Source organism: Mycobacterium sp. 5-140-3-2, from assembly GCF_035666375.1.
GTDB classification, from domain to species: Bacteria; Actinomycetota; Actinomycetes; order Mycobacteriales; family Mycobacteriaceae; genus Mycobacterium; species Mycobacterium intracellulare.
In genome coordinates this window covers 3,831,244-3,943,769 of the sequence record NZ_CP142025.1, presented here as the reverse complement: position 1 = coordinate 3,943,769, position 112,526 = coordinate 3,831,244, and the positions used below count along the sequence as shown (strand labels likewise).

Sequence of the window (112,526 nt, the reverse complement as noted above, 5' to 3'; positions counted from 1 at the left end):
CAACGTGACCGGCGAACCGGCGATCTCGCTGCCGTTGGCCCAATCCGCCCACGGCATGCCGGTCGGCATGATGCTGTCGACCGGTATGGGGCAGGAGTCGCTGCTGCTCGAACTCGCCTACGAACTCGAAGAGGCCCGGCCGTGGGCGCGGATCCAGGCCGGGTGATCAGGCCCGCTCGTCGGACCCGAGTTTTTCGAGCATCCTTTTGAATTCGCGCTGCTGCGTCTCGGTGAGCTTGCTCAGGATCCGGGCGTCGGCGCCGCGCACCGCCGCTTCGGCGCGCTTGAGCAGGGCGCGGCCCGCGCCGGTCAGGTTGGCCGGCAGCGCCCGCCCCGACGACACCGACGAAGGCCGCTCCACCGCACCGACGTCCTCCAGCTTGCGCAGCACCGTGTTCATCGCCTGCGGGGTGACGCCCGCGTGGCGGGACAGCTCGGCGCTCGACATCCCCGGGTGCATCGAAAGGATGCGCAGGCAAACGAATTCGGGCAGGGCCAGGTCCAACGGACTCAGCACCGCGGCAACCTCCGGCCGCAACACCGTCCCCACCCGGTACAGCAGATAGCCAAGCGGGGCGTCGTCCTGATTCATGTCAACCATGTTGACATATGTCCGCCTGGTCACGGCGCACATTTCCCGGACCGCGATTGCCCGGCCCGCAACGGGGTAACCGACCGGCGGTAACAGGTTTCCCGCACCGCTTTTGGCGCACGAGGAGGTTCGATGCCGAAGACGACGAAAGGCGGAGCGCCCAAGAAGAGCGAACTGCCCAGCACTTTGCGGCGTTCCGACGCCAAAGCGCAACGCACGTTCGCGAAATCCCACGACGCGGCCGCCGACCAGTACGGCAGCGAGGAACGGGCCCACCGGGTGGCTTACGCCGCCGTCAAGCACAGTTTCGAAAAGGTCGGCGACCACTGGGAACCCAAGGAGAAGAAGGGGCCGTCCGACGAGCGCGCCGAGCGTGGCGGGCTGCGACCGTCCGGCGAGTCGGCCGAGGGCGTCGACGCCAACGCCAGCAAAAAGCATCTGCTCGACGTGGCGCGCCGGCTCGAAGTTCCGGGCCGATCGACGATGAACAAAGCGGAGTTGGTCGACGCGATCAAGAAGCACAATCGCCGCGTCCGCGGACGCTGAGCGGGAATCGCCAACTCCCCGCGGTCCTTTGCGTTCGCGTGCGCACCGCGGCGATGCGGCGCCGTTTGCCGCCCGAGTCCGCGGGTACGTGACTGCCCGTGGTCGCGAAGCGTTCGCGCACAGACGACACCAGGGAGCAGTGACATGAGCGAGCCGGATTCCGTCATCCACAATCTGCGCGACACGCTCAACAACGAGCCCGGTCTCGCGGATCGGCTCGAGCGGTCTTTGCAAAAGGCGCGCGGGCGGGCCGAATCCGAGCTGAACCCGGAGCTGTACGAGGCGCTCGAGTGGCCGCGCGACATCGGCGAGTACGAGGCCTACCTGAAGCGCTTCCTCCGATGGGTGCCCCACGAGTCGGACGCGGACGCCTGGAAGAACGAAAAGCGGCAGGCTCAAGAGGTCAGCGATCGCATGGCGCACTTCTACTTCCTGGTCGACCAGGGCGACGAGCCGGCCCAGGGCTCCGGTGTCTTTCGGGAATGGCTGACGGACTTCGCCCGGCAGTGGGGGAATTTCCTGGACACGCCGGAGTCGTTCAGCCCCGAAGCCCTGCAGTCGTTCATCGACAACGCGCCGGAGTACCGCATCCATGAGTCGCTGGTCGACGGCGTCCCGAACGCGCCCAGCGGATGGCTGACCGCCAACCAATTCATCGCGCGGGAAATCAACGGAGGGCTGCGCCCGATCGCCGAGCCGACCACCAACCTGGTGGTGACCTCACCGGCCGACTGCAAATACCAGCACGCCTACGACATCGCTGCCGACTCGAGCATCCCCGCCACCACCGTCAAGAACGAAAAGTACGGCAACATCAAGCAACTCATCGAAGGAAGCCAATACAGCGAGAGCTTCGCCCGCGGCACCTTCGTGCATTACATGCTGCCGGTGCATGCCTACCACCGCTATCACCTGCCCGTCGCGGGACTGGTCGAGGAGTCCTTCCGGATCAACGGGAAAGTCTTCATGCGGGTGGGCCTGGAAGAACACGAGTTCGCCTCCAGCGACAGCGCCAGCAGCGGGTACGAGTTCTCCCAGACCCGCGGCGTGGTCACCGTCGACACCTCGCAATCGGATTGCGGCGACATCGGCATCGTGGCGGTCATCCCGGTGGGCATGGCCCACGTGTCGTCGGTCGTCCTCACCGCGGTGCCCGGCAAACACATGGCCAAGGGGGAGGAGTTCGGGTACTTCCAGTTCGGCGGCTCGGACATCATCATCCTCTTCCAGGAGGGCGTCGATCCCCAGCTGGACACCAGTGAGGAGTTCCGGCTGGTCGGTTCGCCGGTGGCGCGCTGCGCCGCGCCGCGAAACCCGCAGTGAGGGTGATTATTACGCCGCCCAAGGGGTAAAAGCCCTGCCTGCGGGGGGCAAGGCGGCTTCTCCGACGGTGCGGATCGAGCCGTTCGAGGTCGCCTCGGTCGATCGTTTGTGGGGCTATCAGTCGGGGTAGTCAGCCGCAATGGCCGGTCTCCTGGGGCGACTGTGGCTCACGGCGTGGCACAAGGTGCTGTCCTCGCCCCTCCTCACGCTCAACGGCTACGTCGCCTTCGACTTGCCGCGCACCGTAACCGCGTTGGGCACATCGCTGCTCATGGGCCTGGTGGCGGTGCACGCCTACCTGGCGGCCACCCGGCCCGGCCTGCCGCTGTATTTCTGGGTGTATCTGGCCGCGCTGATCGCCGCCTGCCTGGCCGTCGCCGCCGCGATGGCGTTTGCCGCCAAACCCCTTGTGCCGCAAGCGGGCTGGTACGCCGGGAGCCTGGTGTGCGCGGCCTTCCTGGTGATCTATCTGGTCAGCCGGTTTGTCAGCCTGCCGGGTCTGGTGGCGGTGACCGGGCGGTGGGACCTGGCCCCGGGAACGTTTGCCATGGCGTTCGCCGGTGCCTTCATCGCCGTGCACACCACCGTCCTGTCCGGCATCAACGTGGCGTATCCGCAACGGCAGAACTGGCGCGACTGAACGGTGACGACATGACAGTGCTCGACTATCCGGCGTGGCTGCGCATCGACCACTGGCTCAATGTCCTTTTTCTGACGCTGGTGATCCGCAGCGGCATCGAGATCCTGTCCACGCACCCGAAGCTGTACTGGCACGACGACAGCAGGCCCGGCAGCGAGTGGGCGCGCTTCACGGTCAAGGAAATGCCGGTCAACAAGCTCTACGACACCCTCGACGAGGAGGAGGACTACAGCTCGCTGTTCTCGTTGCCCGGCCACAAGAAACTCGGCATGGGCCGCCACTGGCACTTCTTCTCGGTGATCGGCTGGATCCTCGTCGGCCTCTCGTATTACATCCTGCTGTTCGCCACCGGGCAGTGGCACCGGTACTGGCCGGCGTCGTGGTCGATCTTCGGTGAGGCGTGGAACGACGTCGTCACCTACATGAGTTTCAACCTGCCGCCGCTGCTGCCGGGCGAGCCACTGGATGCCATCCAGAAGCTGACCTACGCCGGGGTCATCTTCGTGCTGGCGCCGTTCCAGATCCTGACGGGCGCCGCGCAGTCACCGGCCATCGAGGCCGCGTTCCCCTGGTATGTGCGCATGTGGGGCGGCCGGCAATGGGCGCGCAGCCTGCACTTCCTCGGCCTGATCGCGTTTGTGGTGTTCATCGTCATCCACCTGTCGATGATCTTCTTCTGGAGTTGGGGCCAGCTCACCGCGTCGATGATCTTCGGTTCCGTGCGCAACATCGGTTGGGCCACCGCCCTGTCGCTGGTGATCATCGCGGCCATCGTCGCCGTCCACGTCGCGGCGACGGTGTGGAGCCTGCGCCGGCCCGTTCAGGTGCGCCGCGTGCTCGGCGCCGTGGTCACCCGCGCCCGCAAAATCCTGTTGCGGCCGCTGAATTCGAGGCAGAACTACCCCGAGCGGATGACGTCCAAGGAGCACCGGGTCAACGGCAAGCCGCCGACCAGCGCCGAGTACAAGGTGATGGCCGTGCACAACTTCGTCGATTGGCGCGTGCGGGTGGGGGGGCTGGTGGAAAACCCGGTGACGCTGGACCTCGACGCGCTGCGCGGCCTGGCCGAGCAGCAATCGCAACGCGTGATGCACAACTGCGTGCAGGGGTGGACCAGCATCGGCCAGTGGAGCGGAATTCCGCTGGCCCAACTCGCCGATCATGTGCGTCCGCTCCCGCAGGCGAAGTACATCTGCTTTTTGACCATGCAGGACACCGGCCGCGACGAGCCCAGCGCGGAGGGGGAGGGCCAGTTCTACGAGGTGATCGATCTCGAACTCGCCTACAAGCCACAGACGTTGCTGGCCTACGAGATGAACGGGAAGCCGCTGCCCATCAAGCACGGGGCGCCGCTGCGGCTGCGGGTGGAGACCCAGGTCGGTTTCAAGATGGCGAAGTGGATCAACCAGATCGAGTTCATCGACGACTACTCCGGCATCGGCCACGGCCTTGGGGGCTGGCGCGAGGACAACGTCCACTACGACAAGGACGTGGAGATCTGACATGCCCGACCCTTCGGCAACGCGTCCCGAGCTGATCGACCTGCAAAGCGTTGAGCGCGAACGAGTTTCAGAGCTGGTGGCCGTCAAGGGCGGACACTGTGCCGGCTGCGGCGGCAGGGACTTCGCCGTCGGGCACGCGCTGTATCTCGGGTTCTTGTTCCTCGACGAGGACGACGACGCCTTCATGGTGGCGTTGACGTGCCGCAACGACGACTGTCCGGCCCCGCGTACCGGAATCGTGTTGGCCGCCAACGAGTTTTTGTCCGACTACCGGGAGATCTCCGACGTCGAGGACATCGCGAGCCGCGCCAGGGCGAGACAGGCTAGCGCAACGTGGGGTGGCTCGGGGTATCGGTGAACCGCGGCCGGGCGAGATCGAACCTCTCGATCAACTCCGACACGGAACGCAGGTCGTCACATAGGGATTGGAACCGTCGTTCGGCGGGCTCGTCGAGCACGCCCAGGCAACTGTAGTGCACCAACCGGCGGAACCTCCCGGCGAGCGCTGCCCCCCAACGGATCCCGAAGTCGTAGGCCTGCCCTTCGGGAACGTCGTCGAGCCGCGCGAGCTCTTTGAGCGCCGCGATCTGCTCCTCGAGCAGCTCGAAGTCGTCATCGATGCCGATCGGCTCGGGCCGCCGCGCTGTGGTGCTCATCTGAACTCCCTCACAGGCGTGGCTTCGCCACGCTGATCACGTGGGGCTGGCCGCGCAGGGTCAGATACACCCGCTTGGGCCCGATCGCCATCCCGGACAGCGGCGCCGAAGCGACCGGGCCCGACGGCAATCCCGCCCGGTAGTCGAGGGTGCGGATCACCCGGATGGTCCCGTTCGGAAAGCCGGTGAAGCTCGCGGTTTCCAGCACCGTCACGTCGCGGTCGGTGGCCGCGTAGATGCGCGTGTCGTCGGTGCCCAGATAGCGAATCGGCGACGACAGCTCGGTTCGGGCCAGCACCTCGAGCCCGTCCCCGCCGCGACGCGAGTCGACCGCGTACAGCACCTTGTCGTCGCGCCCGGCCACATAGCTGCGGGTGACCTGGGTTCCGTCGCCCGCCCACACGGCGACGGCCATCGGAAGCGAGCCGCGTTCTTCGGGCGGCGACGTGGGCCCCTTGTAATAGCGGATGCCCGAGGCGCCGTAGAGGTGGTACTCGATTTGCCGCCCGCGGTTGGACCCGTCGATCGTGTCGGCCGGGTCCCCGGCGTAGGTGGCCGTCGGCAGCTTGCGGAACCCGTACTGGTCCACCGGCGTCACCGACGAACCGTCCGCGGCGAGCGCCAGCAACACCCGCATGCCGGCGTCCTCGGCGAGGTAGGAAGGCGCGGGGCCGGCGTCGATTTCGGCGACCGGCCGCAGGGTCGCGATGTCGACGACGGCGACCTTGCCGCGCTCCGGCTGCGGCACGAAGACGTGGCGGTCGTCCTTCTGGCTGATCTGCAGGTTGCGCCCGGACCCCATCGGGGCCGACAGCCGGGTATGGGCGGTGCCCGGCCCGGCGTAGCCGATCGCGGCCAGCCGGTGATCGTCGGTGAGGCCCAGCAACTCGTGGTCGTGATAGGACCAGACCGGGTCATGCAGGGCCGCGTCGATGGTCGCCACGCTGACCGCCGGCGCGCTCTCCAGCGAGGACCCGGGGGCCGAACATCCCGCTACCGCCACGACTCCGGAGGCCGCCGCGACCGACCATCGTCGCAACCTTCGCCGCTGACCGCTCCCGATGGCCACGATCGGTGCCATCCTTTCGCCGTTTCGCCCGTCCGGGCTGTACCCCGGCGGGCGGCCCGTTACACCTGCGAGAGGGCGCGACGGGATCGCCGCCTACAGAATCGGCCGCCCGCCCGTGACGGCCACCCGCGCCCCGGAGATGTAGCTCGCGTCGTCGGAGGCCAGCAGCACGTAGAGCGGGGCGAGTTCGGCGGGCTGGCCGGCACGCCCCAGCGGCACGTTGTCGCCGAAGGACTCCACGCTGTCCGGCGGCATCGTCGACGGGATCAGCGGCGTCCAAATCGGACCCGGCGCCACGCTGTTGACCCGAATCCCCTTCTCGCCCAACAGCTGAGCCAAGCTGGCGGAGAAATTGGCGATCGCCGCCTTGGTCGCGGCGTAGGGCGCCAGGGTCGGATTGGGGCTGTCGGAGTTCACCGACGAGCTGCCGATGATCGACGAGCCGGCGTTCAGGTAGGGCAGGGCCGCCTTGGCGAGGTAGAAATACGCGCCCACGTTGAGCCGGAAGGTGTAATCCCACTCCTCGTCGCTGATCTCGTCCAGGCTCTTGCGCATCATCTGATACGCGGCGTTGTTGACCAGGATGTCCACGCCGCCCAATTCCTGCACCGCCCGGTCCACGACGGCGCGGCAGTGGGCGGCGTCGGAGAGGTCACCGGGCACCAGCACGCACTTGCGTCCGGCGTTGGTGACGTAGCGGGCCACGTCGCGCGCGTCGTCGTCCTCGTTGAGGTACGCGATCAGCACGTCGGCGCCCTCGCGCGCGAAGGCGATCGCGACCGCACGCCCGATGCCGCTGTCGCCGCCGGTGATGATCGCCTTTTTGCCGAGGAGTTTTCCCGAGCCCTGGTAAGTGTTTTCACCACAATCGGGAATTGGATCCATCTGGGCCTGCACGCCCGGGACGGATTGTTGTTGCGCGGTAAAGCCCATCTTGATTTCCTTTGCCTCGCTCGAAAGTTGGCCATGTCATTGGAGAAGCCGGCCCGGGCAAACGCCGGCGCCGCTTCCCGCTTTACGATTCGCGACGGGTTGGGCCGGCGGCCGGAACGTCCGGATCGTCGTCGGCCGGCGGCTCCGGGTCCCGCCACTCCTCGCTACGGCTGGACCGATTGCCGCGGACCGTGCCCTCCAGTTCGTGCTTGAGCTCGTCGTCTTCCCGTGAGCTGTGCTTGGAGTTGCCACGTTGCACGCGATCGCCCCCTTCGCGGATGTCTCGGCCTGTGCTCAGAACGCCTTCGCGCACGGGTTACCCGGCGGCGCACGGCTTAATCGGGGCGCGCGGCGGGTGTTAGCGGTGATGCGGATGTTGTGTTCTGTTACCAAAGATGTCGTCGGCGAAAACACCCGCATTTCACCAGCTAATGGACCCGATTATTGGCGTGCGGCGCGGGTAGATGTTTAAAGCCGGAGCCGCATGGCTATTTCGCTGCGTATATCTGCATGCCCTTGACGGGGGGCGTTTGTGTGCGACGAAAGGAATGAAGAATGAAGGTCACCAAGACGGCCATTAAGACAGTTGCCGCCGCCGGGATTGCGGCCGCGGGCGTTTTCGCCGCGGCGCCGGCTTTGGCTTCGCCGCCGCCCAACATTCAGGGATTCGGCACCAGCGAACAGCTCGTGGACGGCGCCCTGATCACCAATTACACCGTGAGCAACCTGCAGCCGAGCAATGTCACCATCCCGGGCTACACGCCCAAGGGCACGCTCTACCAGGCGGACATCAGCGCCCGGTCGGAGGCCGGCCTCGTGACCCCGATGGTCAACGACTTCATCGCCCGCGGACCCAACGGTCAGAATTACCGGGTGATCGACAAGGTCGGGACCCCGAACGGGCTCAGCCCCGCGCCGATCCCGCAGGGCAGCGAGTCGACCGGCACGCTGTACTTCGACGTGACCGGCGCGCCCCCCAACGGCGTCGTCTACAACGACGGCATGCAAGACGTCCTGATCTGGACGTCGAACATGGAGGGCGGCTCCGCGTCCGGGACGATCAACAGCCCGGCGCCCGGCGCGCCGAACAGCCCGGCACCCGGTGCCCCGCCGGCGCCGGCGCCCAGCGCCTGATCCGGCCGGCAAAACTCCCCGCACCCCCGTGGTGCGGGGAGTTTTTGCGTCCCGACGAATCGGGCGCGGGTGAACCGGGTACCCGGCATTCATGAGTAATCCGGACCACAGGCCGGCGAGCGTGCGCAAACAAGCGCAACGCAACGCCGAGCGAACGCGAGCGGCGATGGACGAGCGGCGCAGCGAACACAGCGGCGGGCTGAGCGGCTGGGTCGCCGAGCGCGCCGGCCGCTGGGATCTGTCCGGCCAGGACGAGGCCGCCCTGCAGCGACAGAAGTATTTGTGGAATGTGCTGGTGGACTATTGGTTTCGGATGGAGATCGACGGCTGGGAGAACATTCCGGAAGCACCGCCGGCGCTGCTGGTCGGGATCCACTCCGGGGCCCCGTTCGTGTGGGACGCCTGGACGGTTGGTCTGCAATGGTGGCGACGGTTCGGCCAGGACCGGCCGCTGCACGGCACCGCCCATGACGCGTTGATGGCAATCCCGTTGTTCGGGCGCTACTTCCGGTCGATGGGGGTGCTCCCGGCCGCCCCGGACGCGATCGCCACCGCCCTGGCCGAAGGGCGTGACGTCGCGCTGTGGCCGGGTGGGGAAGTGGACTCGCTGCGCCCATGGACGGAGCGCGATCGGGCCAACCTCGCCGGGCGGACGGGCTTCGTCAAGATGGCGATCCGGGCCGGGGTGCCGATCGTGCCCATCGCCACCGTCGGCGGGGCCGACGCGATGCCCGTGCTGATCCGCGGCGACCGGCTGTCAAAAGCCTTGCAACTGGACCGGTTACTGCGGCTCAAGGTGTTCCCGCTGGCGATCTCGCTGCCGTGGGGGATCGCCCCGGCGGCGCTGCCCCAACTGCCGCTGCCGGCCAAGATCAGGACGCGCTTCATGCCCGCCGTGGAACTCGACCACGACCCCGCGCGGGCGGACGACGAGGAATACATCGACCGCAAATACCACGAAGTGCAGGATTCCATCCAGGAGGGCATGGACGCGCTGGCGCGCAAGCGCGCCTTCCCGTTCTTCGGGTGACGGCCGCGAAAACCGTTGCGGCCACGTCGATGAGGGCGTCGTGGATCAGGTTGCCCGCGTGGGTGTCAGCGCCGGATCGGCGAGCACCCACTCCGGTTGCGGGGGCGTGGGCGCCCGGTAACCGACCCCGCGGACGGTGCCGATCATGAATTCGTGCCGGGTGCCGAGCTTGGCGCGCAGTCGCCGGATGTGGACGTCGACCGTGCGGGCCCGGCTGTTGCTGTCATAGCCGCACGCCTCCCGCATCAATCGGGTGCGCGTGAAGGCCTGGCCGGCATGCAGCACAAGGAAACTCAGCAATCTGAACTCGGTCAGGGTCAGAGTCAGGTCGTGGCCGTCCAGCGACGCGGTGAAGCTCGCCGGGTGCAGGCGGAGGTCGCCGAACTTCAAGATGCCGTCGGCGGTGCCGCGGCGGCGGCCGACCGCCAGCCGCAACCGCGCCCGCAGCTCGTCCGCGCCGGTGCCGGGCAGCATCACGTCGTCGAAATTGCCATCGGTGTCGACCGCGGCGCAATCCGCCGGCCTCACCAGGGCCACCACCGCGGTAGCGGGGTTCTGCGCCGCCAGTCGGCGGCTAACCGCCTGGGCCGCAGGCATATTGCTGCGCGCGTCGACGATCGCCACGTCGGCGGTGGCGCAATGACCGTCGGTGTGGGCGGTCAGCGCCACGCGCGCCGGGAGCGCGAACGTGGTCAAATCCGGTAAGGCCGATTCGAAATCAGCCTCGTCGGTGAGCACCACAATGTCCATCGACCTGTCCAACGACATCTCCAACCTCGTGAGGTCCCTGCGTTCCCCCCGGTCCGTAGGCGCCTCGCGCGAGATGTCTGGCAGCGCTAGGGCTGTTTACCCACTCGGCCGAAAACTATGCAAAGCTATGCAAACTCAGGCCGGCGCGCTGGAGAAAGTCGATGGGCCCGGCCCATTTTCATGGACCGGACCCATCTTTCCCATCAAGCTACTGGTTGGACTTCTGGCGCTCCTCGGCCGCCTCGGCGCCGCCACGCGCGGCTTCCGCCTCGGCTTCCTTCTTCGCCGCGTCACGCTGCGCTTCGGCCTTGTCCTGCTGCGCCTGGCCCTCACGGGTCAGGTCATCGCGACCGGCCACCGCGCCTACGGCCTCCTTGGCCTTACCCTTGACGTCCTCGACGACGCCCTTCACCGCTTCAGCGGGTCCCGACTTGTTTTCTTCCGCCATGGATCCGTTCCTCCTCGTTGGCGTACTGTGAGCGATCCACGCTCAACGATCGCGAGCGATCGATCCGGTCATACGGCGAACCCGGTCCTCATTGCTCGAGACCGCATATGTCACCGCGTTGTAGCGGGTTCCCCTGCCGTCGGCGGCTCAAACGCAGCGCCGGGCGTCGGAACATTCGGTACCGGCAGGCTCGAAAATCGCTCCCGCACGCCAACTGTGCGCATAATGCACCCCACCGACGCCCCGTTGTGCTGCGATGAGGCAGGATGTGAAATGCCGTTCCGGATGAGATCGCCCGGGATGGCACTCTCATGCGAGGAGTCTGATGACGGAGTCCAGGGAGCCCCACGTCGCCGGCCCGGCGGCTCCGAGGCAGGAGCCCACGAACGGACTGGCTTCCGGCCAGGCGCTGACCCGGGCCAGGTATTCGCGAGTGCTACTCAAGCTCGGCGGCGAAATGTTCGGTGGCGGCCAGGTGGGCCTGGATCCCGACGTCGTGGCGCTGGTGGCGCAGCAGATCGCCGAGGTGGTCCGCGGCGGCGTCCAGGTCGCCGTCGTGATCGGCGGGGGCAACTTCTTCCGGGGGGCGCAGCTGCAGCAGCGCGGCATGGAACGCACCCGTTCGGACTACATGGGCATGCTGGGCACCGTCATGAACAGCCTCGCGCTGCAAGACTTTCTGGAGAAGGAAGGCATCGTCACCCGCGTCCAGACCGCGATCACCATGGGTCAGGTCGCCGAGCCCTACCTGCCCCTGCGCGCCGTACGCCACCTGGAAAAGGGGCGCGTGGTGATCTTCGGTGCCGGCATGGGCCTGCCGTACTTCTCCACCGACACCACCGCCGCGCAGCGGGCGCTCGAGATCGGCGCCGAGGTGGTGTTGATGGCCAAGGCCGTCGATGGCGTCTTCTCCGCGGACCCGCGGCAGTATCCCGAGGCCGAGCTGATCACCGCGATCAGTCATCGCGAGGTCATCGACCGCGGGCTACGAGTGGCCGATGCCACCGCGTTCAGCCTGTGCATGGACAATGGCATGCCGATCCTGGTGTTCAACCTGCTGACCAATGGCAATATCGCCCGGGCGGTCGCTGGTGAGAAAATCGGGACTCTGGTCACCACCTGATGAGGAGCGGCGCAGATGATTGACGAGGCTCTCTTCGACGCTGAAGAGAAAATGGAGAAGGCCGTAGCGGTCGCCCGCGACGACTTGTCGACCATCCGGACCGGGCGCGCCAATCCCGGCATGTTCTCGCGGATCGTGATCGATTACTACGGCGCCGCCACCCCCATCACGCAGCTGGCGAGCATCAACGTCCCCGAGGCGCGCCTGGTGGTGATCAAGCCCTACGAGGCGAGCCAGGTGGGGGCGATCGAGACGGCGATCCGCAACTCCGACCTGGGCGTGAATCCCACCAACGACGGCACCCTGATCCGCGTGGCGGTCCCGCAGCTCACCGAGGAACGTCGCCGCGAGCTGGTCAAACAGGCCAAGAGCAAGGGGGAGGACGCCAAGGTCTCGGTGCGCAACATCCGCCGCAAGGCGATGGAGGAGCTGCACCGCATCCGCAAGGACGGCGAGGCCGGCGAGGACGAGGTCGGCCGGGCCGAAAAGGACCTGGACAAGACCACGCACCAGTACACCACCCAGATCGAAGAGTTGGTCAAGCACAAAGAAGGCGAGCTGCTGGAGGTCTAGCGACCACTCGGCAGCTAAGTTGACTCAGGCCCGTGGCTACCCCAGATCCCGGCGCAGGCACCCCGCCCGACGAGCCCGGCGCCGCAGCCCAGCCGGAGCCTGCGTTCACGGCGATGCCGCCGCCCGCGAAGAAGACCTCGCGGGCCGGCCGCGACCTGCGCGCCGCGATCGCGGTGGGCGCCGGTATCGGCGGCGCTTTGGTCGTCACGCTGGTGTTCGCCCCCCGCTTTTGGGTCCCGATCGTCGCGATGGCCATCCTGGTCGCCACCCACGAGGTGGTGCGGCGGCTGCGTGAAGCCGGATTCGTCATTCCGGTCATCCCGTTGCTGGCCGGCGGGCAGCTCACGGTGTGGCTGACCTGGCCGTTCCACGCCGCCGGCGCGCTGGCGGGCTTCGGCGTCACCGTGGTGGCGTGCCTGTTTTGGCGATTGTTCATGCAGGACAACCGCACACCGCCCGAACCCGCCGGTGGGTCCCCGTCGCCGTCCTACCTGCGCGACGCGTCCGCCACAATTTTCCTGGCCGCGTGGGTGCCGCTGTTCGCGTCCTTTGCCGCGTTGCTGGTGTATCCCGCCGACGGCGCGGGGCGGGTGTTCTGCCTGATGATCACGGTGGTCGCGTCGGACGTGGGCGGCTACGCCGTCGGCGTGTTGTTCGGCAAGCACCCGATGGTCCCGGCGATCAGCCCGAAGAAGTCCTGGGAGGGGCTCGCCGGTTCGCTCGTCCTGGGCATCACCGCGGCGACCCTGACCGCGACCTTCCTCGCCGGCAAACCGCCGTGGGTGGGCGCGCTGCTGGGTCTGGTGCTCGTTTTGACCTGCACGCTCGGCGATCTGGTGGAATCGCAGATCAAGCGCGACCTCGGCATCAAGGACATGGGCCGGCTGCTGCCCGGCCACGGCGGACTGATGGACCGCCTCGACGGCGTCCTGCCGTCGGCGGTCGCGGCGTGGACGGTGCTGACGCTCGTTCCCTAGGTCGGCCCGACGTGACCGATACTGGACAGGTCATGGTCCAACAACTGGTGTTCTCCGAGCCGCGACCCGGCAAGCCGCCGCGGCACCTGGCCGATCTCGACGCGGACGGCCGCGCCGCCGCCGTCGCCGAGCTGGGGCTGCCGGCCTTTCGCGCCAAGCAGCTGGCGCATCAGTACTACGGGCGGCTGATCGCCGACCCGCGGCAGATGACCGACCTGCCGGCCGGGCTGCGCGACGCGATCGCCGACACGATGTTCCCGATCCTGCTCACCGCGGTCTCCGAGGTGGCCTGCGACGCCGGCGAGACGCGAAAGACGTTGTGGCGGGCCCTCGATGGGGTCACCGTGGAGTCGGTGTTGATGCGCTATCCGCAGCGCAACACGGTGTGCATTTCGTCGCAGGCCGGCTGCGGCATGGCGTGTCCGTTCTGCGCGACGGGCCAGGGCGGGTTGAGCCGCAACCTGTCGACGGCCGAGATCCTCGAGCAGGTGCGCGCCGCCGCCGCGGTGCTGCGCGACGACTTCGGCCCCCCCAGTCAGCGGCTGTCCAACGTGGTCTTCATGGGCATGGGGGAGCCGTTGGCCAACTACGCCCGGGTGGTCGCCGCGGTGCGGCGCATCATCGCGGCGCCGCCCCACGGGTTCGGCATTTCGGCCCGTTCGGTGACGGTGTCGACGGTCGGCCTGGCGCCCGCGATCCGCAAACTCGCCGACGAAGGGCTCGCGGTGACCCTGGCGCTGTCGCTGCACGCGCCCGACGACGAACTGCGCGACACGCTGGTGCCGGTCAACAACCGGTGGAAGATCGCCGAGGCGCTCGACGCCGCACGGTATTACGCCGACGTCACCGGCCGGCGGGTATCGGTGGAGTACGCGCTGATCCGTGACGTCAACGACCAGCCGTGGCGGGCGGACCTGTTGGGGCAACGGCTGCATCGCGCGCTGGGGCCGTTGGTGCACGTCAACCTGATCCCGCTGAACCCGACGCCGGGCAGCGAGTGGGATGCGAGCCCGAAGGCGGTCGAGCGCGAGTTCGTGCGGCGGGTCCGCGCCAAGGGCGTGTCCTGCACGGTCCGCGACACCCGCGGCCGCGAGATCAGCGCCGCGTGCGGCCAGCTGGCCTTCGAGAACCGGTAGCTCGCTGGGGGCGGATGAACCGGACTACGGGCTGTCCCGTCGAGTAAGGCATGACTCCAGTAACGAGGTGTGCCATGAGGATTCGCTTGTCAGCCCTGAACAAAGCGTTTGCCGCGGCGCTGGTCGTCGCCGCGATGATGGTCGGCGTGGCCAGCGGACCACGCGCGCAGGCCGCCGACGACCGATTGCAGTTCACCGCGACGACCCTGAGCGGTGCACCCTTCAGTGGCGCCAGTTTGCAGGGCAAGCCGGCGGTGCTGTGGTTCTGGACGCCGTGGTGCCCGTACTGCAACGCAGAGGCTCCCGGCGTCAGCCAGGTCGCGGCCGCCAACCCCGGCGTCGCTTTCGTCGGCATCGCGGCGCACGCGGACGTGGGTGCGATGCAGGGCTTCGTCTCCAAGTACAACCTGAATTTCACCACCCTCAACGACACCGACGGCGCCATCTGGGCCCGCTACAACGTCCCCTGGCAGCCCGCCTACGTGTTCTACCGTGCGGACGGCAGCTCGACCTTCGTCAACAACCCGACCTCGGCGATGTCACAGCAGGAGCTCTCCGACCGGGTCTCCGCGCTGAGGTCCTGACCAAATGGACCAGGGTCTGGTCGGCCTGGCCTTCGCCGCCGGATTGGTGGCCGCGCTGAATCCGTGTGGGTTTGCCATGCTGCCCGCCTACCTGTTGCTGGTGGTGCGCGGCCGGCGACCCGACGAACGCTCCGGCGTGGCCGCCACCGGGCGGGCGCTGGCGGCCACCGTCGGGATGGCGCTGGGCTTCTTGACCGTGTTCGGCGTGTTCGGCGCGCTGACCGTGTCGGCGGCCACGACCGTGCAGCGCTACCTGCCGTACGCCACCGCGCTGGTCGGCGTGGTGTTGATCGTGCTCGGTGCCTGGCTGCTGTCGGGTCGGGAACTGTCGGCCCTGGCCTCGCGGCCGCTGGGGCCGAGGTGGGCCCCCACGGTGCGGCTGGGCTCCATGTACGGCTACGGCATCAGCTACGCGGTCGCCTCGCTGTCGTGCACCATCGGGCCGTTTCTGGCCGTCACCGCAGCCGGCCTGCGCGGGGGATCGATCGTCACCGGCGTGGCGATCTACCTCTCCTACAGCGCGGGGCTGACCCTGGTCGTCGGTGTGCTCGCCGTCGCCGCCGCGACGGCGAGCACCGCGATGGTGGACCGGCTGCGCCGAATCCTGCCGTTCGTCAACCGGATCGGTGGCGCGCTGCTGGTGCTGGTCGGGCTGTACGTCGCCTACTACGGCAGCTACGAGGTGCGCCTGTTCGGCGCAAACGCCAACCCGCGGGACGCGGTGATCACCGCGGTCGGTCGCCTGCAGGGTGCGACTGCCGGCTGGGTGCACCAGCACGGAATATGGCCGTGGCTGGTGGCCATGCTCGCGTTGGCGGTCGTCGTGATCGGCGGCGCCTGGCATCGCCGGGTGAAACGCCAGGGCAAACGGGGAGCGGCTACCTGATCCAGCCGCGCCGGCGGCCCCACAGGTCGCGGATCAGGACGACGAGGACCAGGGCCGCGAAGCCGATCAGGAACCAGTCCTCGATGTGGCCGACGTGGTTGCCGCGCAGCATCGCCAGCAAGAGCCCGAAGATGCACAGGCCGACGATGTGCCAGGTCCGGTGATTGATCCGGCTCCAACCCCACGCCGCCGACGGCACCTCGACGGAGTCGACGCCGGTGAAGTGTTCGACCTCGGTACTGGCCACGGCGAATCCCTTTCGGATCGGATCGGCTTGCTGAACCCAAATTCTGGCATAAGGCCGCGCCGCGGGCGCGGCCGCATCGTGGCCCCCGTCCGGGCCGGGCGGCACAATGAATGGGTGACCAACCCGACGACCGACGGGCAAACCCCGGGCCGCGTGCGCGTGCTGGTGCTGGGCAGCACCGGCTCCATCGGCACCCAGGCGCTGGACGTCATCGCGGCCAATCCGGACCGCTTCGAAGTGGTCGGCCTGGCCGCGGGTGGGGCGAACCTGGACACGCTGCTGCACCAGCGCGCCGCCACCGGTGTGACCAACATCGCGGTCGCCGACGAAGCGGCGGCGCGGCGGGCCGGCGACATCCCCTTTGCCGGGCCCGAGGCCGTCACCCGGCTGGTCCAGGAGACCGAGGCCGACGTCGTCCTCAACGCGCTGGTGGGGGCGCTGGGCCTGCGGCCCACCCTGGCCGCGCTGGAGTCGGGCGCCCGGCTGGCGCTGGCCAACAAGGAATCGCTGATCGCCGGCGGTCCGCTGGTGCTCAAGGCCGCCAAGCCCGGCCAGATCGTGCCGGTCGACTCCGAACATTCCGCGCTGGCCCAGTGCCTGCGCGGCGGGACTCCCGACGAAGTCGCCAAGCTGGTGCTGACCGCGTCCGGCGGCCCGTTCCGCGGCTGGACCGCCGCCCAGCTCGAGGACGTCACCCCCGAGCAGGCCGGCGCCCACCCGACGTGGTCGATGGGCCCGATGAACACGCTGAACTCGGCCTCGCTGGTCAACAAGGGGCTCGAGCTCATCGAGACCCACCTGCTGTTCGGCCTTCCCTATGACCGCATCGAGGTGGTCGTGCACCCCCAGTCGATTGTTCATTCGATGGTCACCTTCGTCGACGGCTCGACCCTCGCCCAGGCCAGCCCGCCGGACATGAGGCTGCCGATCGCGCTGGCCCTCGGCTGGCCGCGCCGGGTGCCCGGCGCGGCCGCCTCCTGCGACTTCAGCACGGCGTCTAGCTGGGAATTCGAGCCCCTGGACAACGACGTCTTCCCCGCCGTCGAGTTGGCCCGGCACGCCGGGCAGACCGGCGGCTGCATGACCGCGGTCTACAACGCCGCCAACGAGGAGGCGGCGCAGGCGTTCCTGGCGGGCCGCATCGGGTTCGGTGCCATCGTCAAAACCATCGCCGACGTGCTGCACGCCGCCGACCAATGGGCCGTCTCACCCGCTAACGTGGATGAGGTACTCGACGCGCAGCGCTGGGCACGGGAGCGGGCCCAGCGTGTCGTCGCACAGGCGCAGCCCGCCAACTTATCGGTCAAAGCCTCCGGAGCGGTGTGAGAAAGGTCCTCGCAGCCTAATGATGTTCGTCATCGGCATTGTGCTGTTCGCACTGGCCATCCTGATCTCGGTGGCCCTGCACGAGTGCGGCCATATGTGGGTTGCGCGCGCCACCGGCATGAAGGTGCGGCGCTACTTCGTCGGCTTCGGCCCCACGCTGTGGTCGACCCGCCGCGGCGAGACCGAGTACGGCCTCAAGGCCGTGCCGCTGGGCGGATTCTGCGACATCGCCGGCATGACCTCGGTGGAGGAGCTGGCGCCCGACGAGACCGACCGCGCCATGTTCAAGCAGGCGGTCTGGAAGCGCGTCGCGGTGCTGTTCGCCGGGCCCGCCGCGAACTTCGTCATCTGCCTGGTGCTGCTCTACGGCATCGCGCTGGTGTGGGGCCTGCCCGACCTGCACCCGCCCACCAAGGCGGTGGTCGGCGAAACCGCTTGTGTGGCACCGGAAGTGGCGCCCGGCAAGATCGCGGACTGCACCGGGCCCGGGCCGGCGGCACTCGCCGGAATCCGCCCCGGCGACGTCATCGTCAAGGTGGGCGACACCCCGGTGTCGACCTTCGAGGAGATGGCCGCGGCCATCCGCAAGGTGCACGGCAACACCCCGATCGTCGCCGAGCGGGACGGCACCGCCATCACCACGTATGTCAACGTCACGCCCACGCAGCGCTACCTGACCACCGGGCCCGACGGGCAGGGCGCTCAACCGCAAGCCTCGACGGTCGGCGCCATCGGCGTCGGCGCCGTCCGGACCGGCCCGACGCACTACGGGGTGCTCTCGGCGATCCCGGGCAGTCTTGCGTTCGCCGGGGACCTGACCGTCGAGGTGGGCAAGGCGCTCGTGACGATTCCCACCAAGGTCGGTGCGCTGGTGCACGCCATCGGCGGCGGCCAGCGCGACCCGCAGACGCCGATGAGCGTGGTCGGAGCCAGCATCATCGGCGGCGACACCGTCGACCACGGACTGTGGGTGGCGTTCTGGTTCTTCCTGGCCCAGCTGAACCTCATCCTGGGCGCGATCAACCTGGTGCCGCTGCTGCCCTTCGACGGCGGGCACATCGGGATCGCGATGTTCGAAAAGGTCCGCAACCTGATCCGCTCGGCCCGGGGCATGGTCGCGGCCGCGCCGGTGAACTACCTCAAGCTCATGCCGGCGACGTACGTCGTGCTGGTGTTCGTGGTCGGCTACATGCTGCTGACCGTGACCGCCGATCTGGTCAACCCGATCAGGCTGTTTCAGTAGGAGAACTCATGTCCGTTGGCCTGGGCATGCCGGACGCCCCGGCGCCCACGCTCGCACCCCGGCGCAAAACGCGCCAATTGATGGTGCGCGACGTCGGGGTCGGCAGCGACCACCCGATCTCGGTGCAGTCGATGTGCACCACCAAGACCCACGACGTCAACACCACGCTGCAGCAGATCGCCGAGCTGACCGCGGCCGGCTGTGACATCGTCCGCGTGGCCTGCCCGCGTCAGGAGGACGCCGACGCGCTGGCCGAGATCGCCCGGCACAGCCAGATCCCGGTGATCGCCGACATCCACTTCCAGCCGAAGTACATCTTCGCCGCGATCGACGCGGGATGCGCCGCGGTGCGGGTGAACCCGGGCAACATCAAGGAATTCGACGGCCGCGTCGGCGAGGTCGCCAAGGCCGCCGGCGCCGCCGGCATCCCGATCCGCATCGGGGTCAACGCGGGCTCGCTGGACAAGCGGTTCCTGCAGAAGTACGGCAAGGCCACCCCCGAGGCGCTGGTCGAGTCCGCGCTCTGGGAGGCCTCGCTGTTCGAGGAACACGGCTTCGGCGACATCAAGATCAGCGTCAAGCACAACGACCCGGTGGTGATGGTCGCCGCGTACGAGCAACTGGCCGAGCGGTGCGACTATCCGCTGCACCTCGGCGTCACCGAGGCCGGCCCCGCGTTCCAGGGCACCATCAAGTCCGCGGTCGCCTTCGGCGCGCTGCTGTCGCGCGGGATCGGCGACACCATCCGGGTGTCGCTGTCGGCGCCGCCGGTCGAAGAGGTCAAGGTCGGCATCCAGATCCTCGAGTCGCTGAACCTGCGCCCGCGCGGGCTCGAGATCGTGTCCTGCCCGTCGTGCGGCCGCGCGCAGGTCGACGTCTACACCCTGGCCAACGCCGTCTCGGCGGGCCTCGACGGCCTCGACGTCCCGCTGCGCGTCGCCGTGATGGGCTGCGTGGTCAACGGTCCGGGCGAGGCCCGCGAGGCCGACCTCGGCGTCGCATCGGGAAATGGCAAGGGGCAGATCTTCGTTCGCGGCGAGGTGATCAAGACCGTGCCCGAGGCGCAGATCGTCGAGACCTTGATCGAGGAAGCGATGCGCATCGCCGCCGAGATGGGCGGCGATCACGGACCGGACACAACATCGAGCGGTTCGCCGGTTGTGACCGTAAGCTGATAAACGCCAGCGCCCTGGCCCTGAGATCGCACCACAGAGAGTTCGCCACATGTCGGCTCCGCCCCTTTTCCGCCTGGTCGGCGAGCGTCGGGTGTCCGTGGTGCGTGATGCGGCCGCGGTCTGGCGGGTTCTCGAGGACGATCCCGTCGCCTCGTGCATGGTCGCGGCCCGGGTGGCCGACCACGGCATCGACCCCAATTCCATCGGCGGGGAACTGTGGACGCTGCGCGGCGCCGAGCAATCGCTGTGCTTCGCCGGCGCCAACCTGATCCCGCTGCGCGGCGCCCCGGCCGACCTGAGCGCGTTCGCCGACGAGGCCATGCGCGGCACGCGGCGCTGCTCGTCGCTGGTCGGCAGGGCCGACCTGGTGATGCCGATGTGGGAGCGGCTCGAGGGGGCGTGGGGGCCGGCCCGCGACGTGCGCGACCGCCAGCCGCTGCTGGCGTTGTCCACCCACCCGAGCTGCGACATCGACACCGCGGTGCGCCAGGTCCGGCCCGAGGAGCTGGACGCCTACCTGGTGGCGGCCGTCGACATGTTCATCGGCGAGGTGGGCGTCGACCCGCGGATCGGGGATGGCGGTCGCGGCTACCGGCGGCGGGTGGCCAGCCTCATCTCGGCCGGTCGCGCCTGGGCGCGGTTCGAGCACGGCCAGGTCGTCTTCAAGGCCGAGGTGGGCTCGCAGTCGCCGGGGGTCGGCCAGATCCAGGGGGTGTGGGTGCACCCGGAGTGGCGCGGCCTGGGCCTGGGCACCGCCGGCACCGCCACGGTCGCCGCGGTGATCGTCGGCAGCGGGCGGACGGCCAGCCTCTACGTCAACGACTTCAACGCGGTGGCGCGCGCGGCCTACGCCCGCGTCGGCTTCGCCGAGATCGGCACCTTCGCGACGGTGCTGCTCGACTAGTTGCGCACCCGGCAGCGACCGCCGCCCGGCTGGGCGGGCGCCGGCCGGCGAACGCCCGACTGCCCGGGCGCTCGGCGTCGGGGCGAGCTGCCACGACCACGCATAACGGTTCGGTCTCGGTGTGGCGGCGCCGCAGTTCACGCCGCAGCTCATAACATCAGCACCGATGGTAACTAGAACAACAGCGGCCTCATCCGTTTCAGGCCTGCTGCTCGTCGCGGTCATCGCGCTGTCCGGGTGCACGCCCCGGCCCGACGGCCCGGGCCCGGCCGCGGAGAAGTTCTTCCGCGCCCTCGCCGTCGGCGACACCGCGACGGCCGCCCAGCTCAGCGACAGCCCCAACGAGGCGCGCGAAGCGCTCAACGCCGCCTGGTCCGGCCTGCAGGCGACCCACCTCGACGCGCAGGTCCTCAACGCCAAGTACGCCGAGGACACCGGCACGGTCGGCTATCGTTTCGCCTGGCACCTGCCCAAGAACCGCGTCTGGAGCTACGACGGCCAGCTGAGGATGGCGCGCGACGAGGGCCGCTGGCGGGTGCGCTGGACCACCACGGCTCTGCACGCCAAACTGGGCGAGCACCAGACGTTCGCGCTGCGCGCGGATCGGCCGCGCCGCGCCTCGGTGAACGAACTCGGCGGCAGCGACGTGCTGGTGCCCGGCTACGTGTACCACTACACGCTGGACGCCACCCAGGCCGGACCCGCGCTGTTCGGTACGGCGCACGCGGTGGTCGACGTACTGCACCCGTTCAACGACACGCTCAACGACCCGCAGCTGCTCGCCGAGCAGGCCAGCTCGACACCCCACCCGGTCGACCTCGGCGTCACGCTGCACCCCGACGACAACGACAAGGTGTTCCCGGCGATCGGCCGGCTGCCCGGCATCGTGGTCACGCCCCAGCCCGAAATGCTGCCCACCGACCCGCATTTCGCGCCCGCGGTCGTCGCCGCGGTGAAGAAGGCGGTGGTGGACCAGCTCGACGGCGAGGCCGGCTGGCGGGTGGTGAGCGTCAACCAGAACGGCGTCGAGGTCGAGGTGCTGCACGAGGTCGAGGGATCACCGGCCCCCTCGGTGTCGCTCACGATGGACCGCGCGGTGCAGAACGCCGCCCAGCATGCGGTGGACACCCGCGGCGGCAAGGCGATGATCGTGGTGATCAAGCCCTCGACCGGGGAGATCCTCGCGATCGCCCAGAACGCGGGCGCCGACGCCGACGGCCTGCCGGCCACCACCGGGCTGTTCCCGCCCGGGTCGACGTTCAAGATGGTCACCGCCGGCGCGGCGGTCGAACGCGACATGGCCACGCCCAACACCATGCTGGGCTGCCCGGGCCGCCTCGACATCGGGCACCGCACCGTCCCCAACTACGGGGGCTTCGACCTCGGGGTGGTGCCGATGTCGCGGGCGTTCGCCAGTTCGTGCAACACCACCTTCGCCGAGCTCAGCAGCAAGATGCCCCCGCGCGGCCTGACCCAGGCGGCGTCCCGCTACGGGCTCGGGCTGGATTACCAGATCGACGGCATCACCACGGTGACCGGCTCGGTGCCGCCGACGGTCGACCTCGCCGAGCGCACCGAGGACGGCTTCGGCCAGGGCAAGGTGCTGGCCAGTCCGTTCGGCATGGCCCTGGTGGCGGCGACGGTCGCGGCCGGCAAGACGCCGGTGCCGCAACTGATCGCGGGCCGCCAGACGGCCGTGCAGGGCGACGCCACGCCGATCAGCCCGAAGATGATCGACGCGCTGCGGCCCATGATGCGGCTGGTGGTGACCAACGGGACCGCCAAGGAGATCGCCGGCTGCGGCGAGGTGTACGGGAAGACCGGTGAGGCCGAGTTCCCGGGCGGGTCGCATTCCTGGTTCGCCGGCTACCGCGGCGATCTGGCGTTCGCGGCGCTGATCGTCGGGGGTGGCAGCTCGGAGTACGCCGTCCGGATGACCAAGGTGATGCTCGAGTCACTGCCGCCGGACTTTCTGGCCTAGCAGTCCTACGGGCCCGGTCCGCTTCGGCCGCGGCGGCGGTAAATTGCGAGCATGACCGATACCGGCGGCGACATGGTGGCGTTGCGCGTCTCCGACGCCGACCGCAACGGCACGATGCGGCGACTGCACAACGCGGTCGCGCTCGGGCTGATCGACATCGACGAGTTCGAGCAGCGCTCCTCGCAGGTGTCCTACGCGCGCACGCGCGGGGAGCTGGACCATCTGGTCGGCGACCTGCCGGGACCGGGCGCCATCGTCACCTCGGCGGCCGACCGGGTGGAACTGCGCGGCTGGGCGGGCTCGCTGAAGCGGCACGGCGAATGGACGGTGCCCACCCGCCTGGCGCTGGTGCGCCGGCTGGGCTCGGTGGAACTCGACCTCACCAAGGCCCGGTTCGCCGGGCCGGTGGTGGTCGTCGAACTGGACATGCGGTTCGGCTCCGTCGAGATTCGATTGCCCGACGGCGCCAGCGCGTCGATCGACGACGTCGAGGTCTACGTGGGCAGTGCCAGCGATCGCCGCAAAGACCCGCCTGGTGAGGGCAGGCCGCACGTCGTGCTGACCGGGCGGGTGGTGTGCGGTTCGGTGATCATCCGGGGCCCGCGCCGCTCGCTGCTGCGCCGCCAGCGAGTCTGATCGCCGGGGGGACCCCGGTTAAGCTGGTCGCATGCCCGCTCGCACCGCGCTTTCCCCCGGAGAGTTGTCCCCGACTCTGCCGGTGCCCGGCAGCGTCCCGCGCCCCGAGTACGCCTGGAAGCCGACGGTCCAGGAGGGCAGCGAGCCGTGGGTGCAGACGCCCGAGGTGATCGAGAAGATGCGGGTCGCCGGCCAGATCGCGGCGCGCGCATTGGTGGAGGCGGGCAAGGCGGTCGCGCCCGGGGTCACCACCGACGAACTCGACCGGATCGCCCACGAATACATGGTCGACCACGGCGCCTATCCCTCGACGCTGGGCTACAAGGGCTTCCCGAAGTCGTGCTGCACGTCGCTCAACGAGGTCATCTGCCACGGCATCCCCGACTCGACGGTGATCGAGGACGGTGACATCGTCAACATCGACGTCACCGCCTACATCGACGGCGTGCACGGCGACACCAATGCCACCTTCCTGGCCGGCGACGTCGCCGAAGAACACCGGCTGCTGGTGGAGCGGACCCGGGAGGCGACGATGCGCGCCATCAACGCCGTCAAGCCAGGGCGTGCCCTGTCGGTCGTCGGCCGCGTCATCGAGTCGTACGCAAACCGGTTCGGCTACAACGTCGTTCGCGACTTCACCGGGCACGGCATCGGCACCACGTTCCACAACGGGCTGGTCGTCCTGCACTACGACCAGCCCTCGGTGTCGACCGTCATGCAGCCGGGCATGACTTTCACCATCGAACCGATGATCAACCTCGGCGGCCTGGACTACGAGATCTGGGACGACGGCTGGACGGTGGTCACCAAGGACCGCAAGTGGACCGCGCAGTTCGAGCACACCCTGCTGGTCACCGACACCGGCGTCGAAATCCTCACGCTGCCATGAGGGCCCCACTGCTCGCCGCGCACGGGTGAGCGGGGCGCTGCTGGTCGCCGGCACCAGCTCCGACGCCGGTAAATCGGTGGTGGTGGCCGCCCTGTGCCGGTTGCTGGCCCGCCGCGGAACCCGGGTCGCCCCGTTCAAGGCGCAGAACATGTCCAACAACTCCGTGGTCACCGTCGAAGGCGGCGAAATCGGTCGCGCCCAGGCGATTCAGGCCCGCGCGGCCAGCCTGGAGCCCAGCGTGCGGTTCAATCCGGTGCTGCTCAAGCCGGGCAGCGACCGCACCTCGCAGCTCGTGATCAAGGGCCGGGTCACCGACTCGGTCAGCGCGAAAAGCTATGTCCAACACCGCGATCGGCTCGCCTCCGTCGTGCTCGACGAATTGGCATGCCTGCGAGACGAATTCGACGCGGTCATCTGCGAGGGCGCCGGATCGCCCGCCGAAATCAACCTGCGTGCCACCGATTTGGCCAACATGGGGCTGGCCCGGGCCGCCGGCCTGCCGGTGGTCCTGGTCGGCGACATCGACCGCGGCGGCCTGCTCGCGCACCTGTTCGGCACCGTCGCGGTGCTCGAGCCCGACGACCAGGCGCTGATCTCCGGTTTCATCGTCAACAAGTTCCGGGGCGATCCCGCGCTGCTCGAGCCGGGATTGCGCCAGCTGCAGGCCATGACGGGGCGGCCCACCTACGGGGTGCTGCCGTACGCCGAGGAGCTGTGGCTCGATGCCGAGGACTCGCTGTCCGTGGTCGCGCACCGCGTCATCGGCACGCCCGCCCCGCCGCGCGGCGACGAGTGGCTGCGGGTGGCCGCGGTCCGGCTGCCCCGGATCTCCAACTCCACCGACGTCGAGGCGCTGGCCTGCGAACCGGGCGTGGTGGTGCGCTGGGTCGCCGACCCCGCCGGCGCGGCCGACGCCGACCTGATCGTCGTCCCGGGCAGCAAGGCCACCGTCGCCGACCTGTCCTGGTTGCGCGAGCGCGGCCTGGCCGAGGCGATCGTGTCGCACGCGCGGGCCGGCAAACCGGTGCTGGGGATCTGCGGGGGATTTCAGATGCTGTGCCGTCGTATCGATGACGCGGTGGAGTCCGGGGCCGGCGAGGTGCCGGGGCTGGGATTGCTCGACGCCGACATCGCCTTCGATCCGGCCAAGGCCCTGCGCCGCTGGCGGTGTGGGATCGACGGTCCCTTGGGCGGATACGAGATCCATCACGGGCGGATCGCGCGCTGCGCCGAGCAAACCTGGTTCGACGCCGGCACCGATCCGCAACCGCAAGGTGTGGTGCGCGGCGCGATCTTTGGGACGCATTGGCACGGCGTGCTCGACAACGACGACTTCCGGCGCGCCTGGCTCACCCGGGTCGCCGACGCGGCGGGCCGGGGCGGCTTCGTGGTCGACGACGACACCAACGTCGCCGCGCGGCGCGACGCCCAGCTCGATCTCGCCGCCGATCTGCTGGCCGCCCATCTCGACGTCGACGCCGTCCTCGGGCTGCTGCACGGCCCGCCGCCGGCGCGTCCGCATCTGGCAAGTCTGTTGCGCCCGTAAGGTATTCGCCGAAGTCGCGATGTGAACGCCGCCGTTGACGACGCGGCCGGCGGGCCGTCATCGAGTGCCGGTGGAAACTGTGTCCCTGTATCACATGCCGCAGAATCATCGCGCGCGCATGCCGTTTGGCTGTAGCGTGCTTGGGTGTCCTCGATGATGACCACCCTGGAGGGGTTCCCGGTCCCGGTCGTTGTGGCCGGACCGGAGACGGGCGTCGTCGTCGTCATATTGGGCGACGAGGAACGCGCCCCCGCCGCGTATGACGCGGTCTGCGAGCGCCTGCACACCGCATCGCTGCGGACGGTCGTGATCGGCTTCGACCCGCGGCTGACCCCCAAGTCGGTGATCGGCATTCTCGACGCGCTGGGAATCGGTTGGGCCGTCGTCATGGGCGACCGCGCCGGTGGCGACCTCGCGTGGGAACTGACGGCGACCCGGCTGGGCCGGTTCGTCGGGCTGGTGGTGATCGACCGCGGGCATCCGCGCGCCGGCGATCGCGACGGCGCCATCCGCGACGGGCACTGCCCACCGGTGGAGATCGGCACCACCGTGTTGGTCAGCTCGCCGGCCGCCCGGTCGGTGGCCCAGGCCAGCCAGCAGTACGTCTACGCCGACTACCGGGTGGTGCATCTGGGACGGCGCACCGTGCAGGAGTCGACGGCGCAACTGGCCGCCGAGATCATTTTGCGCACCAGCACCTGGTAGCGCCTGGTTGACTAACGGTCATGGCCTCCGACGATGACGCCGTGACCGACCCGATGCTCTCGCTGAGTGCCCTGCGGCAGCTGGTCGCCGCCGGCGCGGTGGACACGGTCATCGTGGCGTTCGCCGACATGCAGGGACGCCTGGTCGGCAAGCGGGTGGCCGCGCAACTGTTCGTCGACGAGGTGGCCACCCGGGGCGCCGAGTGCTGCGACTATCTGCTGGCGGTCGATGTCGACATGAACACCGTCGATGGCTACGCGATGTCGAGCTGGGACACCGGATACGGCGACACCGTGCTGACGCCCGATCTGTCCACCCTGCGGCGCATTCCCTGGCTGCCCGGCACGGCCCTGGTAATCGCCGATGTGGGCTGGGCCGACGGCAGCCCGGTCGCCGTGTCACCGCGGGCCATCCTGCGCCGCCAGCTCGATCGGCTGGCCCGGCGCGGGTGGAGCGCCGACGCCGCGACCGAGCTGGAATTCATGGTCTTCGACGAGACCTATCGCCAGGCGTGGGCCGGCGGATACCGCGGCCTGACCCCGGCCAGCGACTACAACATCGACTACGCGATCGCGGCGTCGTCGCGCATGGAGCCGCTGCTGCGCGACATCCGCAACGGAATGACCGGCGCGGGCCTGCAATTCGAGGCCGTCAAAGGCGAATGCAACAGGGGACAGCAGGAGATCGGTTTCCGTTACGCCGAGGCGCTCGTCACCTGCGACAACCACGTCATCTACAAGAACGGGGCCAAGGAGATCGCCGATCAGCACGGCAAGAGCCTGACGTTCATGGCGAAATACGATGAGCGAGAAGGCAACAGCTGTCACATACACCTCTCACTGCGCGACCCGCGGGGCGGCGCGGTGTTCGCCGACCCCGCCCGTCCGCACGGCATGTCGTCGACGTTCTGCAGCTTTGTGGCCGGGCTGCTGGCAACCCTGCGCGAATTCACCGTGTTCTATGCGCCGAACATCAACTCCTACAAGCGATTCGCCGACGGCAGCTTCGCGCCCACCGCGGTGGCCTGGGGGCTGGACAACCGCACCTGCGCGCTGCGGGTGGTCGGCCACGGACCCAACACCCGGGTCGAGTGCCGGGTGCCCGGCGGCGACGTCAACCCGTATCTGGCGGTGGCGGCGATCGTCGCCGGCGGGCTGTACGGTGTCGAACGGGGCCTCGAGCCACCGGAGCCCTACGCGGGGAACGCCTATCACGCCCCCGGGGTCGAGCGGCTGCCCGCCACCCTGGCCGAGGCGGCCTCGGCCTTCGAGCGCTCGGCGCTCGCGCGCGAGGTGTTCGGCGACGACGTGGTCGCCCACTACCTGAACAACGCCCGCGTGGAACTGGCGGCGTTCAACGCCGCGGTCACCGACTGGGAAAGGACGCGTGGTTTTGAACGGCTCTGAGCTGGATAGTGGCGACCCGCTGCGCCCGGCTGCGCCGCGCTTGCGATCGCCACGCAAGTCCGTGCGCCCGGTCGTGGGCCTGACCACGTACCTCGAGCGGGTGCAGACCGGGATCTGGGACATCCCCGCCGGATACCTGCCGACCGACTACTTCGAGGGCGTCATCCAGGCCGGCGGGATCGCCGTCCTGCTGCCCCCGCAACCGGCGGACGCCGAGGTCGTCGGCGCGGTGCTCGACGGCGTGCACGCGCTGGTGATCACCGGCGGTTACGACCTCGACCCCGCCAGCTACGGCCAGCAATCGCATCCCACGACCGACGAACCCCGCACCGACCGCGACGCCTGGGAGTTCGCGCTGTTGCGCGCCGCGCTGGACCGGGGGCTGCCGGTGCTCGGGATCTGCCGCGGCGCACAGGTGCTCAACGTCGCACTCGGCGGCACGCTGCACCAGCACCTGCCCGACGTGCTCGGGCACTGCGGGCACCGCGCCGGCGACGGGGTGTTCACCCGGGTGCCGGTGCGCACCGTCGCCGGCACCCGGGCGGCCGCGCTGGTGGGGGAGACCGTCGACGCGCCGTGCTATCACCACCAGGCCATCGACCGGGTCGGGGACGGGCTGGTGGTCAGCGCGACCGATCCCGACGGCGTCGTCGAGGCGCTGGAGCTCCCCGGGGACCGGTTTGTGCTTGGCGTGCAATGGCATCCGGAGCAGTCCCTGGAGGATCTGCGGTTGTTCGCCGCGATCGTGGACGCTGCCCGGGCGTATGCGGGGCGCTGACGTGGGCGCGACGCAACTGATCAACCCGGCGACCGAGGAGGTGCTGCGCACGGTCGAGCACGCCGACGCGGCGGCCGTCGACGACGCGGTGGGCCGCGCGCGGGCGGCGCAGCGGCGGTGGGCGCGGCTGTCCCCGGCCGAACGAGCCTCCGGCCTACGGGCTTTCGCCGCCGTCGTCGACGCCCATCTCGACGAGCTCGCGGCCCTCGAGGTCGCGAACTCGGGTCATCCCATCGGGTCGGCCGAGTGGGAGGCCGGCCACGTCCGCGACGTGCTGACCTACTACTCCGCCAGCCCGGAACGGTTGTCCGGCAAGCAAATTCCGGTGTCCGGCGGGCTGGACGTCACGTTCAACGAACCGCTGGGCGTGGTCGGTGTGATCGCCCCGTGGAACTTCCCGATGCCCATCGCCTGCTGGGGGTTCGCGCCGGCGCTGGCGGCGGGTAACGCCGTACTGGTCAAGCCCGCCGAGGCGACGCCGCTGACCACGATCCGCCTCGGTGAGCTGGCGGCCGACGCCGGCCTGGACCCAGACCTGCTCCAGGTGCTGCCGGGACCGGGCCCGGTGGTGGGGGAGCGGTTCGTCACGCACCCCGACATCGCCAAGATCGTGTTCACCGGCTCCACCGAGGTCGGCAAAAGGGTGCTGGCCGGGGCGGCGGCCCGCGTCAAGCGGGTGACCCTGGAGCTGGGCGGCAAGAGCGCCAACATCGTGTTCGCCGACTGTGATCTGGAGCGGGCGGCCGCGACCGCGCCGGCCGGGGTGTTCGACAACGCCGGGCAGGACTGCTGCGCCCGCAGCCGGATCCTGGTGCAGCGCAGCGTCTACGACCGCTTCATGGAGCTGCTCGAACCCGCCGTCAAAGGTGTCGTCGTCGGGGACCCCGCGTCCCGGGGCACCGAAATGGGCCCGCTGGTGTCGGCCGCGCACCGCGCCAGGGTGGCGTCCTACGTGCCCGACGGCGCCCCCGTCGCGTTTCGCGGCACCGCGCCGAGCGGGCGCGGATTCTGGTTCCCGCCAACGGTTCTCACCCCGCGGCGCACCGATCGCACCGTCACCGAAGAGATCTTCGGCCCGGTGGTCACGGTGCTGGCCTTCGACGACGAGCAGGACGCCGTCACGCTGGCCAACGACACCGCCTACGGCCTGTCCGGATCGATCTGGACGAACGACCTGTCCCGCGCCCTGCGGGTGTCCCGCGCGGTGGAAGCCGGGAACCTGTCGGTGAATTCGCACTCGTCGGTGCGGTACAACACCCCGTTCGGCGGTTTCAAGCAGTCGGGCCTGGGCCGCGAGCTGGGCCCGGACGCGCCGCTGGGATTCACCGAGACCAAGAACGTTTTCATCGCGATCGGAGAGGATTAGGCGATGGCGGTCGATCTCACCCAACGGTTGGCAGGCCGGGTCGCCGTCGTCACCGGCGCCGGCGGCGGCATCGGGCTGGCCTCGGCGCGGCGGATGCGCGCCGAGGGCGCCACCGTCGTGGTCGCCGACGTCGACCACGACGCGGGCGCCGCCGCGGCCGACGAGCTGTCCGGCCTGTTCGTGCCCACCGACGTCGCCGACGAGGACGCGGTCAACGCGCTGTTCGATACCGCGGCGCAGGCCTACGGCCGCGTCGACATCGCGTTCAACAACGCCGGCATCTCACCCCCCGACGACGATGTCATCGAGAACACCGAGCTGCCCGCCTGGCAACGCGTCCAGGACGTCAACCTGAAGTCGGTGTACCTGTGCTGCCGGGCGGCGTTGCGGCACATGGTTCCCGCGCGGCGCGGCTCGATCATCAATACCGCGTCGTTCGTCGCCGTCCTGGGGTCAGCGACGTCGCAGATCTCCTACACCGCGTCCAAGGGCGGGGTGCTGGCCATGTCGCGGGAGCTGGGGGTGCAGTTCGCCCGGCAGGGCATCCGGGTGAACGCGCTGTGCCCCGGGCCGGTCAACACCCCACTGCTGCAAGAGCTTTTCGCCAAGGACCCCGAACGTGCCGCGCGCCGGCTGGTGCACGTGCCGGTGGGCCGCTTCGCCGACCCCGGCGAAATCGCCGCGGCCGTCGCGTTTTTGGCGAGCGACGACGCGTCGTTCATCACGGCGTCGACGTTCCTGGTCGACGGCGGCATCAGCTCGGCCTACGTGACTCCGCTCTAACGGCGGCACCCACCGGCCCCGACCACGCGGGCGCCTTCGCCCGCCGGTCCCCGCCCAGGCCTTGCGCGGCGGACGCGGCCGTCGTCCAGCTGCGCGGCACCGACAGCGCGCCCAGCGACACCCCGCGGCCCACGCGCGCGTTCACCCCGTCGACGGCGGCCGGCCTGGGGAACAGTGTGCGCAGCGCCGCCGCCTTGTTCATCGAATTCAGGTGGCCGATCGCGAAATCCGACGGCGCGGTCAGCGAATTCAGCTTCGACAGCGACGGTGTCACCGAGGAAAGGGACGCCTCGAACGTGGTCCGCGATGCCGACGACAGGTGCTCGAGCGCGCCGGGAATGGCCGACATCACGCGGCGGCCGGCCGATATGACGTCGGGCGCCGCCTTCAACAGCCAGCTGTCTGCGCGCGCACCGGCGTCGGAAGGCGGAGGGGTGAACGGGGCCAACGTCGCCGCGCCGGCGGCGGCGTCGGCGTAGGCGTACATGGCGCCGGCGTTGCGCGCCCACATGGCGTCGTAGTCGGTGTCGACGTCCGCGATTGCCGCGCTGTGCTGGCCCAGCCAGTTCGCCGACACCAGTGCCGTGCGGCGCGCGCGGTTGCCCGCGATCGCCGGTGGGGGCACCGTCGCCGCGAACGCCGCCTCGTGCGCCCCGGCCGCCGCGCCCAGCTGCACGGCCGCCTCCTGGCTCCGTGCGGCGTTGGCGTCCAGCCAGTCGACGTAGCGGGCGGCCTCGCGCAGCGCCGAGGGCGCCGGGCCCTCCCATTGCGCCGCCAGCTTCGCGGTCACCGCCCGGTAGTCGGCCGCCGCGGTGCAGAGCCGCGCGGCAAGCTTGTCCCACGCCGCGGCGGCCGCGACCATCGATCCCGCACCGGGACCCGAATACATCAGCGCGGAGTTGATCTCCGGGGGCAGCGTCGCGAAATCCATTACAGCCTCCGCCGGGGGCGGGCGGTGTGGTTGATGCTCGAAAACATTGGGGGCGTCCTTCACGAGATAGACACGGGAGATATGAGCCCTGTCGCGCGAATGCGCGGCGTGCGGCGATCAGACGCGGGCGATGCAGAGCCGGGTCAACGTATCTCGGTCGGTGGCAATGATTGCGGGAGAACGGGATTGGGCGTGGTCGGGCGCCGCCCGCACCGGGCCGAACGTCGTCGGCGCCGGTGACAGGGCCACTTGCGCTGACGAACGGTTCCAGGTTTGGGGCCGTTCCTTCGTCATCCACATGCTGTGGAACGGCTTCTTGTTGGTGTTGTCCGCCGGTGCCGGCGACTCCCACGCGGCCGGCGCCGGGCGGCCGACGGCGGAGTGGAGGCCCCGGGGGAGCGCATGCGCGCCGACCCCGGCGGCCGGGCCGGACCAGGCGGCAGGCTCGGGCAGGCTGGACGCGGCGAACTGAGGCCGCAGCGACGAACCGGCTATCAGGGCGATGAACACACCCAGGGCTGCGACGATCGCGGTGGCGGGCCGCCACCGCCGAGTCTGACCGCCAACCCGGAACAACACAGTGCGCCGAATGTACAACGCGAATCGTGGTAAACCGGTCGGAACGAGCTGTGAAGTCGGTCCGAATCCACGGTCGGTGCAGCTAGGGGCGGAAAACGATGAGCGGGATCGCCATCTCGGCCGGGCTGGCTCCGCCGTGGAAACCGATCAGGCGCGAGGCTTCCGGCGGCTCGTGCGCGCTGGCCAGCACCGCCGTGTCGCCCGAGCAGACCACCACCACGTCGCCCAGCCGCTCCAGGTGCGGCGCGGCGACCGGCCCGAACATCCCGGTGCCCACCGCCTGCTCGCGGCTGTACACGGTCGCCCGGCCGCCGAGCACCTCGGCCCACGCGGCCCGCACGTCGGGCGCGGCGCCCGGCTCGGTGTGCAGGTAGCGGACCCGGGGCTCGCCGGCGACCACCCGGACGCCCCGGGCCAGCCGGGCGTCGGCGTCGAGGTCGATGCGGGCCTCCGGCGGGACGTTGAGGCCGCCGTGGTCGGCGGTCACCAGCAGCGCCGCGTTCGGCGGCAGCGCCTCGAGCAGGCGCGAAAGCAGCGTGTCGACGCTCGCCGCGGCCGCGTGCCACTGCTCGGAGCCGACGCCGAAGACATGGGCCGCGGTGTCGAGTTCGGCGGTGTAGCCGTAGACCAGTCCGGGCGCCGAGCGCAGGTCGTCGACCACCAGCTGGGCGTAGTCGTCGGCGGGGCCGGCCGGGCGGAATTCCGCGCCGCGGTACGCGGCCTCGGTCAGCCCACTGCCGAGGAACAGCGCCGGCAGCACCGCGCGGGCGCTGACGCCGGCCTCTTTGAGCCGCTGAAACCAGGTCGGCACCGGCTGCCAGACGGCCGGCGAGGGATCGTCGCGCCACCGGACGTGGTTGAGCACGGTCTCGGTGCCCGGCACCCGCAGGGTGAAGCCCAGAACCCCGTGCTCGCCGGGCGCCGCACCGGTGCCCAGGGACACCAGGCTGGTCGGCGTGGTCGACGGGAAGGTGCACTCCAGCCGGGTCAGCCGGCCGGTGGCGCCCCCCAGCACGGAGGCCAGCAGCGGCGCGCCGCCCGCCAGCTGCGGAAGCAGGTGCCAGCCCAGCCCGTCCACCAGCACGACGAGCACCCGGTCGATCCGATCGGAGCCGGCCCGCTCCGTCACCGCCAGGGTGTCGACCGCGCCCGGAACGCCGAGCAGGGCGGCCGCGGCGGGCAGCACGTCACGCAGGGAACCGGGCACCGGGCCAGTCTGACGTCGAAGCTAGACGCGCGCCAGTCGCCGGTCGGTCACCGCGTGGCCCCCTCCCGCGCCGTCAGCACCGAGACCACGGCCTGTCCCGGCGACGGTCCGCCGCCGTTCGGCGGCACGGTGCGGTGGGTGAGGACCTCGAAACCGTTGCGCTGCAATAAGTCACGGCAAGCGCGCGTCAGCAGAACGTTCTGGAACACCCCGCCGGTGAGCCCCACCAGCCGGGTGTCGCCGGCCACCCGCGCCACCACGTCGGCGACCGCGTCCGCGACCGCGAGGTGGAACGTCGCGGCCAGCACCGCGCGCGGCGTCCCGGCGTACAGCGCCGCGACCATCGTCTGCACCATCGGTACCGGATCGATCACCCCGTTGGGGCGCACCGCCAGCGGCAACGACGGCCGGGGCCGCCCGGGATCGCAGCCCGCCGACTCCGCCAGCGCCTCGAGCTCGACCGCGGCTTGCCCCTCGTAGTCGATGCGATGCCGCACGCCGAGCAGGGAAGCGACCGCGTCGAACAGCCGTCCCATGCTCGAGCACGGCACACAGCCCGTCCCGGTCTCCAGTTGCGAACGGACCAGGCGCAGTGCGTCATCGGTCGCGGCGGCGACGGGCGCCAGATCCGGGGTCCAATCGATGTCGGCCGTCCATAACTGGGACAGCGCCATCCGCCACGGTTCGCGCACCGCCGCATCGCCGCCGGGCATCGGCACCGGCCGCAGGTGGCCGACCCGGACGAACTGCCGGCTCCGGGCGCCCAGCGCCAAAATCTCTCCGCCCCAGATCGTTTCGTCACCGCCGTTACCGGTGCCGTCGAAGCAGACCCCGACGATGGGTTCGCCGATGCGCCCGCGCTCGGCCAGCAGCGACACCACGTCGGCGCGGTGGTGCTGAACGAGATCCAGCGGCCCCCCTGGTGCCGGGCACATGGTTCAGTACCCGTCTTCGGCCGCGGGTAGTGCCGCCCCGTGCAACGCCGCGACGATCTCTTCGACCGCCCGCGCCGCCCGGGGGACGGCCTTGGCGACCGGTTCGGTCAGCCCGATGCCTTCCTGGACGCTGCCGGCCTCGCACCCGACGACGACGGTGTAGGGCGGACGGCCGCCCAGCGCCCGCAGGCTGGCGAAGACGGCGGCGGGGTCCATGCTGTGGCCGTCCAGACCGCTTGTCCGCGAGGGTGTTTCGTGATCGGCCTGGAAGACGTGCAGCGTGCCGGGATGGCCGCGGCTGGGTACGGCGTCGACGAGGACCAGCGTGTCCCACTCCTCGAGCAGGTCATAGGCCAGGTGCATCCCCCTGATTCCGTAGTCGATGACCTGGACCATCGGATCATCTTGCGGCAGTTCGGCATTGCGGACCACTTCGGAGCCGAATCCGTCATCCCCCAGGAAGCTGTTGCCGATCCCGGCTACCAAGATGCGGGCTGTCATGCCGGCACCGCAGTCCGCCGGCTTTGATCGTCCGCCTCGCGCCACTGCGCCGCCCGTGCTGAAGTTCCCGTCGGCTGCACCGGGCGATCCGCCATGGCCGTCACCCCCCGACCGTGTCGACGGTGCGTTCCGTGATACCCCTCGAACTTCGAATCACGGTGCCGTGCACACGCGACGCGGCGCCCGAGACCTTGCCGCGCAGAACACGGGTCAACGGTGGTGCTGTCTGGACTGCCGCTTCCGTTGGCATGCTGCAGCTTTCCGGAGCCGGGCCGGGGCTCCTGCACCGCCGGAGTCGAACGTCGGCCCACTTGCGCGGCGCTGTTTTTTGGGTCTACTCCCGCTGCCGAGCGTTGTCAACGCTTCGCGCGCCTCGCACGCCCGCGCCCGGTGAGCCGCTAGGTCGCGGATTCGGCCCCCAGGTCGGTGGGGCCCCACTTTTCCTCGATGCGGCCGTAGCGCCAGACGAGCAGGGCCACCGCCCAGGTGACGACGAACATGCCGACGACGACGTAGCCGACCGCGTTGAGGTCCAGCCCGCCGATCCAGGTCCAGAAGGCGCCCCGCCAACCGAATTGGTCGGCGAACAGGACGAGCAGTTCGACGCTCCCGATCAGCAGGGCGACGGCCACCGACAGCGCGGTGATGGTGATGTTGTAGTAGATCTTGCGCACCGGATTGGAAAACGCCCAGCCGTAGGCGAAGTTCATGAACGAACCGTCGATGGTGTCCAGCAGGCACATGCCCGCGGCGAACAGCACCGGCAGGCAGATGATGGCGTACCACGGCAGCCCGGCGGCGGCGCTGGTGCCGGCGAGCACCAGAAGTGCGATCTCGGTGGCGGTGTCGAAGCCCAGCCCGAACAACAACCCGATCGGGTAGCAGTGCCACGACTTGGTGATCGACTTGGTGAGCCGGCCGAGCACCCGGTTCATCAGTCCGCGGCTCTGCAATTGCCGCTCCAGCTCGGCCCCGTCGGTCTCGGGGTCGAATTCGCCGCGGCGCAACCGCGCGAACACGCGCAGGATGCCGGCCAGGACGATGAGGTTGAGAAGGGCGATCGCATACAGGAAGACGCCGGAGACGCTGGTGCCGATCAACCCGGTGTAGTGGTGCAGCGTCGAGGAGTCGTCCTCGACCGGCCCGACGACCGTTTTCACCCCGCCCGCCAGCAACAGCGCCAACGCGAACACCACGGTGGAGTGGCCCAGCGAAAAGAAGAAGCCGACGGCCAGCGGGCGCTGCCCGTCGTTCATCAGCTTGCGGGTGGTGTTGTCGATGGCGGCGATGTGGTCGGCGTCAAAGGCGTGCCGCATACCCAGCGTATAGGCCGTCAATCCGATCCCGACACCAAAAGCTTTGCCGCCCAAGCTGTATTGGGCCGGTGCCACCAAGAACACCAGGGTGAGCCAGCCGAGCAGGTGCAGCGCGACGATGGACGCGAGCATCGCGGCCAGCCGCCACCACTCCGCTGTGGTCAGGGCGCCGAGAAGTCTGGTCACCCGTGACGGCCGCCGGTCGATCTCGGTGCTGGCCACTGGGGTCCTTCCGGCGCGTCCTTGCGGTATCGGGCTGAGAACAACCGGCCACGACTGTAAGTTCCCCGCCGCGCCGGATGCAAGTGAAGCGCGGATTCTTGGCCCTCGACACTGAACCGCTCACGCCCGAGCCGCCGCCGAGGTCAGTGCAGACCCAGTAGCGCGTTCTCCACCACCTCGGCCAGGGCCGGATGAATCCAGTATTGCCCGCGGGCCGTCTGCAGGGCGGTCAGCCCGAAGCTCATCGCCTGGATCAACGGCTGGATGATCGACGAGGCCTGATCACCCATGATGTGCGCACCCAGCAGGCGGCCGGTGCCGCGCTCGGCGACGAGCTTGACGATCCCGGTGGTGTCCTCGGCCGCCCAGCCGTAGGCGACGTCGCCGTAATTCTGGATCTTCACCGAAATCTTGAAACCCTGTGCGATGGCCTGGTTTTCGGTCAGCCCGACGGAGGCGATCTGGGGATCGGTGAACACCGCCGCGGGCACGTAGCGGTGGTCGGTGGCGGCCAGGGCTTCGGTGTCGTCCCAGTCGCACAGCAGGTTGTGCTGCACGACGCGCGCCTCGTGGTTGGCGACGTGCTTGAGCTGATACGACGAGGAGACGTCGCCGAGCGCGAAAACGCCACGCGCCGTGGTCCGCTGGTACTCGTCGACGACCACCAGGCCGTCGGTGACGGTGACGCCGGCCTGCTCGGCGTCGAGCAGATCGCCGTTGGGCACGCGGCCGGTCGCCACCAGCAGCGCGTCGGCGTTCACGGTGCGACCGTCGTCGAGTTGCACCGCGACGCCCGAACCCTGGTTTTCGGCGCCCACGACGTTGCGGTGGGTGTGCAGCTCCCACTTGCTGGCCGCGATGCGGGTGAAGCGTTCGCCGACGACGTCGTCGAGGTGCCGCAGCAATGTGGAGCCCCGGACCACCAGGGTGACCCGCGAGCCCAGGGAGGAGAAAGTGTGGGCGAATTCGGCTGCGACGAAACCGCCGCCGACGATCACCAAATGCTCGGGCAGTTCAGGGATTCGCATGATCGTGTCGCTGGTGTGGTACGTCGCGCCGCACTCGAGGATCGCGGGCGGGACCACGGCGCGCGCCCCAGCCGCGATCACCACCTGATCGGCCGTGAACTCGTCGCCGGCGTCGGTGCGCAACAGGTAGCGCCCATCGGGTTGGACCGCGCCGAACCGGGTGTGCTGTTTGTACACATCGATATTGGGCGCGGCGTTGCGATAGTCCTCGCCGCTGACCCCGATCGGGTCGATGCGCCCGAACACGCGCGAGACGATGTCGTCCCAGCGCACCCGCTCGATGCGGGCGTCGATGCCGTAGCGCGCCGCCTCCCGGATGCTCTGGGCGACCTCGGCGGCGTAGACGAACATCTTGGTCGGGATGCACCCGACGTTCAGGCACGTGCCCCCGAACGTGCCCTGTTCGCAGATGGCCACCCGTTTGTCGGCGAAGCGTTCATCGAGAATGCTGTTGCCCGAACCGGTTCCGATGATCGCGACGTCGTAGGTCTCCACACCGTCACCCCCTTCCGAACGACGCCGGGGCGTCGCTGTTGTTGGTGGGCAGGTACTCGTCCAGCCAGAGATCCAGTTCCCGATAGGCGACGTCGCGCGGGCCCTCCAACGACAAGAACACATCGTGCTTGGCATCGACCACCGGGACGATGGTGCTGCGGTTTCCGACACAGCCTGCCCACCTGGCGATCTGGGTGACGTCGAGAACGGCGTCGCCGCACCGCATGGGCTCCGGGTCCGCGGTTTCGCGCACGCTGTGGTCCGAGCGCAGGATCAGATTCGGCACGCCGACGTCGAGGCCGCGGTGCAGCCGGGCCTGGCCGCGGCGGACGGCGTGCAGCCAACCGAAGGTGATCGGGAAGCCACCCACGGGTTTCCACTGCAGGTTGTAGTCGAATTGCCCGCCATAGTCGCGGTGCAACGTGGTGCCGTAGCCGCCCTCACCCGGCGACCTGGCCACGCCCTTGGACCGCACCCGCGACAGACCCCCGAGCAGCGCCACGGTCGCCGAATGCCGCAGGATGGCCGGGCCGGGCAGATCCAAAAACGGGCTGTTGAGCACCAACCCGCCGATGTCGGCGTGCGCGTCCGGGTTGCGGCGGCGCAACCGATCCAGCCACAACGACACGATGAGCCCGCCCGCGGAATGCCCGTACACCAGCACGTCGCGGGCCTGCGCGCGCACGACGTCCAGGGCGTGCTCGAGTTCGGTGTCGTAGTTGGCGAGGTCGGTGACGAAGTGCGGCGTCTGGCCGTCGCGCCGCGACCGACCGCACTTGTGAAGGTCCAGCGCGTAGAAGGCGAAGCCGCGCGCGGCGAAATGGTCGGCCAGCTCGGTGTGGAAGAAGTAATCGGTGTAGCCGTGCACCGCCAGCACCGCGCGCCCGGCCGGGCCCGCCTGTGCCGGCCCGCGCCGGATCAGGGTCGCGACGATGTCGCCCTCACCGGCGGGATCGCGGCCGAGCGCGATGGTGCGCTGCCAATATCCGGGGAGGACATCGGGCACCCAGCCAGTCACGAGGCAAGCTTAGCTTTTGCTGGGCACGGGGAGCCGCACGTCGTTCGCGCCCACTTTGCCTCGGGATAACCTGGGGATCGGCCCAGTCGAGGGAAGGACCAGCAAGCCGGTGTCATCGCTAGCCACAACCGCGCGGACGGACGTCGTGCTGGTGGGCGCGGGCATCATGAGCGCGACGCTGGGCGCGTTGCTGCGCCGGCTGCAGCCGGAGTGGTCGCTGACCTTCGTCGAACGCCTCGACGCCGTCGCCGCGGAAAGCAGCAGCCCCTGGAACAACGCCGGCACGGGGCATTCGGCGCTGTGCGAGCTGAACTACACCCCGCAGCGCGCCGACGGCTCGATCGACATCAGCAAAGCGGTGCGCATCAACGAGCAGTTTCAGGTGACCCGCCAGTTCTGGGCTCACGCCGTGGAGAACGGCATCCTGACCGATCGGAGCTTTTTGACCCGGATCCCGCACGCGAGCTTCGTGCGCGGGGCGCGGCGCGTGGACTATCTGCGGCGGCGCCGTGACGCGCTGGCGGCCAACCCGCTGTTCGCCGGCATCGAATTGATCGAGGACCCGGGCGAGTTCGCCCGCCGGCTGCCGTTGATGGCCGCCCATCGCGACTTCTCCACGCCGACCGCACTCAACTGGGCCGCCCACGGCACCGACGTCGACTTCGGTGCGCTGTCGCGCCAATTGGTCGGATTCTGTGTGCGGGGCGGCGCGACGGCCCTGTTCGGGCACGAGGTCCGCAACCTGACCCGCGGGTCCGACGGCGGCTGGACGGTGTCGATCCGCAATCGCCGCACCGGCCAAAAGCGCCGCTGTCACGCCAAATTCGTCTTCGTCGGGGCCGGCGGCGACGCGCTGCCCCTGCTGCAGAAGTCCGGCATCAGCGAGGTCAGGGGTTTCGCCGGATTCCCGATCGGCGGCCGGTTCCTGCGCGCCGACAAGCCGGCGCTCACCGCCGCGCATCGGGCCAAGGTGTACGGGGCGCCCGCGCCCGGCGCCCCGCCCCTGGGGGCGCTGCATCTGGACCTGCGCTACGTCAACGACAAGCCGTGGCTGGTGTTCGGCCCGTACGCCGGCTGGTCACCGAAGTTCTTGAAACGCGGGCACTTCACCGACCTGCCCCGCTCGGTGAAGCCGCATAACCTGGCCTCCCTGCTCGGGGTCGGCGCCACCCAGCTGACGCTGCTTGGGTACCTGCTCGGCCAATTGCGGCTCTCCGAGCCGGACCGGCTGCGCATGCTGCGCGAATTCGCGCCCACCGCAGCGGGTTCCGACTGGGAGTTGACCGTGGCCGGTCAGCGCGTGCAGGTGATCCGGCGCGACAGGCGAAAGGGCGGGGTGCTCGACTTCGACACCACGGTGGTGGGGGCCGCCGACGGAAGCATCGCGGGTCTGCTCGGCGGCTCGCCCGGGGCGTCGACCGCGGTGCCGATCATGCTCGACGTGTTGCAGCGGTGCTTTGCCAACCGTTTTCAGTCGTGGTTGCCCGCGCTCAAGGAGATGGTTCCCTCTTTGGGGGCGTCGCTGTCGGACGAGCCGGCGCTCTACGACGAGGTCTTTTCGTGGGGAACGAAGGTACTGGGGTTGGATGTCAATGACTGAAGCACTGCGGCGTATCTGGGCCAAAGACCTTGATGCCCAGACACTTTACGAGCTGCTCAAGTTGAGGGTGGAGGTGTTCGTCGTCGAACAGGCGATCCCGTATCCCGAACTGGACGGCCGTGACCTCCTCGCCGAAACCCGGCACTTCTGGCTGGAGACGGCCGACGGCGAGGTGATCTGTACGCTGCGGCTGATGGAGGAGCACGCCGGAGGCGAGAAGGCGTTCCGCATCGGGCGCCTGTGCACCAAGCGCAGCGCCCGTGGCCAGGGCCACACCACCCGGCTGCTGCGCGCGGCCCTGGCCGAGGTGGGTGACTACCCGTGCCGGATCAACGCGCAGACCTATCTGGCCGACATGTACGCGCAGCACGGATTCGTGCGCGACGGCGACGATTTCGTCGACGACGGCGTCCCGCACGTGCCCATGCTGCGGCCGGGCTCCGGTCTGGCGGCCAAGCCGTGAGGCCCTACCCGTTCAGCGCCATCGTCGGGCACGACCAGCTGCGTCTCGCCCTGCTGTTGTGCGCCGTGCGCCCTGAGATCGGGGGCGCCCTCATCCGCGGCGAGAAGGGCACCGCCAAGTCGACGGCCGTGCGCGGCCTGGCGGCGCTGCTGTGCGCGGCGACCGGCAGCGATTCCGGCCTGGTCGAAATGCCGCTCGGGGCAACCGAAGACAGGGTCATCGGCTCGCTGGATCTGCAGCGGGTGCTGCGCGACGGCGAGCACGCTTTTTCCCCGGGCCTGTTGGCCCGCGCGCACGGCGGGGTGCTCTACGTCGACGAGGTCAACCTGCTGCACGATCATCTCGTCGACGTGCTGCTCGACGCCGCGGCGATGGGGCGGGTGCACATCGAACGCGACGGCATCTCGCATTCGCATGAGGCGCGGTTCGTGTTGATCGGCACCATGAATCCCGAAGAGGGCGAACTGCGTCCGCAGCTGTTGGACCGCTTCGGGCTCACCGTCGACGTGCACGCCTCACGCGACGTCGACGTGCGGGTGCAGGTCATCCGGCAGCGAATGGCGTATGAGGCCGACCCGGACGGCTTCGCGGAGCGATACGCCGCCGCCGACGCCGAGCTGGCCCGGCGCATCGCCGCGGCCCGCGCGCTCGTCGACGATGTGGTGTTGCCCGACAACGAGTTACGGCGCATCGCGGCGCTGTGCGCGGCGTTCGATGTCGACGGCATGCGCGCGGACCTGGTGGTGGCCCGCACCGCCGTCGCCCACGCTGCCTGGCGCGGGGCGCCCGCCGTCGAGGAACAGGACATCCGGGTCGCCGCCGAGCTGGCGCTGCCGCACCGGCGCCGCCGCGACCCCTTCGACGATCCGGGGATCGACCGCGACCAGCTGGACGAAGCCCTGGCGCGGGCCGGCTCCGAGCCGGACCCCGAGCCCGACCCGCCCGGCGGCGGTCAAACGCCGGACACCGAACAGGCTGGGCCACAACGGGACTCGGGGGACAGCACCACGGGGAAGCCGCCGAAGTCCAAGCCCAGCGCGCCTCCGTCGAAAACCTTCCGCACCCGCGCGCTGCGCGTCCCCGGGGTGGGGGAGGGCGCGCCCGGGCGGCGGTCGCGGGCGCGCAACGCCGGCGGCAGCGTCATCGCCGCCACCGACGGGGACGACACCAGTTGCGGCGGGCACGGACTGCACGTGTTCGCCACGCTGCTCTCGGCCGCCGAGCGCGCCGGGGCCGGGCCGCTGCGGCCCGGGCCCGACGACGTGCGCCGCGCCGTGCGCGAGGGACGCGAGGGCAACCTGGTGATCTTCGTGGTGGACGCCTCGGGTTCGATGGCCGCCCGCGACCGGATGGCGGCGGTCAGCGGCGCCACGCTGTCGCTGCTGCGCGACGCCTACCAGCGCCGCGACAAGGTCGCCGTGATCACCTTCCGGCACCAGCAGGCGCAATTGTTGCTACCGCCGACCTCCTCGGCCCACATCGCCGGGCGGCGACTGGCCCGCTTCGACACCGGCGGCAAGACGCCGCTCGCCGAAGGCCTGCTGGCCGCGCGCGAGCTGATCGTCCGGGAGAAGGCGCGCGACCGGGCCCGCCGCGCCCTGGTGGTGGTGCTCACCGACGGCCGGGCCACCGCCGGACCGGATCCGTTGGGCCGCACCCGATCCGCGGCGGCCCGGCTGGTGGCCGAAGGCGCGGCCGCGGTGGTCGTGGATTGCGAGACGTCGTTCGTGCGGCTGGGCCTGGCCGAGCAGCTGGCCCGCCAACTCGGCGCACCCGCCGTTCGGCTGGAGCAGCTGCACGCCGATTCGTTGACGCGTGCGGTACGCGACGTCGCGTGAGAAAGGTAACCCGTTATGCCGCAAGGAGTTCCAGTCCAGGTTCCCGATGATGGCCTGACCACCCGGGCGCGACGTCACACGCCGGTGCTGGCGGTGCACACCGGCGCCGGCAAGGGGAAGTCGACGGCGGCGTTCGGAATGGCGTTGCGGGCCTGGAACGCCGGGCTTTCCGTCGCGGTGTTCCAATTCGTCAAGAGCGCGAAGTGGAAGGTCGGCGAGGAGGCGGCGTTCGCCGCGCTCGGCGACGTGCACGAACAACACGGCGCCGGCGCGCCGGTCGAATGGCACAAGATGGGTGCGGGCTGGTCCTGGACGCGCAAGGCGGGCAGCGACACCGATCACGCGGCGGCCGCGGCCGACGGCTGGGCCGAAATCGCGCGCCGGCTGGCCGACCAGCGCCACGACTTCTACGTGCTCGACGAGTTCACCTATCCGCTGAAGTGGGGCTGGGTCGACGTCCACGAGGTGGTCGAGGTGCTCGCGGCGCGGCCCGGCCACCAGCACGTCGTCATCACCGGACGCGACGCCCCGCGGCCGCTGATCGATGCGGCCGACCTGGTCACCGAGATGACCAAGCTCAAGCATCCGATGGACGCCGGGCGCAAGGGGCAGAAGGGCATCGAGTGGTGAGTGTTCCCGCCATGGTCATCGCCGCACCCTCGTCCGGCAGCGGAAAGACCACCGTGGCAACGGGTTTGATCGGCGCTTTGCGCCGGGCGGGTCACACCGTCGCGCCGTTCAAGGTGGGCCCGGACTTCATCGATCCCGGGTATCACGGCCTGGCCGCAGGCCGGCCGGGCCGCAACCTCGACCCGGTGCTGGTCGGGGAGGGCCTCATCGGCCCTCTGTACGCGCACGGCGCCGCCGGCGCGGACATCGCGGTGATCGAGGGCGTGATGGGGCTGTTCGACGGGCGGATCGGGCCGTCCGCCGCCACCCCCGCCGCCGGATCGACCGCCCACGTCGCCCGCCTGCTGGGCGCACCCGTCGTGCTGGTCATCGACGCGCGCGGTCAAAGCCAGAGCATCGCCGCGCTGCTGCACGGCTTTTCGACGTTCGACACCGCCACCCGGGTCACCGGCGTGATCCTGAACCGGGTCGGCTCGACCCGCCACGAGCAGGTGTTGCGGCAGGCCTGCGAGCAGGCCGGTGTCCCGGTGCTGGGGGCCATCCCGCGGGCGGCCGAATTGGAGCTTCCCACAAGGTATCTGGGGCTCGTCACCGCCGTGGAGTACGGCCGCCGGGCCCGGCAGGCGGTCGACGCGATGACCGCGTTGGTCGCCGCCCACGTCGACCTGGCGTCGGTGATCGCGGTCGCGCGGGCCCCGGCGGCCGGGCAGCCGTGGGATCCGGCGGCGGCGGTGGGGGAGTCGGCGCGGCGGCGCGCCACCGTGGCCGTGGCGGCCGGGAAGGCCTTCAGCTTCGGCTACGCCGAGCACCCGGAGCTGCTGGCGGCCGCCGGCGCGGACGTCGTCGCATTCGATCCGCTCAGCGACGCGTTGCCCGACGGCAGCGATGCGGTGTTGCTGCCCGGCGGCTTTCCCGAACAGTTCACCGCCGAGCTGTCCGCCAACGAGGTCGTGCGCCGGCAGATCAAGGAGCTGGCCGCCGCCGGGGCGCCCGTGCACGCCGAGTGCGCCGGGCTGATCTACCTGGCCACCGAACTCGACGGCCACCCGATGTGCGGCGTGCTGGCCGGACGGGCCCGGTTCACCCCGCAGCTGACGCTGGCCTACCGCGACGCCGTCGCCGTGGCCGATTCCCCGCTGTACACTGCGGGCCAGCGGGCCGTCGGGCACGAATTCCACCGCACCGCAGTCACATTCAGCGACAGCTACCAGCCGGCATGGATGTACCGGGCCCCCGACGCCGACGACGCCGACGATGCCGGCGGGGCCGTGCGCGATGGCGTCGTGCACGGCGGCGTGCACGCGTCGTATCTGCACACCCACCCGGCCGCCGCGCCGGAGGCGGTGGCGCGCTTCGTCGCCCACGCGGCCCGGCGAGCGGGTTCGCGGACGTAACGTCACGGCGAAAAATCCGGCCGAACTTCGCCGCGGCGTTACGCGCGCGATGCCAAGGCCACGAACCACTAAGCTTGCCGGGTGACTGAGAGCGCCTACCTCGTAGGGCTGCGGCTGACCGGTAAGAAGGTCGTCGTCGTGGGCGGCGGCACCGTCGCCCAGCGCCGGTTGCCGTTGCTCATCGCCAGCGGCGCCGACGTCCACGTCATCTCCCGCAGCGCCACCCGGTCGGTCGAGGCCATGACCGGAATCACTCTGGCACTGCGCGAATACCGCGACGGCGACCTCGACGGCGCCTGGTACGCGATCGCGGCCACCGACGACCCGCGCGTCAACGAGGCCGTGGTCGCCGAGGCCGCAAGCCGCCAGATCTTCTGCGTCCGGGCGGACATCGCCGTCGAGGGAACCGCGGTGACGCCAGCGTCTTTCAGCTATGCGGGGCTGTCCGTCGGCGTCCTGGCCGGCGGCGAGCACCGGCGTTCGGCGGCGATCCGCTCGGCCATCCGGGAGGCGCTGCAGACCGGGGTCATCACCCCCGAGGGCCCGGTGGGCTCCGACGCCGTCAAGGGCGGCGTGGCGCTGATCGGGGGCGGTCCCGGCGACCCCGAACTGATCACCGTGCGCGGGCGCCGGCTGCTCGCCCAGGCCGACGTCGTGGTCGCCGACCGCCTCGCGCCGCCGGAACTGCTCGCCGAACTGCCCCCACACGTGGAAGTCATCGACGCCGCCAAGATCCCGTACGGGCGGGCGATGGCCCAGGACGCCATCAACGACGTGATGATCGAACGCGCCCGGGCTGGAAGCTTCGTGGTGCGCCTCAAAGGGGGGGACCCCTTCGTCTTCGCCCGCGGCTACGAGGAGGTGCTCGCGTGCGCCGAGGCCGGGATCCCGGTCACCGTGGTGCCGGGTGTGACAAGCGCCATAGGGGTGCCCGCATTGGCGGGTGTCCCCGTCACCCATCGGGCGATCAACCACGAGTTCGTGGTGGTCAGCGGCCATCTCCCACCCGGGCATCCCGAATCGTTAGTGAATTGGGATGCGCTGGCCGCGATGTCCGGCACGATTGTTTTGCTGATGGCCGTCGAACGCATCGAACTTTTCGCCGAAGCCCTTTTGGCAGGAGGTCGACCAGCGGATACGCCCGTGCTTGTCGTTCAGCACGGAACGACGGCCGCTCAACACACTTTGCGGGCCACCCTCGCCGACACGCCCGAAAAGATTCGCGCCGAGGGGATCCGACCTCCCGCGATCATCGTGATCGGCGCCGTGGCGGCTTTCGGGGTTTAAACGCTTCTTAAGATTACTGTAAGGTAACCCTTTATGACGGCTCTCAACGACTCAGAGCGCGCTGTCCAAAACTGGACGTCTGCACGCCCCGATCGTCCGGCCCCGGTGCGCACGGCGGAGACCGCCGCAAAGCCCCCGGCGGAGACCGCCTCCAATCGCATCAGCAAGTACTACCCGGCGTGGCTGCCCTCGCGACGCTTCATCGCGGCCGTCATCGCCATCGGCGGTATGCAGCTGCTTGCGACGATGGACAGCACCGTCGCGATCGTCGCGCTCCCCAAGATCCAAAACGAGCTCAGCCTGTCCGACGCCGGCCGCAGCTGGGTGATCACCGCCTACGTGCTGACATTCGGCGGGCTGATGCTGCTCGGCGGGCGGCTCGGTGACACCATCGGGCGCAAGCGCACCTTCATCGTCGGTGTCGCCCTGTTCACCATCTCCTCCGTGCTGTGCGCCGTCGCCTGGGACGAGGCGACCATGGTCATCGCCCGGCTGTCGCAGGGCGTCGGGTCGGCCATCGCCTCGCCGACGGGCCTGGCGCTGGTGGCGACCACCTTCCCCAAGGGACCGGCGCGCAACTTCGCGACCGCGGTCTTCGCCGCGATGACGGCCGTCGGCTCGGTGATGGGCCTCGTGGTCGGGGGAGCGCTCACCGAGGTGTCGTGGCGGCTGGCGTTCCTGGTGAACGTGCCGATCGGCCTGGTGATGATGTATTTGGCCCGCACCGCGCTGCGCGAGACCAACCGCGAGCGGATGAAGCTGGACGCCACCGGCGCCATGCTGGCCACCCTGACGTGCACCGCCGCGGTGTTCGCCTTCTCGATGGGGCCGGAAAAGGGGTGGGTTTCGATCACCACCATCGGTTCGGGTGTGGTGGCGATGCTCGCCGGGCTGGGCTTCATCATCGTGGAGCGCACCGCCGAGAACCCCGTCGTGCCGTTCGATCTGTTCCGCGACCGCAACCGCCTGGTCACGTTCACCGCGATCTTCCTGGCCGGCGGGCTGATGTTCAGCCTGACCGTGTGCATCGGCCTGTACGTGCAGGACATCCTCGGCTACAGCGCGCTGCACGCCGGCGTCGGCTTCATCCCGTTCGTCATCGCGATGGGGATCGGCCTCGGCATCTCCTCGCAGCTGGTGTCGCGGTTCTCGCCGCGGGTCTTGACCATCGGCGGCGGCATCCTGCTCTTCTGGGCGATGCTCTACGGCTGGGCGTTCATGCACCGCGGCGTCGCCTACTTCCCCAACCTGGTGTTGCCGATCGTGGTCGGCGGGATCGGCATCGGCATGGCCGTCGTGCCCCTGACGCTGTCGGCCATCGCCGGTGTGGGTTTCGATCAGATCGGTCCCGTCTCCGCGGTCACGCTGATGCTGCAAAGCCTGGGTGGCCCGCTCGTGTTGGCCGTCATCCAGGCCGTGATCACTTCGCGGACACTGTATTTGGGCGGCACCACCGGCCCGGTGAAGAACATGACCGACGCGCAGCTGCAGGCGCTCGACCACGGCTATACCTACGGCCTGCTGTGGGTGGCAGGGGTGGCGGTCATCGTCGGCGGTGCGGCGCTGCTCATCGGCTACACACCCGACCAGGTCGCGCACGCGCAAGAGGTCAAGGAAGCGATGGACGCCGGGGAGCTGTAGCTCACTGACCCTCCGCGAGAGTGCAGCTACCTACGTCCTACTCGGGAAACGCGTCGCTGGTTGCAGTCTCGGGCTGCCGGATACCGGGCCCCGCGTCACCGCTAGGCTAGCCCGCTGTGATCACCCGGATGTCCCAGCTGTTTTTGCGCACGTTGCGCGACGATCCCGCCGACGCCGAAGTCGCCAGCCACAAGCTGCTGATCCGGGCCGGCTACATCCGGCCCGTCGCGCCCGGGCTGTACAGCTGGCTGCCGCTGGGCCTGCGGGTGCTGCGCCGCATCGAGGGCATCGTCCGCGAGGAGATGAATGCCATTGGCGGGCAAGAGATCCTGTTTCCCGCCCTGCTGCCCCGCGCGCCCTACGAGGCAACGAACCGGTGGACCGAATACGGCGACTCGGTGTTCCGGCTCAAAGACCGCCGCGGTAACGACTACCTGCTGGGCCCGACGCACGAGGAGTTGTTCACCCTGACGGTCAAGGGCGAATACAGCTCCTACAAAGACTTTCCGGTCCTGCTCTACCAAATCCAGAACAAGTATCGCGACGAGGCGCGGCCGCGCGCCGGCATCCTGCGCGTGCGGGAGTTCCTGATGAAGGACTCCTACTCGTTCGACGTCGACGACGCCGGGCTCAAGGCCGCCTACCACGCGCACCGCGAGGCCTATCAGCGCATCTTCGCGCGCCTGCAGGTGCGCTACGTCATCGTCTCGGCGGTCTCCGGCGCCATGGGCGGCAGCGCCTCCGAGGAGTTTCTGGCCGAAAGCCCGGTCGGCGAGGACACCTTCGTGCGCTGCCTGGAGTCCGGCTACGCGGCCAACGTCGAGGCCGTCGTCACCGCGCGCCCGGAGGCGCAGCCGATCGACGGGCTGCCCGAGGCGGTGGTCCACGACACCGGCGACACCCCGACCATCGCCACCCTGGTGGACTGGGCCAACACCGCCGACCTGGGCCGCACCGTCACCGCGGCCGACACACTGAAGAACGTCCTGCTCAAGGTGCGCGAGCCCGGTGGGGACTGGGAGCTGCTGGCCATCGGGCTACCCGGCGACCGTGAGGTCGAAGACAAGCGGCTGGGCGCGGCGCTCGAACCGGCCGAATACGCGATGCTCGACGACGCCGACTTCGCCAAGTACCCCTTTCTGGTGAAGGGCTACATCGGTCCGAAAGCGTTGCGCGACAACGGTGTTCGCTACCTGGTCGATCCACGCGTGGTGGACGGCACCAGCTGGATCACCGGGGCCGACGAGCCTGGCCGGCACGTCGTCGGGCTGGTCGCCGGCCGCGATTTCACCGCCGACGGCACCATCGAGGCCGCCGAGGTGCGCGACGGGGACCCGTCGCCGGACGGCGCGGGCCCGCTGGTGTCGGCGCGCGGCATCGAGGTCGCGCACATCTTCCAGCTCGGCCGCAAATACACCGACGCCTTCACCGCCGACGTGCTCGGCGAGGACGGCAAGCCGGTGCGCCTGACGATGGGCTCCTACGGCCTGGGCGTCTCGCGGATGGTGGCCGTGATCGCCGAGCAGCACCACGACGAGCTGGGGCTGCGGTGGCCGTCGTCGGTCGCGCCCTTCGACGTCCACCTGGTGATCGCCAACAAGGACGACCGGGCCCGCACCGGGGCCACCGAGCTCGCCGGCGAGCTCGACCGGCTGGGCGTCGACGTGCTGCTCGATGACCGCCAGGCGTCACCCGGCGTGAAGTTCAAGGATGCCGAGCTGTTGGGCGTGCCCTGGATCGTGGTGGTGGGGCGCGGCTGGGCGGACGGCGTGGTGGAACTGCGCGACCGCTTCGGCGGGCAAACCCGCGAACTGGCGACGGGGGCGTCGCTGGCCTCCGACATCGCGGCGGCGCTTGAGACGGGCTAGTCGTTGCCGCCCGGGAAGCTCGTCGTGATCGGCCAGGCGCCCAACACCCGGTTCCACCGGGCGGCCATGACCGCGCTTTGCACCAGCGCCGTCGAAGCGAACGCCCGGTCCTCGGCGGTCTCGGCGTGTTCGGCGACAACGCGCCACGCGCCGGCGCCGTCGTTCTCCATCCGCGCGGCCAGCCGCGCCGCGTCCGCCGGGCTGCCGACCACCAGGGGCAGCTGGTAGCCGGCGGCGGCAACCGGGGCGGTGACCTTGCGGGCGGTCAGCATCGCGATGACGTCGTCGCGGCGCTGCCGGTGCTGCTCGAGCGCCTCCACCACCATGCCGTTGACGCTGGGCGGCGACATGGCCGAGACGATGCCGTAGCCGTAGATCGTCGAATGTTCGATGGCTAGCGCGTCGGACAGCGCGGCGTTGTCGGCGTCCTTCCCCGAGCTCATATCGACGGCCCCCCGGGCACCAGCGCCACGGTGTAGGACGCCGTGCAGGACGCGGCGATCGAGGCGAGCAGCCCGGCCCGGTAGCCGGATTCGGTGCCGACCAGGCGAGCGGCGCTGTCGGCCGAGGCGTGCAGCGCGTTGATCACGTCGGCCACCGGCGGCGGGGGAGGCGGGGGACCGGCCGGCTCGGCCTGACTCGGGCTGGGCGTTTCGCTCGACGACGGCGCGGCGAGCTTGCCGGCGGCCCGCGCGATCTCGGTGGACAGCGCGCGGGCGTGCGCGGCGCGCTGGCTCGCCACCACCGTCAGCGCGGCGGCGACCTGCGGGGGGTTCCCGACGGCCGAGGCGGCGGCACTCGCCAGCGCGCTGTCGTGGCGCGCCTGGTCCAACGGGCCCAGCAGTTGTTCGACGGGCGGGGGCTTGGGCGCGGACTTTCCGCACGCGGACACCACACCGAGCGCGGCCAAAGCGACGCCGCCGGAGAGGACGTCTCGCCGGTTGACGAACGGAACTGCGCTAGGCACAAGCACATCCTGCCACCGGTGCGTCGGCGGGCACGAAGCCAGCACGCGATCGCGCCGCCATCCGCGATTCCTGGCGTATCGTGGATAGCTGGTTCTCGCAGAGGACAGCCAGCACGTTCTCCGCCGGGACACCGGAAGCCGGACGCGAAGCCATCGCGGCGGCGACATCCGCCAGATGACCGGACAACTCAAGATGAGGAGCTCGCCGTGACCACCGGGCTACCGTCGCAGACGCAGGTGATCGAGCTACTCGATGCAGAGTTTGCGCGCGCGGGATACGAGATCGAAGACGTGGTCATCGACGCACGCACCCGGCCCCCACGCATCACGGTGATCGCCGACGGCGACGACGGCCTCGACCTGGACACGGCCGCCACGCTGTCACGCTCGGCGTCGGCGCTGCTCGACGATCTGGACACCATCGGCGACCACTACGTGCTCGAGGTCTCCTCGCCCGGCGTTGACCGCCCCCTGACCAGCGCGAAGCACTTCCGCCGCGCCCGCGGCCGCAAGGTCGACGTCACCCTCTCCGACGGATCGACGCTGACCGGCCGCATCGGCGAGACGAACGAGGACGCCGTCGCGCTGGTGGTTCGCACCGGCCGGGACTGGGCGATCCGCGAAATCTCGCTCGGTGATGTCGTCAAAGCTGTTGTCCAGGTGGAGTTTTCGCCCCCTGCCGACGCCGAACTGGCACTGGCGAAGCGTGGGGCTGGGGAGGAGCGGTGCTGATGAACCGCGCCGGCGACGATGCAGAGCGTAGCGATGAGAAGGAGCGGTGCTGATGAACCGCGCCGGCGACGATGCAGAGCGTAGCGATGAGAAGGAGCGGCGCAGATGAACATCGACATGGCCGCACTGCATGCGATCGAGGTGGATCGGGGCATCTCGGTCAATGAGCTGCTCGAGACCATCAAGTCCGCGCTGCTCACCGCCTACCGGCACACCGAGGGCCATCAGAACGACGCGCGGATCGAGATCGACCGCAAGACCGGCGTCGTCCGGGTGATCGCCCGGGAGACCGACGAAGACGACAACGTCATCAGCGAATGGGACGACACCCCCGAGGGCTTCGGCCGCATCGCCGCCACCACCGCACGCCAGGTGATGCTGCAGCGATTTCGCGATGCCGAGAACGAGCGCACCTACGGTGAGTTCTCCACGCGTGAGGGCGAGATCGTCGCGGGCGTGATCCAGCGTGACAGCCGGGCCAACGCGCGCGGCCTGGTGGTGGTGCGGATGGGCACCGAGACGAAGGCGTCCGAGGGCGTGATCCCGGCGGCCGAGCAGGTCCCCGGCGAAAGCTACGAACACGGCAACCGCGTGCGGTGTTACGTGATCGGGGTGACCCGCGGGGCCCGCGAGCCGCTGATCACGCTGTCGCGCACCCACCCCAACCTGGTTCGCAAGCTGTTCTCCCTGGAGGTGCCCGAGATCGCCGACGAGTCGGTCGAAATCGTGGCCGTGGCGCGCGAGGCCGGCCATCGCTCCAAGATCGCGGTGAAGTCGAACCTGCCCGGCCTGAACGCCAAGGGCGCCTGCATCGGCCCGATGGGTCAGCGGGTCCGCAACGTGATGAGCGAGCTATCCGGCGAGAAGATCGACATCATCGACTACGACGAGGACCCGGCCCGCTTCGTCGCCAACGCGCTGTCACCCGCCAAGGTGGTCTCGGTGTCGATCATCGACCCGTCCGCCCGCGCCGCCCGGGTGGTCGTCCCCGACTTCCAGTTGTCACTGGCCATCGGCAAGGAGGGCCAGAACGCGCGGCTGGCCGCCCGGCTCACCGGCTGGCGCATCGACATCCGCGGGGACTCGCCCGGCGGGCATCCGGAGAACGAGCCCGAACACGGCGCCACCCACGGAATGGCCCACGACCGCTAGGGCGCGCCCGCACATCCTCGGGCGGTGCTGACCATCGATCCGGTGACGCTAGACTATTTCTGATCCAGCGTGAGCCTTCGGCCTCCGAAACCCAGAAGGGCGCACCGACACATGGGTGGACCCGTGCGGACGTGTATCGGGTGCCGAAAGCAAGAGTTGGCCGTCGAACTGCTTCGCGTGGTGGCTGTGCCGACCGGGAACGGCGAATTCGCCGTGATCGTTGACACAGGCAGTCGCCTGCCGGGGCGGGGTGCGTGGCTGCATCCCGTGCCGCACTGCGCACAACAGGCGATCCGGCGGCGGGCTTTCACCAAGGCGCTGCGCATCACCGGTTCACCGGACACCTCCGCGGTGGTCGAGCACATAGAGTCGCTGAGTGCGCCCGATCGCCCGGCAACAGAACAGGTAGCAAAGAACATGAGCACACCGTGAAGTCCCGATGACAATGTGTCATAGCTAAACCCGAGGCGCGGCCCCACGACTGTCGCCTCATAGACAGGAGATGTAGTGGCAGGTAAGGCCCGCGTACACGAGTTGGCTAAGGAACTCGGTGTCACCAGCAAGGAAGTCCTCGCCCGACTGAATGATCAGGGCGAATTCGTCAAATCCGCATCGTCGACGGTAGAAGCACCGGTCGCTCGCCGGCTGCGCGAGTCCTTCGGGGGCGGCAAGCCCGCGGCCGAGAAGGCCCCCGCGAAGGCCGCGAAAGGCGACGCCAAGGCGTCCGCCAAGGCCCCCGACAAGTCGCTCGACGCGGCCCTCGACAACGCGATCAACAAGCCCGCCGGCAACGGCGAAGCGACCGCGACGCCGGCCCAGCCCGGTGGCGCGGCGCCCGCCGCCGCCGCCCAGGCCTCCGGCGCCGCGCCGAGCGACGCCCCGGCGCGACCGGGGCCGGCCCCCGCGCGCCCGTCGGCGCCGTCGCCAGGGCAGCCGAAGCCGCCCGCTCCCGGCCAGGCGCCGCACCCCGGCATGACGCCGGGCCCGCGCCCCGGCCCCATCCCCAAGCCCCGCGCCCCGCGCGTCGGCAACAACCCGTTCTCGTCGGCGCAACCCGTCGACCGGCCCATCCCGCGCCCGGCGGCGCCGCGTCCCGGAGCGCCCCGCCCGGGCGCGCCGCGGCCCGGCGCCTCCCCGGGCAACATGCCACCCCGGCCCGCCGGCGCGGCCGGACAGGGCCGCCCGCCGCGCCCCGGCGCCCCGCGGCCCGGCGGCGGCCGGCCCGGTGGTCCCGGCGGTCGTGACGGGGGAGGCGGCAACTACCGCGGCGGTGGCGGCGGAGTCGGCGCCCCGCCCGGAGGCGGCGGCGGTTTCCGCGGCCGGCCCGGTGGCGGCGGTGGCCGTCCCGGCCAGCGCGGCGGTGCGGCCGGCGCGTTCGGCCGTCCCGGCGGCGCGCCCCGGCGTGGCCGCAAGTCGAAGCGGGCGAAGCGCGCCGAGTACGAGAACATGCAGGCCCCGGTCGTCGGCGGTGTGCGGTTGCCGCACGGCAACGGCGAGACGATCCGGCTGGCCCGCGGCGCGTCGCTCTCCGACTTCGCCGACAAGATCAACGCCAACCCGGCCTCGCTGGTGCAGGCGCTGTTCAACCTCGGTGAGATGGTGACGGCCACCCAATCGGTGGGCGACGAGACGCTCGAGCTGCTGGGCAGCGAGATGAACTACGTCGTCCAGGTCGTCAGCCCGGAGGACGAGGACCGCGAGCTGCTCGAGTCCTTCGATCTGACCTACGGCGAGGACGAAGGCACCGAGGAAGACCTGCAGACCCGCCCGCCGGTGGTGACCGTGATGGGTCACGTCGACCACGGTAAGACCCGGCTGCTGGACACCATCCGTAAGGCCAACGTGCGCGAGGCCGAGGCGGGCGGCATCACCCAGCACATCGGCGCCTACCAGGTGTCCGTCGAGCACGACGGCGACGAGCGGCCGATCACCTTCATCGACACCCCGGGTCACGAGGCGTTCACCGCCATGCGTGCCCGCGGCGCGAAGGCCACCGACATCGCGATCCTGGTGGTGGCCGCCGACGACGGTGTCATGCCCCAGACGGTGGAGGCCATCAACCACGCGCAGGCCGCCGACGTGCCCATCGTGGTCGCGGTCAACAAGATCGACGTGGAGGGCGCCGACCCGGCCAAGATCCGTGGCCAGCTCACCGAATACGGTTTGGTGGCAGAGGATTTCGGTGGCGAGACGATGTTCGTCGACATCTCCGCCAAGCAGGGCACCAACATCGACGCGCTGCTCGAGGCGGTCCTGCTGACCGCCGACGCCGCCCTGGACCTGCGGGCCAACCCCGACATGGAGGCCCAGGGTGTCGCGATCGAGGCGCACCTGGACCGCGGCCGCGGGCCGGTCGCGACCGTGCTGGTGCAGCGCGGCACGCTGCGCGTCGGCGACTCGGTGGTCGCCGGCGACGCCTACGGGCGCGTGCGCCGCATGGTCGACGAGCACGGCGACGACGTCGAAGAGGCGTTGCCGTCGCGGCCCGTGCAGGTCATCGGGTTCACGTCGGTGCCCGGCGCCGGTGACAACCTGCTGGTCGTCGACGAGGACCGCATCGCCCGCCAGATCGCCGACAAGCGCAGCGCCCGCAAGCGCAACGCGCTGGCGGCCCGCTCGCGCAAGCGGATCAGCCTGGAGGACCTGGACTCGGCGCTGAAGGAAACCAGCCAGCTGAACCTGATCCTCAAGGGCGACAACGCCGGTACGGTCGAGGCGCTCGAAGAGGCCCTGATGGGCATCCAGATCGACGACGAGGTGGCGCTGCGCGTCATCGACCGCGGCGTCGGTGGCATCACCGAAACCAACGTCAACCTGGCGTCGGCGTCGGACGCGGTGATCATCGGCTTCAACGTGCGGGCCGAGGGCAAGGCCACCGAGCTGGCCAACCGCGAGGGCGTGGAGATCCGCTACTACTCGGTGATCTACCAGGCGATCGACGAGATCGAGAAGGCCCTGCGCGGCATGCTCAAGCCGATCTACGAGGAGAACCAGCTGGGTCGCGCCGAGATCCGGGCGATCTTCCGGTCCTCCAAGGTCGGCATCATCGCCGGCTGCATGATCAGCTCCGGCGTGGTGCGGCGCAACGCCAAGGCCCGGTTGCTGCGCGACAACGTCGTGGTCACCGAGAACCTCACGATCAACTCGCTGCGACGCGAAAAGGATGATGTGACCGAGGTCCGCGAGGGCTTCGAATGCGGTATGACGCTGGGCTATTCCGACATCAAGGAAGGCGACATCATCGAGTCCTACGAGCTGGTCCAAAAGGAACGGTCGTGACCCGGCATGGCTGACCCCGCCCGGGCCCGCCGCCTCGCCAAGCGGATCAACACGATCGTCGCCTCGGCGATCGAGTTCGAGATCAAGGACCCCGGGCTTGACGGGGTCACCATCGTGGACGCGAAGGTGACCGCCGACCTGCACGACGCGACCGTGTTCTACACGGTCATGGGGCGCACGCTGGACGACGAGCCGGACTACGGCGCGGCCGCGGCCGCGCTGGAGCGGGCCAAGGGCGCGCTGCGCACCATGGTCGGGGCGGGCACCGGCGTGCGCTTCACGCCCACCCTCACGTTCACCCGCGACACCACGTCGGACAACGTGCAGCGGATGGACGAGTTGCTGGCGCGGGCCCGCGCCGCGGACGCTGATCTGGCGCGGGTTCGTTCGGGCGCCAAGCCGGCTGGGGAGGCCGATCCATACCGGGATAGCGGATCGGGCGCCGAGCCCGGCCTCGACGGGAGCATCGGTGACGACGACCAACGCGAATACTGAACTGGCCGGTGTGGGTGCACGCGTCGACGCGCCGGCCGCCGTCGACCTACTGTCGGACGCCGCCACCGTCGCGGTGATCGCCCACGTGCATCCCGACGCCGACACCATCGGCGCCGGTCTGGCGCTTGGTTTGGTGCTCGACAAGTGCGGCAAGCGGGTCGAGGTCAGTTTCGCCGAGCCCGCCGGCCTGCCGGAATCGCTGGCGTCGCTGCCGGGCCGTCACCTGCTGGTCAGCCCGGACGCGATGCGCCGCGACGTCGATCTGGTTGTCACCGTTGACGTTCCGAGCGTCAAGCGCCTGGGCGCGTTGAGCGAGCTGGCCGTGTCGGGCGCCGAGGTGCTGGTGATCGACCACCACGCCTCCAACGACATGTTCGGCACCGCCAATTTCGTTGACGTGTCGGCGGATTCGACCACGATGATGATCGCCGACATCCTCGACGCGTGGGGCAAGCCCATCGATTCCGACGTCGCGCACTGCATCTACGCCGGCCTGACGACCGATACCGGATCGTTCCGCTGGGCCAGCGCGCGCGCCCTTCGTCTGGCCGCCCGGCTGGTCGACGCCGGCGTGGACAACGCCGCAATCAGCCGGACCCTGATGGACACCCATCCGTTCGGATGGCTGCCGCTGCTGTCGCGCGTGCTGGCGTCGGCCCAGTTGGTGCCGGGCGCGGCCGGCGGCCGGGGGCTGGTGTATGCCGTTGTCGGCCACCAGGATTGGAGCGGCTCCCGCCCGGAGGAAGTCGAAAGCATCGTCGACATCGTGCGGACCACGCAGCAGGCCGAGGTGGCCGCGGTCTTCAAGGAGGTCGCGCCGGGGCAGTGGTCGGTATCGATGCGGGCCAAGGCCGAAGTGGACCTGGCGACGGTCGCGTCCGCATTCGGCGGCGGCGGGCACCGGCTGGCGGCCGGCTACTCGACCACCGGCCCGATCGAGGACGCCGTCGCGGCGCTGCGCACCGCGCTCGGGTGACCGAGCCGGATCGACCCGACGCCGGGGGCCGTCGGATCGCCGGCCTGGCGCTACCCGCGCTGGGCGTGCTGGCGGCCGAACCGCTCTACCTGCTCTTCGATACCGCGGTCGTCGGCCGGCTCGGCGCCCTGAGCCTGGCCGGGCTGGCCATCGGCGGGCTACTGCTCAGCCTGGTGGGTTCCGACCTCACCTTCCTTTCCTACGGCACGACGGCACGCTCGGCCCGCCACTTCGGCGCCGGCAACCGCTCGTCGGCGGTGACCGAGGGCGTGCAGGCGACGTGGTTGGCGCTGGGGCTGGGCGCACTCGTCGTGATCGCGGTGCAGACTGCGGCGGTGCCGCTGGTGTCGGTGATCGCCGGCGGCAAAGTGGGCGGGGAGGCGATCGCCGCGGCGGCGCTGCCGTGGCTGCGCATCGCGATCTTCGGCGCCCCGGCCATATTGGTGTCTCTGGCGGGGAACGGGTGGATGCGCGGCGTGCAGGACACCGTCCGCCCGCTGCGTTATGTGGTTGCCGGCTTTGGGCTTTCGGCGCTGCTGTGCCCGCTGTTGGTCTACGGCTGGCTGGGGTTGCCGCGGTTGGGGCTGGCCGGATCGGCGGTGGCCAACCTGGCGGGCCAGTGGCTGGCCGCGGTGCTGTTCGGGCGCGCGCTGCTGGCCGAGCGGGCACCGCTGCGGCTGGACCGCGCCGTGCTGCGGGCCCAACTCGTGATGGGCCGGGACCTGGTGGTGCGGACGCTGGCTTTTCAGGCCTGCTTCGTCTCGGCGGGCGCGGTCGCCGCCCGATTCGGCGCCTCGGCGTTGGCCGCGCATCAGGTCGTGCTGCAGCTGTGGGAATTCCTTGCGCTGGTGCTGGATTCGTTGGCGATAGCGGCGCAGGCCCTCGTGGGCGCCGCGCTGGGCGCCGGTGACGCCGCACACGCGAAATCGGTGGCGCGACGGGTGACGCTGTTCTCGGCGGCGGCCGCCGCCCTGCTGGCGGCCCTCTGCGCGGTCGGGTTTTCCGCGCTGCCCCGCCTGTTCACCGACGACCGTTCGGTGCTGGCCGCGATCGGGGTGCCGTGGTGGTTCCTGGTGGCCCAATTACCCTTTGCCGGAATTGTTTTCGCCCTGGATGGCGTGCTGCTGGGTGCGGGGGACGCCGCGTTCATGCGCACCGCCACCGTGATCAGCGCGCTGGTCGGCTTCTTGCCGTTGATCTGGCTGTCGCTGGTGTTCGGCTGGGGTCTGGCGGGCATCTGGACGGGGCTGACCACGTTCGTGCTGCTGCGGCTGGTCTTCGTTGGCGCCCGGGCGATCTCGGGCCGTTGGGCGGCCACCACGGGCCGCTAGAACGCCCAGCTGCCCGAGCGCTGCACGACGAATCCGTGGTCGCCGCTGGTGGTGTCCAGGCAGGCGACCAGGTTGTCGGCTCCCACCGCGCAGGTGACGTTGAGGTAGGTCAACTTCTGGCCCGCGGCCAACAGCTTGGCGCCCGTGGGCAGCGCGGGCGGGTTGCCGTCGCATCCGCTGTAGGACATGCGGCTCAATTGGTAGCCGGGGCCCTTGAAGTCGACGGAACCCACGACGCAATCGCCCGGCCGCGGGTGGCCCCCGGGGATGGGGACGTCGTCCATGCCCGACATGTCGCCCTTGCACTTGATGTCCTGCGAGGGTTGCGGCGCGGGCGCCGGCCCGCCGTAAAAGTCACAGACCAGCGCGTACGGGGCGGAAAAGGCGATCCGCGGCGAGGCGCCGGTGCTGAGGTAGCCCTCGGCCGGGACGGCGGTGTAGCCGTCGAGGTTGGGGAACTTGGGCGGCGGCTGCGCGGCCGCGAGGGGGCCACCGGCCGCGATCGCCGATGCCGCCAGCGCCAGGCAGGCGAGCGCCCTGCTGATTCCCACAACCGCGCGCATCACCTGATCGTATTGGGTGGCCGGAAATCGGCCCGACCGGACCGCCCGATCAGCGAACCTGGGCCCGCCCGCGTTGCAGCACGGCCTCGCGGTTGGCGGCGATGTCGTCGCCGCTGGTCCGGAATTGCCGGGCCGCCATCGCCTCCTGCCAGAGCCCCGCGCCGGTCTGCGCGTCGTCGATGCGGTGATAGGACGCCAGCAGCGCCCGCACCGCGTCCTGGTTGTTCCCCACGATCGACGCGGCGACCTGGCGCGCGGCACCCAGCAGCCGCTCGTGGGGCACCGCCTCGGTCACCAGGCCGGCGCGCAGCGCGTCGGCGGCGGACAGGTAGTCGCCGGTCATGCTCATCCGCCGGGCCAGGCCGATGCCCACCTTCTGCGGTAACCGCACGCTCAGCCCCCAGGTGGGCAGCAGGCCCACCCGGGCATGCGTGTCGGCGAAGCGGGCGTTCTCCGAGGCGATCAGGATGTCGCAGTACAGCGCCAGCTCCAGCCCGCCGGTCACGGCGGCGCCGTTGATGGCGCCGATCACCGGCTTGGTCATCGCCGGCCACCGCGGCGAGATGTCCGGCAGCGCCGACGAGCCGCCGAGCTCCTTGAGATCGAGTCCCGCGCAGAACACCGGGTCGGCGCCGGTGACGATGACGACGTCGACGTCGTCGTCGGTTTCGGCGTCGGCCAGCGCGCCGAAGAAGCGGTCCCGCAACGCCGAGGACAGCGCGTTGCGCGATTGGGGTCGGTTCAGGGTCAGGGTGCGGACCCGTTCCTCGGTGTCGATCAGCAGGATCTCGTCGGTCATGAATGCAACCGTAGTCAGCCGTCCGTTGCGACCGGAGGCGGTACGGCGGGGCAGCGCTTATCGTGGGGACCATGTGCCGGAACATCACCGAACTGCGGGGTCTTCAGCCGGCGGCCACCGCGGAGGAAATCGCCGCGGCGGCCCGCCAGTACGTGCGCAAGGTCAGCGGCATCACCCACCCGTCGGCCGTCAACGCCGAGGCGTTCGAGCAGGCGGTCGCCGAGGTCACCGAGACGACGACCCGGCTGCTCGGGCGGCTGGCCCCGCGGCGTCAGCCGCCCAAGACGGTGCCGCCGTTGCGCCGGCCCGAGGTGGTGGCCCGGTTGGCGGGTGCGACATGACGGTGACCGCCACGATGCCCGCGCTCAAAGAGTGGAGCGCCGCGGTCCACGCCCTGCTCGACGGCCGCCAACGGGTGCTGCTGCGCAAGGGGGGCACCGGGGAGAAGCGGTTCGACCTTGCCGCCCGCGAATTCCTGTTGTTCCCGACGGTCGCGCACAGCCACGCCGAGCGGGTGCGCACCGAACATCGAGACCTGCTCGAGCCCGCCGCCGCCGACAGCACCGACGACGAGCTGGTGATCCGCGCGGCCGCGAAAGTCGTTGCGGCGGTGGCTGTTGAGCGGCCCGACGGCCTGGCGGCCATCGAGGACCTGCACATCTGGACGCCCGAGTCGGTGCGCGCCGACCGGCTCGATTTTCGCCCCAAGCACAAGCTGGCCGTGCTGGTGGTGTCGGTGATCCCGTTGGCCGAACCGGCACGCATCGCCCGGACGCCCGAATACGCCGGCTGCAAGAGCTGGGTGGAGCTGCCGGTGCACGCACCGTTGGCGGCGCCGGTGCACGACGATCCCGCGCTAGACGCCGTCGCCGCCCGCGTCCGCGATGCCGTCGGCTGACAACTCCGCCGGGCCGACGGGCAACACCAGCCGGGAGCGTCCGTAGCGCACGCTGTGGGTGACCGGCGTGGCGCGCCGGGCGGTCAGCACCGGTTCGTCGCCGCCGAGGTTGTGCGCGTAGCGCGGGGACCAACTACCGGCGATCAGCACCCGGATGCGTGACCCGGCGCGGAACCGGTGGGCGATGCCGTCGAGCTCGAGGCGAACGACCTTCTCCGACTTCGTCTTCGCCGCGGTGGCCAACCGGCGGTAGGCCTCGCTCACGTTGCGCGACCGGCCCTTCGGATCGACCTCACTCACCCGCACGAACAGGTCGACGTGCGGATTGTCGGCGCCGTGTGCGAGCTCGACGACCGGGGTTCCGTAGGCGTACAGGTCCTGGGTGAGGGTGGCGCTGGTGAACGCCAGCACGTCGGCGCGCGACGCGAGCCGGCCGTCGTCGCGGTAACCGCCGTTGGCGGACAGCATCGGGCCGCCGATGGTCGGTGTCGGATCGGCCGGGTCGTAGCGAAACGTGGCCGGGGACAGCCCTTTCAGCGTCGGGGCGGTCTCACCCAGGTAGCCACCGGGCCGCAGGTACAGCGCGCGCTCGGTGGTGACGGGCGGCCACGCGGGCAGGCTGCGCCACCCTTGGCCTCGACCCACGCCGGTGACGTAGACCCGGACCGGGCTGGGCCGGCGGGCGGGGGCCTCACCCAGGTGAGTGCCCAGCCAATCCAGCGTCTCCCGGGCGCAGGTGGCGAGCCCGGTGGTGAGCAGCTGGGTGTGCGTCCACGGGCCGACGGTGAGCGCGACATCGACTCCCCGGCCGTGCAGATGCGCGTACTGCCGCAGCGTCTGCCTGATGAAGAGGTCCTGCCAGCCGCCGATGAGCAGCACGGGCACCTGAACCCGGTCCAGCGCCTCGTTGCAGCGCAACGCATTCCAGAAGGGATCGCCGGGATCGCTGTGTTCGGCCCACGATTCGAACCAGGGTGCGCCCGTGCCGAGCAGGGCCCGGGCGGCTTCGCCCAGTGGCGTCGCGGCCGCGGCCCGCGGCACCTTGCGGCGGGTCTGCAACTGGCGCAGCGCGGCGCGGGCGCGCACCGGGTCCTCCTGGTGCGCCACCATGTCGCTCCAGCCCAGGAAGTCGTTGACCGCGAACGACCCTGTGCCCCAAGTCGATTCGTTGAAGTCGTGCGGTCCCACCGCGATCACCGCGGTGGACAGTTCCGGCGGGGGATCCTGCAACAGGGCCCACTGCGTGAATCCCAGGTACGACATGCCGATGGTGGCGAAGCTGCCGGTGAACCACGGCTGCTCACGCAGCCATGCGACGGTGTCCGCGCCGTCGGCGATCTCGTCGGCCATCGGCTCGAAAACCCCGCCGGACCCGAACGTTCCGCGCACACTCTGCAGCACCACGTGGTAGCCGCGCGCCGCGTACAGCGCGCCGAATATCAGGGTGAACGGGAATCCGCGTCCGTAGGGGCTGCGGACCAGCAGGGTGCCGACGGGGGTGGCGGGCGTGTAATGGTCGGCCACCAAGGCGACCCCGTCGCGCATCGGCACGCGCACGCGCTCCACGGTGTAGTCGGTGGTCGCCGGCGGCAGACCCAGCAACCGGCCAAGGGCCTTGCCGCCCAAGTGATTCAGGGTGTGCAGGGTCGGCTGCGCGGGGCGGATCGAGGTGATGCTCACCCTAGAACTTGTAATACGGAGCGAGGTCGTTGGCGCGCTGCAGGTTGGTCTGCATGCAATCGACCTCGGGGTCGGAGTAGACGGTCGAGTAGTACAGCGCCTGCTGCAGCACCCCGTAACTGGTCTTGAACACGACCATGCAGGAGTAGAACCAGTAGCTGTTGTGATAGGTCGGCTTGAGCACCCAGTACTGCGCGGCGCGGTGGCCCGCGATCGTCGTCTCGACGGCGTCGGCGGGCAGCGAGGCCTCGTAGGTGCGCCAGATGATTGGCTCGACGGCCACCTGATAGTTGCCGGCGTCGAAGTGGCAGCGCAGCCCGTCCTCGTGCTCGGGCGGTGTGAATCCCAGCCCGAGGCGCTGGACGACGTCGAACGGGATGTCCTCGCACGCGTCGAACGGGCGCGGATCGGTGGTCGCCACGATCGGGCTCTTCATCGTGGTTTCCATCGGCTGGGCGGTCGACCGCAGCTCGACGGGTCGATCGCCGCCACCCGGTAGGGAAGGGGAACCGGACAACACGCCCACCGTGCCCCCGATGGCCGCTGTGAGCAGCGCACCGAGCGCCCCCATCAGACGAACATTGGCGAACACGACACCCCCTGACGCCGCAGCGGTCCTTTCGGGGGAGTGTACAAGTCGCGCGCTCGGGGTCACAGGCAAAGGTGAACTTGTTCTAGTTCACCCGCCGACCGGGCGCGAAAACAGATCGCCCGGCCCGGGTCGTTAGGGTGGTTATTCGTGGCTGGGCATAGATCGGGGCAGGACTCGACCAACGGTGGGCAACCGACGCTGTGGGCGGTGTCCGACCTGCACACCGGTCACCTCGGCAACAAGCCGGTCACCGAATCGCTGCATCCGTCGTCGCCGGACGACTGGCTGATCGTCGCCGGCGACGTCGCCGAGCGCACCGACGAGATTCGCTGGGCCCTTGACCTGCTACGACGGCGGTTCGCCGAGGTGATCTGGGTGCCCGGCAACCACGAGCTGTGGACCACCACCCGCGACCCCGTGCAGGTCTTCGGCAAGGCGCGCTACGACTACCTGGTCAACATGTGCGACGAGATGGGTGTGATCACGCCGGAGCATCCGTTCCCGGTCTGGACCGAGCGCGGCGGTCCGGCCACGATCGTGCCGATGTTCCTGCTCTACGACTACAGCTTCTTGCCCGAGGGGGCCACGAGCAAAGCCGAGGGGCTGACCATCGCGCGGGACCGCAACGTGGTGGCCACCGACGAGTTCCTGCTCTCCCCGGAGCCGTACCCCACCCGCGAGGCGTGGTGCCGCGAGCGCCTGGAGATCACCCGTGCCCGCCTCGAAGAGCTGGACTGGATGACGCCGACCGTTCTGGTGAACCACTTCCCGTTGGTCCGCGATCCCTGCGACGCGCTGTTCTACCCGGAGTTCTCGCTGTGGTGCGGAACCACCAAGACCGCCGACTGGCACACCCGCTACAACGCCGTCTGCTCGGTCTACGGTCACCTGCACATCCCGCGCACCACCTGGTATGACGACGTGCGCTTCGAGGAGGTGTCGGTGGGCTATCCGCGGGAGTGGCGGCGCCGCAAGCCGCCCAGCTGGCTGCGCCAGGTACTGCCGGATCCCCAGTACGCGCCCGGTGACCTCAACGACTTCGGCGGCCACTTCGAGATCACCCCCGAGATGCGACAGCAGGCCACGCAGTTCCGGGAACGGTTGCGGCAGCGGCAATCACGATGACGGGGGAGCACACGCTGGTGTCCTCCGTGTTGCCGGCCACCGACGGCCTGGCCTACTCGGAGGTGTATTCCGATCCGCCCGATCTCGCCCCGCTGCCCGAAGAGGAGCCGTTGATCGCGAGATCGGTGGCCAAGCGGCGCAACGAGTTCATCACCGTCCGGCACTGCGCCCGCATCGCGCTGGGCGAGCTCGGCCTGCCGCCGGTGCCGATCCTCAAGGGCGAGAAGGGAGAACCCTGCTGGCCCGACGGCGTGGTCGGCAGCCTCACCCACTGCACGGGGTACCGCGGCGCGGTGGTGGGCCGCACCGACGCGCTGCGCTCGGTGGGGATCGACGCCGAACCGCACGACGTGTTGCCCGACGGCGTGCTCAACGCGATCAGCCTGCCGGCCGAACGCACCGAGATCCCCGCCCACCTGTCGGGGGATCTGCATTGGGACCGAATCCTGTTCTGCGCCAAGGAGGCGACGTACAAGGCGTGGTTCCCGCTGACCAAGCGGTGGCTGGGCTTCGAGGACGCCCACATCGCGTTCGAGTCCGACGGCCCCGGCGCGGCGACGGGCCGGTTCGTCTCGCGGATCCTGATCGATCCGGCGGCGCTGTCCGGTCCGCCGCTGACGGAGCTGGCGGGCCGCTGGTCGGTCGAGCGCGGGCTGGTGCTGACCGCCATCGTCCTATGAGCGGTCCGGGCATCGTCGTCGTCGACAAGCCGCCGGCGATGACCAGCCACGACGTCGTGGGCCGCTGCCGCCGGATCTTCTCCACCCGGCGGGTGGGGCACGCGGGGACCCTGGACCCGATGGCCACCGGAGTGCTGGTGATCGGCGTCGAGCGCGCCACCAAGATCCTCGGCCTGCTGTCGGCTTCTTCGAAGTCGTACGCGGCCACCATCCGCCTGGGCCAGAGCACGTCGACCGACGACGCCGAGGGCGAGCCGGTGCGCAGCGTCCCGGCGGGGCACCTGACCGCCGAGGCGATCGGGACCGCCGTCGAGGGGCTGCGGGGTGACATCGCGCAGGTGCCCTCGACGGTCAGCGCCATCAAGGTGGGCGGCAAGCGCGCCTACCGCCTGGCCCGCGAGGGCCACGCCGTCGAGCTCGAGGCCCGCCCGGTGCGCATCGACCGGTTCGACGTGCGCGACATTCGCCCCGGACCGCACGGCGTGGACGTGCTCGACGTCGACGTCGAGGTCGATTGCTCGTCGGGGACCTACATCCGTGCGCTGGCCCGCGATCTGGGTGCCGCGCTGGGGGTGGGCGGGCACCTGACGGCGTTGCGCCGCACCCGGGCCGGCCGCTTCGGGCTAGACCAGGCGTATTCGCTCGACGAGCTCGCCGAGCGGCCGCGGCTGAGCTACAGCCTCGACGAGGCCTGCCTGCTGATCTTTCCGCGCCGGCAGTTGTCCGCCGGGGAGGCCGACGCCGCCGCCAACGGCCGGTCCCTGCCGGCGGCCGGGATCGACGGCGTCTACGCCGCCTGTGACCCCGACGGCCGGGTGGTTGCGCTGTTGCGCGACGAGGGGGCGCGGACCAAGTCGGTGGTGGTGGTCCGCCCGGCGACGATGCAGTCCGGAACGGACTGAGGAGGAGGCGGGCCATCGATCCCGCCCGGCGACGCTCTAACGGGTCCCGGCCGAGCGGTTGGTTGGGCTACGTTGCAGACTGAGGTATCCAGGCGGCCCACGGGAAGGGACAACGATGTCCAACAAGATGTCCAACAAGGTTTACGTCATCGGCGTCGGCATGACGAAATTCGAGAAGCCGGGTCGCCGCGAGGGCTGGGACTACCCCGACATGGCGCGTGAGTCGGGGACCAACGCGCTGGCCGACGCCGGCATCGCCTACCACGAGGTGCAGCAGGGCTACGTCGGCTACGTCGCCGGGGATTCGACGTCCGGGCAGCGCGCGCTCTACGAGCTCGGCATGACGGGTATCCCGGTGGTCAACGTCAACAACAACTGCTCCACCGGCTCCACCGCGCTCTTCCTCGCCGCGCAGGCGATCCGCGGCGGCATCGTCGACTGCGCGATCGCGCTGGGTTTCGAGAAGATGCAGCCCGGTTCGCTGGGCGGCGGAGCTCAGGACCGCGAATCGCCGATGGGCAAGCACGTCAAGGCGATGGCCGCGATCGACGAGTTCGCGATGCCCGTCGCGCCGTGGATGTTCGGCGCCGCCGGCCGCGAGCACATGAAGCAATACGGTTCCACCGCAGAGCATTTCGCCAAGATCGGCTATAAGAATCACAAGCACTCGGTGAACAACCCGTTCGCGCAGTTCCAGGAGTCCTACACGCTCGAGGACATCCTGGCGGCGCGGATGATCTCCGACCCGCTGACCAAGCTGCAGTGCTCGCCGACCTCCGACGGTTCGGGCGCGGCCATCCTGGCCTCGGAGAGCTTCGTCGACAGCCACGGGCTGGCGGGCCAGGCCGTCGAGATCGTCGGTCAGGCCATGACCACCGACTTCGCCTCGACGTTCGACGGGAGCGCCAAGAACCTCATCGGCTACGACATGAATGTGCAAGCCGCACAACAGGTCTACGACCAGTCCGGGCTGGGTCCGCAGGACTTCCAGGTGATCGAACTGCACGACTGCTTCTCGGCCAACGAGCTGCTGCTCTACGAGGCGCTGGGCCTGTGTGGGCCGGGTGAGGCGCCCAAGCTGATCGACAACAACGACACCACCTACGGCGGCCGCTGGGTGGTCAACCCCTCCGGTGGCCTGATCTCCAAGGGGCATCCCCTGGGCGCGACCGGGCTGGCGCAGTGCGCGGAACTGACGTGGCAGCTGCGCGGGACGGCCGAGGCGCGTCAGGTCGACAACGTCAGCGCCGCACTGCAACACAACATCGGGCTGGGCGGCGCCGCCGTCGTCACCGCCTACCAGCGCGCCGAACGCTAGGGCGCCATGATCGAGTGGTCCGACACCGACCTGATGGTCCGCGACGCCGTTCGGCAGTTCGTCGACAAGGAGATCCGCCCGCATCTCGACGAATTGGAAACCGGCGCGATGTCGCCCTATCCGATCGCGCGCAAGCTGTTCAGCCAGTTCGGCCTCGATGCCATGGCCGCCGAATCGGTCAAGAAGATGCTGGACCGGGAGCGCTCGGGAGAGCGTCAAAGCGACGGCGAGGCAAGCGGTTTCGGCGGCGGAGCCCAGGGATCGATGATCGCGGTGCTGGTCTCCGAGATCGCCCGGGTCAGCATCGGGTTGCTGAGCACCGCGTCGGTGAGCCTCGGCCTGGGTGCGGCGACCATCATGAGCCGCGGCACGCTGGCGCAGAAGGAACGCTGGCTGCCCGAGCTGATGACGCTGGAAAAGATTGCGGCATGGGCCATCACCGAGCCGGACTCGGGCTCGGATGCGTTCGGCGGCATGAAGACCTACGTCAAACGCGACGGTGCCGATTACATCCTCAACGGGCAGAAGACGTTCATCACCAACGGGCCCTGCGCCGACGTCCTGGTCGTGTACGCCAAACTCGACGAGGGCGACGCCGACCCGACGAAGGTGGACAAGCGCAACCGCCCGGTGCTGGTGTTCGTGCTCGACGCCGGCATGCCGGGCCTGACGCAGGGCAAGCCGTTCAAGAAGATGGGCATGATGTCCTCGCCGACCGGCGAGCTGTTCTTCGACAACGTGCGGCTGAGCCCGGACCGGCTGCTCGGCGAGAGCGAACAGCACACCGACGGCGACGGCCGCGACAGCGCCCGCGCCAACTTCGCCGCCGAGCGGATCGGGATCGCCATGATGGCCCTGGGCATCATCGACGAATGCCACCGGCTGTGCGTCGACTACGCGAAGAGCCGCACGCTGTGGGGCAAGAACATCGGGCAGTTCCAGCTGATCCAGCTCAAGCTGGCCAAGATGGAGATCGCGCGAATGAACGTGCAGAACATGGTCTTTCACACCATCGAGCGCCAACAGGCCGGTAAGCCGCTGACGCTGGCCGAGGCGTCGGCGATCAAGCTGTACTCGTCGGAGGCGGCGACCGAGGTGGCCATGGAGGCCGTGCAACTGTTCGGCGGCAACGGATATATGGCCGAGTACCGCGTGGAGCAGCTGGCCCGCGACGCCAAGTCGCTGATGATCTACGCCGGCAGCAACGAGGTGCAGGTCACCCACATCGCCAAGGGATTGCTGGCCGACTGAGCTACGCGGTCACCCAGATCGCCCGCGCGGCCGGGCTGCCCAGGTCGACGGTCGTCTCGTCGCCGTCGCCGGATTCGATCGCCACCGAGATCATGCCCGCGAACTCGCGGCGGGTCAGCACCCGCAGCCGGGAGTCGAGGTTGATGCCCACGTCGGTGAAGTAGCGCAGCATCTCGGGGTCGGCGTCGGAGATGCGGGCCACCGTCCCGGCGTCGCCGTCGCCGCACGCCCACAGCTGGCGCGCCGGCGGGGTGGGCACCTGCCCGTCGGTGGCGGGGATGGGGTCGCCGTGCGGATCGCGCTGCGGGAATCCCAGCTTGGCGTCGATGCGGGAAACCAGACGATCCGACACCGCGTGCTCGAGCACCTCGGCCTCGTCGTGCACCTCGTCCCACGCGTAGCCCAGCTCGTTGACCAGGAAGGTCTCCAGCAGCCGGTGCCGGCGCACCATCTCGAGCGCCGCGCGCCGTCCGGCCTCGGTCAGCGTCACCGCGCCGTACTTCTCGTGGTCGACGAGGCCCTGCTCGGCGAGTTTGCGGATCGACTCCGAGGCCGTGCTGGCCGACACCCCGATCTTCTCGGCCAGCATCTTCGTGCTGACCTTGTCGGGGGACCACTCCTGGGCATTCCAGATCGCCTTGAGGTAGTCCTGGCCGACCGCGGTGAGACCGCCACGCTCTTCGTCAGCACTCACAACGACAAAGTTTAGGCAACCCCATCCAAATCCGGCGTGTTCCCCGCCACCCTGGCGGGTGTCGGGCCCTCTGGATCTCCCGGCCGGGCACTCGGCGCCGTAGGCTTGCGGTCGTGCAGCGGTGGCGCGGCCAAGACGAGATTCCCACGGACTGGGGCAGGTGTGTGCTCACCATCGGTGTGTTCGATGGTGTGCATCGCGGGCACGCGGAGCTGATCGCGCATGCGGTGAAAGCGGGGCGGGCGCGCAGCGTGCCGACGGTGTTGATGACGTTCGACCCGCACCCGATGGAAGTGGTCTATCCCGGCAGCCATCCGGCCCAGTTGACGACGCTGACGCGGCGCGCCGAGCTGGTCGAGGAGCTGGGCATCGACGTCTTCTTGGTGATGCCGTTCACCACCGACTTCATGAAACTCACGCCGGACCGCTACGTGCACGAGCTGCTGGTGGAGAACCTGCACGTGGTCGAGGTCGTCGTGGGGGAGAACTTCACCTTCGGCAAGAAGGCGACCGGCAACGTCGAGACCCTGCGGCGCGCCGGCGATCGATTCGGGTTCGCCGTGGAGTCGATGTCGCTGCTCTCCGAGCACCACAGCAACGAGACCGTCACGTTCTCGTCCACCTACATCCGGTCCTGCGTGGACGCCGGCGACGTGGTGGCGGCCACCGAGGCCCTGGGTCGCCCGCACCGGGTCGAGGGCGTGGTGGTGCGGGGTCACGGGCGCGGTGCCGAACTGGGCTTCCCGACCGCGAACGTGGCGCCGCCGATGTATTCGGCCATCCCGGCCGACGGCGTGTACGCCGCGTGGTTCACCGTCCTCGGCCACGGCCCGGTGACCGGCACCGTCATCCCGGGTGAGCGTTACCAGGCCGCGGTGTCCGTCGGCACCAACCCGACCTTCTCCGGGCGCACCCGCACCGTCGAGGCGTTCGTCCTGGACACCGACGCCGACCTGTACGGGCAGCACGTGGCGCTGGATTTCGTCGGCCGCATCCGTGGGCAGCACAAGTTCGGCTCCGTGGAGGAACTCATCGTCGCGATGGGCGAGGACACCGAACGGGCCCGCACCATCCTGTCGACGCAGGACTGATCCACCGCGGTTTTCAGGAAGCGACCAGGTCGTCGATCTGGTTGATGGCCGACGACGAGCCCTCGACCACCCCCATGTCCAGCACCTGTTGCAGCGCCTCGGCGGACTCGAAGGCGCTCACGTAGGTCGCGCGAGTGCCGCCGTCGTGCTCGGTGAAGGTGTAGACGTTCCTCGAGACCGGCAGTCCGGGGTTCGGGTTGAAGTCCAGGTCGGCGAAGCCGTCGAGGAACGAGAAGCTCGTCGGCTCGTCGACGGCCGTGATCTCCCAATATCCGGCGTATTTCTCGCCGTCCGGACCGGTCATGAAATACGTCGTGCGACCTCCGGGCGTCAGGCTGTGGTCGACGACGGTCGCCGGATGGGACGGCGGCCCCCACACCTTCTCCAGTTGACGCGGGTCGGCGTAGACCTGCCAGATCCGGTGCACCGGCGCGGCGAAGTCCGCGGTGATGGTCAGCGTCAGGTTGTCGGGATCGTGCTCGACGCCGGTTACGGGCATGGTTCAGTCCTCCTTGGTTGAGTCGGATGAGATGAGTTCGTCGATGCGTGCGATCCGGTCGCGCCAGAGGAGTTCCAACTCGGCGAGCATCGAGGCCACCGACCGCACGGCCGTCACGTCACCGCTGGCCAGCTGCTCGCGACCGCTGCGTCGTTTGGTGACCAGGCCGGCCTTCTCGAGCACGACGACGTGCTTCTGCACCGCGGCGAAGCTCATGTCGTACTTGCGGGCGAGCGTGGAAACCGAGTGTTCCCCGGCCAGCGTCCGTCGCATGATGTCGCGCCGGGTTCGGTCGGCGAGCGCGTGGAACAGGGCGTCCACCCGGTCCTCTTCGTCCACATCCACCCGGCAAACATACAACCAAATGGTTGTATGTTGTCAAGTGTGCGGCGCTGGCCTGCGATTTCGGCGAACATCGCGGCCGCTGATAGACTCGCCCCCCGATACGGAGTGTGCTGCAGTCCGCGGCGGCCACGACCGAAATTTTCGCGGCACCGATTGATGGAGATAGTTCGTGGCGCTGACAGCCGAGCAGAAAAAAGAAATCCTGGGCACCTACGGCCTGCATGACACCGACACCGGTTCCCCGGAGGCGCAGGTCGCGCTGCTGACCAAGCGGATCGCCGACCTGACCGAGCACCTCAAGGTGCACAAGCACGACCACCACTCGCGGCGCGGCCTGTTGCTGCTGGTCGGGCGCCGTCGCCGGCTGCTCAAATACGTCGCCCAGATCGACGTGGAGCGCTACCGCTCGCTGGTCGAGCGCCTCGGCCTGCGCCGCTGACGCCGCCGTCACCGGGGCTATGACGCCCGCCCGATCCCGCGCGATGCTGGCGGGGCGGGCCCGCCCGTGTAGAGTAAGGACGTTCTGGGCCGGTTCGGCCCGAGCAAAACGGTGCGGCCACGCAGATCCGCGTGCGCCGTTCCAGCGTGTCACTACGCACCTTCGAGGGAGCAGCCCAGTCTGCATCGGGCGGTCTTCGGTAGTGGCTGCCGGGCTCTCCGGATCTGGGGCTTCTCGGCCGCTTCGATCGATGGCCGTAGCCGCATTCAGACTGGCTCTTCGGGATAGCTCCCAGGGTGACTCGCAGGCCCCAACGGGCGCTGCGGACCCTCTCCAGGTTGCGCGTGACGACGCGAAACAGCCGAATAAGAGAGGCCGTACGGACGTCCATGTCTGTCGCTGAAATTGAAGAGGGCGTGTTCGAGGCGACCGCCACCATCGACAACGGGAGCTTCGGCACCCGCACCATCCGTTTCGAGACCGGCCGGCTGGCCCAGCAGGCCGCCGGCGCCGTGGTCGCGTACCTGGATGACGAAAACATGCTGTTGTCGGCGACCACCGCCAGCAAGAGCCCCAAGGAGCACTTCGACTTCTTCCCGCTGACCGTCGACGTCGAGGAGCGGATGTACGCCGCCGGTCGCATACCCGGCTCGTTCTTCCGTCGCGAGGGCCGTCCCTCCACCGACGCGATCCTGACCTGCCGGCTCATCGACCGCCCGCTGCGCCCGTCGTTCGTCAGCGGACTGCGCAACGAGATCCAGGTCGTGGTCACGGTCATGAGCCTGGACCCCAACGACCTGTACGACGTGCTGGCGATCAACGCCGCGTCGGCCTCCACCCAGCTGAGCGGGCTGCCGTTCTCGGGTCCGATCGGGGGCGTGCGGGTCGCGCTCATCGACGGCCAGTGGGTGGCGTTCCCGACCGTCGAGCAGCTCGAGCGGGCGGTGTTCGACATGGTGGTGGCCGGCCGCATAGTCGGCGGCGGCGCCGCCGAAAAAGACATAGCGATCATGATGGTCGAGGCCGAGGCCACCGAGAACGTCATCGAGCTCGTCGAGGGCGGCGCCCAGGCGCCGACGGAAACCGTTGTGGCCGAAGGGCTCGAGGCCGCCAAGCCGTTCATCGCCACCCTGTGCACCGCGCAGGAGGAGCTGGCCGGGGCGGCCGCCAAGCCGGTCGGCGAGTTCCCGACGTTCCCGGACTACCAGGAAGACGTCTACTACTCGGTCGCCTCGGTGGCCACCGACGAGCTGGCCAAGGCGCTGACCATCGGCGGCAAGGCCGAGCGCGACGCGCGCACCGACGAGCTGAAAGCCGAGGTGCTCGCGCGCCTCGCCGAAACCTACGAGGGCCGCGAGAAAGAGGTCAGCGCCGCGTTCCGCTCGCTGACCAAGAAGCTGGTGCGCCAGCGCATCCTCACCGATCACTTCCGCATCGACGGCCGCGGCATCACCGACATCCGCGCGCTCTCGGCCGAGGTCGCCGTGGTGCCCCGCGCGCACGGCAGCGCGCTGTTCCAGCGCGGTGAGACCCAGATCCTGGGGGTGACCACGCTCGACATGGTCAAGATGGCCCAGCAGATCGACTCGCTGGGGCCGGAAACCTCCAAGCGCTACATGCACCATTACAATTTCCCGCCGTTCTCCACCGGCGAGACCGGCCGGGTGGGTTCGCCCAAGCGGCGCGAGATCGGGCACGGTGCGCTCGCCGAGCGGGCCCTGATCCCGGTGCTGCCCGGCGTCGAGGATTTCCCGTACGCCATCCGCCAGGTCTCCGAGGCGCTGGGCTCCAACGGCTCGACGTCGATGGGGTCGGTCTGTGCGTCCACCCTGTCGCTGCTGAACGCCGGTGTGCCGCTGAAGGCGCCGGTGGCCGGCATCGCGATGGGCCTGGTCTCCGACGACGTGGAGATCGACGGCCGGACCGAGCGGCGGTTCGTCACGCTGACCGACATCCTGGGCGCCGAGGACGCGTTCGGCGACATGGACTTCAAGTGCGCCGGCACCAAGGACTTCGTCACCGCGCTGCAGCTGGACACCAAGCTCGACGGCATCCCGTCGCAGGTCCTGGCGGGCGCCCTGGGCCAGGCCAAAGACGCGCGCCTGACGATCCTCGAGGTCATGGCCGAGGCCATCGACGCGCCCGACGAGATGAGCCCGTATGCCCCGCGGGTCACCACCATCAAGGTTCCGGTGGACAAGATCGGTGAAGTCATCGGCCCCAAGGGCAAGGTGATCAACGGCATCACCGAGGAGACCGGCGCGCAGATCTCCATCGAGGACGACGGCACCGTGTTCGTCGGCGCCACCGACGGGCCCTCGGCGCAGGCCGCGATCGACCGGATCAACGCCATCGCCAACCCGCAACTGCCGACGGTCGGCGAACGCTTCCTCGGAACCGTGGTCAAGACAACGGATTTCGGCGCCTTCGTCTCGCTGCTGCCCGGTCGCGACGGCCTGGTGCACATCTCCAAGCTCGGCAAGGGCAAGCGCATCGCAAAGGTCGAGGACGTGGTGAACGTCGGCGACAAGCTGCGCGTCGAAATCGCCGACATCGACAAGCGCGGCAAGATCTCGCTGGTGCTGGTGGAGGACGACAACTCGGCGCCAGCCGATGCCCCGGCGGCCGCCCCTGCCGATGCCGCGAGCTGATTCGGGAAAGCGAGCAGCTGACCCCGCGCTGCGGCGGGGTAACCACACGGCCGCGGCGGACCCGCACGCCGCACTGCGGCGCACGACGCTGCCGGGCGGCTTGCGGGTGGTCACCGAATACCTGCCGGCGGTGCGTTCCGCCTCGGTCGGGGTGTGGGTCGGGGTCGGCTCGCGCGACGAGGGCGCCACGGTCGCCGGCGCGGCCCACTTCCTCGAGCACCTGCTGTTCAAGTCGACCCCCAGCCGCACCGCGGTGGACATCGCCCAGGCGATGGACGCCGTCGGGGGAGAGCTGAACGCGTTCACCGCCAAGGAGCACACCTGCTACTACGCGCACGTGCTCGACAGCGACTTGGCGCTGGCCGTCGACCTGGTCGCCGACGTGGTGCTCAACGGCCGCTGCGCCGCCGAGGACGTCGAACTGGAACGCGACGTGGTCCTCGAGGAGATCGCGATGCGCGACGACGACCCCGAGGACGCGCTCGGGGACATGTTCTTGGGCGCGCTGTTCGGCGACCACCCGGTGGGCCGGCCCGTCATCGGCACCGCGCGGTCGGTGACGTCGATGACGCGTAGCCAGCTGCACTCGTTTCACGTCCGCCGCTACACGCCCGAACGCATGGTGGTGGCGGTGGCAGGCAACGTCGACCACGACGAGGTGGTCGCGCTGGTGCGCGAGCACTTCGGCCCGCATCTAGTCCGTGGGCGCGCACCCATCGCGCCGCGCAAGGGCGCCGGGCGGGTCAACGGCCGGCCCGGGCTGGCGCTGGGCCACCGGGACGCCGAGCAGACGCACGTGTCGCTGGGGGTGCGCACGCCCGGCCGCGGCTGGCAGCACCGCTGGGCGCTGTCGGTGCTCAACACCGCGCTGGGCGGCGGCCTGAGTTCTCGGCTGTTCCAAGAGGTTCGGGAGCTGCGCGGGCTGGCCTATTCGGTGTACTCGACGGTGGACATCTTCGCCGACAGCGGCGCGCTGTCCGTGTACGCGGCGTGCCAGCCCGAACGTTTCGCCGAGGTCATGGAGGTGACCGGTGCGGTCCTCGACGCCGTCGCGCGCGACGGCATCACCGAGGCGGAGTGCCGGATCGCCAAGGGCTCGCTGCGCGGCGGCCTGGTCCTCGGCCTGGAGGACTCGGGCTCGCGGATGAGCCGCCTCGGCCGCAGCGAGCTCAACTACGGCAAGCACCGCAGCATCGAGCACACCCTGCGGCAGATCGACCAGGTGACCGTCGATGAGGTCAACGCCGTCGCCCGCCGGCTGCTCGGGCAGCGCTACGGCGCCGCGGTTCTCGGCCCCTATGCCACCAAACGGTCACTGCCCCAACAACTTCGGGCGATGGTAGGCTAGCTCGAATGTCCGCCTCCTCACTCGCGCCCCCTCGGCGCTCGCCGTCGGCGGACTAGCCGAATGGTACTGGGCTTTTGGGACATCGCGGTGCCCATCGTGGGTGCCCCGATGGCCGGCGGCCCCGGGACTCCCGCGCTGGCCGCGGCGGTGTCCAACGCCGGTGGGCTCGGTTTCGTCCCCGGCGGGTATCTCACCGCCGAGCGGTTCGCCGACGACATCGCCGCCGCGCGCAAGGCCACCACCGGCCCGCTGGGCGTGAATCTGTTTGTGCCCCAGCCCAGTGTGGCCGACTGGGTGGCCCTGGACTACTACGCGGCCGAACTCGAAGAGATCGCCGATCACTACCAGGTGGAGGTCGGTCACCCGCGTTACGGCGACGACGACGGGTGGGAACAGAAGCTCGAGGTGGTCGCCGACGTCCGGCCCGAGCTGGTGTCGTTCACGTTCGGCGTCCCGCCGCCCGACGTGATCCGGCGCCTCGGCGCGCTGGGCCTGCTGGTGATGGTCACGGTGACGTCGGCGTACGAGGCCGGGGTGGCCGTCGCCGCCGGCGCCGACAGCCTGGTGGTCCAGGGCCCCGCCGCGGGCGGGCACCGCGGCACGTTCGCGCCCGACATGGAACCCGCCAACGAGTCGCTGCACCAGCTCATCGACCGCATCCGCAACACCCATGACATCCCGATCATCGCCGCCGGCGGGCTGGGCACCGCCGACGAGATCGGCGCCGCCCTGCGCCGGGGAGCGGTGGCCGCGCAGGTCGGCACCGCGCTGCTGCTCGCCGACGAGGCCGGCACCAACCCCGCCCACCGCACCGCCCTGAAGAACCCGCTGTTCGCGACCACCGTTGTGACACGGGCCTTCTCGGGCCGCTACGCGCGCGGGCTGGAAAACGACTTCACCCGCATGCTCGACCACGTGGCGCCGCTGGGCTACCCCGAGGTCAACCAGATGACATCGCCCATCCGGGAAGCCGCCGCCGCCCTCGAGGACCCGAACGGGATACCGCTGTGGGCCGGGGCGGCCTTCAAGCACGCCAGCGCCGGCCCCGCGGCCGACATCATCGCCGGCCTCGTGGCCACCGATTAGCCGATTAGCCGATTAGCCCAGCACGCAGGCGGGGTCGGTGCACGGCAGCCCGAGATCGGCGGCCACCTGCCCGGACAGCAGCGCGCCGTCGTGCGTCGAAAGGCCTTTGGCCAGAGCATGATCCGATCGGCACGCCGCACGCCAGCCGCGCTCGGCGAGCGCGAGCACATACGGCATGGTCGCGTTCGTCAGCGCCACCGTCGACGTCTTGGGCACCGCGCTGGGCATGTTGGCCACGCAGTAGAACAGCGTGTCGTGCACGGCGAAGGTCGGGTCGTCGTGCGTGGTCGGCCGCGAGTCCTCGAAGCAGCCGCCCTGGTCGATCGAGATGTCGACCAGCACCCCGCCCGGTTTCATCTGCGCGACAAGGGAATTCGAGACCAGGCTGGGGGCCTTGGCGCCGGGGCGCAGCACCGCGCCGATCACCAGGTCGGCGCGCTTGACGGTGCCCTCCAAGTCGTAGGCCGACGAGTACCGGGTGCGGACCTGCCCGCCGAACTCGGCGTCGAGCAACCGCAGCTTGTTGATGTTGACGTCGAGCACCGACACCATCGCCCCCATGCCGTTCGCGACGCGGGCCGCGTTGTAGCCCGCGGTACCCGCCCCGATCACGACGACGTCGGCCGGCTTGACGCCCGGCACGCCGCCCATCAGCACGCCGCGCCCACCGTGGGTGCGCATCAGGTGATACGCCCCCACCTGAGCGGACAGCCGGCCCGCCACCTCGCTCATCGGCGCCAGCAACGGCAGTGTGCCGTCGGCGGTTTGGACCGTCTCATACGCGATCGACGTCGTTCCGGACGCCAGCAAGGCCTCGGTGCACGCGCGCGAGGCGGCCAGATGCAGGTAGGTGAACAGAATCTGGTTGCGCCGCAACAGCTCATACTCGGCGGGCACGGGTTCTTTGACTTTGAGCAGCAGGTCGGCGTCGCCCCAAACCTGTTCGGCCGTATCGGCGAGTTGCGCGCCCGCCGCCTTGAACTCGGAGTCGGCGATCGCCGATCCCTCGCCGGCGCCGGTCTGGACGAGCACGTCGTGTCCGCGGCGGACCAACTCGGCGACACCGGCGGGGGTGATGGCCACGCGAAACTCGTTCGTCTTGGTCTCGGTCGGTACGCCGACTCGCATGATGGCCCCTCGTTCGCGCAGTCACCTTCGATTGTGAAGAAACTTCATAGGGCCCGCAATCGATGTGCATCGCATCGCCCGCTGGCTATGATCGGCGGATGACCGCCCCGTGCGTTTCGGCCACCGTGCAGATCGACGCCCGCCCCGACGTGGTGTACCGGCTCATCACCCACCTGCCCACCCTGGCTTCGCTGGCCGAGGAGGCGGTGGCGATGCAGTGGCGCAAGGGTGAGGCGGTCGCCCCGGGCGCGGTTTTCGCGGGCCACAACGAGAACCGCGGCCGGCGCTGGAGCACCAGATGCACCGTCACCGACGCCGAACCGGGCCGCCGCTTCGCCTTCGACGTGCGCTACAGCATCCTTCCCGTCGCCCGCTGGCAGTACGACATCGTCGCGGCGGACGGCGGCTGCGAGGTCACCGAGAGCACCTGGGACCGCCGGCCCGGGTGGTTCCGCAAGGTCGCCGGCAAGGCCACCGGCGTCAGCGATCGGGTGGCCGCCAACACCGAGCACATCCGGCTCACCCTGCAGCGCCTCAAGCAGCGCGCCGAAACCGAGTAGCCGAAGAGCCGCGGGAGTTCCGATGACGCGACGCGATCCCGCCGTAGCGGTCGTCGGAGCGGGCATGTCCGGGCTGTGCGTCGCAATTGCGTTGCTGCGCAGCGGCATTACCGATGTGACGATCTTCGAAAAGGCTGACGAGGTGGGCGGCACCTGGCGCGACAACACCTATCCGGGCCTAACCTGCGACATACCGTCCCGGGTCTACCAGTACACGTTCGCCACCAACCCGCACTGGTCGCACATGTTCTCGCCGGGCGGTGAAATCCAGGACTACTTCCGGAAAATCGCGGACCGGTTCGGCCTGCGGGACCGCATCCGGTTCGGCACCGAAATCACCGACGCCCGTTTCGAGAACGGGCGCTGGTCCCTGCGCACCGCCGCCGGAGAACAGTGCGCGGCGGACTTTTTGATCACGGCCACCGGCGTGTTGCACCATCCCCGGATGCCGTCGATCGCCGGCCTGGACGACTTCGGCGGCCACGTCTTTCACTCGGCGCGCTGGGACCATTCCGTCGAGCTGGCCGGCCGGCGGATCGCGATCGTCGGCAACGGGTCCACGGGCGTGCAACTCGTCTGCGGCCTGGCCGGCGTGGCGGGCAGGGTCGTGCTGTTCCAGCGCACGGCGCAGTGGGTGCTCAAGCTGCCCAACCCCCGCTACACCCGGTTGGCCGGCATCACCCGCAACCGGTTTCCGTGGCTGGACCGGGTGGCGTACCGCGGCTACAGCATGGTGTTCGACCTCTTCGCGGTGGGGCTGACCAAGCCCGGCGTGCGCCGAAAGATCATGGGCGCGCTGTGCCGCGCCAGCCTCCGCGAGGTCCGCGACCCCGAACTGCGCCGGGCGCTGACCCCCGACTACACGCCGATGTGCAAACGGCTGGTGATGTCGGGCGGCTTCTACCGCGCGATGCAGCGCGACGACGTCGACCTGGTCACCGCCGGCATCGACCACGTGGAGCGGCGCGGCATCGTGACCGACGACGGCGTCCTGCACGACGTCGACGTCATCGTGCTCGCCACCGGCTTCGACACCCACGCGTTCTTTCGGCCGATGCGGCTGATCGGCCGCGACGGCATCGCCGCCGACGACGTGTGGCGCGACGGGCCGCGGGCCTACCAGACCGTCGCGATGCCGGGCTTCCCCAACTTCTTCATGATGCTGGGGCCGCACAGCCCGGTCGGCAACCTGGCACTCACGACCGTCGCCGAATCGCAGGCCGATCACATCCTGGGGTGGATCCAGCGTTGGCGCCGAGGGGAATTCGACACCGTCGAACCGACACGCTCGGCGACCGACAGCTTCAACGCCCGGCTGCGGGCCGCGATGCCGAACACCGTGTGGACCACCGGCTGTGACAGCTGGTATCTCAACAAGGACGGGGTGCCCGAGGTGTGGCCGTTCACCCCGGCCGCGCACCGCGCCATGCTGGCCAACACCGATCCGGGATCCTACGACCTGCGCCCGGTCGCGCCCTAGACACCGGCCGGGACAAAACCCGGTACCGCTGGTTCCGCATACTTGGTTGCGCAACTATACTGGCAGCGCGCAGCGTCGGAAACGCCGAGGTAGGGGGCAATAATGCTGACCGTTGACGACCAGGCGGCGGGTCCGCACGACGCGTCGCTCGACCACGAACGGCTGGTCCTCGAGGCGCGCGACGTGCACTTCGATTGGGCGGCTCTGCCGTTCCATTACGTGCCCGGCGAGCCGTTCTCCACCCACGTCCTCAACGTGCTGCACCTGCTGCTGCCCGCGGGCGAGGAGTTCTTTGTCGACGTGTTCAAGAAGACCCTGCCGCTGATCAAAGACGATCAGCTGCGGCTCGACGTCCAGGGATTCATCGGGCAGGAGGCGGTGCACTCCCAGGCGCACGCCGGCGTGCTCGCCCACTTCGCCGCGCGGGGCATCGACCTGACCCCCTATACCGGACAGATCAAGTGGCTGTTCGACAAGCTGCTCGGGCCGCGGCCCCGCTGGAGCGAGCGCCGCCAGCACAGCTGGCTGCTCGAGCAGGTGTCCATGGTCTCCGCCATCGAGCACTACACCGCCATCCTGGGCGAGTGGATCCTGAATTCGCCGGCCCACGACGCGATCGGCACCGATCCGGTGATGCTGGACATGCTGCGCTGGCACGGCGCCGAGGAAGTCGAACACAAGGCGGTGGCCTTCGACACCATGAAGCATCTGCGGGCCGGCTACTGGCGGCAGGTCCGCGCCCAGCTGGTCGTGTCGCCCGCCATGCTGCTGTTGTGGATTCGCGGCGTGCGGTTCCTGTACTCGCTGGATCCCTACCTGCCGCCGGGCGCCAAGCCGCGCTGGCGGGACTACTTCGCCGCCGCGCGCCGCGGATTGGTGCCCGGGCCACTGCGATTCGTGCGCGCGATCGGGAACTACTACCGCCCGGGCTTCCACCCCTCGCAGCTCGGCGGGCTGGGACTGGCCGTGGACTACCTGGCCGTCTCACCGGCCGCGCGGGCCTCGCACTGACCGATGGGCACCACGTCTCGCATCACCGCCAGCGACGGCGTCACGCTGGCCGTGCACCGCTACACCGACATCGACCCGGCGCGCCCGACCATCCTGGCGATCCACGGCTTTCCGGACAACCACCACGTGTGGGACGGCGTCGCCGGCGAGCTGGCGGGCCGACCCTACAACTTCGTCGCCTACGACGTGCGCGGGGCCGGTGAATCATCTTCTCCCGCAGAGCCTTCCGGGTACCGGTTCGCGCAGCTCGTCTCCGACATCGAGGCGGTCATCGACAGCCTGGGCGTCGAGCGGGTCCACCTGCTGGGCCACGACTGGGGCTCGATCCAGGCCTGGGCGGCGGTCACCGACGACTCGGTGATGCCCAGGGTGGCCTCGTTCACGTCGATCTCGGGCCCGCACCTGCAGTACGCGGGGGCGTTTCTGCGGTCCGCGCGCACCCCACGGGCCGTGGCCCAGGTCGCCAGGCAGCTCATCTCCTCGGGCTACATCGGCTTCTTCTTGTGCCCGGGGGTGCCCGAGCTGTCGTTTCGCTCGCGCGTCGGCGTGAAAGTCATTGAGGCCCTTGAGCGCATCGGCCGCTCGAGCACCCGCAGCCAGCGCCACGACACCAGGCGGTCGGTCACCGACTATGTCAACGGGCTCAACCTGTACCGGCAGAATATGCCCGCGCCCATGCTGGCGCCGGGCCCGCAACTCCCCGAGACCTCCGTCGCGGTCCAGACGGTGGTTCCGCGGCGGGACGTCTTCGTCACCCCCGCGCTGCAGCGCTTCACCGGCGCAATTCCTCAGGGCGCCAGGGTGATCGCGATCGAGGGCGGGCACTGGGTGGTGACCTCGCGCCCCGACGTCGTCGCCCGGCTGACCGCCGAGTGGGTCGACCGGACCGTCGCCGGTGCGCCCCCCGCGGTCGAGTCGCGCGGCGAACGGGGGGAGGTGCGCGGCAAGCTCGCCCTGGTCACCGGCGCCGGTGCCGGGATCGGCAGGGCCACCGCGGTGGAGCTGGCCCGGCGCGGCGCCCGCAAGATCGTGCTGGCCGACCGCGATCGGACGGCCGCCGACGAGACCGCCGACGCGGTCCGCGCCGCGTGCGCCGAGGCCGCGGTCTATCAGGTCGACGTCAGCGACGAGGCCGCGATGAACGACCTTGCCACACAGGTGCGTAACGAGCACGGTGTGGTCGACATCCTGGTGAACAACGCCGGCATCGGGATGGCGGGCCGCTTCCTGGAGACCAGCTCGGCGAATTGGGAAAACATCATGGGGGTCAACGTCGGCGGCGTCATCTCCGGCAGCCGGGCGTTCGGTGCGCAGATGGTCGAGCGCGGCGAGGGCGGAACGATCATCAACGTGGCCTCGGCCGCGGCCTTCCTGCCGTCGAAGTCGATGGTCGCCTACAGCACCACCAAGGCGGCGGTGCTGGCGCTCAGCGAATCGTTGCGCGCCGACTTCGCCGACGAGGGCATCAGCGTCACCGCGGTGTGCCCGGGCTTCGTCAACACCAACATCGCCAAGAGCACCATCTACGCCGGGATGAGCGCCGAGCAGCAGGAGCGGGCGCGGGGCAAGGCCGACGCCGCCTACCGGCGCCGCAACTTCACGCCCGAGGCGACCGCCAAGGCGATCGTGAAGGCCGTCAAGACCGGACCGGCGGTGCTGCCGATCGCCGCCGAATCCAGGATCGGCTACGCGATGCGACGCATCAGCCCGGGGGCGGTCCGGCTGTTCGCGCGGTTGGACATTCGGCAGACCTAGGGGGACCGGTGCCGGAAAGCATTTGGGCCAGCAGGCCCGCCGACCTGTACGGCCGGCGCGCCCACGACCGCTTTGGGTCGTTGCTGTGGGGTGTGCGGGCGGTGTTCGAGGGATTCGCCTCGGTGTCGCGGTGGGAACCCTCGCGGGTGAAGTCGGTGCAGCGCACGCTGACCGCGGTCGTGACCCAACGCGAGCTCGTCGCGCCCGATGTCGTCGCGCTGACGTTGGCCGACCCCGACGGGGGGCTGCTTCCCTCCTGGACGCCCGGCGGGCACATCGACGTCCTGTTGCCCTCCGGCCGGCGCCGGCAGTACTCGCTGTGCGGTCCGCCCGGGCGGCGCACCGACTACCGCATCGCGGTGCGCCGCATCGCCGGCGGCGGCGGCGGATCCATCGAGATGCACGAGAATTTCGGCGTGGGCGACACGTGCGAATTCGAAGGCCCGCGCAACGCGTTCTATCTCGGCACCGCCGAGCGCGACGTCTTGTTCGTCATCGGCGGCATCGGCGTGACCCCCATCCTGCCGATGATCCGCGCGGCCGCGCAGCGCGGGATCGATTGGCGCGCAATCTATACCGGGCGCAGCCGCGAGTACATGCCGCTGCTCGACGAGGTGGTGTCGGTGGACCCGGACCGGGTGACGGTGTGGGCCGACGACGAGCACGGCCGCTTCCCGAGCGTGGCGGAACTGCTGGCCGGCGCCGGCCCGGCGACCGCCGTCTACGTGTGCGGCCCGAGCGCCATGCTCGAGGCCGTGCGGATCGCCCGCGACCAATATGCGGGGGCGCCACTGCATTACGAGCGGTTCAGCCCGGCGCCCGTTGTCGACGGGGTTCCGTTCGAACTCGAGCTCGCGCGCTCCCGGCGGGTGCTCGCGGTGCCGGCCAACCGCACGGCGCTGGACGTCATGCTGGACCGCGACCCGACGACGCCCTACTCGTGCCGGCAGGGGTTCTGCGGCACGTGCCGGGTCAAAGTGCTTGCCGGGCAGGTGGATCACCGCGGGCGTGCCTCGCCCGGGGACGACGGCATGCTGGTGTGCGTGTCGCGGGCCGGCGGCGATCGGGTGGTCATCGACGCCTGAGCCGGTTACGGTCGGGACGGCTCCAGGTAGGCGGCCAGCGCGTTGGTCAGGCCCCGGCGCGCCATGTCGAGGTCGGCGTAGGAGCCCAGCTGGCGCTCGGACACCAGGCCGCGCATCGCGCCGGGGATCAGGGCGGCCACCTCGCGGACCCGGTCGGGGTCGACGGCCAGACCGGCGAAGGCCTGCTGGCAGGTCTCCAGCCAGCTCTTGCCCCAGGAAAACAGCTCGGCGGCCGTGCGCGGATAGAGGCGTTCGAGCTCGTCGGGATCGCGGGGCAACGCCGCGCGCAGGTTCTCGATCGCGCGCGAATCGGCCGATGCCAGGCCGGTGTAGAGGGTGTCGATGATGGCGCCGACGCGTTCGCGCAGCGGGGCGTCCGGCGAGATCGGGGCCGACAGCGTCGAGAACGTCGCGGCGCGGCGCTCCGCGGTGCGGTGCAGCACCGCGGCCCAGAACCCGTCGGTGTCGCCGAACTGGTACTGCACCGCGCCCCAGGTGGCGCCGATGTCCTTGGCGATGCGGTTGGCCGATACCGAGCCCGGCTCGCCGGAGGCCAGCGAGCGCAGCGCGGCCTCGAGCATGCTTTCGCGAGTCGCATGGCCCCGCCGGTTCGGGCGCCGGCCCGCGATGCCGGCTCCGCTGGTCTGAGGGGTCATTGGGCGATCTTATCCACTCGGGCGGGCAGGCCGCCGACGTTTTCATAGAGGGTACTTTGATTTTCTCGGGGCGCGGCTTATATTCGTACCCGAGGGAGGGCAGCTCACATGGCAGGGTTCGATGGCTAAGCCGCCGTTGTCGATGAAGCCGACCGGTTGGTTCCAGGTCGCCTGGTCCGACGAGATCGGCGTCGGCGACGTGCACAAGATGAAGTACTTCGACTCCGAGATGGTCGCCTGGCGCGCGGAATCGGGTCAGCTCACCGTGATGAACGCCTACTGCGAGCACCTCGGGGCGCACCTGGGGTACGGCGGCACCGTCGTCGGCGAGGTGCTGCAGTGCCCGTTCCACGGCTGGCAGTGGAGCGCCGAGGGGCGCAACGTCTGCATCCCGTACCAGGACCGCCCCAACCGCGGCCGGCGCATGCGCACCTACCCGGTGGTCGAACGCAACGCGTCGGTCTACATCTGGCACGACGTCGAGCGCCGCGAACCGTACTTCGAGCCGCCGGATGTGTTCGCCGCCTTCGAGGACGGCAGCACCGCCGACGATTACTACCCGCAGCAGCGGCTGTACCGCGAGACCCTGGAGATGCACCCGCAGTACGTGCTGGAAAACGGGGTGGACTTCGCGCACTTCAAGTTCGTGCACAAGACCCCGATCGTGCCGGTGTTCACCCGCCACGACTTCGCCGAGCCGGTGTCGTACGTCGATTTCACCATCACCTTCGAGGGCGACGACGCCCAGTTGATCGAGGACGTCAACAGCGGCGTGCAGGCCATCAACGGCGGCCTGGGCATCGCGGTGACCAAGAGCTGGGGGATGATCGACAACCGCACCATCTCCGCGATCACCCCGGTGGACGAGCGCACCTCCGACGTCCGGTTCATGGTCTACATCGGCCGCGCGCCGGGCGGCGATTCGGAACGCGCCGAACGCAAGGCGGCCGAATTCGGCCAGGAAGTGATCCGCCAGTTCACCCAGGACATCGAAATCTGGCAGCACCAACGGTATTCGGATCCACCCGCGCTGGCCCCCGACGAGTACGAGGGATTCACGGCAATTCGCCAGTGGGCCAAGCAGTTCTATCCCGAGGCATTCGTATCGCAGGAAGGCTTAGCGCAATGAGTACAGCACCGATCCGCGTCTTTCAGGTCGGAAGCGGCAACGTCGGCTCGGAGATGATCAGGCGGATCGCGACCCAGCCCGATCTCGAACTCATTGGCGTGCATGCCTATTCGCCGGAGAAGGTCGGCACGGACACCGGGGAGTTCGCCGGCGTGGGGACCAACGGGGTCAAGTTCACCGGCACCATCGAGGAGATCATCGCCGCCAAGCCGGACGTGCTGACCTTCCACGGCGTGTTCCCCGACGAGGACCTCTACTTACACGTGCTCGAGGCGGGCATCGATATCGTCACCACCGCGGACTGGATCACCGGCTGGCACCGCGACACCAATCACCCGCACCCGTCGGGCAAACCGGTGAGCAAGCTGCTGGCCGACGCCTGTGAGAAGGGCGGTGCCACGTTCTACGGCACCGGGATGAACCCGGGGCTCAATCAGATTCTGGGCGTGGTGTGTTCGGCCGACGTCGCCGACATCGAGAACATCACCACCATCGAGTCCGTCGACGTGTCGTGCCACCACTCCAAGGACACCTGGATCGAAGTGGGCTACGGCCAGCCGGTCGACGACCCCGACATCCCGTCGAAGCTCGAGAAATACACCCGCGTCTTCGCCGACAGCGTGTACATGATGGCCGACTGCTTCGACCTGACACTCGACGAGGTCACGTTCAGCTACGAGCTGGGCGCCTGCACCAAGGACGTCGACCTGGGCTGGTACACGCTGCCCAAGGGCTCGCTGGGCGGCAACTACATCAAGTACCAGGGCATGGTCGACGGCGTGCCGCGGGTCGAGACGCACCTGGAATGGCAGATGACCCCGCACACCGAACCCAGCTGGAACATCAAGGGCTGCTACATCACCCAGATCAAGGGTGATCCGTGCATTTACAACAAGCACATGATCTTTCCCAAGCCCGGCGTGGACCTGTCCAACCCGGACAGCTTCGCCTCGATCGGCATGACCGTGACCGGCATGCCCGCCCTCGCCGCGATCAAGTCGGTGATCGCGGCGCCGCCGGGGCTGATCACCAGCGCCGACCTGCCGCTGCGCGGCTTCGCCGGGCGGTTCAAAAAGTAGGCGAGGCGTCGCACCGCCGCCAGCCACGCGTTTCTCGTGGCAGCGCCGCGGGTAACCACCCGTGGTGCGCGCGGGATTTGTAGGTGCGGCAGCCGCGGCCGCGGCGGTCATTGCCACATGCTCGTGTCCCTCCGGTTCGGCCGACCCCGCGTCCGAGAGCCCACCGTTCCCGACCGGTCAGATGGGCGTGCCCGTGCATGCGCGGGCGGCCGGCGGCGCGACCGCCGACATCACTATCGACAGTGCAACGTGGTTACCGCCGGGGTGCGCCTCGCACTTTGCGAGTCCGACGCCTGGCTCCGCATGCAACGTGGTGGAAATGACGATCACCGCGACGTCCCACTACTTCTTCCAGTTCGACCAGCGTTATATGTTCGCCGGATACGGCGGCGGCAACGACGCCCCCCAGCCGGCAACGATGGCGGTCGACTACCAGAGACTGAACAAGATGCCCCCGCTGGAATCGGGTGGCCTTCACGACGGGCAGACCGCACATGGATTCGTCGGTTTCGCTATGCCGACGGGAGGCGAGCTGTACATCACGATCAACGATCCCTCGCAACCCGCTCCCTACACCGAAGCGGCCTGGATCGTCCACACCTGATCGGCGCGAGAATCCCACGTTCGAGCTGTCATTGAGATAACCCCTCGACGCACGCCGCGGCGCGGAAGGGACTCGGTCTAGGGTGAAGGCCATGCGAGTGGGAGTGCTGGGAGCCAAGGGAAAAGTCGGATCGACGATGGTGGCCGCCGTGCAGGCCGCCGAGGATCTGACGCTGTCCGCCGAGGTGGATGCCGGTGACCCGCTGAGCCTGCTGACCGACGGCGGCACCGAGGCGGTCATCGACTTCACCCATCCCGACGTGGTGATGGGCAACCTGGAGTTCCTCATCGGCAACGGGATTCACGCCGTCGTCGGCACCACCGGCTTCACCGCCGAGCGTCTGCAGCAGGTGCGGGCCTGGCTCGCCGAGAACCCGAAAACCTCGGTGCTGATCGCGCCGAACTTCGCCATCGGGGCGGTGCTGTCGATGCACTTCGCCAGGCAGGCGGCGCCCTTCTTCGACTCGGCCGAGGTGATCGAGCTGCATCACCCGCACAAGGCCGACGCACCGTCGGGCACCGCCACGCGCACCGCCAAACTGATCGCCGAGTCACGAAAAGGCTTGCCGCCCAACCCCGACGCCACCAGCACCAGCCTGCCGGGCGCGCGGGGCGCCGACGTGGACGGCATCCCGGTGCACTCGGTGCGCCTGGCCGGGCTGGTCGCGCACCAGGAGATCCTGTTCGGCACCGAGGGGGAGACGCTGAGCATCCGCCACGACAGCCTCGACCGGACATCGTTCGTGCCGGGCGTGCTGCTGGCGGTGCGGCGCATCACCGAACACCCCGGACTGACGGTGGGCCTGGAGCCCCTGCTCAACCTGCAATGACCAAAGCGCTGCGCACCCAACTGCTCGTCGCCTTCATGTGCGTCGCGCTGTTGGTGTACTTCGCGCTGCTGGGACGGGTGGCCGTCGCCATGATCGCCTCCGGGCGGGCCGCCGCCGTCGGCCTCGGGTTGGCGGTGTTGGTGATGCCCGTCATCGGCCTGTGGGCGATGGTCGCGACCCTGCGCGCGGGATTGGCGCATCAGCGGCTCGCGCGCCTGATCGCCGCCGACGGAATGGAACTGGACACCAGCGACCTGCCGCGCCGGCCGTCGGGCCGCATCCAGCGCGACGCGGCCGACGCGCTGTTCGCCACGGTGCGCACCGAAGTGGAAGACCACCCCGACGACTGGCGGCGCTGGTACCGGCTGGCCCGCGCCTACGACTACGCCGGGGATCGACGCCGCGCCCGCGAAGCCATGAAGACGGCCGTGAACCTGCAGGGCGACCATGAGTAAGACGCTGCTGATCGTGCACCACACGCCGTCGCCGCACACGCACGAGATGTTCGAGGCGGTCGTCTCCGGCGCGACCGACCCCGAGATCGAGGGTGTGGAGGTGCTGCGCCGCCCGGCGTTGACGGTGTCGCCGGCCGAGATGCTGGCCGCCGACGGCTACCTGCTGGGCACCCCGGCCAATCTCGGCTACATCTCGGGCGCCCTCAAGCACGCGTTCGACTGCTCCTACTACCAGCTGCTCGACTCCACCCGCGGGCGACCGTTCGGGCTGTACCTGCACGGCAACGAGGGCACCGAGGGCGCCGAGCGCGCGGTCGACACGATCACGACCGGGCTGGGTTGGTCCAAAGCCGCTGAGACGGTGGTGGTTTCGGGCAAGCCCGGCAAGGAGCAGCTGCAGGCGTGCTGGGAACTCGGGGCGACGGTCGCCGCCCAGTTGATGGATTACGCGTAGGTCGGCTTGAACGCGTCGGCCGGTTGGGCCAGGGCCAGCGCCGAGCTGGTGCCGAGCGGGCCGTGCCGGTCGAACAGGGTGGCCGCCCCGGTGGCAACCCCGGCCGTGCCGTAGTGACTCTGGGCGGCCAACCCCAGGAATTCGCCGTCGGGCAACCGGCTAGCGGTGACGGTGTAGTCGGCGTTGATGTAGCGCAATCCGCCGGTGCCCCAATGGGTGAGCGAACTCGTGATGTCACCGACGAACGCCAGCCGGGTGAACGGGGTCAGCGGGTGGCCCTGCACCATCGGCCGAAAGATCCTGGCCCACGCGAACTTCTGCGAGTCGGACTGCTCCCACTCGCCGGCGGCGATGCCCGGGCTGCCGTCGCGGGTGGCCCCATACCCCCAGATGAGGAACGGCATGGCCTCCGGGAAGCCGTCGGAGGATGTCGGCAGCGGCGGCATCTCGACCGGGAAGGACCACACCCGGCCGTCCGGATGATCGCCGCGACGGAGGAACAGCGCGCTGGCCCGCGCGACGACCGTGCCGTTTTGTACCAGCTCGCCGTCGACCAGCTTGATGCGCCGACCCTCCCGCAGGACCGATGTCCGGATCTGCACCGGCGACATCAGCGCCGGGCGCAACAGGTCGACCGTGAACCGGGCGGGCTGCAGGTCCGGATCGACGCCGGATTGCTCTATGCCCCAACCCAACAGGCCGCCGACGATCTGGCCGCCCATGGCCGCGCCCCACGGCCCTTGCGTCATCGCGCCAGGAACGTAGGAGTCGCCGTCTACAGTGAAAAACGCCTCGGGCATGATGGCGGAATCGTTCGTCACCGCTATCACGATAGGACACCGGATAGTAAGGACCGGGTATGCCTCCAGTGATCGAAATCGCGCGCGACCACAACCCGTTCCCGACGGTCGGCGTGTCCCGCGGCCGCGACGGCGTCCCGCGCTACGACGAGCTGCCCGCCACCCTGCTGGACATGCTCGCCGAACACGTCGACAACCGTCCGGGCAGCGAGGCGCTGGTCGAGCTGGGCGGCGGCCGGCTGACGTACCGACAACTCTGGGACCGCGCCGCGCGGGTGGCTGGTGGGCTGCGCGCGGAAGGCATCAAGCGGGGCGACCGGGTCGCGGTGCGTTACCCCGCGGGGATCGACTGGGTGCTCGCGTTCTGGGGCGTCGTGATGGCCGGCGGCATTGCGGTGGCGGTCAATATGCGCTCCGCTCAACCGGAGGTCGACTTCGTCCTGTCCGACTCGGGTGCGGGGCTCGATCTGGCGCCGGATTCCCCGCTGCCCGAAGGGCCGCCGTACGTCAGCGAGCAACTCGGCCGCACCGACGTGGCCGCCCTGTTCTACACGTCGGGCACCACCGGCCACCCCAAAGGGGTGCCCACCACCCACGAGGCGTTCCTGACCAACACCGAGAACGCGATCCGGTGTCTGCAACAACCGCGAGACCTGGGCGAGGGAATGCGGACGCTGATCTCGGTTCCCCTGTTCCACGTGACGGGTTGCAATTCACAACTTTTGGCCGCCGCACGGCTCGGGGGAGCGTCGGTGATCATGCCCACCCTGAACCTCGACGCGTTGATCGCCGCGCTGGGCGCCGAGCGCGTGTCGGTGCTGGTGACGGTGCCGGCGATCTACTCACTGTTGTTGCGGCACAAGGGGTTTGCCGGGACAGACGTCTCGGGGATCCGGTGGGTGGGATACGGCGGGGCCCCCATCGCCCCGTCGCTGGTGCGGACGGTGAAGAACGCGTTCGGCCACGCCACCGTGTTCAACGGCTACGGCATGACCGAGACGGCATCGCTGATGACGGTGCTGCCCGACGGCGAGGCCGTCGAACACGCCGACTCGGTCGGGTACGCGGTCCCGTCGGTGGACCTCGGGCTGATCCCGTTGGGGGACGAGCCCGGCGTGGGTGAGCTGGTGACCCGCGGCGCCAACGTCACCGCCGGCTACTGGAACCGGCCCGAAGCCACGGCGACGACCTTTGCCGACGGCTGGCTGCACACCGGCGACGTGGTGCGCGTCGACGACGCGGGCAGGGTGCACCTCATCGACCGGCTCAAGGACATCATCAACCGCGGGGGCGAGAACGTCTCCAGCGTCGAGGTCGAGGCCGTGCTGCTGGGGGCGCCCCACGTCGCGGACGCCTGCGTGCTCGGGGTCGCCGACGACGTCATGGGGGAGAAGGTGGGGGCCGTGCTGTTCGGCGGTGACGACGACATCGACGTGCCGGCCGTGCTGGAGCACTGCCGCGGCCGGCTCGCCGATTTCAAAGTGCCGCAATACGTCACGGTGGTCGATACCGCGCTGCCGCGCAACGCCGGCGGCAAGCTGCTCAAGGCCAGGCTCCGCGAACAGGTGCGGTGGGGGGAGCCGCTGCGATGAGCGCGAGCCTGTTGGTCGCCAACCGCGGCGAGATCGCACTGCGAATCATCCGCACCGCAACCGAACTGGGCATGCGGACGATCGCCGTCTACGCCGGCGACGACGCGCAGAGCCCGCACGTGCACGCGGCCGACGAGGCGATCGGGTTGCCCGGCAGCGGCCCGCGGGCCTACCTGGACCAGTCCGCCGTGTTGGCGGTGGCGAAGAGCTCCGGCGCGGACCTCATCCACCCCGGATACGGATTCCTCAGCGAGAACGCCGAATTCGCCGACGCGTGCGCGGCCGGCGGCCTCACGTTCGTCGGCCCCGACCCCGGGGTGCTCGGGTTGCTCGGCCACAAGACCGCGGCCCGCGGCGCCGCGCTGGCCGCCGGGGTGCCGGTGCTGCCCGCGACCGACGGGGCGAGCAGCGTCGGGGACGTCAAGGCGTTCTTCGCGGCGCAGCAGGGCGGCATCATGCTCAAGGCCCTCGCCGGCGGCGGCGGACGGGGAATGCGCAAGGTGCACCGCGCCAATCAGATCGACGACGCCTACCAGCGCTGTGCGGCCGAGGCGCAGCTGGGTTTCGGCGAACCGGCGCTGTACGCCGAGGCGCTGCTCGACGACGCCCGCCACATCGAGGTGCAGGTCGTCGCCGCGCCGGCCGGCCACCAGACGCACGCGCTGGCGGTCGGGGATCGCGACTGCAGCATCCAGCGCCGCTACCAGAAGCTGGTCGAAATAGCCCCCGCCCAAGGGCTTTCGGATGAGCTGCGCCGGGCGCTGCATCAGGCGGCGGTGCGGCTGTGCGCGCGCGTGGGCCTGCGGGGGCTGGCCACGGTCGAATTCCTGGTCACCGGCGAGGATTTCGTCTTCCTCGAAGTCAACCCGCGAATCCAGGTGGAGCACACCGTCACCGAGGAAACCACCGGACTCGACCTGGTGGCCGTCCAGCTGGCGATCGCCGGCGGCGCGTCCTTCTACGGGCTGGGGTTGCCGGCCGGCATCGCGTCCGACGGGCTCGAAGTCATCGGCGAGCCGGCCGCCCAGCGCGGCATCGCGATTCAGCTCAGGGTCAACGCGGAGACGTTCGGGCCCGACTTCTCCGTGCTGGCGTCGGCGGGCACGCTCACGGCGTTCACCCCGCCCAGCGGGCCGGGCGTGCGGGTCGACACCTATGGCCGGCCCGGGCTGGTCGTGAGCCCCCAGTACGACTCGCTGCTGGCCAAGGTCATCGTCCATGTGCGGGGGACGTCGTGGCCGGCGGCGCTACGCAAAGCCGGCACCGCCCTGTCCGAGTTCGGCATCGAGGGCATCCACACAAACATCGGATTCCTCCGCGAGCTGCTGCGCGCGGACCGCGTCGAATCCGGTTGGGTGAGCACCGATTTCGTCGACCAGAAACTTCGCGAGCTGGCCCGCGCCGCGCAATCACACGAGCAAGAACCGCCGCCGGCGGAGGTCGAGCTCTATCCCGACGAGGACGCGCTGCGCGCGCAGCTGGCCGGCACCGTGGTCGAGGTGGCGCCCGAGGGGGCGCAGTACGCCGCCGGAAGCCAACTGGTCGTCCTGGAGGCGATGAAGATGCAGCACGTGCTCGTCGCGCCGGACGCGCTGCGGACCGTCCGGACTCTGGTGACGCCCGGGCAGGTCGTCGGCACCGGCGACCCGCTGCTGATCTTCACCCGCACGGACGCGGGGGACCGCGGAGAATCCGCAAGGGCCGCAACCGATCTCGACCGGCCGCGCGCCGACCTCGACGAGGTGACGCGGCGCCACGCGCTCACCCTGGACGAGGGCCGTGCGGCGGCCGTCGCCAAGCGGCACCAGCAGGGCCGCCGCACCGCGCGGGAGAACATCGCCGATCTGGTCGATCCCGGCAGCTTCGTCGAATACGGCGCGTTGGCCATCGCGGCGCAGCGCAGCCGCCGTTCCGAAGAGGACCTGATCGCCAACACCCCGGCCGACGGCCTGGTGGCCGGCCTGGCGACCATCGGCGCGGAGCGGTTCGGGCGGGCCGCCGCCGAGGCCGTCGTGGTGTCCTACGACTACACCGTGCTGGCCGGCACGCAGGGCATGCGTAACCACGCCAAAACCGATCGCGCCTTCGACCTGGCCGCGCGCAAGCGGCTGCCCGTGGTGCTGTTCGCCGAGGGCGGCGGGGGGCGACCGGGCGACACCGACGTCGGCGGCGCTGCCGGGCTGGACGTGCCGACCTTCCGGATGCTGGCCGGGCTGCGCGGCGAGGTGCCGCTGGTGTCGATCGTGTCCGGCCGATGCTTTGCCGGCAACGCCGCCCTGGCCGGGGTCTGCGACGTGATCATCGCCACTCCGGACGCCAACATCGGGATGGGCGGGCCGGCGATGATCGAGGGCGGCGGGCTGGGCGTGTACCCGCCGGAGGCGATCGGGCCGATCGGTGTGCAGCGCCGCAACGGCGTGGTCGGCCTGGTCGCCCGGGACGAGGCGCACGCCGTGGCGCTGGCCAAGCAGTACCTGTCCTACTTTCAGGGCAGCCTGGGTGAGTGGGAAGCGCCCGACCCCCGGCTGGCCCGGCATGTGGTGCCGCAGAACCGGTTACGCGCCTACGACGTGCACCGGGCGATCGAGTCGATCGTCGACGTCGGATCGGTCCTTCAGCTGCGGGCAGACTACGGCGTGGGCATCGTCACCGCGCTGGTGCGCGTCGAAGGGGTGCCGTACGGGCTGATCGCCAACAGCACCCACCACCTAGGCGGCGCGATCGATGCCGAGGCGGCCGACAAGGCGGGCGACTTCCTGGCCCTGTGCGAATCGTTTGGGCTGCCGGTGATTTCGCTGTGCGATACCCCCGGCTTCATGGTGGGTCCTGACGCGGAGACCCAGGCGGCGGTGCGCCGCTTCGGCCGCATGTTCGTACTCGGCGCGCGGCTGACGGTGCCGCTGGGCATGATCATCTTGCGCAAGGCATACGGGCTCGGCGCGATGGCGATGGCCGGCGGCTCCTTCCGCGCGCCCCAGTTCACCATCGCCTGGCCGACCGGCGAGATCGGCGGCATGGGATTGGAAGGCGCTGTGCGCCTTGGCTACAGCAAGGAGCTGGCCGCGGTCGACGATCCCGCCGAACGGCAGAGTCTCTTCGATCGCCTCGTGGCCGCCGCCTACGAGCACGGCAAAGCGTTGCGGGCGGCCACCACGTTCGAGCTGGACGACGTGATAGACCCGTCAGCCTCCCGGGCCTGGATCACCAGGCTCTCGGGAGGCTGACCGGGTTTGAGCGATTATCCGTGGCCGGAGCCGCAGCCGACGCCGGGCAGGCAGCCGGTGCCGCCGGGCACTCCGCCGGGGCCGGCGAACTGGCCGCCGGAGCCGCAGCCCACACCCGGGACGCAGCCCTGACCACCGGGTCCGCCGCCGGGACCCTCGAACTGGCCTCCCGAGCCGCAGTTCCCGTTGGCGTCGCAGCCGCCACCGCCCGGATCCTGCTTGAAGGTGATGTGGGTCGGCGCTGGTCCGGCTACGGAAACGTCAGCAACGGCCGCGGGCGCGGCAGCGATAGCCGCAGCCACAGCCCCGGCGACAACCAGCGGTTTCATGAGTGTCAATTTCGATAGCATGCGCGTGGCATACCACCTCAACACATGTCCAAAACATCGCGAATAAGATTCGGTGGCAAACGACGGAAGGCCAACGACATGACCTCACAAGATCTGACCGGCCGTACCGCAATCATCACCGGCGCGTCACGTGGAATTGGCCTGTCGATCGCTCAACAGCTCGCGGCAGCGGGCGCCAACGTGGTGCTGACCGCGCGCAAGCAGGAGGCGGCCGACGAGGCCGCCGCGCAGGTCGGCGAGCGGGCCGTCGGCGTCGGGGCGCACGCGGTCGACGAGGAGGCCGCCCGGCGCTGCGTGGACATGACCCTCGAGCGCTTCGGCACCCTCGACATCCTGGTCAACAACGCCGGGACCAACCCCGCGTACGGCGCGCTGATCGACCAGGATCATGCCCGTTTCACCAAGATCTTCGACGTCAACCTGTGGGCTCCGCTGCTGTGGACCTCGCTCGCCGTCAAGTCGTGGATGGGTGAGCACGGCGGATCGATCGTCAACACGGCCTCCATCGGCGGCATGCACCAGTCGCCGGCGATGGGCATGTACAACGCCACCAAGGCGGCGCTGATCCACGTCACCAAGCAACTGGCGCTGGAACTTTCGCCGCGCGTGCGGGTCAACGCGATCTGCCCCGGGGTGGTGCGCACCCGGCTGGCCGAGGCGCTGTGGAAGGACCACGAGGATCCGCTGGCGTCGTCGATCGCGCTCGGGCGCATCGGCGAACCGATCGACGTGGCCGCGGCGGTCGCCTTCCTGGTCTCCGACGCGGCGAGCTGGATCACCGGCGAAACCATGGTCATCGACGGCGGTCTGCTGCTGGGCGCCGCGCAGGGATTCCGGTCCGCCCCCGGCGGCGGTCAATGAACGCCTTCGACGCGGCCGAGCTGGACGCGCGGGTGCAGGCACTGCTCGACGAGCACGATCCGAAGGACGGCGACGCGCGGGAATTCCTTGGCGCGCAATACGATGCGGGACTGGCCTGGGTGCACCTGCCGCGGGGCTTCGGCGGGCTGGATCTGCCGCGCACCGCTCAGGAGCGCGTCGACGCCCGGCTGGCCGCCGCCGGGGCGCCGGTGGGCGGCACCCCCAAGAACTACATCGGCATGGGCATGGCCGCGCCGACCATCGCGGCGTTCGGCACCGACGAACAGAAGCGAAAGTTCTTGCGCCCGTTGTTCACCGGTGAGCAGATCTACTGCCAGCTGTTCAGCGAGCCGGGTGCCGGATCCGACCTCGCCGGGGTGTCGACCCGCGCGGTCCGCGACGGCGACGAGTGGATTGTCAACGGGCAGAAGGTGTGGACGTCGCAGGCGCAGCACGCGCACATGGCCATCCTGGTCGCCCGCACCGATCCGGCCGTGCCCAAACACGCCGGCCTGACCTACTTTCTCTGCGACATGACGCAGCCCGGCGTCGAGATCCGGCCGCTGCGCCAGATCACCGGCGAGGCCGAGTTCAATGAGGTCTTCCTCACCGACGTCCGGGTGCCCGACGCGAACCGGCTGGGCCCGGAGGGTGGGGGCTGGCGGGTCGCGACCACCACGCTGAACAACGAACGGGTCGCCATCGGTTCCCGCGCCGGCGCGCCGCGCGAGGGCGGCCACATCGGCAAGGTCGCCGACGCCTGGCGCGCCGAGCCGGCCCTGCGCGACCCCGCCATGCACGATCAGCTGATGCGGTTGTGGGTGGAGGCGGAGGTCTTCCGGCTCGCCGGTGAACGGCTGCGGCAGCAGGCCGCCACCGGTCAGCCGGGGCCCGAGGGGGCCGGCATGAAGGTGGCGTTCGCCAAGCTGGCGCAAGCGATTTCGGGCTTCGAGATCGAGCTGCACGGCGAATCCGGCCTGTATTACGACGACTGGACCATGCGCCGGCCCGAGACGGTCGACCTGGTCGGCCGCGGGCCCGGCTACCGCTACCTGCGGGCGCGCGGCAACTCAATCGAGGGCGGCACGTCGGAAATCCTGCGCAACACCATCTCCGAGCGGATCCTCGGCCTGCCGGGTGAACACCGCGTCGACAAGGACGCCGCGTGGAAGGACCTGCCCCGATGAGCCCCCTTGCCGTGCTGACCGGGGACCTGCTCTATTCGGACACCGAAGAGGCGCTGCGGGCCGGCGTCCGTCAGCTCTTCGCCGAGCGTTGCCCGCCCGAATCGGTGGCCGGCGTGTATGACGCCCAACCCCAAGACTTCTCGGGCGTGTGGCGGACGCTGGCCACCGAATTGGGCGTGGCCGGCCTGCTCGTTCCCGAGTCGCTCGGCGGGGCCGGCGCAAGCGCCCGCGAGGCTGCGGTGGTCATGGAGGAGATCGGCCGGGCCGTTGCGCCGGTGCCGTTCTTGTCCAGCGCGGTCCTCGCCACGGTGGCACTGCTGCGCGCCGGGGACACCCGGACCGTCTCGGCGCTGGCCCAGGGCGAGCTGACGGCGGCGTTGGTGGTGCCGCTGACCACCGCGCCGGGCGACCCGGTCACCGGGGTCAGCGGCGGACCCGGCGGACTCAGCGGATCGGTCACCGCCGTGGCCGGCGCCGGCGAGGCCGACGTGCTGGTGGTGCCCGTCACCGGTCCGGACGGGCTCGAGCTGCACACCGTCGACCGCGCCGCGGCGGGCGTGCAGGTGTCGCCGCTGCTCGCGCTGGACATGACCAGACCCCTTGCCGCCGTGACGTTTTCGGGCGCGCCCTCCTCGAAGGTCGGCGCGGGCGACGGGCCGGTGGCCGATGCCGTCCTCACCGGTGCGGCCCTGCTCGCGTCCGAGCAACTCGGAGTCGCCCAATGGTGTTTCGACACCACGCTGGACTACGCCCGGCAGCGCCGGCAGTTCGGCCGCACGATCGGCTCCTACCAGGCGATCAAGCACCGGCTGGCCGACCTGTGGTTCGACGTCGGCGCCGCCGCGGCCGCGGCCCGCTACGCGGCCGACACCTGCGCCCGGGCCGACGACGACGCGGCCGCGGCGGCCGCCATCGCCCAGGCCTACTGCAGCGATATCGCCGTGCACGCCGCCGAGGAATGCATCCAACTGCACGGCGGCATCGGGATGACCTGGGAGTATCCCGCGCACCTCTACCTCAAGCGGGCCAAGAGCGACCAGCTGGCGTTCGGCACCGGCTACCGGCACCGCGCCCGGCTGGCCGAGTTGGTGAACCTGCCGCCGACCTGACGGCCCCGCGCAACCGTCAGCGCGGGAACGCCGCGGCGAACACCTCCGTCATCGCGTCCCAGTGCCGCTCGGCGGCCGCGGGGTCATACGGCGCGTTGTCCGGGACGGCGAACCCGTGGCCCGCCGAATACCACTCGATGGTGTGCTCGACGCCGGCCGCCGTCAGCGCCTTGTCGAGCTGTTCGGCGTGATCGGCGGTGAACGACGCGTCGTTCTGGGCGCCGCCCACGTACACCGTCGCGCTCATCCGGTCGGCCAGCAGGTGCGGGCTGTCGTCGGTGTCGGTCACCAGGCCGCCCCCGTGGAACGACGCCGCCGCGGCCACCCGGTCGGGCACCCGGCCGGCGACGATCAGCGACGTCCGCCCGCCCATGCAATAGCCGCACACGCCGAAGCGCTCGCCGGACACCTCGGGGCGCGCCGCCAGGTAGTCGAAGAACGCGGTGGCGTCGGCGGCCATCCGGTCCGGGGTGACGCTGCCGATCATCGAAAACAGGCGCCCCCGTTCTGACTGGTCGTTGAAGACGGTCGCCATGTCGAACGGCGCCCAGTCGGCGGTGCGGTAGTAGACGTCCGGGAGCAGCACGGCATAGCCGAATCCGGCCAGCTTGGCGGCCATCTCCTCGAACGTGCCCCGCACGCCGCCGGCGTCGGGATACATGACCACACCGGGCCACGGGACTTGGGATTCCGGACCGTCGGGCGTGAACAGGTGCACCGGGCAGGTGCCATCGGGGGTGGTGACGACGTCGGTGATATTCGGCATGGCACCCGTTCTACTCCGCTTGCCTAGACGTATCCTGACCGCGTGCCAATCCCGACGCCCTACGAGGACCTGCTCCGACTGGTGCTCGACGAGGGAACGGCCAAATCCGACCGCACCGGCACCGGGACCCGAAGCCTGTTCGGCCGGCAGCTGCGCTATGACCTGTCGGCCGGTTTCCCGCTGCTCACCACCAAAAAGGTGCACCTCAAGTCGGTGGTGTATGAGTTGCTGTGGTTCCTGCGCGGCGATTCCAACGTCGCCTGGCTGCACGAGCACGGGGTCACCATCTGGGACGAATGGGCAAGTGACACAGGCGATCTCGGGCCGATCTACGGCGTACAGTGGCGGTCCTGGCCGACGCCGACGGGTGAGCACGTCGACCAGATCAGCGCCGCCCTGGATTTGCTGCGCACCGACCCCAACTCGCGGCGCATCATCGTGTCCGCCTGGAACGTCGGCGAGATCCCCCAGATGGCGCTGCCGCCGTGTCACGCCTTCTTCCAGTTCTACGTGGCCGACGGCCGGCTGAGCTGCCAGCTTTACCAGCGCAGCGCCGACCTGTTCCTCGGCGTGCCGTTCAATATCGCCAGCTACGCGCTGCTGACGCACATGATGGCCGCCCAGTCCGGCCTGTCGGTCGGCGAGTTCGTGTGGACGGGCGGGGACTGCCACATCTACGACAACCACGTCGAGCAGGTGCGGCTGCAACTGAGCCGCGAGCCGCGGCCCTACCCGGAACTCGTTCTGGGCGAACGTGATTCGATTTTCGACTACACCTACGACGACGTCGTCGTGCGCAACTACGATCCGCACCCGGCCATCAAAGCCCCCGTCGCGGTATGACGCGTACTATCACTGTGGGCCTGGTGTGGGCCCAGTCGACCTCCGGCGTCATCGGGCGCGGTGGCGGCATCCCCTGGAACGTGCCGGAAGACCTCGCCCGGTTCAAAGAGGTGACGATCGGGCACACCGTGGTGATGGGCCGGCGGACCTGGGACTCGTTGCCGGCCAAGGTGCGGCCGCTGCCCGGCCGGCGCAACGTCGTGCTGTCCCGCGAGGACGGCTTCGCCGCCGACGGGGCGCAGGTGGTCGGCTCGCTGGACGCGGCCTTCGCCCGGGCCGAGGGGGAGCCCGCGGTCTGGGTGATCGGCGGCGGGCAGGTGTATCTGGCCGCGTTGCCGTACGCCACCCGGTGCGAGGTCACCGAGATCGAGCTCGACCTGCGCCGCGACGACGACGACGCGCTGGCGCCCGCCCTGGACGACACCTGGGTGGGCGAGACGGGGGAGTGGCAGGCCAGCCGGTCCGGGCTGCGGTACCGCTTCCACAGCTACCGTCGCTGAGTCTGCGCAGCCGCTCGCGCCCGGCCCCGACCTGACATACTCGGACTCGGGGTCGGTCGCAGGGTCTACCAGGAGTTTGGTGAGAAGGGGGAATTGGCAGTGATAACCGAACCCGTGAAGACGTTCTCGCGAAAGTTCATGGGCTACGACGCGTCCGCCGTCGATGCCCACATCGAAATGTTGACCACCAAGCAGCAGCTGCTGCTTGACGATGTCGAAAGCCTGCGGGCCCGGCTGCAGGAATCCGGCGAGCAAACCGCCGCGCTGCGCAAGGAGGTCGCCGCCCTCACCGACACGTCACCCTCGCCGCACGCGATGCAGAAGCGGATGGCGAAAATGCTGCAGCGCGCGGTCGACGAGGTCGCTGAGATGCAGGCCGAGGCGCGCGCCGAGGCGGACGCGCTGATCGCGGCGGCCGAGGCCGAGGCCGAAGCCGCCGAACGCAAGCGCGACGAGGTGCTCGCCGACATGGCCGCCCAGCAAAAGGCGCTGGAAGCCGAGTACGAACAGACCAAGGAGAAGCTCGACGCCGAACTGGCCGAGATGCGCGCCGAAACCCAGGCGGCGATCGACGAGGCGCGGCGAAACGCCGAGCGGGAGTGCGAGCGGCTCCTCGGTGACGCCAAGCAGGGGGCCGATCACTACCGTGACAAGGCACGGCGCGCGGTCGATGAGGCGACCGCGCAGCGGATCGAGATCCTCGAGCAGCTGATGGGCGTCTACCGCGACCTCGACCGCGTTCCGGCCGCACTCGAGGCGGCCTACCAAGAACAGAAGAACCCGTCCGAGGACGGCGCCCTGGCTCCGGTGGACGGCAAGGTCCGCGCGAGCTGAGCTCCCGCCAGCCCGCGCCGACGGGCCCCGACGGCGGGGTATTCTCGGCGCCGTGTCGACCCGCAGGCTATCCGCCGCTCAAGCCCGGCGGATAGCCGTTGCGGCCCAAGGATTTACCGAGCCCCGGCCCGGCGGCGAGATCACCCGGGCGCACCTGAAACGGCTGATCTCCAGAATCCAAGTGCTGCAACTGGATTCGGTCTCGGTGGCGGTGCGCGCCCATTACGCCCCGGTGTTCAGCCGGCTCGGCCCCTACGACCGTGACGTGCTCGACCGCGCGGCCTGGGGCCCGCGTTCGTCGCGGCTGCTGGCCGAGTACTGGGCGCACGAGGCCGCGCTGATGGCCGTCGAGGACTGGCCGCTGCTGCGCTGGCGGATGCGCCAGTACCGCCACGGCCGGTGGGGGACCCACATCGTCAAGGCCAATCCGCGGCTGGCTGAGAAGGTGGTCGCCGCCGTCGCCGAGCTCGGGCCCAGCACGGCCGGCCAGATCGAGGCGCATCTGGCCGTCGGGCCGCGCGGGCCACGCGGGAGCTGGTGGGGCAGCCGCAGCGACACCAAATGGGTGGCCGAGGCGCTGTTTTCGGCCGGGGTGCTCACCACGGCCACCCGGGTGGGCTTCGCCCGCCATTACGACCTGGTGGAACGGGTGCTGCCGGCCGCGGTGCTGGCCCGCGAGGTCGACGACGACGAGGCGCTCCGCGAACTGACGCTGCGGGCGGCCACCGCGCTGGGGATGGGCACCGAGGCCGACATCCGCGACTATTTCCGGCTGTCCGCCGCGCAGGTCAAGCCCGCGATCGCCCAGTTACTGGCCGCCGGTGACATCGAGCGGGTCGACGTCGACGGCTGGTCCGCCCCCGCCTACCTGCTTGCGGGCCGGACGGTGCCGCGCGCCGACCGCGGCACCGCGCTGCTCTGCCCGTTCGACCCGCTGATCTTCTTTCGGCCCCGGGTCGAGCGGCTCTTCGAATTCCATTACCGCATAGAGATTTACACGCCGGCAGCCAAACGGCAGTACGGCTATTACGTGTGGCCGCTGCTGATGGACGGGCGGTTGGTGGCGCGGGTCGACCTCAAGGCCGACCGGCCCGCCGACTCGCTGCGTGTCGTCGGCGCATTCGCCGAGCCCGACACCCCCAAAGCCCGCGTGGCCGCCGCGCTGGCCGGCGAGCTTCGGTCCATGGCGTCCTGGCTGGGCCTGGGCGGGTTCAGCGTCTCCGGGCGGGGAGACCTGGCCGCCGACCTGCGGGCGATCAGCTGATGTCCGGCCTGCGACACCGATCCGCCCGGCACGCCTTAAGGTGGGCGCCGTGGCCGAGATCGCACCGCTGCGCGTGCAACTGATCGCCAAGACCGAGTTCTTGGCGCCCCCGGACGTCCCGTGGAGCACCGACGCCGACGGCGGCCCCGCGCTGGTCGAGTTCGCCGGCCGGGCCTGCTACCAGAGCTGGTCGAAACCCAACCCCAAGACCGCGACCAACGCCGGCTACATCAAGCACATCATCGACGTCGGACACTTTTCGGTGCTCGAGCACGCGAGCGTGTCGTTCTACATCACCGGCCTGTCGCGCTCGTGCACCCACGAGCTGATCCGGCACCGGCACTTCTCCTACTCGCAGCTGTCGCAGCGCTACGTCCCCGAGACGGACTCGCACGTCGTCGTGCCGCCCGGCATGGAAGACGACCCCGAACTGCGGCAGATCCTGGCCGCGGCCGCCGACGCCAGCCGCGCCACCTACACCGAGTTGCTGGCCAAGCTGGAGGAGAAGTTCGCCGACCAGCCCAACGCCGTCTTGCGGCGCAAGCAGGCGCGCCAGGCCGCCCGCGCGGTGCTGCCCAACGCCACCGAAACCCGCATCGTCGTCACCGGCAACTACCGGGCGTGGCGCCACTTCATCGCCATGCGCGCCAGCGAGCACGCCGACGTGGAGATCCGGCGGCTTGCCATCGAATGCCTGCGTCAACTGGCGGGCGCGGCGCCGGCGGTGTTCGCCGACTTCGAGATCTCCGCCCTGGCCGACGGGACCGAGGTCGCGACCAGCCCGTTGGCGACCGAAGCCTGACCGACCATCGGGGACGCTTCAAAGACGCCGTCGTCGCTGCTAGGCGGGCGCTTATCGGCCACCCGCCCGGGTGTGACTCCTGCGGCGGCTGAGCCGGCGTGCGTCGCGGCAACGCGCGCTCGTGCGGGTGCGAAATTGCTTGCCGGCGCCAGGTAACCTGAACACCGTGAGCACGGCCGGATTCGACGCCCCAGCGCGGTTGGGAACCGTGCTGACCGCGATGGTCACACCGTTTCGCCCGGACGGCTCCCTTGACACCGCCACCGCCGCCCACCTGGCCAACCACCTGATCGACGCGGGGTGTGACGGGCTGGTGGTCTCCGGCACCACCGGCGAATCGCCGACCACCACCGACGACGAGAAGCGGGAGCTGCTGCGCGTCGTGCTGGAGGCGGTGGGCGACCGCGCCCGCGTCATCGCCGGCGCGGGCACCTACGACACCGCGCACAGCGTCCGGCTGGCCAAGGCCTGCGCGGCCGAAGGCGCGCACGGGCTGCTGGTGGTCACGCCGTACTACTCGAAACCGCCCCAGAGCGGGCTGATCGCGCATTTCACCACCGTCGCCGACGCGACCGAATTGCCGGTGGTGCTCTACGACATCCCGCCCCGGTCGGTGATCCCGATCCAGCCCGAGACCATCCGCGCACTCTCGGCGCACCCGAACATCGTCGGGATCAAGGACGCCAAGGCCGACCTGCACAGCGGCGGCCAGATCATCACCGAGACCGGCCTGGCCTACTACTCCGGCGACGACGCGCTGAACCTGCCGTGGCTGGCCATGGGCGCCACCGGCTTCATCAGCGTGATCTCCCACGTGGCGGCCAATCAACTTCGGGAAATGTTGTCCGCCTTCAACTCCGGGGATATCGCCACCGCCCGCAAGATCAACTCCACCGTCGCCCCGCTGTGCGACGCGATGGCGCGCCTGGGCGGCGTGACCTTGTCCAAGGCCGGCCTGCGCCTGCAGGGCATCGACGTCGGCGATCCCCGGCTGCCCCAAATGCCCGCTACGCCAGAGCAAATCGACGCCTTGGCCGCCGATATGCGCGCGGCGTCGGTGCTCAGGTGACCCAAGGAGCGTCCGAGAAGTGGATGTAGACCTCGCCCCGCCAGGCCCATTGGCCACTGGAGGGTTGCGGGTCACCGCGCTGGGCGGCATCAGCGAAATCGGCCGCAACATGACGGTTTTCGAACACCTGGGCCGGCTGTTGATCATCGACTGCGGGGTGATGTTCCCCACCCACGACGAGCCCGGGGTCGACCTGATCCTCCCGGATCTGCGCCATATCGAGGACCGGCTCGACGACATCGAGGCGCTGGTGCTCACCCACGCCCACGAGGACCACATCGGCGGCATTCCGTTCCTGCTCAAGCTGCGCCCCGACATCCCGGTCGTCGGTTCGAGATTCACCCTCGCGCTGGTCGCCGCGAAGTGCCGTGAGCACCGCCTCAAGCCGGTGTTCGTCGAGGTGGCCGAGGGCCAGAAGAGCACCCACGGCGTGTTCGAATGCCAATACTTCGCCGTCAACCACTCCATCCCCGACGCGCTGGCGATCGCCGTGCACACCGGCGCGGGAACGGTTCTGCACACCGGCGACATCAAGCTCGACCAGCTTCCGCTGGACGGCCGGCCGACCGACCTGCCCGGCATGTCCCGCCTCGGTGACGCCGGGGTGGACCTGTTCCTGTGCGATTCGACCAACGCCGAGCACCCCGGCGTCGGGCCGTCGGAAAGCGAGGTCGGTCCGACGCTGCACCGCCTGATCCGCGGCGCCGAGGGCCGCGTCATCGTCGCGTGCTTCGCCTCCAACGTGGACCGGGTCCAGCAAATCATCGACGCCGCAGTGGCATTGGGCCGCCGGGTGTCGTTCGTCGGCCGCTCCATGGTGCGCAACATGGGCATCGCCCGAGAGCTCGGCTTCCTGCGGGTGGCCGATTCCGACGTGATCGACATCGGCGCCGCCGAGATGATGCCGCCCGAGCGGGTCGTGCTGATCACCACCGGCACCCAGGGCGAGCCGATGTCGGCGCTGTCGCGCATGTCGCGCGGCGAGCACCGCAGCATCACGCTGACCGCGGGTGACCTCGTGGTGCTGGCGTCGTCGCTGATCCCGGGCAACGAGGAGGCCGTCTACGGCGTCATCGACGAACTCGCCAAGATCGGGGCCCGCGTCGTCACCAACGCCCAAGCGCGCGTTCACGTTTCGGGCCACGCCTACGCCGGCGAACTGTTGTTCCTGTACAACGGGATCCGGCCACGCCACGTCATGCCCGTGCACGGGACGTGGCGGATGCTGCGCGCCAACTCCAAGCTGGCGGCCCGCACCGGCGTGCCGGAGGAGTCGATCCTGCTCGCCGAGAACGGGGTCAGCGTCGACCTGGTCGCCGGCAAGGCCGCGATCGCCGGGGCGGTGCCCGTCGGCAAGATGTTCGTCGACGGCCTGATCAACGGCGACGTCGGCGACATCACGCTGGGCGAAAGGCTCATCCTCTCATCGGGTTTCGTGGCGGTGACCGTCGTGGTCGCCCGCGGCACCGGACGTCCGGTGGTCCCACCGCAGCTGCATTCGCGCGGCTTCTCCGAGGACCCCAAGGCGCTTGAGCCCGCCGTGCGCAGGGTCGAGGCGGAGCTGGAAGCGCTGGCGGCCGAGAACATCACCGACCCGAGCCGCATCGCCCAGGGCGTCCGGCGCACCGTCGGCAAGTGGGTGGGCGAAACCTACCGCCGCCAGCCGATGATCGTGCCGACCGTCATCGAGGTCTGACCAGTTAGATCTTCTCCGCGTAGGCCGACCACTCCAGTTGCGACGCCTTGAGTTTGCGACCCGTCGGAGCGACGTAGCGCTCGGCGAGCTCGTCGGGGCCGGCCTGCTCCACCAGCCGCCACCCGTACTCGCCGACGAACGCGGCGGCGTCGTCGGGTTGCAGGCCGAAATGCCACAGCTGCCGGCGCTGGCGGACGTTGCGGTACAGCGTGCGGGTGCCATACCGATTCGTGCCGTCGATGAAATCCCTACGGACGTAGGTGAACACCAAACGGCTGCCGGGTGCGGCCGCACGCAGCCCCTCCAGCGTGCGGCGAACCGTGGCCTCGGTCAGATATTGGGTGACGCCCTCGCAGATGAAGAAGACCCGGTAATCGGTGCGATAACCGTGCTCGGCCAGCGCGGTGAGCAGGTCGTCGTGCTCGAGGTTCAGCGCCACCAGCCGAACCGACAGCGGCGGCTCACCCAGCACCCGGCGGACCGTCTTGAATTTGCGGGCGATGTTGACCGGCAGGTCGACCTCGAACACCGGGATGCGAACCCGACGCGTCAGCAGATAGGCGCGGGTGTCCAGCCCCGCCCCCAGAATGACGACGGCGTCGATGTCGTCGAGCGACTCGGTGAGCTTGTCGGCGATAAAACGCTTGCGGCAGGCCAGATTCGCCCACAATCCGGGGCCGGTGAACTCCGAGCCGCGGATCATCAGGCGACGAACCGGCGCGAACCGCGTCGCGCCGACCAGCCACCGCAGCGGGGTGGGCAAGAACAGCTCGGCGAAATCGTCGTCCACCAGGCGGCGCCCGGGCGGCTCGTTCTGCTCGACGGCGGCCAACACCATGGGGCCGAACGCCGTCTGCGCTACCGGATTTCGAGCCATGGCCGCTACTTGTTCAGGAAGCCCGCGTCGACCGGCAACGTGACCCCCGTGATGTAGCGGGCCTGATCCGACACCAGCCAGGCCACCGCGTTGGCGACGTCCTCGACGTCCAGCACCTCCACCGGCATGGCGTTGCCCATGGCGCCGGGTGTGTCGGTCGCGGCGGCCATCTTGGCCAGCCACTCGCGGGTGAACTCGTTGTTGATCATCGGTGTCTCGACACCGGACGGATGAATGGAGTTGACCCGGATCATCTGCCCGGCAAGCAGATTCGCGTAAACCCGCATCAACCCGACGACCCCGTGCTTGGCGGCGGCGTAGCCCACCGAACCGGCGTCCGGGCTGCCGACGCCGGCCAGCCCGGCGCTCGAGCTGATCAGCACGATCGATCCGCCGGTGCCCTGCTTGACCATCGTGGGTATCGCGGCCTTGATCGTGTGGTACACGCCGGTGAGGTTGACGTCGATGACGTCGTGCCAGCCGTCGTCACCGGACTGCATGGGAGCGATCCCCGCGTTGGCCACCACGATGTCGAGGCGGCCGAACACGTCGAGCCCCGCTTGCAGTGCCGCCGACAGGGATTCGCGGTCGCGGACGTCGCCACGGGAGGCCACGATGCGCGCGCCGGTGTCCTCCACGAGCTTCACGGTGGCCGCCAGGTCCTCCGGCGTGGCCAGCGAGTAGGGGACGCTGGCGATCTGGTCGCACAGATCGACGGCGATGATGTCGGCGCCGTCGGCAGCCAGTCGCACGGCGTGTGCGCGCCCCTGGCCGCGCGCCGCGCCGGTGATGAACGCGACCTTGCCTTTGAGCGGGCCTTCCGACGACGGGGCCATCAGGGGCGCAACTGTCCTTTGGCCGGGTCGCCCGCCGAGATCGTCTGCAACATCTTGATGTCGGGGGCGCCGTCGAGGTGTTCGCCGGCCGCGCTGAACATCTTGCCGATCGCCGGGGCGGTGCTGTGCGCCTTGAGCGCCTCCTCGTCGGCCCACTGCTCGATGAAGACGAAGGTCTCGCCCGAGTGATGCAGCGAGTACAGCTGACAGCCCGGCTCGTCGTGCACCTCTTCGACCGCGCGGGTGAGGATGTCGCGAACGGTGTCGACCGATTCCGGTTTGACGGTCATGGTGGCGACGACGACAACGGGCATTGATGGCCTCCTGGGCGCTCCGGGACGGGTGACGAGCACGACTTCGCTCACCGAAATGTCACCCTACTCACGCGGCCGGGGAGCCGACCCGCCACATGCCGCACAAGCCGGGCGGTTACCAGTGTGGCGGGTGGTGTAGATGATGCCGTTGCGACTACCCTTGCCGTCATGCCCAGTAAGACCGCCGCCCGCTCCGCAAGCCGAACGAGCAGGTCAAAGGCCCCTTCGCGCGCGGGCGGATCCCGCGGCGCGCGACCAGCGGCGCCCCGCAGGAAGCCCAGCAAGCCCGCCCGCCGCCGGAATCGCTCACCGCTGGTCGGAATCGGGCTGACCTGTGGTCGCGCCCTGCGCGCCACCTGGTTGATGGCCGCGCGGGGGACCGGCGGCGCGGCCCGGTCGATCGGGCGGGCCCGCGACATCGACCCCGGCCACCGCCGCGACGGCATCGCGCTGCTGTTGCTGGGCTTTTCCGTGGTGGTCGCCGCGAGCTCGTGGTTCCACGCCGCCGGGCCGGTCGGGGCGTGGATCGACACCCTGGTGCGGACCTTCATCGGCGCCGGCGTGCTGGCACTGCCCGTCGTCACCGCCGCGGTGGGGGTGACCCTGATGCGGACGGAGCCCGACCCCGAGGTGCGGCCCCGGCTGATCCTGGGCGCCAGCCTGATCACCCTGTCGGTGCTCGGCCTGCGTCACCTGTGGTCGGGCTCGCCGGGCGACCCGGAGGCGCGCCGGCGCGCGGCGGGATTCATCGGCTTCGCCATCGGCGGGCCGCTCGCGGACGGGCTCACCCCGTGGATCGCGGCGCCGCTGCTGTTCATCGGCTTCATGTTCGGGCTGTTGCTGTTGACGGGCACCACGATCCGCGAGGTGCCCGTGGTGATGCGCAACCTGTTCCACACGCGGTTCGTCGACGAGGACTACGACGACGAGCCCTACGACTACGCCGACGAGTTCGACGACGCCGAACCCGACGATTACCCCGACGACGCCTCGAGCGAGCCGGCGCCGTGGTCGCCGGACGATGACGCCCAGGCCGCGCTGCAGGACGACATCCCCACGGTTCCCGAACCGGCGTTGCAACCCGGCTCAGAGCCCGGCGCGGCGCGGGGCCGCAAGCGCGGACGGTCGGCGGACAAGCAGGACACCATTGAGCTGGACCGGGTCGTCGAGGGCCCCTACGTGCTGCCGTCGCTGAGCCTGCTGGTGGCCGGGGACCCGCCCAAGAAGCGCAGCGCCGCCAACACCGTCATGGCCGACGCCATCACCGAGGTGCTGACCCAGTTCAAGGTCGACGCGGCGGTCACCGGCTGCACCCGCGGACCGACCGTCACCCGCTACGAGGTCGAGCTGGGCCCGGGCGTGAAGGTCGAGAAGATCACCGCCCTGCAGAAGAACATCGCGTATGCGGTGGCCACCGAAAGCGTGCGCATGCTGGCGCCCATCCCCGGCAAGTCCGCCGTCGGTATCGAGGTGCCCAACACCGACCGCGAAATGGTGCGGCTGGCCGACGTGCTCACCGCGCCGTCGACGCGGCGCGACCATCACCCGCTGGTGATCGGGCTGGGCAAGGACATCGAGGGCGACTTCATCTCGGCGAACCTGGCCAAGATGCCGCACCTGCTGGTCGCCGGCTCCACCGGATCCGGTAAGTCCAGCTTCGTCAACTCGATGCTGATCTCGCTGCTGGCCCGGGCCACCCCGGAAGAGGTCAGGATGATCCTGATCGACCCGAAGATGGTGGAACTCACGCCGTACGAGGGCATTCCGCACCTGATCACCCCGATCATCACCCAGCCCAAGAAGGCGGCGGCGGCGCTGGCATGGCTGGTCGAGGAGATGGAGCAGCGCTACCAGGACATGCAGGCGTCGCGGGTGCGCCACATCGACGACTTCAACGAGAAGGTCCGCTCCGGCGCCATCACCGCGCCGCTGGGCAGCCAGCGCGAATACCGGCCCTACCCGTACGTGGTCGCGATCGTCGACGAGCTGGCCGACCTGATGATGACCGCGCCCCGCGACGTCGAGGACGCCATCGTGCGGATCACCCAAAAGGCCCGGGCCGCAGGCATTCACCTGGTGCTGGCCACCCAGCGCCCGTCGGTGGACGTGGTCACCGGGCTGATCAAGACCAACGTGCCGTCACGGCTGGCGTTCGCCACGTCGTCGCTCACCGATTCCCGGGTGATCCTGGACCAGGCCGGAGCGGAGAAGCTGATCGGCATGGGCGACGGCCTGTTCCTGCCGATGGGCGCGGGCAAGCCGATCCGGCTGCAGGGCGCCTTCATCACCGACGAGGAGATCCAGGCCGTCGTCACCGCCTGCAAGGACCAGGCCGAACCCGAGTACACCGAGGGCGTCACCGCCGCCAAGCCCACCGGGGAACGCACCGACGTCGACCCGGACATCGGCGACGACATGGACGTGTTCCTGCAGGCCGTCGAGCTGGTGGTGTCCAGCCAGTTCGGCTCCACCTCGATGCTGCAGCGCAAGCTGCGCGTCGGCTTCGCCAAGGCCGGCCGGCTGATGGACCTGATGGAGACCCGCGGCATCGTCGGGCCGTCGGAGGGGTCCAAGGCGCGCGAGGTGCTGATCAAGCCCGACGAGCTGGCCGGGACGCTGGCGTTGATCCGGGGCGGCGCCGACGCCGACGGCGGCGACCCCGACCCCGACTAGCGCGAGCGTGGAATTCCGGGCCGGTTAGAGCACCAACAGCATCCGGGAGTTGCCGAGGATGTTCGGCTTGACGTAGCTCAGGTCCAGGAACTCGGCCACACCGATGTCGTAGGAGCGGCACATCTCCTCGAACACCTCGGCCGTGACGGGCGTGCCCTCGATCTCGGTGAACCCGTGCCGCGCGAAGAACTCGGTCTCGAACGTCAGCACGAACAGCCGCTTGAGCGCCAACTCGCGGGCGACCTCGAGCAGCCGGTCGACGATCGCGTGGCCGATGCCGTGGCCGGTCATCGCCGGGTTCACCGCGACGGTCCGCACCTCGCCGAGGTCGGCCCACAGCACGTGCAGCGCGCCGCAACCGACGACGCGGCCCTCGTGCTCGGCCACCCAGAACTCCTGAACGGCCTCGTAGAGCGTCACGAGGTTCTTTTCGAGAAGGATCTTGCCCGCGTAGGTGTCGACCAGTTGCTTGATGGCGGGAACGTCGGACGTTCGCGCTCGCCGCACCAGCGGCCGGTAGCCCTGTGGACTTGTGCTCACGGCTAACAGTATCGGCATCGGGAACGGCGACGCTGGTCAACGGTTATTCTGTTGCCGTGTCGGGGCAGCCGCAGACCGGTCCGGTGGTAGGCCGCGCGAACATCGCCAACCTCGCCAACACGCTGACGCTGCTGCGGCTGGTGCTGGTCCCGGTCTTTCTGCTCGCCTTGTTCGCCGGTGACGGCCAGGAGCCCGGCTTCCGGGTGGTGGCGTTCCTGATCTTCGCGGTGGCGTGCATCACCGATCGCCTGGACGGCCTGCTGGCCCGCAACTACGGCATGGCAACCGAATTCGGCGCGTTCGTCGACCCGATCGCGGACAAGACCCTGGTGGGATCGGCGCTGATCGGCCTGTCGATGCTCGGGGAGCTGCCGTGGTGGGTCACCGTGGTGATCCTGGTTCGCGAATTCGGGGTCACCGTGCTGCGGCTGGCCGTGATCCGCCGCGGCGTCATCCCGGCCAGCTGGGGCGGCAAGGTCAAGACCGTCGTTCAGGTGTTGGCCATCGGATTGTTCGTCCTGCCGCTGGGGGGACCGTTCCGGGTGGCCGCCGCGGTGGTGATGGGCGCGGCGATCGTGCTGACGGTGATCACCGGGATCGACTACGTGGTCTCGACCGTTCGGGAATTGCGCCGCACGAACGGCTGATTCTTTGGCCGCCGAGCGGGAACCAGACCGCCGCTGACGGCGTTCACCTAATGAGCACCTGCCGGAGGCAAGCTGACGACGTGCCGCGCAGGGCCGACTGGACGAAGGAGGGCGGGATGCCGCCATTGGTGCGCGAGGTGATCGGCGACGTGCTGCGCGAGGCCCGCACGACACAGGGCCGCACGCTGCGTGAGGTGTCCGATTCGGCGCGAGTGAGCCTCGGGTATCTGTCCGAGGTCGAGCGCGGCCGCAAGGAGCCGTCCAGCGAGCTGCTCAATGCGATCTGCGACGCGCTGGACGTCCCGTTGTCGTCGGTTCTCACCGACGCCGGTGAGCGGATGGCCGGCCAGGAAAGGGCCCACGAGCGGGCGCCCGCCGGCGTGCCCGCCGACGCGGCCGCGGGCACCAGCATCGACGTCAGCACCAAGGTCGTCATTCCGCCGGTGGCGTCGCTCGCGCTGGCCTGAGTGCCGGTCGGCCGATGCCGCGCAAAGGGTGGGGCGATCGGCGCCGACCCACTAAATTGAGCGTCAGGCGCGCGGCCCGTCAGGGTCGATCCGGAACCATCCGGCCCCTCAGGAAGCGAAGGTGGAGCTAACTCATGGCCAATCCGTTCGTCAAGGCGTGGAAGTACCTCACGGCGCTGTTCAACGCGAAGATCGACGAGCACGCAGACCCCAAGGTGCAGATCCAGCAGGCCATCGAGGAGGCGCAACGCACGCACCAGGCGCTGACCCAGCAGGCCGCGCAGGTCATCGGCAACCAGCGGCAACTCGAGATGCGG

At 69.8% G+C, this 112,526-nt stretch carries 114 protein-coding genes and 1 pseudogene (2 of these 115 only partly in view); 81 read left to right on the top strand and 34 right to left on the bottom strand.

Annotated elements, in window-relative coordinates; all coding sequences use genetic code 11:
* Positions 1–166, top strand: partial view of an amidase gene (locus tag P6281_RS18230; RefSeq protein ID WP_014382957.1) — the final stretch only. It extends 1,238 nt beyond the left edge of the window; 166 of the gene's 1,404 nt are visible here — the last part of the coding sequence; the start codon falls outside the window, past its left edge; its stop codon occupies positions 164–166.
* Here P6281_RS18230 and P6281_RS18225 read toward each other — a convergent pair whose 3' ends face one another.
* Positions 167–592, bottom strand: coding sequence for a MarR family winged helix-turn-helix transcriptional regulator (locus P6281_RS18225; protein WP_026071277.1), 426 nt, complete (start codon positions 590–592; stop codon positions 167–169).
* 132 nt (positions 593–724) lie between these two features.
* Between P6281_RS18225 and P6281_RS18220 the strand changes: the two genes are divergently transcribed.
* From P6281_RS18220 to P6281_RS18200, 5 genes are all read left to right on the top strand, one after another.
* Positions 725–1,138 (top strand): ChaB family protein, encoded by a 414-nt coding sequence (locus tag P6281_RS18220; RefSeq protein ID WP_014385455.1) that lies wholly within the window; start codon positions 725–727, stop codon positions 1,136–1,138.
* A gap of 144 nt (positions 1,139–1,282) precedes the next feature.
* Positions 1,283–2,461 carry a phosphatidylserine decarboxylase gene (locus P6281_RS18215; protein ID WP_014385454.1) on the top strand — a complete coding sequence of 393 codons (1,179 nt, stop codon included), beginning with the start codon at positions 1,283–1,285 and terminating at the stop codon, positions 2,459–2,461.
* A gap of 139 nt (positions 2,462–2,600) precedes the next feature.
* Positions 2,601–3,101, top strand: coding sequence for a hypothetical protein (locus tag P6281_RS18210; RefSeq protein WP_014385453.1), 501 nt, complete (start codon positions 2,601–2,603; stop codon positions 3,099–3,101).
* Positions 3,102–3,112: 11 nt separating this feature from the next.
* Complete coding sequence (locus P6281_RS18205) at positions 3,113–4,603, top strand: molybdopterin-dependent oxidoreductase (RefSeq protein WP_041785124.1); 1,491 nt, start codon at positions 3,113–3,115, stop codon at positions 4,601–4,603.
* Between the two features lies 1 nt (position 4,604).
* Entirely contained in the window at positions 4,605–4,961 is a 357-nt protein-coding gene (locus tag P6281_RS18200) for a hypothetical protein (protein WP_009952693.1), read from the top strand.
* Here the strand turns inward: P6281_RS18200 and P6281_RS18195 are convergent.
* The 4 genes from P6281_RS18195 to P6281_RS18180 all read right to left on the bottom strand — a co-directional run bounded on the left by P6281_RS18195 (position 4,927) and on the right by P6281_RS18180 (position 7,520).
* Positions 4,927–5,259, bottom strand: coding sequence for a hypothetical protein (locus P6281_RS18195; protein ID WP_014385451.1), 333 nt, complete (start codon positions 5,257–5,259; stop codon positions 4,927–4,929). The genes P6281_RS18200 and P6281_RS18195 overlap by 35 nt on opposite strands.
* 10 nt (positions 5,260–5,269) lie before the next feature.
* On the bottom strand, positions 5,270–6,340 hold the full coding sequence (locus tag P6281_RS18190) for a hypothetical protein (RefSeq protein ID WP_014942632.1): 1,071 nt from the start codon (positions 6,338–6,340) through the stop codon (positions 5,270–5,272).
* Positions 6,341–6,421: 81 nt separating this feature from the next.
* Positions 6,422–7,261, bottom strand: a complete 840-nt coding sequence (locus P6281_RS18185; RefSeq protein ID WP_008258798.1) for an SDR family oxidoreductase — start codon at positions 7,259–7,261, stop codon at positions 6,422–6,424.
* 82 nt (positions 7,262–7,343) lie between these two features.
* Positions 7,344–7,520, bottom strand: coding sequence for a hypothetical protein (locus P6281_RS18180; RefSeq protein ID WP_167324040.1), 177 nt, complete (start codon positions 7,518–7,520; stop codon positions 7,344–7,346).
* Between the two features lie 296 nt (positions 7,521–7,816).
* Here P6281_RS18180 and P6281_RS18175 point away from each other — a divergent pair, with 296 nt between their 5' ends.
* Together P6281_RS18175 and P6281_RS18170 are read left to right on the top strand one after the other, a co-directional pair.
* The gene (locus P6281_RS18175) at positions 7,817–8,395 is read left to right on the top strand and encodes an MPT63 family protein (RefSeq protein ID WP_008258797.1); all 579 of its coding nucleotides are present in this window, start codon (positions 7,817–7,819) and stop codon (positions 8,393–8,395) included.
* Between the two features lie 91 nt (positions 8,396–8,486).
* The gene (locus P6281_RS18170) at positions 8,487–9,425 is read left to right on the top strand and encodes a lysophospholipid acyltransferase family protein (RefSeq protein WP_020188526.1); all 939 of its coding nucleotides are present in this window, start codon (positions 8,487–8,489) and stop codon (positions 9,423–9,425) included.
* Between the two features lie 45 nt (positions 9,426–9,470).
* Here the strand turns inward: P6281_RS18170 and P6281_RS18165 are convergent, their stop codons facing one another.
* A complete protein-coding gene (locus P6281_RS18165; protein ID WP_008258794.1) occupies positions 9,471–10,193 on the bottom strand; it encodes a winged helix-turn-helix transcriptional regulator in 723 nt (240 codons plus the stop codon).
* A 190-nt stretch (positions 10,194–10,383) separates the two neighbouring features.
* Complete coding sequence (gene mbp1 / locus P6281_RS18160) at positions 10,384–10,623, bottom strand: microaggregate-binding protein 1 (RefSeq protein WP_008258793.1); 240 nt, start codon at positions 10,621–10,623, stop codon at positions 10,384–10,386.
* 325 nt (positions 10,624–10,948) lie between these two features.
* Between mbp1 and pyrH the strand changes: the two genes are divergently transcribed.
* The 6 genes from pyrH to P6281_RS18130 all read left to right on the top strand — a co-directional run bounded on the left by pyrH (position 10,949) and on the right by P6281_RS18130 (position 15,902).
* Positions 10,949–11,746: a UMP kinase gene (pyrH, locus tag P6281_RS18155; RefSeq protein WP_014712070.1), complete on the top strand. Its 798-nt coding sequence runs from the start codon at positions 10,949–10,951 to the stop codon at positions 11,744–11,746.
* A gap of 15 nt (positions 11,747–11,761) precedes the next feature.
* On the top strand, positions 11,762–12,319 hold the full coding sequence (frr, locus tag P6281_RS18150) for a ribosome recycling factor (protein ID WP_008258791.1): 558 nt from the start codon (positions 11,762–11,764) through the stop codon (positions 12,317–12,319).
* Positions 12,320–12,351: 32 nt separating this feature from the next.
* Positions 12,352–13,296, top strand: coding sequence for a phosphatidate cytidylyltransferase (locus P6281_RS18145; RefSeq protein WP_036429090.1), 945 nt, complete (start codon positions 12,352–12,354; stop codon positions 13,294–13,296).
* A 32-nt stretch (positions 13,297–13,328) separates the two neighbouring features.
* Positions 13,329–14,432, top strand: a complete 1,104-nt coding sequence (gene rlmN / locus P6281_RS18140; RefSeq protein WP_008258789.1) for a 23S rRNA (adenine(2503)-C(2))-methyltransferase RlmN — start codon at positions 13,329–13,331, stop codon at positions 14,430–14,432.
* Between the two features lie 74 nt (positions 14,433–14,506).
* Positions 14,507–15,016, top strand: a complete 510-nt coding sequence (locus P6281_RS18135) for a protein disulfide oxidoreductase (RefSeq protein WP_043955195.1) — start codon at positions 14,507–14,509, stop codon at positions 15,014–15,016.
* Positions 15,017–15,020: 4 nt separating this feature from the next.
* Positions 15,021–15,902: a cytochrome c biogenesis CcdA family protein gene (locus tag P6281_RS18130; protein ID WP_014942629.1), complete on the top strand. Its 882-nt coding sequence runs from the start codon at positions 15,021–15,023 to the stop codon at positions 15,900–15,902.
* Here P6281_RS18130 and P6281_RS18125 read toward each other — a convergent pair.
* Positions 15,895–16,149 (bottom strand): DUF2631 domain-containing protein, encoded by a 255-nt coding sequence (locus P6281_RS18125; protein WP_036390065.1) that lies wholly within the window; start codon positions 16,147–16,149, stop codon positions 15,895–15,897. The genes P6281_RS18130 and P6281_RS18125 overlap by 8 nt on opposite strands.
* Before the next feature lie 114 nt (positions 16,150–16,263).
* On the opposite strand from P6281_RS18125, the gene dxr reads away from it, so the two are divergent.
* The 13 genes from dxr to P6281_RS18060 all read left to right on the top strand — a co-directional run bounded on the left by dxr (position 16,264) and on the right by P6281_RS18060 (position 30,887).
* Positions 16,264–17,475, top strand: a complete 1,212-nt coding sequence (gene dxr, locus P6281_RS18120) for a 1-deoxy-D-xylulose-5-phosphate reductoisomerase (RefSeq protein ID WP_020823213.1) — start codon at positions 16,264–16,266, stop codon at positions 17,473–17,475.
* A 19-nt stretch (positions 17,476–17,494) separates the two neighbouring features.
* Positions 17,495–18,718 (top strand): M50 family metallopeptidase, encoded by a 1,224-nt coding sequence (locus P6281_RS18115; protein WP_008258786.1) that lies wholly within the window; start codon positions 17,495–17,497, stop codon positions 18,716–18,718.
* An 8-nt stretch (positions 18,719–18,726) separates the two neighbouring features.
* A complete protein-coding gene (gene ispG, locus P6281_RS18110; RefSeq protein WP_202288289.1) occupies positions 18,727–19,893 on the top strand; it encodes a flavodoxin-dependent (E)-4-hydroxy-3-methylbut-2-enyl-diphosphate synthase in 1,167 nt (388 codons plus the stop codon).
* Between the two features lie 49 nt (positions 19,894–19,942).
* Entirely contained in the window at positions 19,943–20,797 is an 855-nt protein-coding gene (locus tag P6281_RS18105; RefSeq protein WP_009952679.1) for a GNAT family N-acetyltransferase, read from the top strand.
* Between the two features lie 166 nt (positions 20,798–20,963).
* Positions 20,964–22,778, top strand: a complete 1,815-nt coding sequence (locus P6281_RS18100; protein WP_008258774.1) for a penicillin-binding transpeptidase domain-containing protein — start codon at positions 20,964–20,966, stop codon at positions 22,776–22,778.
* Positions 22,779–22,829: 51 nt separating this feature from the next.
* Positions 22,830–23,414: a DUF1707 SHOCT-like domain-containing protein gene (locus P6281_RS18095; RefSeq protein ID WP_008258773.1), complete on the top strand. Its 585-nt coding sequence runs from the start codon at positions 22,830–22,832 to the stop codon at positions 23,412–23,414.
* A gap of 31 nt (positions 23,415–23,445) precedes the next feature.
* Complete coding sequence (map, locus tag P6281_RS18090) at positions 23,446–24,303, top strand: type I methionyl aminopeptidase (protein ID WP_014712069.1); 858 nt, start codon at positions 23,446–23,448, stop codon at positions 24,301–24,303.
* A 25-nt stretch (positions 24,304–24,328) separates the two neighbouring features.
* On the top strand, positions 24,329–25,849 hold the full coding sequence (locus P6281_RS18085; protein ID WP_324738465.1) for a cobyric acid synthase: 1,521 nt from the start codon (positions 24,329–24,331) through the stop codon (positions 25,847–25,849).
* A gap of 153 nt (positions 25,850–26,002) precedes the next feature.
* Positions 26,003–26,554 carry an alpha/beta hydrolase gene (locus P6281_RS18080; protein WP_008258770.1) on the top strand — a complete coding sequence of 184 codons (552 nt, stop codon included), beginning with the start codon at positions 26,003–26,005 and terminating at the stop codon, positions 26,552–26,554.
* A gap of 20 nt (positions 26,555–26,574) precedes the next feature.
* On the top strand, positions 26,575–27,960 hold the full coding sequence (locus tag P6281_RS18075; protein WP_324738464.1) for a glutamine synthetase family protein: 1,386 nt from the start codon (positions 26,575–26,577) through the stop codon (positions 27,958–27,960).
* Positions 27,941–28,738, top strand: coding sequence for a gamma-glutamyl-gamma-aminobutyrate hydrolase family protein (locus tag P6281_RS18070; RefSeq protein WP_324738463.1), 798 nt, complete (start codon positions 27,941–27,943; stop codon positions 28,736–28,738). The genes P6281_RS18075 and P6281_RS18070 overlap by 20 nt, the downstream gene beginning before the upstream one ends.
* A gap of 1 nt (position 28,739) precedes the next feature.
* Positions 28,740–30,104: an aldehyde dehydrogenase family protein gene (locus tag P6281_RS18065; RefSeq protein ID WP_233042105.1), complete on the top strand. Its 1,365-nt coding sequence runs from the start codon at positions 28,740–28,742 to the stop codon at positions 30,102–30,104.
* Between the two features lie 3 nt (positions 30,105–30,107).
* The gene (locus P6281_RS18060; protein WP_014385437.1) at positions 30,108–30,887 is read left to right on the top strand and encodes a 3-oxoacyl-ACP reductase; all 780 of its coding nucleotides are present in this window, start codon (positions 30,108–30,110) and stop codon (positions 30,885–30,887) included.
* Here P6281_RS18060 and P6281_RS18055 read toward each other — a convergent pair.
* The 8 genes and pseudogenes from P6281_RS18055 to P6281_RS18020 all read right to left on the bottom strand — a co-directional run bounded on the left by P6281_RS18055 (position 30,859) and on the right by P6281_RS18020 (position 39,119).
* A complete protein-coding gene (locus P6281_RS18055) occupies positions 30,859–31,818 on the bottom strand; it encodes a PPE family protein (protein ID WP_038536960.1) in 960 nt (319 codons plus the stop codon). The two genes, P6281_RS18060 and P6281_RS18055, sit on opposite strands and share 29 nt — an antisense overlap.
* 117 nt (positions 31,819–31,935) lie before the next feature.
* A complete protein-coding gene (locus P6281_RS18050; protein WP_014380670.1) occupies positions 31,936–32,397 on the bottom strand; it encodes a hypothetical protein in 462 nt (153 codons plus the stop codon).
* Positions 32,398–32,479: 82 nt separating this feature from the next.
* Positions 32,480–33,604: an alkaline phosphatase family protein gene (locus P6281_RS18045; RefSeq protein WP_014380669.1), complete on the bottom strand. Its 1,125-nt coding sequence runs from the start codon at positions 33,602–33,604 to the stop codon at positions 32,480–32,482.
* Positions 33,605–33,651: 47 nt separating this feature from the next.
* Positions 33,652–34,518, bottom strand: a pseudogene (locus P6281_RS18040) (Kae1-like domain-containing protein); the annotation flags it as partial.
* A 24-nt stretch (positions 34,519–34,542) separates the two neighbouring features.
* Positions 34,543–35,040 (bottom strand): hydrogenase maturation protease, encoded by a 498-nt coding sequence (locus tag P6281_RS18035; protein WP_009955396.1) that lies wholly within the window; start codon positions 35,038–35,040, stop codon positions 34,543–34,545.
* A 398-nt stretch (positions 35,041–35,438) separates the two neighbouring features.
* Entirely contained in the window at positions 35,439–36,578 is a 1,140-nt protein-coding gene (locus P6281_RS18030; protein ID WP_014380667.1) for a HoxN/HupN/NixA family nickel/cobalt transporter, read from the bottom strand.
* 143 nt (positions 36,579–36,721) lie between these two features.
* The gene (gene mtr / locus P6281_RS18025) at positions 36,722–38,101 is read right to left on the bottom strand and encodes a mycothione reductase (protein ID WP_008258759.1); all 1,380 of its coding nucleotides are present in this window, start codon (positions 38,099–38,101) and stop codon (positions 36,722–36,724) included.
* Positions 38,102–38,105: 4 nt separating this feature from the next.
* Positions 38,106–39,119, bottom strand: a complete 1,014-nt coding sequence (locus P6281_RS18020) for an alpha/beta hydrolase (RefSeq protein ID WP_008258758.1) — start codon at positions 39,117–39,119, stop codon at positions 38,106–38,108.
* A gap of 166 nt (positions 39,120–39,285) precedes the next feature.
* On the opposite strand from P6281_RS18020, the gene mqo reads away from it, so the two are divergent.
* The 8 genes from mqo to P6281_RS17980 all read left to right on the top strand — a co-directional run bounded on the left by mqo (position 39,286) and on the right by P6281_RS17980 (position 49,840).
* On the top strand, positions 39,286–40,719 hold the full coding sequence (gene mqo / locus P6281_RS18015; RefSeq protein ID WP_050989421.1) for a malate dehydrogenase (quinone): 1,434 nt from the start codon (positions 39,286–39,288) through the stop codon (positions 40,717–40,719).
* The gene (locus tag P6281_RS18010) at positions 40,712–41,182 is read left to right on the top strand and encodes a GNAT family N-acetyltransferase (RefSeq protein ID WP_008258755.1); all 471 of its coding nucleotides are present in this window, start codon (positions 40,712–40,714) and stop codon (positions 41,180–41,182) included. The genes mqo and P6281_RS18010 overlap by 8 nt, the downstream gene beginning before the upstream one ends.
* The gene (locus tag P6281_RS18005) at positions 41,179–43,020 is read left to right on the top strand and encodes a magnesium chelatase subunit D family protein (protein ID WP_014385433.1); all 1,842 of its coding nucleotides are present in this window, start codon (positions 41,179–41,181) and stop codon (positions 43,018–43,020) included. Before P6281_RS18010 ends, P6281_RS18005 begins: the two co-directional genes overlap by 4 nt.
* A gap of 15 nt (positions 43,021–43,035) precedes the next feature.
* Complete coding sequence (gene cobO / locus P6281_RS18000; RefSeq protein ID WP_009956278.1) at positions 43,036–43,650, top strand: cob(I)yrinic acid a,c-diamide adenosyltransferase; 615 nt, start codon at positions 43,036–43,038, stop codon at positions 43,648–43,650.
* 11 nt (positions 43,651–43,661) lie between these two features.
* Positions 43,662–45,044, top strand: a complete 1,383-nt coding sequence (locus P6281_RS17995) for a cobyrinate a,c-diamide synthase (RefSeq protein ID WP_014385432.1) — start codon at positions 43,662–43,664, stop codon at positions 45,042–45,044.
* 81 nt (positions 45,045–45,125) lie between these two features.
* Positions 45,126–46,331: a uroporphyrinogen-III C-methyltransferase gene (gene cobA / locus P6281_RS17990; RefSeq protein WP_014385431.1), complete on the top strand. Its 1,206-nt coding sequence runs from the start codon at positions 45,126–45,128 to the stop codon at positions 46,329–46,331.
* A 33-nt stretch (positions 46,332–46,364) separates the two neighbouring features.
* On the top strand, positions 46,365–47,972 hold the full coding sequence (locus P6281_RS17985) for an MFS transporter (protein WP_026071284.1): 1,608 nt from the start codon (positions 46,365–46,367) through the stop codon (positions 47,970–47,972).
* A gap of 116 nt (positions 47,973–48,088) precedes the next feature.
* Entirely contained in the window at positions 48,089–49,840 is a 1,752-nt protein-coding gene (locus tag P6281_RS17980; RefSeq protein ID WP_324738462.1) for a proline--tRNA ligase, read from the top strand.
* On the opposite strand, the gene P6281_RS17975 is transcribed toward P6281_RS17980, so the two are convergent.
* Both P6281_RS17975 and P6281_RS17970 read right to left on the bottom strand, forming a co-directional pair.
* Positions 49,837–50,283, bottom strand: a complete 447-nt coding sequence (locus tag P6281_RS17975; RefSeq protein ID WP_008258734.1) for a ferritin-like domain-containing protein — start codon at positions 50,281–50,283, stop codon at positions 49,837–49,839. The two genes, P6281_RS17980 and P6281_RS17975, sit on opposite strands and share 4 nt — an antisense overlap.
* On the bottom strand, positions 50,280–50,807 hold the full coding sequence (locus P6281_RS17970; protein WP_014380661.1) for a hypothetical protein: 528 nt from the start codon (positions 50,805–50,807) through the stop codon (positions 50,280–50,282). Before P6281_RS17970 ends, P6281_RS17975 begins: the two co-directional genes overlap by 4 nt.
* 207 nt (positions 50,808–51,014) lie before the next feature.
* Here P6281_RS17970 and rimP point away from each other — a divergent pair, with 207 nt between their 5' ends.
* The 7 genes from rimP to P6281_RS17935 all read left to right on the top strand — a co-directional run bounded on the left by rimP (position 51,015) and on the right by P6281_RS17935 (position 58,772).
* Positions 51,015–51,539 (top strand): ribosome maturation factor RimP, encoded by a 525-nt coding sequence (gene rimP, locus P6281_RS17965; RefSeq protein WP_014385427.1) that lies wholly within the window; start codon positions 51,015–51,017, stop codon positions 51,537–51,539.
* Between the two features lie 105 nt (positions 51,540–51,644).
* Positions 51,645–52,691, top strand: coding sequence for a transcription termination factor NusA (nusA, locus tag P6281_RS17960; protein WP_009955964.1), 1,047 nt, complete (start codon positions 51,645–51,647; stop codon positions 52,689–52,691).
* A gap of 156 nt (positions 52,692–52,847) precedes the next feature.
* Positions 52,848–53,123 carry a YlxR family protein gene (locus tag P6281_RS17955; RefSeq protein ID WP_009955965.1) on the top strand — a complete coding sequence of 92 codons (276 nt, stop codon included), beginning with the start codon at positions 52,848–52,850 and terminating at the stop codon, positions 53,121–53,123.
* 75 nt (positions 53,124–53,198) lie between these two features.
* Positions 53,199–55,970, top strand: a complete 2,772-nt coding sequence (infB, locus tag P6281_RS17950) for a translation initiation factor IF-2 (protein ID WP_095580347.1) — start codon at positions 53,199–53,201, stop codon at positions 55,968–55,970.
* A gap of 6 nt (positions 55,971–55,976) precedes the next feature.
* Positions 55,977–56,465 carry a 30S ribosome-binding factor RbfA gene (rbfA, locus tag P6281_RS17945; protein ID WP_008258717.1) on the top strand — a complete coding sequence of 163 codons (489 nt, stop codon included), beginning with the start codon at positions 55,977–55,979 and terminating at the stop codon, positions 56,463–56,465.
* Complete coding sequence (locus P6281_RS17940; RefSeq protein WP_179960084.1) at positions 56,440–57,441, top strand: DHH family phosphoesterase; 1,002 nt, start codon at positions 56,440–56,442, stop codon at positions 57,439–57,441. Before rbfA ends, P6281_RS17940 begins: the two co-directional genes overlap by 26 nt.
* On the top strand, positions 57,438–58,772 hold the full coding sequence (locus P6281_RS17935) for an MATE family efflux transporter (RefSeq protein ID WP_014380657.1): 1,335 nt from the start codon (positions 57,438–57,440) through the stop codon (positions 58,770–58,772). The genes P6281_RS17940 and P6281_RS17935 overlap by 4 nt, the downstream gene beginning before the upstream one ends.
* Here P6281_RS17935 and P6281_RS17930 read toward each other — a convergent pair.
* Together P6281_RS17930 and P6281_RS17925 are read right to left on the bottom strand one after the other, a co-directional pair.
* Positions 58,769–59,335 (bottom strand): hypothetical protein, encoded by a 567-nt coding sequence (locus P6281_RS17930; RefSeq protein WP_036390080.1) that lies wholly within the window; start codon positions 59,333–59,335, stop codon positions 58,769–58,771. The two genes, P6281_RS17935 and P6281_RS17930, sit on opposite strands and share 4 nt — an antisense overlap.
* 49 nt (positions 59,336–59,384) lie before the next feature.
* Positions 59,385–60,134 (bottom strand): enoyl-CoA hydratase, encoded by a 750-nt coding sequence (locus P6281_RS17925; protein ID WP_014385425.1) that lies wholly within the window; start codon positions 60,132–60,134, stop codon positions 59,385–59,387.
* Positions 60,135–60,205: 71 nt separating this feature from the next.
* On the opposite strand from P6281_RS17925, the gene P6281_RS17920 reads away from it, so the two are divergent.
* Both P6281_RS17920 and P6281_RS17915 read left to right on the top strand, forming a co-directional pair.
* Complete coding sequence (locus P6281_RS17920) at positions 60,206–60,475, top strand: DUF2277 domain-containing protein (RefSeq protein WP_008258698.1); 270 nt, start codon at positions 60,206–60,208, stop codon at positions 60,473–60,475.
* Complete coding sequence (locus P6281_RS17915; RefSeq protein ID WP_008258696.1) at positions 60,472–61,032, top strand: DUF1802 family protein; 561 nt, start codon at positions 60,472–60,474, stop codon at positions 61,030–61,032. The genes P6281_RS17920 and P6281_RS17915 overlap by 4 nt, the downstream gene beginning before the upstream one ends.
* On the opposite strand, the gene P6281_RS17910 is transcribed toward P6281_RS17915, so the two are convergent.
* Both P6281_RS17910 and P6281_RS17905 read right to left on the bottom strand, forming a co-directional pair.
* Positions 60,991–62,712: a CocE/NonD family hydrolase gene (locus tag P6281_RS17910; RefSeq protein ID WP_014385424.1), complete on the bottom strand. Its 1,722-nt coding sequence runs from the start codon at positions 62,710–62,712 to the stop codon at positions 60,991–60,993. The genes P6281_RS17915 and P6281_RS17910 overlap by 42 nt on opposite strands.
* A gap of 1 nt (position 62,713) precedes the next feature.
* Positions 62,714–63,304, bottom strand: coding sequence for a hypothetical protein (locus P6281_RS17905; protein WP_014380652.1), 591 nt, complete (start codon positions 63,302–63,304; stop codon positions 62,714–62,716).
* A 147-nt stretch (positions 63,305–63,451) separates the two neighbouring features.
* Between P6281_RS17905 and P6281_RS17900 the strand changes: the two genes are divergently transcribed.
* The 5 genes from P6281_RS17900 (at position 63,452) to P6281_RS17880 (ending at position 68,580) form a co-directional block, all read left to right on the top strand.
* On the top strand, positions 63,452–64,429 hold the full coding sequence (locus tag P6281_RS17900; RefSeq protein WP_014385423.1) for a metallophosphoesterase family protein: 978 nt from the start codon (positions 63,452–63,454) through the stop codon (positions 64,427–64,429).
* Positions 64,426–65,109 carry a 4'-phosphopantetheinyl transferase PptT gene (pptT, locus tag P6281_RS17895; protein ID WP_014385422.1) on the top strand — a complete coding sequence of 228 codons (684 nt, stop codon included), beginning with the start codon at positions 64,426–64,428 and terminating at the stop codon, positions 65,107–65,109. The genes P6281_RS17900 and pptT overlap by 4 nt, the downstream gene beginning before the upstream one ends.
* Positions 65,106–66,011, top strand: coding sequence for a tRNA pseudouridine(55) synthase TruB (truB, locus tag P6281_RS17890; RefSeq protein ID WP_014385421.1), 906 nt, complete (start codon positions 65,106–65,108; stop codon positions 66,009–66,011). The genes pptT and truB overlap by 4 nt, the downstream gene beginning before the upstream one ends.
* Before the next feature lie 127 nt (positions 66,012–66,138).
* Positions 66,139–67,329 carry a lipid-transfer protein gene (locus P6281_RS17885; protein ID WP_009955346.1) on the top strand — a complete coding sequence of 397 codons (1,191 nt, stop codon included), beginning with the start codon at positions 66,139–66,141 and terminating at the stop codon, positions 67,327–67,329.
* Between the two features lie 6 nt (positions 67,330–67,335).
* Entirely contained in the window at positions 67,336–68,580 is a 1,245-nt protein-coding gene (locus P6281_RS17880; protein ID WP_202349279.1) for an acyl-CoA dehydrogenase family protein, read from the top strand.
* Position 68,581: 1 nt separating this feature from the next.
* Here the strand turns inward: P6281_RS17880 and mntR are convergent, their stop codons facing one another.
* Positions 68,582–69,274, bottom strand: a complete 693-nt coding sequence (mntR, locus tag P6281_RS17875) for a manganese-binding transcriptional regulator MntR (RefSeq protein ID WP_009955351.1) — start codon at positions 69,272–69,274, stop codon at positions 68,582–68,584.
* A gap of 113 nt (positions 69,275–69,387) precedes the next feature.
* Between mntR and P6281_RS17870 the strand changes: the two genes are divergently transcribed.
* Positions 69,388–70,365, top strand: coding sequence for a bifunctional riboflavin kinase/FAD synthetase (locus P6281_RS17870; RefSeq protein WP_036453365.1), 978 nt, complete (start codon positions 69,388–69,390; stop codon positions 70,363–70,365).
* Between the two features lie 13 nt (positions 70,366–70,378).
* Here P6281_RS17870 and P6281_RS17865 read toward each other — a convergent pair whose 3' ends face one another.
* Together P6281_RS17865 and P6281_RS17860 are read right to left on the bottom strand one after the other, a co-directional pair.
* Complete coding sequence (locus tag P6281_RS17865; protein WP_014385417.1) at positions 70,379–70,864, bottom strand: SRPBCC family protein; 486 nt, start codon at positions 70,862–70,864, stop codon at positions 70,379–70,381.
* 3 nt (positions 70,865–70,867) lie between these two features.
* A complete protein-coding gene (locus tag P6281_RS17860) occupies positions 70,868–71,209 on the bottom strand; it encodes an ArsR/SmtB family transcription factor (protein WP_036453363.1) in 342 nt (113 codons plus the stop codon).
* A gap of 169 nt (positions 71,210–71,378) precedes the next feature.
* Between P6281_RS17860 and rpsO the strand changes: the two genes are divergently transcribed.
* The 4 genes from rpsO (at position 71,379) to P6281_RS17840 (ending at position 76,733) form a co-directional block, all read left to right on the top strand.
* Entirely contained in the window at positions 71,379–71,648 is a 270-nt protein-coding gene (gene rpsO / locus P6281_RS17855; protein WP_003878661.1) for a 30S ribosomal protein S15, read from the top strand.
* Positions 71,649–72,037: 389 nt separating this feature from the next.
* Positions 72,038–74,299, top strand: coding sequence for a polyribonucleotide nucleotidyltransferase (locus P6281_RS17850; protein WP_014380645.1), 2,262 nt, complete (start codon positions 72,038–72,040; stop codon positions 74,297–74,299).
* The gene (locus tag P6281_RS17845) at positions 74,286–75,647 is read left to right on the top strand and encodes a M16 family metallopeptidase (RefSeq protein ID WP_014385415.1); all 1,362 of its coding nucleotides are present in this window, start codon (positions 74,286–74,288) and stop codon (positions 75,645–75,647) included. Before P6281_RS17850 ends, P6281_RS17845 begins: the two co-directional genes overlap by 14 nt.
* Positions 75,648–75,707: 60 nt before the next feature.
* A complete protein-coding gene (locus tag P6281_RS17840) occupies positions 75,708–76,733 on the top strand; it encodes a nitronate monooxygenase (RefSeq protein WP_009952939.1) in 1,026 nt (341 codons plus the stop codon).
* Positions 76,734–76,745: 12 nt separating this feature from the next.
* On the opposite strand, the gene ald is transcribed toward P6281_RS17840, so the two are convergent.
* On the bottom strand, positions 76,746–77,861 hold the full coding sequence (ald, locus tag P6281_RS17835; RefSeq protein ID WP_014385414.1) for an alanine dehydrogenase: 1,116 nt from the start codon (positions 77,859–77,861) through the stop codon (positions 76,746–76,748).
* A 98-nt stretch (positions 77,862–77,959) separates the two neighbouring features.
* Here ald and P6281_RS17830 point away from each other — a divergent pair, with 98 nt between their 5' ends.
* The 5 genes from P6281_RS17830 (at position 77,960) to P6281_RS17810 (ending at position 83,752) form a co-directional block, all read left to right on the top strand.
* A complete protein-coding gene (locus P6281_RS17830; RefSeq protein WP_009952942.1) occupies positions 77,960–78,421 on the top strand; it encodes an SRPBCC family protein in 462 nt (153 codons plus the stop codon).
* Positions 78,422–78,443: 22 nt separating this feature from the next.
* Positions 78,444–79,901 carry a flavin-containing monooxygenase gene (locus P6281_RS17825; protein ID WP_324738461.1) on the top strand — a complete coding sequence of 486 codons (1,458 nt, stop codon included), beginning with the start codon at positions 78,444–78,446 and terminating at the stop codon, positions 79,899–79,901.
* 102 nt (positions 79,902–80,003) lie between these two features.
* Complete coding sequence (locus P6281_RS17820) at positions 80,004–80,912, top strand: metal-dependent hydrolase (protein ID WP_201408071.1); 909 nt, start codon at positions 80,004–80,006, stop codon at positions 80,910–80,912.
* Between the two features lie 3 nt (positions 80,913–80,915).
* Positions 80,916–82,667 (top strand): SDR family oxidoreductase, encoded by a 1,752-nt coding sequence (locus tag P6281_RS17815; RefSeq protein ID WP_201408070.1) that lies wholly within the window; start codon positions 80,916–80,918, stop codon positions 82,665–82,667.
* Between the two features lie 8 nt (positions 82,668–82,675).
* Positions 82,676–83,752, top strand: coding sequence for a PDR/VanB family oxidoreductase (locus tag P6281_RS17810; protein ID WP_324738460.1), 1,077 nt, complete (start codon positions 82,676–82,678; stop codon positions 83,750–83,752).
* Between the two features lie 5 nt (positions 83,753–83,757).
* Here P6281_RS17810 and P6281_RS17805 read toward each other — a convergent pair whose 3' ends face one another.
* Entirely contained in the window at positions 83,758–84,333 is a 576-nt protein-coding gene (locus P6281_RS17805) for a hypothetical protein (protein ID WP_009952948.1), read from the bottom strand.
* A gap of 196 nt (positions 84,334–84,529) precedes the next feature.
* On the opposite strand from P6281_RS17805, the gene P6281_RS17800 reads away from it, so the two are divergent.
* From P6281_RS17800 to P6281_RS17775, 6 genes are all read left to right on the top strand, one after another.
* Complete coding sequence (locus P6281_RS17800) at positions 84,530–85,537, top strand: Rieske 2Fe-2S domain-containing protein (RefSeq protein WP_014385409.1); 1,008 nt, start codon at positions 84,530–84,532, stop codon at positions 85,535–85,537.
* Positions 85,534–86,616 carry an NAD(P)H-dependent amine dehydrogenase family protein gene (locus P6281_RS17795; protein ID WP_014385408.1) on the top strand — a complete coding sequence of 361 codons (1,083 nt, stop codon included), beginning with the start codon at positions 85,534–85,536 and terminating at the stop codon, positions 86,614–86,616. Before P6281_RS17800 ends, P6281_RS17795 begins: the two co-directional genes overlap by 4 nt.
* A 64-nt stretch (positions 86,617–86,680) precedes the next feature.
* Positions 86,681–87,220: a hypothetical protein gene (locus P6281_RS17790; RefSeq protein WP_026071287.1), complete on the top strand. Its 540-nt coding sequence runs from the start codon at positions 86,681–86,683 to the stop codon at positions 87,218–87,220.
* Positions 87,221–87,311: 91 nt separating this feature from the next.
* A complete protein-coding gene (gene dapB / locus P6281_RS17785) occupies positions 87,312–88,049 on the top strand; it encodes a 4-hydroxy-tetrahydrodipicolinate reductase (RefSeq protein WP_008258635.1) in 738 nt (245 codons plus the stop codon).
* Positions 88,046–88,504 (top strand): membrane protein, encoded by a 459-nt coding sequence (locus P6281_RS17780; RefSeq protein ID WP_014385405.1) that lies wholly within the window; start codon positions 88,046–88,048, stop codon positions 88,502–88,504. The genes dapB and P6281_RS17780 overlap by 4 nt, the downstream gene beginning before the upstream one ends.
* Positions 88,497–88,958 carry a flavodoxin family protein gene (locus P6281_RS17775; protein ID WP_008258632.1) on the top strand — a complete coding sequence of 154 codons (462 nt, stop codon included), beginning with the start codon at positions 88,497–88,499 and terminating at the stop codon, positions 88,956–88,958. The genes P6281_RS17780 and P6281_RS17775 overlap by 8 nt, the downstream gene beginning before the upstream one ends.
* Here P6281_RS17775 and P6281_RS17770 read toward each other — a convergent pair.
* Positions 88,949–89,758: a thioesterase family protein gene (locus tag P6281_RS17770; RefSeq protein WP_036455232.1), complete on the bottom strand. Its 810-nt coding sequence runs from the start codon at positions 89,756–89,758 to the stop codon at positions 88,949–88,951. The two genes, P6281_RS17775 and P6281_RS17770, sit on opposite strands and share 10 nt — an antisense overlap.
* Before the next feature lie 59 nt (positions 89,759–89,817).
* Between P6281_RS17770 and P6281_RS17765 the strand changes: the two genes are divergently transcribed.
* Positions 89,818–91,350 (top strand): class I adenylate-forming enzyme family protein, encoded by a 1,533-nt coding sequence (locus P6281_RS17765; protein WP_179945037.1) that lies wholly within the window; start codon positions 89,818–89,820, stop codon positions 91,348–91,350.
* Entirely contained in the window at positions 91,347–94,574 is a 3,228-nt protein-coding gene (locus P6281_RS17760) for an acetyl-CoA carboxylase family protein (protein WP_014385402.1), read from the top strand. The genes P6281_RS17765 and P6281_RS17760 overlap by 4 nt, the downstream gene beginning before the upstream one ends.
* A 14-nt stretch (positions 94,575–94,588) precedes the next feature.
* Here P6281_RS17760 and P6281_RS17755 read toward each other — a convergent pair whose 3' ends face one another.
* Positions 94,589–94,903 carry a hypothetical protein gene (locus tag P6281_RS17755; RefSeq protein WP_008258627.1) on the bottom strand — a complete coding sequence of 105 codons (315 nt, stop codon included), beginning with the start codon at positions 94,901–94,903 and terminating at the stop codon, positions 94,589–94,591.
* Between the two features lie 99 nt (positions 94,904–95,002).
* Here P6281_RS17755 and P6281_RS17750 point away from each other — a divergent pair, with 99 nt between their 5' ends.
* Genes P6281_RS17750 through P6281_RS17740 form a run of 3 tightly spaced genes read left to right on the top strand, consistent with a single transcriptional unit; the run spans position 95,003 to position 98,081 of the window.
* Complete coding sequence (locus P6281_RS17750; protein ID WP_008258626.1) at positions 95,003–95,785, top strand: SDR family oxidoreductase; 783 nt, start codon at positions 95,003–95,005, stop codon at positions 95,783–95,785.
* Positions 95,782–96,972: an acyl-CoA dehydrogenase family protein gene (locus P6281_RS17745; RefSeq protein ID WP_008258625.1), complete on the top strand. Its 1,191-nt coding sequence runs from the start codon at positions 95,782–95,784 to the stop codon at positions 96,970–96,972. Before P6281_RS17750 ends, P6281_RS17745 begins: the two co-directional genes overlap by 4 nt.
* A gap of 11 nt (positions 96,973–96,983) precedes the next feature.
* On the top strand, positions 96,984–98,081 hold the full coding sequence (locus tag P6281_RS17740) for an acyl-CoA dehydrogenase family protein (RefSeq protein ID WP_014385401.1): 1,098 nt from the start codon (positions 96,984–96,986) through the stop codon (positions 98,079–98,081).
* Positions 98,082–98,097: 16 nt separating this feature from the next.
* Here P6281_RS17740 and P6281_RS17735 read toward each other — a convergent pair whose 3' ends face one another.
* The gene (locus P6281_RS17735; RefSeq protein ID WP_009955233.1) at positions 98,098–98,847 is read right to left on the bottom strand and encodes a dienelactone hydrolase family protein; all 750 of its coding nucleotides are present in this window, start codon (positions 98,845–98,847) and stop codon (positions 98,098–98,100) included.
* Positions 98,848–98,889: 42 nt separating this feature from the next.
* On the opposite strand from P6281_RS17735, the gene P6281_RS17730 reads away from it, so the two are divergent.
* From P6281_RS17730 to P6281_RS17700, 7 genes are all read left to right on the top strand, one after another.
* Positions 98,890–99,690, top strand: coding sequence for a thymidylate synthase (locus P6281_RS17730; protein WP_014380625.1), 801 nt, complete (start codon positions 98,890–98,892; stop codon positions 99,688–99,690).
* Positions 99,687–100,190, top strand: a complete 504-nt coding sequence (locus P6281_RS17725; protein ID WP_041785115.1) for a dihydrofolate reductase — start codon at positions 99,687–99,689, stop codon at positions 100,188–100,190. The genes P6281_RS17730 and P6281_RS17725 overlap by 4 nt, the downstream gene beginning before the upstream one ends.
* 99 nt (positions 100,191–100,289) lie before the next feature.
* A complete protein-coding gene (locus tag P6281_RS17720; protein ID WP_051019745.1) occupies positions 100,290–101,024 on the top strand; it encodes a cell division protein DivIVA in 735 nt (244 codons plus the stop codon).
* Between the two features lie 52 nt (positions 101,025–101,076).
* Complete coding sequence (locus P6281_RS17715; protein WP_014385399.1) at positions 101,077–102,288, top strand: winged helix-turn-helix domain-containing protein; 1,212 nt, start codon at positions 101,077–101,079, stop codon at positions 102,286–102,288.
* Between the two features lie 49 nt (positions 102,289–102,337).
* Entirely contained in the window at positions 102,338–103,090 is a 753-nt protein-coding gene (thyX, locus tag P6281_RS17710; RefSeq protein ID WP_036455230.1) for an FAD-dependent thymidylate synthase, read from the top strand.
* A gap of 166 nt (positions 103,091–103,256) precedes the next feature.
* A complete protein-coding gene (dapA, locus tag P6281_RS17705; protein ID WP_014385397.1) occupies positions 103,257–104,159 on the top strand; it encodes a 4-hydroxy-tetrahydrodipicolinate synthase in 903 nt (300 codons plus the stop codon).
* 19 nt (positions 104,160–104,178) lie between these two features.
* Positions 104,179–105,855, top strand: a complete 1,677-nt coding sequence (locus P6281_RS17700) for a ribonuclease J (RefSeq protein ID WP_009955241.1) — start codon at positions 104,179–104,181, stop codon at positions 105,853–105,855.
* Positions 105,856–105,859: 4 nt separating this feature from the next.
* Here P6281_RS17700 and P6281_RS17695 read toward each other — a convergent pair whose 3' ends face one another.
* From P6281_RS17695 to P6281_RS17685, 3 genes are read right to left on the bottom strand one after another with little or no spacing between them, the layout of a single operon-like run.
* Positions 105,860–106,732 carry an SAM-dependent methyltransferase gene (locus P6281_RS17695; RefSeq protein ID WP_014385395.1) on the bottom strand — a complete coding sequence of 291 codons (873 nt, stop codon included), beginning with the start codon at positions 106,730–106,732 and terminating at the stop codon, positions 105,860–105,862.
* Positions 106,733–106,737: 5 nt separating this feature from the next.
* Positions 106,738–107,568: a mycofactocin-coupled SDR family oxidoreductase gene (locus P6281_RS17690; protein ID WP_008258614.1), complete on the bottom strand. Its 831-nt coding sequence runs from the start codon at positions 107,566–107,568 to the stop codon at positions 106,738–106,740.
* Complete coding sequence (locus P6281_RS17685; protein WP_008258613.1) at positions 107,568–107,882, bottom strand: putative quinol monooxygenase; 315 nt, start codon at positions 107,880–107,882, stop codon at positions 107,568–107,570. Before P6281_RS17685 ends, P6281_RS17690 begins: the two co-directional genes overlap by 1 nt.
* 168 nt (positions 107,883–108,050) lie before the next feature.
* Here P6281_RS17685 and P6281_RS17680 point away from each other — a divergent pair, with 168 nt between their 5' ends.
* Positions 108,051–110,555, top strand: a complete 2,505-nt coding sequence (locus P6281_RS17680; protein WP_193375511.1) for a DNA translocase FtsK — start codon at positions 108,051–108,053, stop codon at positions 110,553–110,555.
* Between the two features lie 24 nt (positions 110,556–110,579).
* Here the strand turns inward: P6281_RS17680 and P6281_RS17675 are convergent, their stop codons facing one another.
* The gene (locus tag P6281_RS17675; protein ID WP_014385393.1) at positions 110,580–111,113 is read right to left on the bottom strand and encodes an amino-acid N-acetyltransferase; all 534 of its coding nucleotides are present in this window, start codon (positions 111,111–111,113) and stop codon (positions 110,580–110,582) included.
* A 38-nt stretch (positions 111,114–111,151) separates the two neighbouring features.
* Here P6281_RS17675 and pgsA point away from each other — a divergent pair, with 38 nt between their 5' ends.
* The 3 genes from pgsA to pspA all read left to right on the top strand — a co-directional run.
* Positions 111,152–111,742, top strand: a complete 591-nt coding sequence (gene pgsA, locus P6281_RS17670; protein WP_324738459.1) for a CDP-diacylglycerol--glycerol-3-phosphate 3-phosphatidyltransferase — start codon at positions 111,152–111,154, stop codon at positions 111,740–111,742.
* A gap of 116 nt (positions 111,743–111,858) precedes the next feature.
* Positions 111,859–112,209, top strand: a complete 351-nt coding sequence (gene clgR / locus P6281_RS17665) for a transcriptional regulator ClgR (protein WP_324738977.1) — start codon at positions 111,859–111,861, stop codon at positions 112,207–112,209.
* 134 nt (positions 112,210–112,343) lie between these two features.
* Positions 112,344–112,526, top strand: the 5' portion of a protein-coding gene (gene pspA / locus P6281_RS17660) for a phage shock protein PspA (protein ID WP_008258608.1). It continues 645 nt past the right edge of the window; 183 of the gene's 828 nt are visible here — the first part of the coding sequence; its start codon is at positions 112,344–112,346; its stop codon lies off the right edge, out of view.

What these genes read in the sequence shown, in the direction of transcription:
- P6281_RS18225 (WP_026071277.1), bottom strand. Translation starts at nt 592, where the DNA reads ATGAATCAGGACGACGCCCCGCTTGGCTATCTGCTGTACCGGGTGGGG.
- P6281_RS18220 (WP_014385455.1), top strand. Translation starts at nt 725, where the DNA reads ATGCCGAAGACGACGAAAGGCGGAGCGCCCAAGAAGAGCGAACTGCCC.
- P6281_RS18215 (WP_014385454.1), top strand. Translation starts at nt 1,283, where the DNA reads ATGAGCGAGCCGGATTCCGTCATCCACAATCTGCGCGACACGCTCAAC.
- P6281_RS18210 (WP_014385453.1), top strand. Translation starts at nt 2,601, where the DNA reads ATGGCCGGTCTCCTGGGGCGACTGTGGCTCACGGCGTGGCACAAGGTG.
- P6281_RS18205 (WP_041785124.1), top strand. Translation starts at nt 3,113, where the DNA reads ATGACAGTGCTCGACTATCCGGCGTGGCTGCGCATCGACCACTGGCTC.
- P6281_RS18200 (WP_009952693.1), top strand. Translation starts at nt 4,605, where the DNA reads ATGCCCGACCCTTCGGCAACGCGTCCCGAGCTGATCGACCTGCAAAGC.
- P6281_RS18195 (WP_014385451.1), bottom strand. Translation starts at nt 5,259, where the DNA reads ATGAGCACCACAGCGCGGCGGCCCGAGCCGATCGGCATCGATGACGAC.
- P6281_RS18190 (WP_014942632.1), bottom strand. Translation starts at nt 6,340, where the DNA reads ATGGCACCGATCGTGGCCATCGGGAGCGGTCAGCGGCGAAGGTTGCGA.
- P6281_RS18185 (WP_008258798.1), bottom strand. Translation starts at nt 7,261, where the DNA reads ATGGGCTTTACCGCGCAACAACAATCCGTCCCGGGCGTGCAGGCCCAG.
- P6281_RS18175 (WP_008258797.1), top strand. Translation starts at nt 7,817, where the DNA reads ATGAAGGTCACCAAGACGGCCATTAAGACAGTTGCCGCCGCCGGGATT.
- P6281_RS18170 (WP_020188526.1), top strand. Translation starts at nt 8,487, where the DNA reads ATGAGTAATCCGGACCACAGGCCGGCGAGCGTGCGCAAACAAGCGCAA.
- P6281_RS18165 (WP_008258794.1), bottom strand. Translation starts at nt 10,193, where the DNA reads ATGTCGTTGGACAGGTCGATGGACATTGTGGTGCTCACCGACGAGGCT.
- mbp1 (WP_008258793.1), bottom strand. Translation starts at nt 10,623, where the DNA reads ATGGCGGAAGAAAACAAGTCGGGACCCGCTGAAGCGGTGAAGGGCGTC.
- pyrH (WP_014712070.1), top strand. Translation starts at nt 10,949, where the DNA reads ATGACGGAGTCCAGGGAGCCCCACGTCGCCGGCCCGGCGGCTCCGAGG.
- frr (WP_008258791.1), top strand. Translation starts at nt 11,762, where the DNA reads ATGATTGACGAGGCTCTCTTCGACGCTGAAGAGAAAATGGAGAAGGCC.
- rlmN (WP_008258789.1), top strand. Translation starts at nt 13,329, where the DNA reads ATGGTCCAACAACTGGTGTTCTCCGAGCCGCGACCCGGCAAGCCGCCG.
- P6281_RS18135 (WP_043955195.1), top strand. Translation starts at nt 14,507, where the DNA reads ATGAGGATTCGCTTGTCAGCCCTGAACAAAGCGTTTGCCGCGGCGCTG.
- P6281_RS18130 (WP_014942629.1), top strand. Translation starts at nt 15,021, where the DNA reads ATGGACCAGGGTCTGGTCGGCCTGGCCTTCGCCGCCGGATTGGTGGCC.
- P6281_RS18115 (WP_008258786.1), top strand. Translation starts at nt 17,495, where the DNA reads ATGATGTTCGTCATCGGCATTGTGCTGTTCGCACTGGCCATCCTGATC.
- ispG (WP_202288289.1), top strand. Translation starts at nt 18,727, where the DNA reads ATGTCCGTTGGCCTGGGCATGCCGGACGCCCCGGCGCCCACGCTCGCA.
- P6281_RS18105 (WP_009952679.1), top strand. Translation starts at nt 19,943, where the DNA reads ATGTCGGCTCCGCCCCTTTTCCGCCTGGTCGGCGAGCGTCGGGTGTCC.
- P6281_RS18100 (WP_008258774.1), top strand. Translation starts at nt 20,964, where the DNA reads ATGGTAACTAGAACAACAGCGGCCTCATCCGTTTCAGGCCTGCTGCTC.
- P6281_RS18095 (WP_008258773.1), top strand. Translation starts at nt 22,830, where the DNA reads ATGACCGATACCGGCGGCGACATGGTGGCGTTGCGCGTCTCCGACGCC.
- map (WP_014712069.1), top strand. Translation starts at nt 23,446, where the DNA reads ATGCCCGCTCGCACCGCGCTTTCCCCCGGAGAGTTGTCCCCGACTCTG.
- P6281_RS18080 (WP_008258770.1), top strand. Translation starts at nt 26,003, where the DNA reads ATGATGACCACCCTGGAGGGGTTCCCGGTCCCGGTCGTTGTGGCCGGA.
- P6281_RS18075 (WP_324738464.1), top strand. Translation starts at nt 26,575, where the DNA reads ATGGCCTCCGACGATGACGCCGTGACCGACCCGATGCTCTCGCTGAGT.
- P6281_RS18060 (WP_014385437.1), top strand. Translation starts at nt 30,108, where the DNA reads ATGGCGGTCGATCTCACCCAACGGTTGGCAGGCCGGGTCGCCGTCGTC.
- P6281_RS18055 (WP_038536960.1), bottom strand. Translation starts at nt 31,818, where the DNA reads ATGGATTTCGCGACGCTGCCCCCGGAGATCAACTCCGCGCTGATGTAT.
- P6281_RS18035 (WP_009955396.1), bottom strand. Translation starts at nt 35,040, where the DNA reads ATGACAGCCCGCATCTTGGTAGCCGGGATCGGCAACAGCTTCCTGGGG.
- mqo (WP_050989421.1), top strand. Translation starts at nt 39,286, where the DNA reads ATGAGCGCGACGCTGGGCGCGTTGCTGCGCCGGCTGCAGCCGGAGTGG.
- P6281_RS18010 (WP_008258755.1), top strand. Translation starts at nt 40,712, where the DNA reads ATGACTGAAGCACTGCGGCGTATCTGGGCCAAAGACCTTGATGCCCAG.
- cobO (WP_009956278.1), top strand. Translation starts at nt 43,036, where the DNA reads ATGCCGCAAGGAGTTCCAGTCCAGGTTCCCGATGATGGCCTGACCACC.
- P6281_RS17995 (WP_014385432.1), top strand. Translation starts at nt 43,662, where the DNA reads ATGGTCATCGCCGCACCCTCGTCCGGCAGCGGAAAGACCACCGTGGCA.
- P6281_RS17985 (WP_026071284.1), top strand. Translation starts at nt 46,365, where the DNA reads ATGACGGCTCTCAACGACTCAGAGCGCGCTGTCCAAAACTGGACGTCT.
- P6281_RS17975 (WP_008258734.1), bottom strand. Translation starts at nt 50,283, where the DNA reads ATGAGCTCGGGGAAGGACGCCGACAACGCCGCGCTGTCCGACGCGCTA.
- nusA (WP_009955964.1), top strand. Translation starts at nt 51,645, where the DNA reads ATGAACATCGACATGGCCGCACTGCATGCGATCGAGGTGGATCGGGGC.
- rbfA (WP_008258717.1), top strand. Translation starts at nt 55,977, where the DNA reads ATGGCTGACCCCGCCCGGGCCCGCCGCCTCGCCAAGCGGATCAACACG.
- P6281_RS17930 (WP_036390080.1), bottom strand. Translation starts at nt 59,335, where the DNA reads ATGCGCGCGGTTGTGGGAATCAGCAGGGCGCTCGCCTGCCTGGCGCTG.
- P6281_RS17925 (WP_014385425.1), bottom strand. Translation starts at nt 60,134, where the DNA reads ATGACCGACGAGATCCTGCTGATCGACACCGAGGAACGGGTCCGCACC.
- P6281_RS17920 (WP_008258698.1), top strand. Translation starts at nt 60,206, where the DNA reads ATGTGCCGGAACATCACCGAACTGCGGGGTCTTCAGCCGGCGGCCACC.
- P6281_RS17915 (WP_008258696.1), top strand. Translation starts at nt 60,472, where the DNA reads ATGACGGTGACCGCCACGATGCCCGCGCTCAAAGAGTGGAGCGCCGCG.
- pptT (WP_014385422.1), top strand. Translation starts at nt 64,426, where the DNA reads ATGACGGGGGAGCACACGCTGGTGTCCTCCGTGTTGCCGGCCACCGAC.
- truB (WP_014385421.1), top strand. Translation starts at nt 65,106, where the DNA reads ATGAGCGGTCCGGGCATCGTCGTCGTCGACAAGCCGCCGGCGATGACC.
- P6281_RS17885 (WP_009955346.1), top strand. Translation starts at nt 66,139, where the DNA reads ATGTCCAACAAGGTTTACGTCATCGGCGTCGGCATGACGAAATTCGAG.
- P6281_RS17880 (WP_202349279.1), top strand. Translation starts at nt 67,336, where the DNA reads ATGATCGAGTGGTCCGACACCGACCTGATGGTCCGCGACGCCGTTCGG.
- P6281_RS17865 (WP_014385417.1), bottom strand. Translation starts at nt 70,864, where the DNA reads ATGCCCGTAACCGGCGTCGAGCACGATCCCGACAACCTGACGCTGACC.
- P6281_RS17850 (WP_014380645.1), top strand. Translation starts at nt 72,038, where the DNA reads ATGTCTGTCGCTGAAATTGAAGAGGGCGTGTTCGAGGCGACCGCCACC.
- P6281_RS17845 (WP_014385415.1), top strand. Translation starts at nt 74,286, where the DNA reads ATGCCGCGAGCTGATTCGGGAAAGCGAGCAGCTGACCCCGCGCTGCGG.
- P6281_RS17840 (WP_009952939.1), top strand. Translation starts at nt 75,708, where the DNA reads ATGGTACTGGGCTTTTGGGACATCGCGGTGCCCATCGTGGGTGCCCCG.
- ald (WP_014385414.1), bottom strand. Translation starts at nt 77,861, where the DNA reads ATGCGAGTCGGCGTACCGACCGAGACCAAGACGAACGAGTTTCGCGTG.
- P6281_RS17830 (WP_009952942.1), top strand. Translation starts at nt 77,960, where the DNA reads ATGACCGCCCCGTGCGTTTCGGCCACCGTGCAGATCGACGCCCGCCCC.
- P6281_RS17825 (WP_324738461.1), top strand. Translation starts at nt 78,444, where the DNA reads ATGACGCGACGCGATCCCGCCGTAGCGGTCGTCGGAGCGGGCATGTCC.
- P6281_RS17820 (WP_201408071.1), top strand. Translation starts at nt 80,004, where the DNA reads ATGCTGACCGTTGACGACCAGGCGGCGGGTCCGCACGACGCGTCGCTC.
- P6281_RS17815 (WP_201408070.1), top strand. Translation starts at nt 80,916, where the DNA reads ATGGGCACCACGTCTCGCATCACCGCCAGCGACGGCGTCACGCTGGCC.
- P6281_RS17805 (WP_009952948.1), bottom strand. Translation starts at nt 84,333, where the DNA reads ATGCTCGAGGCCGCGCTGCGCTCGCTGGCCTCCGGCGAGCCGGGCTCG.
- P6281_RS17800 (WP_014385409.1), top strand. Translation starts at nt 84,530, where the DNA reads ATGGCTAAGCCGCCGTTGTCGATGAAGCCGACCGGTTGGTTCCAGGTC.
- P6281_RS17795 (WP_014385408.1), top strand. Translation starts at nt 85,534, where the DNA reads ATGAGTACAGCACCGATCCGCGTCTTTCAGGTCGGAAGCGGCAACGTC.
- dapB (WP_008258635.1), top strand. Translation starts at nt 87,312, where the DNA reads ATGCGAGTGGGAGTGCTGGGAGCCAAGGGAAAAGTCGGATCGACGATG.
- P6281_RS17780 (WP_014385405.1), top strand. Translation starts at nt 88,046, where the DNA reads ATGACCAAAGCGCTGCGCACCCAACTGCTCGTCGCCTTCATGTGCGTC.
- P6281_RS17775 (WP_008258632.1), top strand. Translation starts at nt 88,497, where the DNA reads ATGAGTAAGACGCTGCTGATCGTGCACCACACGCCGTCGCCGCACACG.
- P6281_RS17770 (WP_036455232.1), bottom strand. Translation starts at nt 89,758, where the DNA reads ATGCCCGAGGCGTTTTTCACTGTAGACGGCGACTCCTACGTTCCTGGC.
- P6281_RS17765 (WP_179945037.1), top strand. Translation starts at nt 89,818, where the DNA reads ATGCCTCCAGTGATCGAAATCGCGCGCGACCACAACCCGTTCCCGACG.
- P6281_RS17760 (WP_014385402.1), top strand. Translation starts at nt 91,347, where the DNA reads ATGAGCGCGAGCCTGTTGGTCGCCAACCGCGGCGAGATCGCACTGCGA.
- P6281_RS17755 (WP_008258627.1), bottom strand. Translation starts at nt 94,903, where the DNA reads ATGAAACCGCTGGTTGTCGCCGGGGCTGTGGCTGCGGCTATCGCTGCC.
- P6281_RS17750 (WP_008258626.1), top strand. Translation starts at nt 95,003, where the DNA reads ATGACCTCACAAGATCTGACCGGCCGTACCGCAATCATCACCGGCGCG.
- P6281_RS17745 (WP_008258625.1), top strand. Translation starts at nt 95,782, where the DNA reads ATGAACGCCTTCGACGCGGCCGAGCTGGACGCGCGGGTGCAGGCACTG.
- P6281_RS17735 (WP_009955233.1), bottom strand. Translation starts at nt 98,847, where the DNA reads ATGCCGAATATCACCGACGTCGTCACCACCCCCGATGGCACCTGCCCG.
- P6281_RS17725 (WP_041785115.1), top strand. Translation starts at nt 99,687, where the DNA reads ATGACGCGTACTATCACTGTGGGCCTGGTGTGGGCCCAGTCGACCTCC.
- P6281_RS17695 (WP_014385395.1), bottom strand. Translation starts at nt 106,732, where the DNA reads ATGGCTCGAAATCCGGTAGCGCAGACGGCGTTCGGCCCCATGGTGTTG.
- P6281_RS17690 (WP_008258614.1), bottom strand. Translation starts at nt 107,568, where the DNA reads ATGGCCCCGTCGTCGGAAGGCCCGCTCAAAGGCAAGGTCGCGTTCATC.
- P6281_RS17685 (WP_008258613.1), bottom strand. Translation starts at nt 107,882, where the DNA reads ATGCCCGTTGTCGTCGTCGCCACCATGACCGTCAAACCGGAATCGGTC.
- P6281_RS17680 (WP_193375511.1), top strand. Translation starts at nt 108,051, where the DNA reads ATGCCCAGTAAGACCGCCGCCCGCTCCGCAAGCCGAACGAGCAGGTCA.
- P6281_RS17675 (WP_014385393.1), bottom strand. Translation starts at nt 111,113, where the DNA reads ATGCCGATACTGTTAGCCGTGAGCACAAGTCCACAGGGCTACCGGCCG.
- clgR (WP_324738977.1), top strand. Translation starts at nt 111,859, where the DNA reads ATGCCGCCATTGGTGCGCGAGGTGATCGGCGACGTGCTGCGCGAGGCC.